The 115,343-nt window shown below is 41.3% G+C and carries 96 protein-coding genes (1 of these 96 running past the window's edge); 56 read left to right on the top strand and 40 right to left on the bottom strand.

The annotated features are described in order from the left end of the window. The 3 genes from mfd to ACFFIP_RS01320 all read left to right on the top strand — a co-directional run. A protein-coding gene (mfd, locus tag ACFFIP_RS01330) for a transcription-repair coupling factor (protein WP_382385760.1) crosses the window boundary here: on the top strand, window positions 1–804 show its 3' end. It extends 2,547 nt beyond the left edge of the window; 804 of the gene's 3,351 nt are visible here — the last part of the coding sequence; the start codon falls outside the window, past its left edge; its stop codon occupies window positions 802–804. Window positions 805–988: 184 nt separating this feature from the next. After that, window positions 989–2,212, top strand: coding sequence for a gliding motility lipoprotein GldJ (gldJ, locus tag ACFFIP_RS01325; protein ID WP_382385759.1), 1,224 nt, complete (start codon window positions 989–991; stop codon window positions 2,210–2,212). Window positions 2,213–2,779: 567 nt separating this feature from the next. Beyond that, complete coding sequence (locus ACFFIP_RS01320) at window positions 2,780–5,203, top strand: S9 family peptidase (RefSeq protein ID WP_382385758.1); 2,424 nt, start codon at window positions 2,780–2,782, stop codon at window positions 5,201–5,203. Window positions 5,204–5,548: 345 nt separating this feature from the next. Here the strand turns inward: ACFFIP_RS01320 and ACFFIP_RS01315 are convergent, their stop codons facing one another. Then, complete coding sequence (locus ACFFIP_RS01315; RefSeq protein WP_382385757.1) at window positions 5,549–6,037, bottom strand: GNAT family N-acetyltransferase; 489 nt, start codon at window positions 6,035–6,037, stop codon at window positions 5,549–5,551. Between the two features lie 158 nt (window positions 6,038–6,195). After that, window positions 6,196–7,203 (bottom strand): SMP-30/gluconolactonase/LRE family protein, encoded by a 1,008-nt coding sequence (locus tag ACFFIP_RS01310; RefSeq protein WP_382385756.1) that lies wholly within the window; start codon window positions 7,201–7,203, stop codon window positions 6,196–6,198. A gap of 54 nt (window positions 7,204–7,257) precedes the next feature. On the opposite strand from ACFFIP_RS01310, the gene ACFFIP_RS01305 reads away from it, so the two are divergent. Continuing rightward, window positions 7,258–12,108, top strand: a complete 4,851-nt coding sequence (locus tag ACFFIP_RS01305) for a RecQ family ATP-dependent DNA helicase (RefSeq protein ID WP_382385755.1) — start codon at window positions 7,258–7,260, stop codon at window positions 12,106–12,108. A gap of 149 nt (window positions 12,109–12,257) precedes the next feature. Here the strand turns inward: ACFFIP_RS01305 and ACFFIP_RS01300 are convergent, their stop codons facing one another. Both ACFFIP_RS01300 and ACFFIP_RS01295 read right to left on the bottom strand, forming a co-directional pair. Further along, on the bottom strand, window positions 12,258–14,480 hold the full coding sequence (locus ACFFIP_RS01300) for an alpha/beta hydrolase family protein (protein ID WP_382385754.1): 2,223 nt from the start codon (window positions 14,478–14,480) through the stop codon (window positions 12,258–12,260). Between the two features lie 162 nt (window positions 14,481–14,642). Beyond that, the gene (locus tag ACFFIP_RS01295; protein ID WP_382385753.1) at window positions 14,643–14,894 is read right to left on the bottom strand and encodes a Kazal-type serine protease inhibitor family protein; all 252 of its coding nucleotides are present in this window, start codon (window positions 14,892–14,894) and stop codon (window positions 14,643–14,645) included. Window positions 14,895–15,073: 179 nt separating this feature from the next. Here ACFFIP_RS01295 and ACFFIP_RS01290 point away from each other — a divergent pair, with 179 nt between their 5' ends. Continuing rightward, entirely contained in the window at window positions 15,074–15,232 is a 159-nt protein-coding gene (locus ACFFIP_RS01290) for a hypothetical protein (RefSeq protein ID WP_382385752.1), read from the top strand. 45 nt (window positions 15,233–15,277) lie between these two features. On the opposite strand, the gene ACFFIP_RS01285 is transcribed toward ACFFIP_RS01290, so the two are convergent. After that, window positions 15,278–15,706: a MarR family winged helix-turn-helix transcriptional regulator gene (locus ACFFIP_RS01285; RefSeq protein ID WP_382385751.1), complete on the bottom strand. Its 429-nt coding sequence runs from the start codon at window positions 15,704–15,706 to the stop codon at window positions 15,278–15,280. Window positions 15,707–16,134: 428 nt separating this feature from the next. On the opposite strand from ACFFIP_RS01285, the gene ACFFIP_RS01280 reads away from it, so the two are divergent. Beyond that, complete coding sequence (locus ACFFIP_RS01280; protein WP_382385750.1) at window positions 16,135–18,159, top strand: Kelch repeat-containing protein; 2,025 nt, start codon at window positions 16,135–16,137, stop codon at window positions 18,157–18,159. A 957-nt stretch (window positions 18,160–19,116) separates the two neighbouring features. Here ACFFIP_RS01280 and ACFFIP_RS01275 read toward each other — a convergent pair. From ACFFIP_RS01275 to ACFFIP_RS01240, 8 genes are all read right to left on the bottom strand, one after another. Continuing rightward, on the bottom strand, window positions 19,117–20,310 hold the full coding sequence (locus tag ACFFIP_RS01275; RefSeq protein ID WP_382385749.1) for a redoxin domain-containing protein: 1,194 nt from the start codon (window positions 20,308–20,310) through the stop codon (window positions 19,117–19,119). Window positions 20,311–20,328: 18 nt separating this feature from the next. Continuing rightward, window positions 20,329–22,800, bottom strand: coding sequence for an alpha-L-rhamnosidase-related protein (locus tag ACFFIP_RS01270; protein WP_382385748.1), 2,472 nt, complete (start codon window positions 22,798–22,800; stop codon window positions 20,329–20,331). Window positions 22,801–22,803: 3 nt separating this feature from the next. Further along, on the bottom strand, window positions 22,804–23,667 hold the full coding sequence (locus ACFFIP_RS01265) for a sugar phosphate isomerase/epimerase family protein (protein ID WP_382385747.1): 864 nt from the start codon (window positions 23,665–23,667) through the stop codon (window positions 22,804–22,806). A 5-nt stretch (window positions 23,668–23,672) separates the two neighbouring features. Beyond that, window positions 23,673–24,992: a Gfo/Idh/MocA family protein gene (locus ACFFIP_RS01260; RefSeq protein ID WP_382385746.1), complete on the bottom strand. Its 1,320-nt coding sequence runs from the start codon at window positions 24,990–24,992 to the stop codon at window positions 23,673–23,675. Between the two features lie 595 nt (window positions 24,993–25,587). After that, entirely contained in the window at window positions 25,588–25,725 is a 138-nt protein-coding gene (locus ACFFIP_RS01255) for a hypothetical protein (RefSeq protein ID WP_382385745.1), read from the bottom strand. A gap of 42 nt (window positions 25,726–25,767) precedes the next feature. Then, window positions 25,768–26,799: an ABC transporter ATP-binding protein gene (locus ACFFIP_RS01250; RefSeq protein WP_382385744.1), complete on the bottom strand. Its 1,032-nt coding sequence runs from the start codon at window positions 26,797–26,799 to the stop codon at window positions 25,768–25,770. Window positions 26,800–26,822: 23 nt separating this feature from the next. After that, window positions 26,823–28,454: an ABC transporter permease gene (locus ACFFIP_RS01245; RefSeq protein WP_382385743.1), complete on the bottom strand. Its 1,632-nt coding sequence runs from the start codon at window positions 28,452–28,454 to the stop codon at window positions 26,823–26,825. 9 nt (window positions 28,455–28,463) lie between these two features. Beyond that, a complete protein-coding gene (locus ACFFIP_RS01240) occupies window positions 28,464–29,495 on the bottom strand; it encodes a Fe(3+) ABC transporter substrate-binding protein (protein ID WP_382385742.1) in 1,032 nt (343 codons plus the stop codon). A 140-nt stretch (window positions 29,496–29,635) separates the two neighbouring features. Between ACFFIP_RS01240 and ACFFIP_RS01235 the strand changes: the two genes are divergently transcribed. From ACFFIP_RS01235 to ACFFIP_RS01215, 5 genes are all read left to right on the top strand, one after another. Further along, on the top strand, window positions 29,636–30,568 hold the full coding sequence (locus ACFFIP_RS01235; protein WP_382385741.1) for a hydrogen peroxide-inducible genes activator: 933 nt from the start codon (window positions 29,636–29,638) through the stop codon (window positions 30,566–30,568). A gap of 81 nt (window positions 30,569–30,649) precedes the next feature. Next, on the top strand, window positions 30,650–31,942 hold the full coding sequence (locus ACFFIP_RS01230) for a leucine-rich repeat domain-containing protein (RefSeq protein WP_382385740.1): 1,293 nt from the start codon (window positions 30,650–30,652) through the stop codon (window positions 31,940–31,942). Between the two features lie 52 nt (window positions 31,943–31,994). Next, window positions 31,995–33,125: a BamA/TamA family outer membrane protein gene (locus tag ACFFIP_RS01225; protein WP_382385739.1), complete on the top strand. Its 1,131-nt coding sequence runs from the start codon at window positions 31,995–31,997 to the stop codon at window positions 33,123–33,125. 333 nt (window positions 33,126–33,458) lie between these two features. Continuing rightward, a complete protein-coding gene (locus tag ACFFIP_RS01220; protein ID WP_382385738.1) occupies window positions 33,459–34,616 on the top strand; it encodes a DUF4221 family protein in 1,158 nt (385 codons plus the stop codon). An 11-nt stretch (window positions 34,617–34,627) separates the two neighbouring features. After that, window positions 34,628–35,779, top strand: coding sequence for a DUF4221 family protein (locus ACFFIP_RS01215; RefSeq protein WP_382385737.1), 1,152 nt, complete (start codon window positions 34,628–34,630; stop codon window positions 35,777–35,779). 50 nt (window positions 35,780–35,829) lie between these two features. On the opposite strand, the gene ACFFIP_RS01210 is transcribed toward ACFFIP_RS01215, so the two are convergent. After that, window positions 35,830–36,843, bottom strand: coding sequence for a dipeptide epimerase (locus tag ACFFIP_RS01210; protein ID WP_382385736.1), 1,014 nt, complete (start codon window positions 36,841–36,843; stop codon window positions 35,830–35,832). Window positions 36,844–36,933: 90 nt separating this feature from the next. Between ACFFIP_RS01210 and ACFFIP_RS01205 the strand changes: the two genes are divergently transcribed. The 4 genes from ACFFIP_RS01205 (at window position 36,934) to ACFFIP_RS01190 (ending at window position 41,760) form a co-directional block, all read left to right on the top strand. Further along, window positions 36,934–38,412 (top strand): M14 family metallopeptidase, encoded by a 1,479-nt coding sequence (locus tag ACFFIP_RS01205; RefSeq protein ID WP_382385735.1) that lies wholly within the window; start codon window positions 36,934–36,936, stop codon window positions 38,410–38,412. A 103-nt stretch (window positions 38,413–38,515) separates the two neighbouring features. Continuing rightward, window positions 38,516–39,073, top strand: coding sequence for a LemA family protein (locus ACFFIP_RS01200; protein WP_382385734.1), 558 nt, complete (start codon window positions 38,516–38,518; stop codon window positions 39,071–39,073). Further along, on the top strand, window positions 39,070–40,962 hold the full coding sequence (locus ACFFIP_RS01195; RefSeq protein ID WP_382385733.1) for a DUF2207 domain-containing protein: 1,893 nt from the start codon (window positions 39,070–39,072) through the stop codon (window positions 40,960–40,962). The genes ACFFIP_RS01200 and ACFFIP_RS01195 overlap by 4 nt, the downstream gene beginning before the upstream one ends. 66 nt (window positions 40,963–41,028) lie before the next feature. Further along, window positions 41,029–41,760 (top strand): SIMPL domain-containing protein, encoded by a 732-nt coding sequence (locus ACFFIP_RS01190; RefSeq protein WP_382385732.1) that lies wholly within the window; start codon window positions 41,029–41,031, stop codon window positions 41,758–41,760. A gap of 60 nt (window positions 41,761–41,820) precedes the next feature. Here the strand turns inward: ACFFIP_RS01190 and ACFFIP_RS01185 are convergent, their stop codons facing one another. Further along, window positions 41,821–42,243: a nucleoside-diphosphate kinase gene (locus ACFFIP_RS01185; protein ID WP_382385731.1), complete on the bottom strand. Its 423-nt coding sequence runs from the start codon at window positions 42,241–42,243 to the stop codon at window positions 41,821–41,823. Between the two features lie 191 nt (window positions 42,244–42,434). Between ACFFIP_RS01185 and ACFFIP_RS01180 the strand changes: the two genes are divergently transcribed. Genes ACFFIP_RS01180 through ACFFIP_RS01165 form a run of 4 tightly spaced genes read left to right on the top strand, consistent with a single transcriptional unit; the run spans window position 42,435 to window position 45,494 of the window. Then, complete coding sequence (locus tag ACFFIP_RS01180; protein WP_382385730.1) at window positions 42,435–43,475, top strand: DHH family phosphoesterase; 1,041 nt, start codon at window positions 42,435–42,437, stop codon at window positions 43,473–43,475. Continuing rightward, window positions 43,462–44,397: an FKBP-type peptidyl-prolyl cis-trans isomerase gene (locus tag ACFFIP_RS01175; RefSeq protein WP_382385729.1), complete on the top strand. Its 936-nt coding sequence runs from the start codon at window positions 43,462–43,464 to the stop codon at window positions 44,395–44,397. Before ACFFIP_RS01180 ends, ACFFIP_RS01175 begins: the two co-directional genes overlap by 14 nt. A gap of 4 nt (window positions 44,398–44,401) precedes the next feature. After that, on the top strand, window positions 44,402–44,959 hold the full coding sequence (locus ACFFIP_RS01170) for an FKBP-type peptidyl-prolyl cis-trans isomerase (RefSeq protein ID WP_382385728.1): 558 nt from the start codon (window positions 44,402–44,404) through the stop codon (window positions 44,957–44,959). Then, window positions 44,952–45,494: an FKBP-type peptidyl-prolyl cis-trans isomerase gene (locus ACFFIP_RS01165; RefSeq protein WP_382385727.1), complete on the top strand. Its 543-nt coding sequence runs from the start codon at window positions 44,952–44,954 to the stop codon at window positions 45,492–45,494. The genes ACFFIP_RS01170 and ACFFIP_RS01165 overlap by 8 nt, the downstream gene beginning before the upstream one ends. A gap of 55 nt (window positions 45,495–45,549) precedes the next feature. Here ACFFIP_RS01165 and ACFFIP_RS01160 read toward each other — a convergent pair whose 3' ends face one another. After that, complete coding sequence (locus tag ACFFIP_RS01160; RefSeq protein WP_382385726.1) at window positions 45,550–46,146, bottom strand: methyltransferase family protein; 597 nt, start codon at window positions 46,144–46,146, stop codon at window positions 45,550–45,552. Window positions 46,147–46,279: 133 nt separating this feature from the next. Here ACFFIP_RS01160 and ACFFIP_RS01155 point away from each other — a divergent pair, with 133 nt between their 5' ends. Then, the gene (locus ACFFIP_RS01155) at window positions 46,280–47,491 is read left to right on the top strand and encodes an NAD(P)-dependent oxidoreductase (RefSeq protein ID WP_382385725.1); all 1,212 of its coding nucleotides are present in this window, start codon (window positions 46,280–46,282) and stop codon (window positions 47,489–47,491) included. Then, entirely contained in the window at window positions 47,491–48,150 is a 660-nt protein-coding gene (gene deoC / locus ACFFIP_RS01150) for a deoxyribose-phosphate aldolase (RefSeq protein ID WP_382385724.1), read from the top strand. Before ACFFIP_RS01155 ends, deoC begins: the two co-directional genes overlap by 1 nt. A gap of 10 nt (window positions 48,151–48,160) precedes the next feature. On the opposite strand, the gene ACFFIP_RS01145 is transcribed toward deoC, so the two are convergent. Then, window positions 48,161–49,333: a Na/Pi symporter gene (locus ACFFIP_RS01145; protein ID WP_382385723.1), complete on the bottom strand. Its 1,173-nt coding sequence runs from the start codon at window positions 49,331–49,333 to the stop codon at window positions 48,161–48,163. Window positions 49,334–49,662: 329 nt separating this feature from the next. Here ACFFIP_RS01145 and ACFFIP_RS01140 point away from each other — a divergent pair, with 329 nt between their 5' ends. From ACFFIP_RS01140 to ACFFIP_RS01120, 5 genes are all read left to right on the top strand, one after another. Further along, on the top strand, window positions 49,663–50,793 hold the full coding sequence (locus ACFFIP_RS01140; protein ID WP_382385722.1) for a hypothetical protein: 1,131 nt from the start codon (window positions 49,663–49,665) through the stop codon (window positions 50,791–50,793). A gap of 77 nt (window positions 50,794–50,870) precedes the next feature. Continuing rightward, window positions 50,871–51,314, top strand: a complete 444-nt coding sequence (locus tag ACFFIP_RS01135; RefSeq protein WP_382385721.1) for a nucleoside deaminase — start codon at window positions 50,871–50,873, stop codon at window positions 51,312–51,314. A 105-nt stretch (window positions 51,315–51,419) separates the two neighbouring features. Next, entirely contained in the window at window positions 51,420–52,025 is a 606-nt protein-coding gene (locus ACFFIP_RS01130) for a superoxide dismutase (protein WP_382385720.1), read from the top strand. A 217-nt stretch (window positions 52,026–52,242) separates the two neighbouring features. Continuing rightward, window positions 52,243–54,675: a TonB-dependent receptor gene (locus tag ACFFIP_RS01125; protein ID WP_382385719.1), complete on the top strand. Its 2,433-nt coding sequence runs from the start codon at window positions 52,243–52,245 to the stop codon at window positions 54,673–54,675. 82 nt (window positions 54,676–54,757) lie between these two features. Continuing rightward, window positions 54,758–56,086 (top strand): serine hydrolase domain-containing protein, encoded by a 1,329-nt coding sequence (locus tag ACFFIP_RS01120; RefSeq protein ID WP_382385718.1) that lies wholly within the window; start codon window positions 54,758–54,760, stop codon window positions 56,084–56,086. A 33-nt stretch (window positions 56,087–56,119) separates the two neighbouring features. Here ACFFIP_RS01120 and ACFFIP_RS01115 read toward each other — a convergent pair whose 3' ends face one another. Further along, on the bottom strand, window positions 56,120–57,817 hold the full coding sequence (locus tag ACFFIP_RS01115) for a capsule assembly Wzi family protein (RefSeq protein ID WP_382385717.1): 1,698 nt from the start codon (window positions 57,815–57,817) through the stop codon (window positions 56,120–56,122). A gap of 9 nt (window positions 57,818–57,826) precedes the next feature. Further along, the gene (locus ACFFIP_RS01110) at window positions 57,827–58,390 is read right to left on the bottom strand and encodes a hypothetical protein (RefSeq protein WP_382385716.1); all 564 of its coding nucleotides are present in this window, start codon (window positions 58,388–58,390) and stop codon (window positions 57,827–57,829) included. Window positions 58,391–58,665: 275 nt separating this feature from the next. On the opposite strand from ACFFIP_RS01110, the gene wecB reads away from it, so the two are divergent. The 6 genes from wecB to ACFFIP_RS01080 all read left to right on the top strand — a co-directional run bounded on the left by wecB (window position 58,666) and on the right by ACFFIP_RS01080 (window position 65,555). After that, the gene (gene wecB / locus ACFFIP_RS01105) at window positions 58,666–59,760 is read left to right on the top strand and encodes a non-hydrolyzing UDP-N-acetylglucosamine 2-epimerase (protein WP_382385715.1); all 1,095 of its coding nucleotides are present in this window, start codon (window positions 58,666–58,668) and stop codon (window positions 59,758–59,760) included. Further along, entirely contained in the window at window positions 59,760–60,239 is a 480-nt protein-coding gene (locus ACFFIP_RS01100) for a cupin domain-containing protein (protein ID WP_382385714.1), read from the top strand. Before wecB ends, ACFFIP_RS01100 begins: the two co-directional genes overlap by 1 nt. A 28-nt stretch (window positions 60,240–60,267) precedes the next feature. Further along, a complete protein-coding gene (locus ACFFIP_RS01095) occupies window positions 60,268–60,960 on the top strand; it encodes a response regulator transcription factor (RefSeq protein WP_382385713.1) in 693 nt (230 codons plus the stop codon). Then, a complete protein-coding gene (locus ACFFIP_RS01090; protein WP_382385712.1) occupies window positions 60,957–62,324 on the top strand; it encodes a HAMP domain-containing sensor histidine kinase in 1,368 nt (455 codons plus the stop codon). The genes ACFFIP_RS01095 and ACFFIP_RS01090 overlap by 4 nt, the downstream gene beginning before the upstream one ends. 192 nt (window positions 62,325–62,516) lie before the next feature. Next, window positions 62,517–64,001, top strand: a complete 1,485-nt coding sequence (omp85, locus tag ACFFIP_RS01085; protein WP_382385711.1) for an Omp85 family outer membrane protein — start codon at window positions 62,517–62,519, stop codon at window positions 63,999–64,001. 90 nt (window positions 64,002–64,091) lie between these two features. Next, entirely contained in the window at window positions 64,092–65,555 is a 1,464-nt protein-coding gene (locus ACFFIP_RS01080) for a pyruvate kinase (protein ID WP_382385710.1), read from the top strand. Between the two features lie 14 nt (window positions 65,556–65,569). On the opposite strand, the gene ACFFIP_RS01075 is transcribed toward ACFFIP_RS01080, so the two are convergent. The 9 genes from ACFFIP_RS01075 to ACFFIP_RS01035 form a co-directional block, all read right to left on the bottom strand. Beyond that, window positions 65,570–66,337, bottom strand: coding sequence for a polyphosphate kinase 2 family protein (locus ACFFIP_RS01075; RefSeq protein WP_382385709.1), 768 nt, complete (start codon window positions 66,335–66,337; stop codon window positions 65,570–65,572). A 5-nt stretch (window positions 66,338–66,342) separates the two neighbouring features. Then, window positions 66,343–67,188: a polyphosphate kinase 2 gene (ppk2, locus tag ACFFIP_RS01070; RefSeq protein ID WP_382385708.1), complete on the bottom strand. Its 846-nt coding sequence runs from the start codon at window positions 67,186–67,188 to the stop codon at window positions 66,343–66,345. 83 nt (window positions 67,189–67,271) lie between these two features. After that, window positions 67,272–68,066 (bottom strand): cation efflux transmembrane domain-containing protein, encoded by a 795-nt coding sequence (locus ACFFIP_RS01065; protein WP_382385707.1) that lies wholly within the window; start codon window positions 68,064–68,066, stop codon window positions 67,272–67,274. Between the two features lie 96 nt (window positions 68,067–68,162). Beyond that, window positions 68,163–68,852: a carbonic anhydrase gene (locus ACFFIP_RS01060; protein ID WP_382385706.1), complete on the bottom strand. Its 690-nt coding sequence runs from the start codon at window positions 68,850–68,852 to the stop codon at window positions 68,163–68,165. Window positions 68,853–68,944: 92 nt separating this feature from the next. Then, window positions 68,945–69,385 (bottom strand): DinB family protein, encoded by a 441-nt coding sequence (locus ACFFIP_RS01055; protein WP_382385705.1) that lies wholly within the window; start codon window positions 69,383–69,385, stop codon window positions 68,945–68,947. Next, the gene (locus tag ACFFIP_RS01050) at window positions 69,382–69,744 is read right to left on the bottom strand and encodes a hypothetical protein (RefSeq protein WP_382385704.1); all 363 of its coding nucleotides are present in this window, start codon (window positions 69,742–69,744) and stop codon (window positions 69,382–69,384) included. The genes ACFFIP_RS01055 and ACFFIP_RS01050 overlap by 4 nt, the downstream gene beginning before the upstream one ends. A 2-nt stretch (window positions 69,745–69,746) precedes the next feature. Next, window positions 69,747–70,733 (bottom strand): permease, encoded by a 987-nt coding sequence (locus ACFFIP_RS01045; RefSeq protein ID WP_382385703.1) that lies wholly within the window; start codon window positions 70,731–70,733, stop codon window positions 69,747–69,749. Between the two features lie 12 nt (window positions 70,734–70,745). Continuing rightward, window positions 70,746–70,979, bottom strand: a complete 234-nt coding sequence (locus tag ACFFIP_RS01040) for a thioredoxin family protein (RefSeq protein WP_382385702.1) — start codon at window positions 70,977–70,979, stop codon at window positions 70,746–70,748. Between the two features lie 5 nt (window positions 70,980–70,984). Beyond that, window positions 70,985–71,188 (bottom strand): ArsR/SmtB family transcription factor, encoded by a 204-nt coding sequence (locus ACFFIP_RS01035; protein ID WP_382385789.1) that lies wholly within the window; start codon window positions 71,186–71,188, stop codon window positions 70,985–70,987. A gap of 406 nt (window positions 71,189–71,594) precedes the next feature. Here ACFFIP_RS01035 and ACFFIP_RS01030 point away from each other — a divergent pair, with 406 nt between their 5' ends. From ACFFIP_RS01030 to arsB, 4 genes are all read left to right on the top strand, one after another. Beyond that, window positions 71,595–71,924 carry an ArsR/SmtB family transcription factor gene (locus tag ACFFIP_RS01030; protein ID WP_382385701.1) on the top strand — a complete coding sequence of 110 codons (330 nt, stop codon included), beginning with the start codon at window positions 71,595–71,597 and terminating at the stop codon, window positions 71,922–71,924. A gap of 205 nt (window positions 71,925–72,129) precedes the next feature. Continuing rightward, a complete protein-coding gene (locus ACFFIP_RS01025) occupies window positions 72,130–72,672 on the top strand; it encodes a DUF6428 family protein (RefSeq protein ID WP_382385700.1) in 543 nt (180 codons plus the stop codon). A gap of 150 nt (window positions 72,673–72,822) precedes the next feature. After that, a complete protein-coding gene (locus tag ACFFIP_RS01020) occupies window positions 72,823–73,434 on the top strand; it encodes a low molecular weight phosphatase family protein (RefSeq protein WP_382385699.1) in 612 nt (203 codons plus the stop codon). A 208-nt stretch (window positions 73,435–73,642) separates the two neighbouring features. Further along, entirely contained in the window at window positions 73,643–74,671 is a 1,029-nt protein-coding gene (arsB, locus tag ACFFIP_RS01015) for an ACR3 family arsenite efflux transporter (RefSeq protein ID WP_382385698.1), read from the top strand. A 253-nt stretch (window positions 74,672–74,924) separates the two neighbouring features. Here the strand turns inward: arsB and ACFFIP_RS01010 are convergent, their stop codons facing one another. Both ACFFIP_RS01010 and ACFFIP_RS01005 read right to left on the bottom strand, forming a co-directional pair. Beyond that, entirely contained in the window at window positions 74,925–75,725 is an 801-nt protein-coding gene (locus ACFFIP_RS01010) for a sterol desaturase family protein (protein WP_382385697.1), read from the bottom strand. Between the two features lie 103 nt (window positions 75,726–75,828). After that, a complete protein-coding gene (locus tag ACFFIP_RS01005) occupies window positions 75,829–78,759 on the bottom strand; it encodes a DEAD/DEAH box helicase (RefSeq protein WP_382385696.1) in 2,931 nt (976 codons plus the stop codon). Between the two features lie 383 nt (window positions 78,760–79,142). Here ACFFIP_RS01005 and ACFFIP_RS01000 point away from each other — a divergent pair, with 383 nt between their 5' ends. From ACFFIP_RS01000 to ACFFIP_RS00970, 7 genes are all read left to right on the top strand, one after another. Continuing rightward, window positions 79,143–81,632 carry a YbcC family protein gene (locus tag ACFFIP_RS01000; RefSeq protein ID WP_382385695.1) on the top strand — a complete coding sequence of 830 codons (2,490 nt, stop codon included), beginning with the start codon at window positions 79,143–79,145 and terminating at the stop codon, window positions 81,630–81,632. Between the two features lie 3 nt (window positions 81,633–81,635). Further along, window positions 81,636–83,513 carry a proton-conducting transporter transmembrane domain-containing protein gene (locus ACFFIP_RS00995; protein ID WP_382385694.1) on the top strand — a complete coding sequence of 626 codons (1,878 nt, stop codon included), beginning with the start codon at window positions 81,636–81,638 and terminating at the stop codon, window positions 83,511–83,513. Between the two features lie 155 nt (window positions 83,514–83,668). Beyond that, window positions 83,669–84,334 (top strand): hypothetical protein, encoded by a 666-nt coding sequence (locus ACFFIP_RS00990; RefSeq protein WP_382385693.1) that lies wholly within the window; start codon window positions 83,669–83,671, stop codon window positions 84,332–84,334. Beyond that, window positions 84,331–85,005, top strand: a complete 675-nt coding sequence (locus tag ACFFIP_RS00985) for a hypothetical protein (protein WP_382385692.1) — start codon at window positions 84,331–84,333, stop codon at window positions 85,003–85,005. Before ACFFIP_RS00990 ends, ACFFIP_RS00985 begins: the two co-directional genes overlap by 4 nt. Before the next feature lie 76 nt (window positions 85,006–85,081). Then, window positions 85,082–86,554 carry an APC family permease gene (locus ACFFIP_RS00980; protein ID WP_382385691.1) on the top strand — a complete coding sequence of 491 codons (1,473 nt, stop codon included), beginning with the start codon at window positions 85,082–85,084 and terminating at the stop codon, window positions 86,552–86,554. A gap of 3 nt (window positions 86,555–86,557) precedes the next feature. Further along, on the top strand, window positions 86,558–88,009 hold the full coding sequence (locus ACFFIP_RS00975) for an aldo/keto reductase (protein ID WP_382385690.1): 1,452 nt from the start codon (window positions 86,558–86,560) through the stop codon (window positions 88,007–88,009). A gap of 65 nt (window positions 88,010–88,074) precedes the next feature. After that, entirely contained in the window at window positions 88,075–89,571 is a 1,497-nt protein-coding gene (locus tag ACFFIP_RS00970; protein ID WP_382385689.1) for a S10 family peptidase, read from the top strand. A 398-nt stretch (window positions 89,572–89,969) separates the two neighbouring features. On the opposite strand, the gene ACFFIP_RS00965 is transcribed toward ACFFIP_RS00970, so the two are convergent. From ACFFIP_RS00965 to ACFFIP_RS00950, 4 genes are all read right to left on the bottom strand, one after another. Beyond that, window positions 89,970–90,851 (bottom strand): PIG-L deacetylase family protein, encoded by an 882-nt coding sequence (locus ACFFIP_RS00965; protein ID WP_382385688.1) that lies wholly within the window; start codon window positions 90,849–90,851, stop codon window positions 89,970–89,972. Between the two features lie 163 nt (window positions 90,852–91,014). Further along, the gene (gene guaB / locus ACFFIP_RS00960) at window positions 91,015–92,493 is read right to left on the bottom strand and encodes an IMP dehydrogenase (protein WP_382385687.1); all 1,479 of its coding nucleotides are present in this window, start codon (window positions 92,491–92,493) and stop codon (window positions 91,015–91,017) included. A 236-nt stretch (window positions 92,494–92,729) separates the two neighbouring features. Beyond that, window positions 92,730–93,167 (bottom strand): ABA4-like family protein, encoded by a 438-nt coding sequence (locus ACFFIP_RS00955; RefSeq protein WP_382385686.1) that lies wholly within the window; start codon window positions 93,165–93,167, stop codon window positions 92,730–92,732. A gap of 156 nt (window positions 93,168–93,323) precedes the next feature. Next, window positions 93,324–94,529, bottom strand: coding sequence for an RsmB/NOP family class I SAM-dependent RNA methyltransferase (locus ACFFIP_RS00950; protein ID WP_382385685.1), 1,206 nt, complete (start codon window positions 94,527–94,529; stop codon window positions 93,324–93,326). An 81-nt stretch (window positions 94,530–94,610) separates the two neighbouring features. Here ACFFIP_RS00950 and ACFFIP_RS00945 point away from each other — a divergent pair, with 81 nt between their 5' ends. From ACFFIP_RS00945 to prmC, 3 genes are read left to right on the top strand one after another with little or no spacing between them, the layout of a single operon-like run. Beyond that, window positions 94,611–94,895 (top strand): hypothetical protein, encoded by a 285-nt coding sequence (locus ACFFIP_RS00945; RefSeq protein WP_382385684.1) that lies wholly within the window; start codon window positions 94,611–94,613, stop codon window positions 94,893–94,895. Then, window positions 94,895–95,248, top strand: coding sequence for a magnesium citrate secondary transporter (locus ACFFIP_RS00940; protein WP_382385683.1), 354 nt, complete (start codon window positions 94,895–94,897; stop codon window positions 95,246–95,248). Before ACFFIP_RS00945 ends, ACFFIP_RS00940 begins: the two co-directional genes overlap by 1 nt. Before the next feature lie 4 nt (window positions 95,249–95,252). Further along, entirely contained in the window at window positions 95,253–96,101 is an 849-nt protein-coding gene (prmC, locus tag ACFFIP_RS00935) for a peptide chain release factor N(5)-glutamine methyltransferase (RefSeq protein ID WP_382385682.1), read from the top strand. 47 nt (window positions 96,102–96,148) lie between these two features. On the opposite strand, the gene ACFFIP_RS00930 is transcribed toward prmC, so the two are convergent. After that, window positions 96,149–96,769, bottom strand: coding sequence for a thiamine pyrophosphokinase (locus ACFFIP_RS00930; RefSeq protein WP_382385681.1), 621 nt, complete (start codon window positions 96,767–96,769; stop codon window positions 96,149–96,151). 126 nt (window positions 96,770–96,895) lie between these two features. Then, entirely contained in the window at window positions 96,896–97,885 is a 990-nt protein-coding gene (locus ACFFIP_RS00925; RefSeq protein WP_382385680.1) for a dipeptidase, read from the bottom strand. 93 nt (window positions 97,886–97,978) lie between these two features. On the opposite strand from ACFFIP_RS00925, the gene ACFFIP_RS00920 reads away from it, so the two are divergent. Then, complete coding sequence (locus ACFFIP_RS00920; protein WP_382385679.1) at window positions 97,979–98,491, top strand: 3-hydroxyanthranilate 3,4-dioxygenase; 513 nt, start codon at window positions 97,979–97,981, stop codon at window positions 98,489–98,491. A gap of 183 nt (window positions 98,492–98,674) precedes the next feature. Here ACFFIP_RS00920 and ACFFIP_RS00915 read toward each other — a convergent pair whose 3' ends face one another. Beyond that, the gene (locus tag ACFFIP_RS00915) at window positions 98,675–99,163 is read right to left on the bottom strand and encodes a DUF6702 family protein (protein WP_382385678.1); all 489 of its coding nucleotides are present in this window, start codon (window positions 99,161–99,163) and stop codon (window positions 98,675–98,677) included. Window positions 99,164–99,252: 89 nt separating this feature from the next. On the opposite strand from ACFFIP_RS00915, the gene ACFFIP_RS00910 reads away from it, so the two are divergent. Beyond that, complete coding sequence (locus tag ACFFIP_RS00910; RefSeq protein ID WP_382385677.1) at window positions 99,253–99,834, top strand: HupE/UreJ family protein; 582 nt, start codon at window positions 99,253–99,255, stop codon at window positions 99,832–99,834. A gap of 114 nt (window positions 99,835–99,948) precedes the next feature. After that, window positions 99,949–102,285, top strand: coding sequence for a M1 family metallopeptidase (locus ACFFIP_RS00905; protein WP_382385676.1), 2,337 nt, complete (start codon window positions 99,949–99,951; stop codon window positions 102,283–102,285). A gap of 91 nt (window positions 102,286–102,376) precedes the next feature. On the opposite strand, the gene ACFFIP_RS00900 is transcribed toward ACFFIP_RS00905, so the two are convergent. Further along, window positions 102,377–102,664 (bottom strand): HepT-like ribonuclease domain-containing protein, encoded by a 288-nt coding sequence (locus tag ACFFIP_RS00900; protein ID WP_382385788.1) that lies wholly within the window; start codon window positions 102,662–102,664, stop codon window positions 102,377–102,379. A 43-nt stretch (window positions 102,665–102,707) separates the two neighbouring features. On the opposite strand from ACFFIP_RS00900, the gene ACFFIP_RS00895 reads away from it, so the two are divergent. After that, on the top strand, window positions 102,708–105,839 hold the full coding sequence (locus ACFFIP_RS00895) for a WD40/YVTN/BNR-like repeat-containing protein (protein ID WP_382385675.1): 3,132 nt from the start codon (window positions 102,708–102,710) through the stop codon (window positions 105,837–105,839). A 416-nt stretch (window positions 105,840–106,255) separates the two neighbouring features. Here the strand turns inward: ACFFIP_RS00895 and ACFFIP_RS00890 are convergent, their stop codons facing one another. After that, complete coding sequence (locus tag ACFFIP_RS00890) at window positions 106,256–106,663, bottom strand: hypothetical protein (protein ID WP_382385674.1); 408 nt, start codon at window positions 106,661–106,663, stop codon at window positions 106,256–106,258. A gap of 536 nt (window positions 106,664–107,199) precedes the next feature. Here ACFFIP_RS00890 and ACFFIP_RS00885 point away from each other — a divergent pair. From ACFFIP_RS00885 to ACFFIP_RS00860, 6 genes are all read left to right on the top strand, one after another. Beyond that, entirely contained in the window at window positions 107,200–107,952 is a 753-nt protein-coding gene (locus ACFFIP_RS00885) for a hypothetical protein (protein WP_382385673.1), read from the top strand. Window positions 107,953–108,188: 236 nt separating this feature from the next. After that, complete coding sequence (locus ACFFIP_RS00880) at window positions 108,189–109,229, top strand: sensor histidine kinase (RefSeq protein WP_382385672.1); 1,041 nt, start codon at window positions 108,189–108,191, stop codon at window positions 109,227–109,229. Further along, window positions 109,219–109,971: a LytR/AlgR family response regulator transcription factor gene (locus ACFFIP_RS00875; protein WP_382385671.1), complete on the top strand. Its 753-nt coding sequence runs from the start codon at window positions 109,219–109,221 to the stop codon at window positions 109,969–109,971. Before ACFFIP_RS00880 ends, ACFFIP_RS00875 begins: the two co-directional genes overlap by 11 nt. 296 nt (window positions 109,972–110,267) lie before the next feature. Then, entirely contained in the window at window positions 110,268–110,888 is a 621-nt protein-coding gene (locus ACFFIP_RS00870; protein ID WP_382385670.1) for a hypothetical protein, read from the top strand. 213 nt (window positions 110,889–111,101) lie between these two features. Further along, window positions 111,102–113,519, top strand: coding sequence for an ABC transporter permease (locus ACFFIP_RS00865; RefSeq protein ID WP_382385669.1), 2,418 nt, complete (start codon window positions 111,102–111,104; stop codon window positions 113,517–113,519). A gap of 661 nt (window positions 113,520–114,180) precedes the next feature. After that, window positions 114,181–114,453, top strand: a complete 273-nt coding sequence (locus tag ACFFIP_RS00860; protein WP_382385668.1) for a hypothetical protein — start codon at window positions 114,181–114,183, stop codon at window positions 114,451–114,453. A gap of 7 nt (window positions 114,454–114,460) precedes the next feature. On the opposite strand, the gene ACFFIP_RS00855 is transcribed toward ACFFIP_RS00860, so the two are convergent. Further along, window positions 114,461–115,243, bottom strand: a complete 783-nt coding sequence (locus tag ACFFIP_RS00855; protein ID WP_382385667.1) for a 5-methylcytosine restriction system specificity protein McrC — start codon at window positions 115,241–115,243, stop codon at window positions 114,461–114,463. Window positions 115,244–115,343 lie beyond the last annotated feature (100 nt).

Raw genomic sequence — 115,343 nt, 5'->3', positions numbered from 1 at the left:
ATGTTTGGGTTGAGTGACCTGCATCAGATGCGTGGGCGTGTGGGTAGAAGCAATAAGAAGGCTTTTTGTTATTTGTTGACGACACCGACTTCGGGATTGACGACAGAAGCCAGAAAAAGACTGCAGACTTTGGAAGAATTTTCTGATTTGGGAGATGGTTTCAAAGTGGCTATGAGAGATTTGGATATTCGGGGCGCAGGTAATCTATTGGGCGCCGAACAAAGCGGCTTCATCACGGACCTTGGGTTTGATATGTACCATAAGATCCTGGATGAGGCAGTTCAGGAACTTAAGGAAAATGAATTTGCGGCATTGTTTGAGGTAGACCTCAAAGAAAAAGTGGAAGTATTAGTTCAGGACTGTGTGATTGAGACTGATTTTGAACTTTTGATTCCGGAAACTTACGTGTCCAACATTTCTGAGAGGTTGAATCTCTATTCCAAATTGGACAATATTAAAAAAGAGGATGAGCTTCAGGCCTTTGCAAAATCCATTGAAGACAGGTTTGGCCCCATACCTTCAGTGGTTGATGACCTTTTTGAAACGGTACGCTTGAGGTGGCTGGCCGAACGATTGGGATTTGAAAAACTTACCCTGAAGAATGACTTGATGAAGTGTTATTTTGTACCTTCTTCACGTGAAACGTACTATAAGTCTGATACCTTTGGACAGGTACTTCGCTACATCCAAACACAGCCTAAATATTGCAAGATCAAGGAGATAAAGGGCAGGCTAATTCTTAATGTATCGGGAGTGAACAGCATACAAAAAGCCAAAAAATGGCTTCAGGAAATGAAAAATTGATAAAAATTTAAAAAAAATTAATGGCTTGATAATTGCTTTTCCGCAAATAATATTTGTATTATTTGGTCGTTTTCTGACAAAAAACGCCTTTTGCATTTGAGGGTCATCAAAAAATTTTATTGAATTACGATATTATTGCTTATATATTAGCGTTCTAATTGTGCACGAAAAACAGTATTGTTCAATGGTTTTTGGAAAAGGTAAATTAGGGTTGATTGCAGCTACATTGCTGATTGTTGGCGGAGCCATCCTTTCATCCTGTAACAAACAAACCGGATATGGTAGGAGGACTGCGGCTAAGCCGGGTAAAGTGAGTCCTACAACCGGTGCTGCTTTTAGTTTTAACGACAAGGATACCACAAGTTTTATGGTAACTCGAGTGGCCAAGCAGATTATTGGTCCCAACTTGAAGTATATCCAGGGTGGTAGAGCTGTTTTGGGTTCCCAGGAACAGGACGTCATGGCCTTCAGGGATAACGTAGAGAGAACGGTGACCATCGCTTCATTCTATATGGATGAAACAGAGATCACCAATAATGACTACAGGGAGTTTATTTTCAACATGAGGAAGAAAGTAAGCGCTGACTCCATTTTGAATTTGGAACCTTCTGAAAAAGTTTGGGCGGGTTCACTTTCTTATAATGATGTCTATGACACATACTATTACAGATTCCCGGGGTTTAACTTTTATCCGGTTGTAGGGGTCACTTGGAGTCAAGCTACCGCTTATGCCAAGTGGAGAACAGAGTATGTGAGTGAACTGATGAGAGAGAAAAACAAAATCGACTCTGCACTTAATAAAAATCAGTTGATCGAAAGAGGTGTTTCCCTTCCTGAGTATAGACTTCCTAGTGAAGCAGAATGGGAATATGCTGCCAAAGCGATGATCGGTACACAGTACATGGATGAAAATCAGGAGCAGGGCAGAATTTATCCTTGGGATGGAAGAGGGGTTAGAAATCCTTACAATATCAAAAGAAAAGGAAGACAAGGTGACTTCTTGGCCAACTTCAAAAGAGGTAGAGGTGACTACGCCGGTATTGCAGGTTCTGTTTCCAATGACGGAGATATCATTCCAGCTAACGTTTACGATTACCCACCAAATGACTTCGGTCTTTACAATATGGCCGGCAACGTGAATGAATGGGTAAATGATGTGTACAGACCACTTTCCTATACCGATTTTGATGATTTGAACCCGCTAAGAAAAGACGGCGTGTTTGATGAAGCAGACACCTATGCCACCACGATGATCTCTGATGAATACAGAGTGTACAAAGGAGGTTCTTGGAGAGATGTGACGTATTGGCTAGCTCCTGGTACAAGAAGGTTTATGCATCAGGATTCTGCAGGAAACCATATTGGTTTCAGATGTGCGATGATCGCTATCGGTCAACAAGGTAAATAATCACCCACACCATAAAATTTAAAAAAGGAGCTCAAAGGCTCCTTTTTTTATTTTCAATTTCCAGAGAATTGTTTCACGCTACGATCGCCACGGTATTCAAAGAAAGAGGCTATGTGTACTATGACTCTATGTGGTGAATAATCATTTTTTCACTTTGGGTACTTTGCGAGAAATTAAATTCTATGGTTCACGCCAAGACCGCTAAGTCCGCAAAGAAATTCCCTTAATGAAACCCTTTCACGGCAATAAACTACCGGGCTAAAATGTCGGGATGCCTACCTAAGATAGAAAATCCTACGGCATTTTCTTTTTCCTATTAACTATTCCCTAATTACTGTCCCTTAATGAACCCCTTAATCCCTCAACTCCTAAATGGTTCAAAACTTCCGTGTTCCCCTTCCCACATCTCACATTCAACATTCGCCTTTCAAAATCCAGAATCCCCATATCTCCGGATGTTAGAGCCTACCACTAAGCCATTTTTCAAACCAAATAGCCAAAAACCTTCCTTTCTTTTGCAGAATTCATGTAAATTCAGGCAAAACTAAATGTCTATCTCATAGTACCATGAAAAAAATATATAGAATTGGTCTATCCTTAGCGGTTTTCTGTATGGCTATTATGCCATTGGCGCAAGCACAGGAATCGCTTAGTTATCAGACCCCTCCAAAAGAAATTGCTGATTTGGTCAATGCGGCCCCAACTCCCTTGGTCAGCTTTAGCCGTTCAGGGGATTTCATGCTTGTGTTGGAAAGAGCAGGAAATCCATCCATTGAAGAACTTGCACAACCTGAACTGAGAATCGGGGGTATCCGTATCAACCCGGCGACCAATGGTCCAAGCCGATCAGGGTCTTTTGAAAATGTGATCATTAAAAACACCCGCAATGGTCAGGAACAGCAAATCAAAGGTTTGCCGTCAAATCCAAGATTGGGTGGTTTTTCACTCTCCAAAGACGAGAAGTATGTGGCCCTGACCAATACTTCCAATACAGGTATCAGCTTATGGGTGGTGGACCTGAGCACACTCGAAGCCAAGCAATTGACAGATGAAATTGTGAATGGCGTTTATGGTGGTGCATTTACCTGGACACCTGACAACAAAATTTTGCTTAAAGCCATCAATCCGAAGAGGGGTAATATGCCTAAGCAACCTTCGGCTCCTTCAGGACCTACTATTCAGGAAACTTCAGGCAATGCTGCTCCTTCCAGAACCTATCAGGATTTGCTGACAAATCCATATGATGAAGCTTTGTTTGAGTACTTTATGGATGCTCAGATCATGTTATTGGACCTGAATGGAGGCAAACAAGCTATCGGTAACTCAGGTTTGATCAAGTCTATGGACCTTTCTCCTGATGGTAATTACCTGACAGTGGATCTGATACAAAAGCCATTCTCTTACCTGGTACCTGCATCAAGATTTCCTTACAATGTGGAAATCTGGGATATAGCAGGAAATAAGGTGAAAACCCTTGCCGAAATTCCTTTGGACGAGGTAAGACCAACTGGTTTTGATGCTACCGTTACAGGTCCTCGCTCTATCAATTGGAGAGCAGACAAACCCGCTACTCTTTACTGGGTAGAAGCCCAAGATGGAGGTGATCCAAAAGTTCAGATGGAAGAAAGAGAAATTGTGTACACTTTGGATGCTCCTTTTACTGCCCAGCCAACCAAATTTGCCAGTGTAGGCTACAGGTTCCGTGGTATCTATTGGTCTGATGACAACTTTGCCCTTTTGAATGAAGGTTGGTTTGCTTCCAGACAGCAAAAAGTTTCCCGCATTAACCCATCCAAACCAGGCGAAAAAGGAACCGTGGTCATTGAGCGATCTTCCGATGATATCTACAATGATCCAGGAAACCCTGTTTTCACGACAAATACCTTAGGTAGAAGCGTATTGTTGAGAAAAGGAGATGAGGTTTACATGACTTCTGAAGGCGGTAGCCCGGATGGTAGCATGCCTTATTTGTCTGCTTTCAATACCAAAACCAAAACTGAAAAAATTCTGTGGAGGTCTCAGGCACCTTATTATGAGCGAGTGACTAAAGTTCTGAATGCTGATGCTACAGAATTTGTGACCATCAAAGAAAGCACAGATATACAGCCTAATTATTGGTTGGTCAATACCAAAAGAAGGATTGCACCTATGCAGATTACCCAATTTGCACATCCTTATGAGTCCATCAAAGGAATCAATAAGCAGTTGGTGAAATACAAGAGAAATGATGGTTTGGACCTATCTGCTATCGTGTATACGCCTGAAGGCTATGATCCTGCCAAAGATGGCAGATTGCCAGTGGTAATGTGGGCGTATCCAAGAGAATACAAATCAGCAGCAGTAGCTTCACAGGTAAGAGGTTCTAAATATACCTTTACCAGGTTGAGCTGGGGTTCTCCTATTTATTGGGTAACCCAAGGTTATGCCATCATGGATCAGACCGAAATGCCTATAGTTGGAGAGGGAGATGAGGAACCAAATGATTTCTTTGTAGAGCAATTGGTAGCCAATGCAGAAGCAGCCATTGATTTTATTGTAGAACAGGGTATCGGTGACAGAAACCGTATTGCGGTGGGTGGTCACTCTTATGGTGCCTTTATGACGGCCAACCTGCTTTCCCATTCAGATCTATTTGCTGCAGGTATTGCCAGAAGTGGTGCATACAACAGGACTTTGACACCATTTGGATTCCAATATGAGCAAAGAACGTACTGGGAAGCTCCTGATGTATACAATACCATGTCTCCATTTATGAATGCCAACAAAGTCAAAACACCAATTTTGTTGATTCATGGTGAAGCGGATAATAACTCCGGTACTTTCCCTATTCAGTCTGAGCGTTATTACAATGCTCTGAAAGGTCATGGGGCTACTACGAGATTGGTATTTTTACCTCACGAAAGCCATGGTTATGCTGCCAAGGAATCTATTCTGCATACTTTGTATGAGCAGCATGAGTGGTTAGAGAAGTGGGTGAAGAATAGAAAATGAGAAGCGAGAGACGAGAAGCGAGCTTGCCTACCTTCAGGTAGGATACGATAGACTAGAAAATAGAATTTCGGAAGGCGGATTTCGGAAATCCTAAAATCGCATGAATTAGACCTTTGGGTACGCTATGGTGTACTCAAAGGTCTTTTTTTGTTTCATCCAGTAAAAACCTTTGCGTGCTTTGCGAGAAATTTCTTTTTTAGGTTTCACGCATTGAGCGCTTAGTAAACTAGTTATCAGTCAATATTTGGAGCAAACCCCGTACTGCTGTAATGTGGAGTCCAGCTTCAGGAGAAGCAGGACAACTGCTTTGTGCCTTCTTGGCTATGAATTTGAACCGCAATAGCACTACAAACTCTTGTACATGATATAGGTATCTACTAATCCTAAGCTTTGATGCCTGAACCCTTGTGGTGTAGTACCAATAATCGAGAAGCCACAGCTTTTCCACAGCTTGACGGCAGACTCATTGGTACTGACGACAATGTTGAATTGCATGCCCAAGTATCCTTTTGCCCTGGCAAAATCAATAGAATGTTCGCATAAAAGTCTGCCTATGCCTTTTCCTTTTTCCTCAGGATGCACCATGTACCCTGCATTGGCAACATGGCTGCCCAAACCGGGTTGATTCGGCTTGACATAATAGCTTCCCACCACTTTTCCTAGGTTATCCACAGCCACAAAAGTATCCATATTGTCTGCAAACCAGAGTTTTTTCAGATCAGCCTTGGGAGTATTTGGTTCAAATGAAAATACATCCTCTCCGGCAATCACATCCGAAAAAATCTCCCAAACCCCATCATAATCCAATTCAATATCTGCTTTCTTGATTATCATTCTATTTCAACTATTATCAATATCCATTAATATCTATCAATATCCACCAGTATCTCTACCTATTTCAATCTATTTCAGGTGATCCCCATCGGGTTCAGTTTATCCTCTAATTTCCAATATCCATCAATATCTCTCAATATCCACCAGTATCCATCAATCTATTTCAAATTTATCTTCAACACATAATCATCAGCGGTCATAAAGAAAGTCTTTTCATTTGTGGAAAAAGCACAATTGGAAGTAGCTTCACCGGTTCTCAGCCTGCCGAGGACTTTTCCACTCGGATCAAATACCCAAACCCCTCCAGGTCCGGTGGCGAAGATGGTTCCCGAACTGTGGATTTTCATGCCGTCAGGTAGTCCTTTGAATCCTTGTTTATCCACATGTTCCGTAACATCAAAAAATAGCGTTCGATTGTGGATAAGTCCATCAGCCTGTACTTCATATCTGTACCAAACTGCCTTTTCGGGATCGGAATTGGCCACATAAAAATATTCCTCATCCGGACTGAATGCCAGACCGTTGGGTCGGGAAATGGTATCGAGCAGTACCAACTCTCCGTTGGTTTTCAGACAATAAATCCCTTGGAAGTCCAGTTCCTTTGCAGGGTCATCCATGTTGAATTCCAGGCCATATGGTGGATCGGTAAAGTACATATTTCCCGCTTTGTCAAAGACCACATCATTGGGGCTATTGAATCGTTTGCCCTGATACTTATCCACAAGGTTTACAAATTGGGACTTTGGTTGATCGAGCGGGCTGTCCATGCGTGCCATGCGGCGGTCTCCGTGTTGGCACATGACCAATCTGCCCTGCCGGTCCAAAGTCAGGCCATTGGCGCCTACTTCTCCACCACGAGGGGTATCACTTGTATATCCTGAGGGTTTGAGGTAGAGACTGAGTTCGCCTTTGGAATCGATTCGAAAGATGGAGTTGTTGGGGATATCAGTAAAAATGAGGCTTTGCTGTTCTTCCAGCCACAGTGGTCCTTCTGTCCAGGCAAATCCTTGGGCCAGGATGTGGAAAGGTGTATTGGGGTCAATCAATTCCAGAATTTGATCATCGAAAATTTCTATATAGGCGTCTTTTTTCATAGCGTTAGGTTGGTGGCTGCAGGAGAATAAAAACAGATTTATCCACAAGGTGACAATTACCAATCTATTCATGGTTTCATGTGGTTTTTAGTGATGTTTTCACCTAAATTAAATATAATTGTGTAAATGGTGAATATTCTTGCGGCAGATCAAGGATATTTTGAAGCACTGATGAAGCAGCTAATACAAAACATTTGTTTTTTAGATCTTGAGGTTGTGCCCCAAAGTGGAAAGATTTTGGATCTTGGGGCGGTCAAAGTTGATGGAAGTACGTTCCATGCATCTAATCTGATTAAATTTGAGGAGTTTTTGGGCAGCCCAAGGTATATTTGCGGTCACAATATTATAAGTCACGATCTCCCATACCTTCAAAAGAAGGGATTAAGGTTTCATACTATAATTGATACTTTGTTCCTTTCTCCCTTGCTTTTTCCTCAAAAGCCTTATCATAGACTTGTTAAAGACGACAAACTTCAGACTGAAAGCCTTAACAATCCTCTCAATGATGCATTAAAAGCCAAAGATCTTTTTTACGATGAAGTGAGTGCTTTTTCCGACTTGGATAAGAATTTACAGAAAATATTCTTTGGATTACTTTCAGGAACGGAGGCCTTTAAAGGGTTCTTTGAATACCTGGGTTTTCACACAACCGTTGAAAATCTTTCTGAACTTATCCATAGTTATTTTATCGGAAAAATTTGCTCTCATTCAGACGTGGATAAATTTTCAAGACGGCAGCCCATTGCTCTTGCCTATGCGCTTTCCCTTATTCATTGCGGTGACAGATTCAGCATTACTCCTCCTTGGGTATTACAACGCTTTCCTGATACGGACAATTTGATGACTTTGTTAAGGGGAAGACCCTGTCTTTCCGGCTGCTCCTATTGTTCAAAAGAATTTGACATCCGCGCTGGATTGAAGCGGATTTTTGGTTTCGAGAAATTCAGAACTTATGGAGATGAGCCTTTGCAAGAAAAAGCAGTAAAAGCAGCGGTGGAAGGCAGATCATTATTGTGTATATTCCCTACAGGCGGTGGCAAATCCATCACATTTCAGTTACCGGCCCTTATGGCGGGAGAAAGGGAAAAAGCCCTAACCCTAGTCATTTCCCCCTTACAGTCTTTGATGAAAGACCAGGTTGATAACCTTGAAAAAATGGGTATCACTGAGGCAGTTACGATCAATGGGCTATTGGACCCCATTGAAAGGTCAAAATCATTTGAAAGGGTAGAAGACGGTTCGGCCTCTATCCTCTATATTTCTCCGGAATCTCTGCGCTCCAAAAGCATTGAAAAGCTTCTCTTGGGACGAAAAATTGATAGGGTGGTGATCGATGAAGCGCATTGCTTTTCTTCTTGGGGGCAGGATTTCAGAATTGATTACCTCAATATCGCGGATTTTATACAAAAGCTTCAGGAAACCAAAAACCTTTCTGAACCTATACCAGTCTCCTGCTTCACAGCTACTGCCAAGCAAAGGGTCGTTGAAGATATCCGCAATTACTTCCGCGAAAAGCTTTCCATCAATTTAGAAATTTTCCACTCGGGAGTATCAAGGACCAATCTTCGCTTTGAAGTGGTGGAAAGGACCAAAGAGGAGGAGAAGTATGCAGCACTTCGTGATTTATTGGAAGCCAAATCTTGTCCATCTATCATATATGTTTCCAGAACCAGGAAGGCCTTTGATCTGGCTCAGCGGTTGAATAAAGATGGTTTTCCTGCACGTGCCTACCATGGCAAGATGGACAAAAACGAAAAAAGCCAAAACCAGGACGCCTTTATTTCGGGAGAAGTGAATACCATGGTGGCCACCTCTGCTTTTGGCATGGGTGTGGATAAAAAGGATGTGGGTTTGGTGGTGCACTATGAGATATCCGATTCTCTGGAAAACTATGTACAGGAAGCCGGCCGTGCAGGAAGGGATGAAAATATCGAAGCGGAATGTTTTGTCCTTTTTGATGAAGAGGATCTCAGTAAGCATTTTATTCTGCTTAACCAAACCAAAATTACCCTCAAAGAAGTCCAACAGGTTTGGAAAGCGATCAAAAATCTCACCCGCTTCAGAAGTCAGGTGAGTAATTCAGCTCTTGAAATTGCACGTCAGGCAGGTTGGGATGATTCCATGCGGGAAATAGAAACCCGTGTAACTACGGCAATTGCAGCCTTGGAGGATGCTGGCTACCTCAAGCGCGGACAAAACATGCCCAAGATCTTCGCCAGCAGCATTCAAGTTGCCAATGCTCAGGAAGCTATCCAAAAAATAGAAACCTCCCCAAGATTTTCCCAAAACCAAAAAGTTCAGGCTGCCCGAATCATAAAGAAACTCTTTTCTTCCAAAAGCAGGCAAAAACGTTTGGAGGATGAGGCAGAGGCAAGGATTGACTATATCGCCGACCACCTGGCCATGGTCAAAGAAGAGGTCATTGAAATCATTCATCTGCTCAGAGAAGAAGAAATCCTGGCCGATTCCAAGGATCTACAGGCATTTATCCGGAAATCAGATGCTCTACAAAAACCCATGGAAATTGTGGAAAACATCGGTTTGCTGGAAAATTACCTCTTGGACCAAATTAACTCGGAAGCAAAGATTTTTCAGATTAAAAGCCTAAATGAAGGTGCTGCGTTGGAAGGATTAAAGGGAATAACCCCTGCCAAAATACGTACCGTGATCAACTATTGGGCCATCAAAAATTGGGTCAGCAAGCAGTTTTCCACATCCTCCAAAAACCATGTGGAATTGAAAACAAATCTTTCGAAAAAAGAGCTGAAAGAAAAATTCCGCAAAAGGCATGACTTGGCCCGTTTTATTGTTGATTATCTTTTTCGGAAGGCTGCTTTGACAGAACCGGACCTGCCTTTGTTTTCCGGGGAAATGCCGGTGGACTTTTCGGTGCTGGAACTTAAAGAAGCTTATGAATCTGAAACAGGACTTTTTGAAAGAAATTGTACACCCGTCGAAGTGGAGGATGCTCTTTTCTATCTATTGAGGATGGATGCCATAAAAATCGAAGGAGGATTTTTGGTGCTCTACAACCGATTGACTATCGAACGCACCGAAAGAGACAATAAAGCCCGATACAAGCAGGAAGATTACCAAAAGCTGGAACGGTTTTACGAAAACAAGGTACAGCAGATCCATATTGTAGGAGAATATGCCAAAAAGATGATTGCCGACTATAGGGATGCCCTACAGTTTGTAGAGGATTATTTCCAGATGAATTATACTGCATTTCTCAATAAGTATTTCAAGGGCAACCGCCAAAAAGAAATTAGTCGTAACATTACTCCAGCCAAGTTCAGGAGGCTTTTTGGGGAGTTATCCCCAGCCCAACTGAAGATCATCAATGATCAAAACTCCAGGAACATTGTGGTGGCTGCTGGACCGGGAAGTGGAAAAACCAGGATTCTTGTACATAAACTAGCCGCTCTCCTGCTGATGGAGGATGTGAAACATGAGCAGTTGCTAATGTTGACTTTCTCTAGAGCAGCAGCCACGGAATTCAAAAAGCGTTTGATGGAACTTATTGGAAATGCGGCCCTCTTTGTGGATATCAAAACTTTTCATGGCTATTGTTTTGATATTTTGGGTAAGGTAGGCAGTTTGGACAAAACTGAAGATGTAATTGCACAGGCCACCCAAATGATCAGGGAAAATAAAACCGAACCCAAGGAAGTCACCCGTACCGTCTTGGTTATCGATGAGGCACAGGATATCAGCAGTGAAGAGTTTGCCTTAATTGAGGCACTGATGGAACAAAATGAAGACATGCGGGTCATTGCCGTAGGGGATGATGACCAGAACATTTATGAATTCCGGGGTTCCAATGCGGCATACCTTGAAAAATTCATCAATGAAAAGCATGCTCTCAAATATGAATTGTTGGAAAACTATAGGAGCAAATCCAACCTGGTCGATTTTTCCAATCAATGGGCATCAACGATTAGCCAAAGGTTGAAAAGTACTCCAATCATTGCCCATGCACCAGAATTGGGTATTTTACGGGTGAACGAGCACCAAGGGACCAACCTCATAAGCCCTTTGGTAGATGATCTTTTATCCACCAAACTCAAAGGCAGCGTAGGAATTCTTTGCAGAACCAATGATGAAGCTTTAAGCATCCTTAGCTGTCTTTTGGAAAAAAATATTTCTGCCAAGCTGATTCAAAGTCATGATCAATTCCATTTGTTGCAACTATTTGAAATTCGTTTTTTCTTAAATTCCCTTTCGCTGGGCCCAGGCCAATTCACAATTCCGGAAGAAAAATGGAATAGGTCCAGGCAGCAGTTGGAAACTGCTTTTGGTCATAGCCACAAATGGGAATTGGTCAAGCGTCTATTGGATGATTTTGAGCAGATCTTTCCCAAAACCAGATACCGAACGGACTTGGAAGAATTTATCCAGGAATCCAAAACAGAGGATTTTACGGATCAGGAATACGGCACAGCATTGGTGTCCACAATCCACAAAGCCAAGGGCAAGGAGTTTGATCAAGTTTATATTATGCTTACCCAGTCCGATTGCAGGGATGATCAAGAGCGACGCCTTTTGTATGTAGGAATGACCCGGGCCAAGTCGCTACTGTCCATACATTATCGTGGGAATTATCTGGATGGCCTCATCGCTGATGCAATGGAAAAGTTTGTGGTTCCAGCAATTGCAGAGGATCAAGGCTCTTTGATATTGCAACTTGGGATGAAGGATATTAATTTGGGTTTTTGTGCCTTTCGACAAAAGCTCATTCATCGCTTGCGGACCGGAGACCTGTTAAGCTTCGAAGAAAATGATTGTTTCAACGAACAGGGTCAGACAGTTCTTCGCTTTTCCTTAGCGTTTCAGCAAACCTTAGCTACCTATTTTGAAAAAGGTTATACCATAAAGCAGTTATCGGTCAACTGGTTAGTTTATTGGCACAATTCTGAGACCGAAAAGGATGTTTTGGTGGTACTGCCAGAGTTGGTGTTGAACAAAGAAAGTTAGAAACGTCTGACCTTGAGTTAGGGAATTTCATTTTTCATAGGCATTCTCCAAATGGAAAAAACTCAGCCTTATTCCTTTTAGGCGATAAAAAGCCAAAGGATTGGGCTGAGTTTTTTCAAGTTGAGAAAGTGGGGAATAAACCCTTAGGATTAATTGGTGATTTCACCGTCTTTTTCTTCTTTCTCCTTTTTGTTGAAATGTTTTTCATAAAAATCGAAAACCCTTTTCCAATGATCATGGAAATCGCTCTCGTTGCTAGCGGCACCTGCACCGTGACCTCCTTCTAGGTAATTGACCCAGGTCACATCTTTTCCTAATCTTCGCATGGCATAATAGAGTTCCCTTGAGTTGGTGCCGGGAACATTCCAATCCCCTTCACCTGTCATGATCAAATGAGGGGTTTTGATTCGGTCTGCATACAGCACTGCAGTGGTGGCGAGGTATTTCAAAGGTTCATCCCAAAGCGTTCCCCCGATGCGGTCCTGACCATATTCAGCGGCGGTATAATTCCTCGTTCCGATCTTTGGACTATCGCCGAGGAAACTGATGATATTGACCTTCCCGGAAATATTGATCGCTGCAGCAAATCTATCAGTTTGTGTAATCAGTAAAGAAGTAGCATAGCCACCATAGCTTCCCCCTTGCACGCCGACTTTGTCATTGTCTACCTTCCCTTCATCTACCAGTTTATTGATGGCTGCGGTGATTCCTTTTACCCAAGCTTCACCAGGATATCCCATTTCCAGGTCCACCGATGGACGCAGGGCAAAATACCCCTGATTGGCAAAAAGGTTCATATTTCTATTGTAGCCATTGGCAAGGAATGTTTCATAGACTTCGCAGACCAGCGGATACTTTTTGCCCTCTTCGTAATCCACTGGATAGTACAGAATTCCTTTGAGTTCTTTGCCATCTACATTTCTATAGGTGATCAATTCAGACCTTGTCATCTTTTTGTCTGCTAACCATGGATTGAGATTGGTCAAAGGCTTCATTTCTGCAAAAGACCAATCGCTTACTATCAAATCAGCAGGCATATCTCCATCAGATAGATTCAAAACGACAACATCTGCATGTTTTGATTTCTGTAATCCTGTGTAGAGGCGATTATCCAGGATCAGATCTTCCATCTTACGATCAGCGAGGTCAAATCGGACAAATCCCCTTCTCCAACGGTCTTTTTCACTGTAGGAAAAATACAGGTTATTTTCATCCTTCGACCAATGTGCAAGATTTAAGTTTGGTGCTTTTTCTTTGTCCTCAGGAAATTCATATACCATTTCCAATTGCTCACCTTGGGTATTCGCTAACCAATAGCCCTTGTCTGAACTCAGGAGTAATTTGTTTTCGGAAGGAGACCATGAAATAATGGAAAACTTCACTTCTTTTTTCTTTTCCTCATCAGTGAAGGCCTTTCCTTTGGTGAGATTAAGCGCATCGTCTTGACCCAATGTTTGTACAAAAACATAGCCTGAGTCCACCCAAGCGAACTTACTTTTCGTGTCTGACCAGTTATAGTTTCTTCGTTGTTTGTTCCTTTTGTAAAGGATATGCGTAGAATCCGGGCTGTCCAGTTGCTTATAGGATACTTGGTATTCTGTCCCTTCATTTCTGACATAAGAGGTTTTCAGGGGGAAAGTCTCATTGAAAATTAAAAATTGATTGTCCTCTGAAAGGTAAATACCCCCATAATTGGCTTCCGGAAGTATTTCCTGAGACTGTCCATTCGACAGGTTTACTTTTATCACTTTGGTCAAAGCGTTTGTATTTCTGATTTCATCCCATTTGAGAAAGGGCTTATTCCCATCATACACCACAACCGGTCCCTTAGTAGCTTCATTGTACAGGGCCATGGCCCTATCCAACCAATCATTGGTTCTAGCATGGAGAAGTATCGATTTGCCATCGGAAGTCCAAGTCAAGTCCGAATTGGCCAACAAAAGGTTTCCTGCAATCTTTATTTCTTTTAGTCGCTTGCGGTTTATATCGAATACCATAAGGTGGAGCCTGTCACCCTTTTGCTCCAAAAATGCCAGTTCTTTGGAGTTTGGAGACCAGGAAAGAGATGTTACTCTGGATTGTTCCTTATAGGGATACACCATTTCTCCATTTTGGGTATCGAGGATGACAAATTCTCCCGGTAAGACATTGAGGTAGGAAGGGTCTTGAAATCTGAAATGGTCCACATCAAACCTGGAGCTGCCATCTGAAATCACCCCCGCCAACCATTTTCCATCATCGGATAAAGTAGTACTGCCGATGGATTTGACATTAATGGCATCTGCGACGGTGAAGTTGGTTTTCTGGGCAAACGCCAGTTGGGATATCAGCAAGCTGATCAGGAAAAGGGGGAAGTAGGAAAGTTTTTTCATGGGATGATTGTTGGTATTTATTCAATTTAAAAATCTTCCAACAAAAAACAGTATTTCCATGGCTTTCCACCAACCGTTGGCAAAAAAATCTAACTATCTGTAGAAAAAGATCTTTTTTGCAGACTCAAGCATGCTGAAGTAAAAAAGGATTACGGGGTTATGTTATTGACATTGCCCTTCCGTAAACTTCAAAATTCCTTTGGCATTGGCTTCGCAGGCATTACCGTATGTTTTGCTATCGCAGCCGCAGACGGGTTGATAGATGGCTGCACACATGACATCATTCTTGACCTGACGGCTATCGAAGCATTCTTTTTCCAATGAGACCTCAGGTTCTAATTCCATAGTTTCACAGGTAAATGCGGTGAAAACTAAAAAAGGAACGATAAAAAGGAGATGGCCTAGATTTTTCATGGGTATGTGATTTTTAAGAAGACGAAGTATAAGGTTGAAATGATACAGAAAAATGGACAAATTTTTTGCCAAAAATTAAACGGATAAATTTTGGTGTGGGGTTGTGGAATGGGCAAGGAGTTAGTATTTTTTATGAAGGGGATAGCTATTTTGTTCCCAGATCAGAATTTCATATTTTTTTGATCGACAACGACCGCTTCAAAAATCAATACCTCGCCAAAATAAACGTGGATGGTGGAAGCGGATGGAATAATTTTGAGGAGATCTTCAGCCGATTTTCCAGAGAACTCGCTAAGGACCTCAGCGACAAAGGATTTATCCTAAGACCTACACTTTAAGCGCACTAGCAAATTCCATCAATTGAAACTCCAAGATGACAAGCCTTAAGCCAAGGACTTGAGTTGGGTCAATAGCTTGTGGAGTAATTGCTGAAACTGGGTTTTCTCTTTATCTGTCCATTCTTCAAAAAGTATCTCCATATTGGCCGTAATGGCATTGGCTTTTGACTGAAGGGATTTTCCGGGATAGGTCAATTGTATCTGCACCTTCCGCTCATCTTCTTCACTTCTTTCCCTTTTGACATAGTTCATGGCTTCTAATCTTTTGAGCAAGGGAGTTAAGGTTCCTGAGTCCAAGGATAAGCGCTCTCCTATTTGGGAGACCATCAATCCATCCTCTTCCCAAAGACATAGCATGACCAAATATTGTGGATAAGTCAGGCCCAAGAATTCGAGGGGTTCCCTGTAGGATTGTGAAATCAGCCTTGAAGCCACATAGAATGGAAAACCGGGTTCTTGTTCGAGATTGTTCATAGCTTTTTATTTGTGAACAATTGAATTTAGGAAAATTTTTATAGTGAAACAAGCGAATTAAGATTTCAAGGGCTTACCAGGTAAAAAATGGATAAAGATAATAGCAAACAAATAAGTTGTTGATTCTTAAGAACAAGAGTATGCGTTCACAAAACAAAAAGAATTGTACTAGGACATTCTTGATGGGTCCAGATTTAAACAGTCGGTTATATACAAAATAGATTTGAGATATGATGCCACAAAAATTTAGTCTGCCCTTCAACCATGACCAAACTATTTTTGACGCCTAGAAAAAGCTTGTCAATAGCATTGTATTTCATAAAATTAATAGTTTAAGTGTTGATGTTTTTAATTTTTAAGAGAGTAAAGATTTCGTATTGTAGTTGACAAGAAAATTATTTAGATTTAAAGCATATGTTTAGTTTAAAATGCGCCATATCCTTAAAGTCTTTTTCTTATTAAGTATACTTCTTTTGAGTTGTGAAAAGGAAGATGATGATCCCCAAAAAGTTCCAACCATTAAGACATTAGAACCCGAGGTAAATGCTGCTGGTTCTGTTTTGCTCAAAGGTGAATTGACTAATCCTTCCAATATTAAAGAGCATGGCTTTCTTGTTTCTGAGGATAACGATTCATGGATAAACTCTATCAATAATTTAAGATTGGGAAAGCCGAAGAAGTCGGGTCCTTTTGAATACGAATTGGGAAGACCCAGTCAGGCTAATAAAACTTACTATTACAAAGCTTTCGTTGAAACTGATAATGAAGTAATATTTGGAAATGTAGTACCATTTGTTTCACGTGGTCTAAAGGACCCTGTAATCACAAGAGTATCGCCTGAAAAAGGTCACTTGGAGGACTGGATTAATATCTATGGAAGAAATTTAGGAGATGACCCTGCAAAAACAATAGTGCGTTTTGGAGAAGTTGCCACATTTTATTGGCAAGTGGTCTCAGACACATTTGTGAAAGCCCAGATTCCCGAAAATGTCAAATTTGCCAATTTCAACATTAATGTTTTCAATAATTCTTCTGGTATTGAAAAAGTTGCAACTTTCCCCTATTCCCTTCATAAACCTGAAATCCATGATGTAGATCCTAAAATTGTTAAAATAGGGGAACCGTTTAAAATCACAGGAAACCACTTTGATTCCATCCCGCAAAGAAATTCGGTATTTGTTGGTAACACAAAGTTGGAAATCTTGGCTGCCAAAAGAAAAGAATTGTTGGTAAGCATTCCCAAAGAACTGAAAACAAGTGATCATCCTTTTCGCATAGAGGCACAATTACAGGAAGCCCAATCTACTTTTAATCTTTCATTAGTTGAACCTTTAATATTGGAAATCCCGGATTGTGCAGAAACTTGGGATGAAATAATAATAAAAGGTGAAAATTTTAATCCGGATGTATTTTGGAATCATGTCAGTATTGAAGGCCAAGAAGCTGAAATCCTAGGTGGTGATGAAAATGAAATTATAGTAAGGGTTCCAAGAGGTCCCTTTCCCAACGGTAATGCTCAAATTACTGTGAAAGTAGCAGATAAGGTTCATACTTTTTCCATACCAATGTGCATCAAAGATGACTGGGTAATGATTTCCAATCAACTGCCATTTCATTTTTATGGACATGTTGGCGCTTTTTCTCTGAACCAGAAGGGCTATGTTATCTCGAATTCCTCTGATTTCAATGATTCAAAAGATTACCTTTGGGAATTTAATCCTGGGAATAACACATGGAACAAAAGCAGCCTTCCTTTTGAAAATGCCTCTGCAGGAAATGTAACGGCAAGCAGTGGGAAGGCTTTTGTATACACAGCCCAAGATGCAGATAACTTTTGGGAATTTGATCCTGGAACCAAAAATTGGACTAAAAAGGCCAACTTTCCGGGAGGAAAAAGAGGCGCAGCGAGCATGTTTGCTCTTTCAGGAAGAATTTATTTAGGGCTTGGAAGAAATACTGAAAACTCGAATACTGTTAACTATCTGGATCTCTACGAATACAATACAAGCACCAATTCATGGAAAAAACTGTCAAACCCACCAATAGGACTGGAAGGAAGCATCAAGGCTTCGGCAGTGACAGTGGGCGAATTTGGTTATATTTTTGGAGGGGCTCAGGATTCAGGAATGGACGGTCTTTTCAGATATGATCCCTCAAATGATAGCTGGATTAATCTAGCGGCAGTACCTCAAGCGATTCAATTTCAAACTGGTTTTGCTTATAAGGATAAAATATATTGTGCTACTGGTATTCCGTCAGGAGGCGGAGCAATGTCCGATGTTTGGGTTTATGATCCACTAAGCAATAACTGGCAAACGGGGCCCTCTGTTGGAAAAATAGGAAGATATCGCGCATTTTCCTTTATCATCAACGATGAGGTTTATTTAGGTGGTGGAGAGGGACAAGGCTTTAATGAATCATTCATTGAGGAATTTTACAAATTGAAAAATTAGTCCTTTTTACCTGCTTTAAAGGTTGTTAAATATTCTATTTTAAATTTCAGCAAAATTGTATCTTCTTGGGGAAAAGTCTAAAAGCCAACCGTTCTTTTACCGGAAATCTCCTTCAGTCTTGGATAACCTTGGAGGTCTTTCATGCCGCGACGCCATGACCTCCAAGGTTTTACTAAATGTTATCTGTGGCTTTCAGCCTCATTTGTGGAGCTTAACATTACAATGGACTTCGCCCATTGTTTGATTATCCGGACCTTTCAGGCACGGTAGGGATTGAGGGGCTACCTTTTTTTGGATGGGCTGCGACCATCCCTATGTTATGACGGCCCTTCAGGCCTATTCAAAAGACTCATAAACTCTCTTTCCTGACCCAAACTTTCATCCTCAACTTTTGACAACTCCTTTCATTCATCATTCTCAACCCTCCAAGAACTAGAACATTCTATTAACTATTCCCTAGTCCCTATTACTTAATGAACTCCTTAATGCCCTTCACTTCTTAATGTTTCAACCTCCAACACCAGAGATCAAACCTCTAACATCTATCGTACTTACGGCACTTTGGGATTCTGTATCAATCCCTTACTCGGCAGTAAACTACTGGGCTACAATGTCTGTCATACCTACCTAAAGTAGGAAATCCTACGGTATTTTCTTTTTCCGATTAACTATTCCCTAATTCCTATCACTTAATGAACTCCTTAATTCCCTAAAACCCTTAATGGTTCCAAGCTTCCAACATCCAACATCCAACATCAGACATCAGTCATCCGACTTCCCCTTTCATAAAAAAGACCTCCGAGGTTTCAAAAACCTCAGAGGTCATTCCAAAATCCCAGCGGTCTCTTTCTTGTTTCTTGCTTCTTGAATCTTGTTTCTTTTCTGATCTCCTACCTAAAGTTAGGCAAGCTCGCTTCTCGCTCCTGCTTGCAGCAGGCAAGTCTAATCTCTAGTCTCTCAATAATATCTCCCAATCATCGGATGGTCTACAATCGCTCTTTTCAATTCCAAAGCATTGATTTCACCCATCACTTTGTAGGCAATATTACCTCCCGGCTCGATCAATAAGGTGATCGGCAAACTGCCTCCCCAATCATTTTTGACCACCTCAATCACCGCATATTTGTCTTCGGTATCGATGAGATAATTAGGTACCGCAGAATGCTTGCTTTTGAGAAACTTCAACACTTTCTCTTCCTGTTCGGGACTGTCCATACTCAATGAAACAAATTGAAAGTCACGAGCACCATACATACGCTGAATCTCAATAAACTCCGGATATTCCACCACACAAGGCCCGCACCAGGTTGCCCAGAAGTTGATCAACAATAACTTATCGCTGTCGTTTTTCAGCAATTCTGCAAGACCCGATGTGGATATCTTTTGAACTTCCACCGGCCTTTGTTTCCACTCTTCATTGGTTTTGAGGGTATATTCGTTTTTCCAGGCCCATTTGGTGGAGCAGCCAAAGGCAGGGTTGATGGCCTGATCTGCTGGCAAAGCTTCTCCTGCCAAGGTTTTGTCTATGGCATTTCTCAGGTCATCAGCATTGGCAGTACCGGGCTTCTCTGAAGCATCCAACCTGCCTGAGTAGGTTAATTTCCTTTCTTTGTCAAATACGAAAACATGTGGGGTGGCATCAGGCCCATAGGCCAAAGAGTATTCATGCTTGTCTCCATCATAGAGGTATGGAAAATTATACTTTTTATCCACATAACGGATCTGCATGCTGCGGTAGTCATCATTCAGGTCTGTGTAGCCAAGCTCTTCAGGTAAGATGCCAATAGGGCTATTGGGTGAAATGGCCACGAAAGCCACACCTTTGCTTTTATAGTCATCCACGACCTGAATAAACCTGTCTTCATAGGCCTGTGCAGTTGGACAATGGTTGCAGGTAAAGTTGATGACCAGTACTTCCGAACTTTCAAAATCATCGATGGAAACATACTTGCCATCAATATTGGGCAAGCGGAAGAAAGGGGCTTTATCTCCGATGGATAATTTGCCCACAGGTTGTTCTGCCAGTTCCTGAGGATTGGGTACAAAGTCAGTACCGGCTGACGATACTTCCTGTTCTTTGTTTCCTTGTTGGCAGGCCCAAGCGAAGACCATACTGAGTAAGAGGATTGTGGATAAGTGTTGTTTTTTCATAGGTCTAAAGGTGTTTGGTTACCATTTAACGGTGTTGTTTCCGGATTTAAGTGCATAGCTTTTTCCCTGCCATTCAAAGGTTCCTTCAAGGCCGGGAGGTAAGGTAATTTCGGCATAATTTTGCTCAAAATCATATTTCGTCAGGATTTTCCCTTTGGGATGTGGCATGCTGCCTTCAAATGTGGATAAGTATCCGGGATTGGGCGCAATGAGGACGGAGCGAAAATGCTTCTCTTTCGGCTGAATACCACATACCGTGTGGATAAATTCAAAATTGGGGCTCGCGCTCCAAGCGTGGCAGTCTGATCTCGTGCTGAATTCATGTTCCGCAAAGGTCGTTAATCCTTCTTCCAACATTCTTTCCCAGGTCTGCAGGTTGTTGATAAAATAATCACCATTGCCACTGTATTGGGCTGCACGGGTCAAATAAAACCTGAAATAGATGTTGGCCTGTGCTAGTCCTTCTTCCTCAATGATTTTTTGGAACAATTGTCCATGAAGAGATTTATCCACCGTGTTGGTAAGTATGCCGAAAATGTTGGCATGTTGACTGAAGCTTGATTGATTAGCCAAATCAGCCAGCATTCCCCTTTCCTGAACCCAAGCTTTTTCGTGGATGCTATTCTGGATTTTTGTGGATAAGTCCCTAAAATGTCCTGCCAAATATCCCTTACCAAAATTTTGAAATAATGGAATGGCTTCCTGAATAGCATAGAGATATTGTAAGGTCATGACAACTGAACCCCCGTCTTTGAATCCAGGAGGTGAGGACATCTCCCAACCAGTGACATCGGTATAGGACCACCAAGGCATTGGGCCTAGGATGTAATCATCCTGAAGTTTGTTTTCAAACCAATGCAAAACAGAGCTGATCTGAGGCAGGTACTTTTCCACAAATTCAGGATCATCCCGGTGCATGTAATAATCATGGAGCATGTTCACCCAAAAGAGGGAATAAGGTGGAATCATCTGTGGCAGACTAGAAGGATACCGGCTTTGGGTGATGCCTTCATCAGTGATGGAATGGGCAAACTGCCGGATGGCATTCTTCATCAAGCGGTCATCTCCAGCCGCATATAGCGAAATCAATGCTTGAACGCGTGTATCTCCTACATACTGCAACTGCTCATAATAGGGACAATCCATATAAGTTTCATCTGCACAGAGCAAGGCAGTCCTCCATCCTACCTCCCAGATATCCTCATGTATTTGAAAAGGTGTGGAAAAACTTCCTGCCTGTTCAAAAGGGTAAAAAAATTTGTGTGCAAAATAATTGTCAAAAATGAGATCTTCATTTGAAGTTTTGATCCTGAGTTCAATGAAGCGCCAAGTTCGTGGTAAAAGCTGGGAATAACTTCTCTTGGATCCACCATCCAAAATATAGCGGTCTGTTTGACCTATAAGTGCTTTGCCTTCTATTTCATTTCGGTTTCCCTGTGTTCTGTCTGGTCCAAACAGGGCTTCTGCATATGCCACTTCCACCACTGCCCCTTCTCCACCTGAAAAGGTAAAATGGGTATGTCCTTTGGTGAGGTATTCCTGATCGAGTAAAATGACAGTTTCGGTATACTTTGGAATACGCAGTGATTCCTGATTGTTCCATGCTGCCAATAATTCCTCTTGCCAATAGCCGGAAGTCTTCCTGATTTTGGGCCTTTTTTCGGCTTCCTCATTCATCATCGGGATTTCCCTTTTGTTGAGGCTGATTTCGGCATGACCATAGGAATGGCTATGCCCGTAGGACCTTCCTGGATCTAATATTCTTGGATTTGACCATGCGCTATCATCGAAACCTGTTTGATGCCAATCCCAGGGATATTTATCGCCTTCAATCTGTTCTCCCCCTCCCATGGCAAAATAGCCATAGATATCAAAATCCTTTCCTCTGACAGTGGCTTCATAGGCTTGGTTGACTTGGATTTTCCAAGTGCCTGTTCCTGTATTGAGTGTTTTTTCAAAATCAGGAGCTGAAGTCTGAACGATAAATCTCAAGCCCAGGTCATGATAGCGCAAGGGGTTCATTTCTCCCAAGGAAAAAACTGTCAGAGCGATCACATTTTTTCCGGTTTTCAGATGTGGGGCTATGTCATAAGTATCATAGGCATAATGCTGCAGGTCATTGTTGGCCGGTCCCTGACCAATGTACACGCCATTGATGAATAATTTGTACCGGATGACAGCAGAAAGGTCAATCATCAGTTTTTGTGGAACTCGGACAAGCTCGAATTCATTTCTGGCCTGTACTACTGCATAGCGCGGCAATTCATTTTCGGGAAGGCTGATCCATCGGGCCTTCCAGGCAATATTTTCCTGTTGTCCTGAGTTTATCACTTTGGACGGTATGTTTTGAGCTTGAAGTTCAGGATAGAGCAATCCTGCATTGGGAAGGCTTGAAAAGGTCGTCTTTCCTTTTAGCCCCATTCCCAAAAAACAAACCAACCCCAGTAAAATCACTAAGGTTGGTCTGTGTATGAATTCACGATAACTCATGGCTTATCTGACATAGGATGCTTTGTTCAAAAACTCATAGCTTTTCTGTACGCTGATGACAGGTTCAAAATTGTACCGCTCCACTTCTACAAAGTATTCCTTCATGCCGTTTTTGTAAGCAGCCTCAAAGATGGATTTGAAATCCATGGTACCGCTAGCACCGATTTCTTCTTCATCCTTGATATGCAACACGGGAAATCGTTTTCCATATTTATTGATATAGGCTACTGGATCCTGACCTCCTTTTTGGGACCAATAGACATCCAATTCAAAGCAAACCAGTTTAGGATCTGTATTCTCGATCATGTAATCCATCATCACTTTGCCTTCGATTTTTTCGAATTCCCTGGCATGGTTATGGAACCCAAACTTTAAGCCTGTTTTTTGGGCTATTTCTCCTACCTCATTATAATAATTACACCAAATATCAAGTTCTTTCAAGGTGGTAGGAATAGGCATGGATGGTTTGATCAGGTATTTGGCACCCATGAGTTTGTGGTCATCAGCTGCCTTTTTCCACCAATCCAATGCCTCCTCTTTTTTGGCAGGATCGTAGGTTCTGGGTCCTCCCAAATGGGCACTTCTTAATCTCATGCCCAGGTCAGAGATGTATTTTTTGAAAAATACGGGATCCATTCCATATACTTTTCCATCTGCATAATTGGCCGTCTCCAGACTTCTATAACCTATGGAAGACACCATTTGGAGGGTTCCCTGTGGATCTTCGCGCATGGCATCTCTGACGGAATACAATTGGAGACCGATAGGCTTCTTTGCCAGGGTATCTGCCCATAATGCCGATGGTTTTAACAGGCTGGAGAGAGCCAATGCCCCTGTTGCTTTTAGAAAATCTCTTCTGTTATTCATAATATCTAGGATTTTAGTTGGTATCCATTTTCATAATTATAATGTAGTCTGGCTTTTGCTTCCCAATCATTGGGGAAGGTTTGGTTTACAGGATCCCAGTCCAAAGTCCTTCCCAGTTCATTGGTGATATTGCCGATGGTGCAGATGACACAGGTGCTGTGGCCCACTTCGACCGGTACAATGGGGTCTTTTCTTTTGATGATGGAATCGATAAAATCCCAATAATGTGGAGGATACCCCAAGTTGGGTCTTTCCATGGTTGGCTTCAGGCTTGCATTGGAAGACTCAAAATTTCCTCTGGAAACCTTGATCCAGCCTTTATCTCCTAAGAATTTTACGCCCTGTCTTCCTTCATCGAATGGCCCGACAACCATTTCCACACCATTGGCATAATGATAGGTTAGTGGCTGACCATCTCTTCCAGGGATGACTTTTACCGGACCACTTCTGTCCATTCCAAGTCCCCATTGGGCTATATCAAACATATGGGCTCCCCAATCAGTCATGTATCCGCCTCCAGTTTCCCTGTACCACCTCCAGGCACCCCATAATTTTTCATTTTCTTCAGGATTTAGGGAAATCGGAGGATTGAGTTGTTCGTTGAAATGCATTTCAGGTAAGGGACCCAGCCAGGATTTCCAGTCCAATCCTGCAGGGATATCCTGCTTTTCAAGGTCATAAGGTTTGGGATGTTCGGGCTGACCTACATGTACCAAAACTTTTTCTACTTTGCCAATTTTACCCCTCAAGACCATACGTGCAGCATGTTGGAAATTCAGATCTGAACGCTGCTGACTTCCTACAGCCAATACAGTTCCATTTTTCCTCACTGCCTTGATGAGTTCCTGACCTTCTTTGATGGTCAGTGTCAGTGGCTTTTCCAGGTAAACATCCTTACCGGCATTACAGGCATCAATAGCCATCAGCGCATGCCAATGGTCTGGAGAGGCAATGACCACTGCATCAATATCAGGCCTCGCCAATAAATCTTTGTATTCGGAATAGGTATCTACTTTTGGGCTTGGTTTGCCCAATTCTGAGCTAATTTTATTTACCCTCAACTTGAACCTTTCTCTTTTGATGTCATAGACATCTGCACAGGCGAGGACTTCCACCCCAGAGATACGCATCATGCCATTGAGAATACCCATGGCCTGACGTCCCACACCGATGAATCCCATGCGGATCTGATGGATGTCTTCAAAAGCAGAATGGTTTTGGTTTTTGGCCGAACTCAGTCCAGGTAGAAAGGAAAGCCCGGCTGCTCCGAGTAATGAGGTTCCCAAAAATTTCCTTCGGGAAAACTGGGAATTACTTTTTTTCATGCTACAAAGGGTTTAAGGTTAATCCTTATCAAAAAGTGATTGGCTCCAAGAGCTATGTATTATTTGTCACTTTTTGATAATATCAGTATAATATTACTTCAAAAAGCCCTTTGTTAAAAATTTAAAATCGTAAAAAATAAGCGGAAAGATGCCTCAGTTTGATAAAAGGCAGGTAGCATAGATATAAGGTATGCTAACAACGCTCTCAGTGCAAAGGATGGGGGCACAGATTTCTATTCCTTTTTTACATGACTTGTCCATCACCTGTAGATACAAATTCTCTTGTTTCATGATTTGGAGGAATGAGATCGACAAATAAAATTGGAGGCAAATCCTTGTCTCGATTTCATTTATTGATGTATCTGAAGAAAGTAATGTTAAAGGAAAGCTTGGCATTTACAGAAAAGATTATGACATCGAATGTGTCGCTATACTGAGATTTTAAAATATCGGCATGACAAAGAGAAGCTAAGTCCATATTGAGCAGAAATCAAAAGAATACGAATCTTAAGGAAAGTCTTAATCCCAAGAATATCAATGGTTCAAAAATACCCCTTTTTACTTTTGCCTTTTGCCTTGGTTCTTCTTCATATTCCTACTCTGCATCCTGACCCCTCACTACCTTGAAAGCTTCAGGGGCAGCCAAAGGGCTGATTTCTTTACGTTCGGTCCAACCTTCCAAAATTCTTATTTCTTGCTTCTTGGGTCTTGTTTCTTTTCTAAACGTAGCCAAGCTCGTGTCTAATCTCCTACCTAACGGTAGGCAAGCTCGATTCTAAAAAGCCTCTTCTATATCATATTTCCAAAGGTAGAAGCAGGCTTCATCCATCCCTTCAAAAGATCTTCCAGGATTGGTCCTAATGGTGACTCTTTTCCCCTCTTCATCGGCAAGTTTGACAACTTGATGACTACCGAAATAGGAGATTTTGACAATTTTACCTACGAGTTGCTGACCATCCCGCTGTACCACCTCTCCATGTTCTGGGCGGAAAAGCAACTTGACTTTTCCTGAATACTTCTTAGCCTCTGGATCGGTGATAAAACCAAATGAAGTATAAAATCCATCTTCACTTGGGATGGCGATGATTTCATTTCTTTTACCAAAGAAGTTCGCCACGTAGGGATTTACCGGTGTCTCGTACAATACCTTAGGTGTGTCTATCTGCTGCAGGTAGCCTTTATGCAAGATGGCAATTCTGTCTGCTGTGGATAAGGCATCTTTGGTATCGTGCGTGACAAAAATAGCTGTAATACCTGTTTTTTTGATAATTTGTCGAATTTCCTCTCTGACCTGATCCTTCAGCATGGCGTCAAGGTTGCTGAAAGGCTCGTCCATCAAGAGGATTTTTGGATTGGGGGCAATGGCCCTTGCCAAAGCCACACGCTGTTGCTGTCCTCCGGATAATTGATGTGGATATTTGCTAAAATCTTCTGTCAATCCCACCAATTTCAGGGTATCTAAGGCAATTTGGTCGGTATTGCCCTTTGTCAGACCGAATTTTACATTTTCCAAAATGGTCAAGTGAGGGAAAAGGGCATAGTCCTGAAATACCATGCCCACTTGTCTTTGGTGGGCAGGGACTGATTTTTTGCCTTCTACGATAATTTGGCCGGAAAGTGAAATTTTACCGGAATCAGGATGTTCCAATCCAGCAATTAATCTCAGTAAAGTGGTTTTTCCCGAACCGCTTTCCCCGACCAAGGCAAGGATCTCTCCTTCTTTGACTTCGAAAGAAACATCATTGATGGCAAAGTCTTTTGCTTGGCTATATTTTTTATTGACGTGTTGGAGTGATAAAATACTCATCCTATTGACCAAAATTCCCTAGTTTATCTCTTTTTGATCAGCCTGTTCAGGAAAATTATCGGGATAATACCTGTCAGGATAATGATCAAAGCAGCATTGGCTGATTCAGCAATCATCTCATTCGTAGCCATATCAAAGGCTTTTGTGGCCAATGTCTGATAGTTGAATGGACGAAGAATCAAAGTTAAGGGTAATTCTTTTAATACGTCCACAAAAACCAGGATAATGCCCGAAACCAAACTTGTTTTGATCAAGGGAAGGTCAATTTTCCAAAGGGTTTTGGTGCTTCTGATGCCTAATAATCGGCTTGCTTCATTGATGTGGATGCCGATTTTCTGAAAACCTGCTTCCACGGGATTATATCCGACCGCCATAAAGCGAACGATATAAGCAAATACCAAGGCGAAGAGCGTTCCCGAGAAAAACAATCCTGCTGTTTTACTGCTTAAGAATGAGCCATAAATCCATTTATCCAGCGCAATAAATGGGATCATCACACCTACCGCAATTACAGCTCCGGGGATGGCATAGCCCAAAGTGGCTACTTTACTGATATTTTTCACCCATTTGAAAGGGCTTAGTCTCAGGGCATAAAGCAAAATCACAGAGAAAATCACGATGATCAGGCCACTTACTGCGGCCAAACCGAAGCTACGGTAGATCAATAAAAAGAAATCATTGTTTACCACTTTCGAATAGGTCATACTGACCCAATGCAGCAATTGTAAAAACGGAAACAGGAAGCTGATCAAAAAGATTGTCAAGCTGATACCTGTGTACAGTATTTTTTTGCCCCAAGTTGGATGGATACGGGCTGTGGGTTTTTGGATGCCATTCACGGCGGAATACTGTCTGTTGCCGCGCTGCAGGGATTCCAAATACAGGATAACAAACACAAACATCATCAGGATGGCAGCGAGGTAAATTGCCGTGGAGGAATCTCCTAAGGAAAACCAAGCCCTGAAAATGCCTGTAGTAAAGGTGTTGACACCAAAGTATTTTACCGTACCGTAATCATTCAGCACCTCCATGGAAGCAAGGGCAATACCTGCAACGATTGCCGGTCTTGCCATGGGAAGCGCCACCTTGAAGAAGGTATGCATCCTATTGGCACCCAAGAGAAAAGAGGCTTCCTGTAAGGTTTTGGACTGTTGTAAAAATGAGGATCTGGAAATCAAAAATACATAGGGAAATAAAGTAATGGAAAGTATAAAAATGGCTCCTGGAAGATTCATGATGTCAATCAAGCTTCCCTTAACATGAATGTCAAAAGTATTGCGGAGAAATGATTGTAAGGGACCGGTATAATCCAGGATGCCTACATAGGTGTAAGCCATGATATATCCAGGAAATCCCAATGGTAGAATCAGCAGCCATTCGAAATATTTTCTGCCCGGAAATTCATAATTGGAAACCAGCCAAGCTGTACTGACACCCAGTAAAAAAGTGAAAAATGCTACTCCTATCAGGAGTAAGATTGTATTCTGGAAATAACCAAAAAGGAGGTTGTTGGCAATATGTGACCAACTATCTCCCGGCTTATCAAATAATTTAATGAAAATGGTGAAGAGTGGAGTGGCTACCAACAGCAAGATCAGCAGCGAGTAGCCAGTCCATTTATTCCACCAATAATAACTTCTCTTTACAATATCCAAGACGGTAATTTATTTCCAGCCCACTTTGTCAAATATGACTACTGCATCGCTGTTGTTTTCTCCTAACACGGAAAGGTGTAGCTCATCCGCTTTGAATGTTCCCCATTTTTTCAACAAATCAGAAAATTCTGCTTTAGGATTTACGGGATACTCAAAGTTGATATTGGCCAAGAATTCCTGGGCTTCCTGATTGGAAAGGAATTCGATCAGTTTGATGGCATTTTCCTTGTTTGGCGCATACTTAGTCACACCCGCACCGGAAATGTTGATATGGGTGCCTCTATTTTCTTGGTTAGGGAAGAAAATCGCGATTTTCTCAGCTGCTTTTCTTTCTTCTTCGTTGGCATCATTTAGCATGATACCTATGTAATAAGTGTTGACAATCGCCACATCACCTTCACCGGCAGCTACTGCCTTTACCTGATCGCGGTCGCTTCCTTTTGGATCCCTTGCCATATTGGCCAATAGACCTGCAGCCCATTCCTGAGCACCTTCCTGTCCATGATGGGCAATGATGGAAGCCAAAAGAGATTGGTTATAGATGTTTTCAGATGACCTGGTGAGTACGCGGCCTTTCCATTCTGGTGCAGTCAAAGCCTCATATGTGCTCAGTTCTTCTGGATTAACCCTTTCTGTACTGTAAGCAATAATTCTGGCTCTGTAAGTAAGTCCAAACCAATGTCCTTCCTGGTCTCTGTATTTTGCCGGAATATTGGAATTTAATACTTCTGAGCTGACAGGCTGTAATAAGCCTTTTTCTTCTGCCCTGTGCAATCTGCCTGCATCAACGGTGATCAGCACATCAGCTGGAGAATTGGCTCCTTCCAGTTCCAACTTCTGAATCAATTCATCTGCAGAGGCTGATACAACATTAACTTTGATACCTGTCGCTTCGGTAAATTTGTCGAAAAGTTGCTGATCAGCTTCATAATGTCTATGGGTGTAGACATTGACTACTTCTTCTTTTTCTCCCGTTCCACAGGAAAATAAAACCGCGCCAAAAGCGGCAATTATGGTGGTTTTGATTATCTGTTTGATCATAATTCTAATGGATTACGGCTGCGAAATTAATCATTATTTAAATCAAATCTAAATAAAAAGAAAAAGATTTTTATCTTTGTGGACCGACCCGATATAGCGGAATGATGCATTTCTAATCAGCTTATTTCCAGTAAAAGAACATGACAATACAGCAACTCGAATATATCATTGCAGTGGACAAATTCAGACATTTTGGCCAAGCTGCAGAATCTTGTTTTGTAACCCAACCGACGCTGAGTGCCCAAGTAAGTAAGCTTGAAAAGGAATTGGAGGTCATTTTGTTTGACAGATCCAAAATGCCGGTGATTCCTACAGAAATCGGTGCTCAGATCATCACTCAGGCCAAAAAGGTCGTTTCTGAAAGTAAAGGGATTTTCGAACTGGTTTCCCAATTGAAGGGCGATATCAGTGGCGTGATCAAATTGGGAATAATCCCTACCCTGGCACCGTACCTTTTGCACCGCTTTATCAAAAGTTTTCTGGAAAAGTATCCCAACGTTAAAATTCAGGTGGAGGAGATCGTCACAGAAGAAATTATCAGGAAGCTCAAGAACGACGAACTGGATTTAGGCATAGTGGTGACCCCACTCAATGAACCTGGAATATTGGAAAAGCCAGTTTTTTACGAGAAATTTTTAGCTTATATGTCCAAAGGTCATCCTTTGCTCAAAAAAGAAAAACTGGTAGCGGAAGATTTGGACACCAACGATATGTGGATGTTGCAGCAGGGACATTGTTTCAGGGATCAGGTCCTGAATCTGTGTAATCAAAATAAGTTCGAAAGAATGAATTTCCACTATGAAAGTGGTTCATTGGAGGGGCTTAGAAATATGGTCAACCAATATACAGGTTTCACATTACTGCCAGAATTGGCCACCTTTTTCCTGAGCGATGAAGAAAAAACAAGATTAAGGAGATTTGAAGGGGAGGAGCCTATCCGTGAGGTAAGTATTGTGTTGACGAGAAGTTTTCTCAAGAAAAAATTGGTGGAATTACTCTTCAAAGAAATCAGTGATGCCATTCCACAGGAGATGACTTCCAAGGCTCATGGCAAAGTGGTCAGGTTCAAATAAAACTTTACTTTTAATGTTTAAAACCATAACTAACATTTCTCCGTAAGAAGAGCATGTTATCGTAGCCCATACTTAACTTTTATGAAAAGACTGATTGCCATTTTCTCGATTGTGATTTTTGCTTCTTCTTGTGACTTTACAGAGGAACCTGAAATAGAAGAGGAACTTGAATTAAGGGGATATAATAATCTCCATGAGGCACTGGAAAACCCCAAATCAGTTCAAAACCTTAGGTTATCCTTCATAAATGAAGGGGATTTGACTGTTTTACCGGAATCAATCGGCTTATTTGAAAACCTTGCCGTTCTGGAACTTGAGAATTTTCCTTCAATGGAAAATTTGCCGGAAGCCATCGGAGATCTTGCAGAATTAAAAATCCTATCCCTTCGAAACGTCAAACTTGCTGCTTTTCCAAGCAGTTTTGGAAAATTGGGGAAGTTGCAAGAAATTTTATTGGAGAATGTACCCTTAGATGGAACAGATCCCTTTCCTCCTTCTTTTTCCAATTTGGAACAACTTAGGAAAGTGGAAATTTTCCGAACTGAATTGGACCATTTACCTCCTTCCCTTACCACATTGGACAATCTTCAGGAATTGAAAATACAGTTTTCAAATATTGATGTCGTTCCAAGCCATATTCAGGGACTGACATCAATAAAGAGTTTGAGGATCGAACATGGTAAAATTCAAAGTCTAGCACCTGAAATCTCAGTGTTGAAGCAATTGGAAACCCTTTCTTTCAACAGAAACCAACTGGAAAATTTCTCTCTGGAACTTGGTAACCTGACTTCATTAAAGATTTTAGCATTGGAAGGGAACCTTCTGAGCACAGTTGATACGGATTTTTCGGTATTGACCAATTTAGAATCCCTGAACCTCTCTATCAACCAACTTATTGCTTTTCCACAAAACGTTCAGAATCTTCCCAATTTGAAGTTTTTAGACTTGGCCATCAATAAACTTAAAGAGGTACCTACTCAATTGGGCACTAATACCAACCTAAATCATATTAATCTGGCTGGAAATCAAATTAAATCCTTTGGCGGATTTCCTGCGCTTTCTACTTTACAAAGGATCAACTTGAATGGAAATACAGGTTTGATTTTGGAGGATTCATTTTTTGATCAGATAAGCCTCCAAAGCCTTGAGCTAAGTCAAACCGGCATGGATGAATTGAATCCAAAAATAGGTCAATTGATCGCGATGAGATGGTTGTACCTCTCAGATAACAAGTTAAAGACCCTACCTGAAGATATAAGAAGTCTGACCAAACTCGAAACTTTGGGTTTAGCAAAGAATGAATTTACTAAAGAGGAGATCGAAAAAATTAGGTCATGGTTTAATTTCAATATTTGGTACCCCTTTGATGAATGAAACCAGATGAAAATCATCTAATTTTGGGGTCAAATTGTGATATGCCTAAGCCATGGGAAAAAGATTCTTTCTTCTCTTTTTGATTTCTTCGATAAGTGTCTATCCTGCCTTTTCCCAGAATTTTGTAAAGAAATACATCAATGGTATCCTGAATGATTCCAGTGATACCAGCAAACCACAGTTTATAACTTATCCTACATTAGCCTATTCTCCTGAAACAAGTTGGGAGATTGGCCTCTCTTCTTTGTTGGTTTATTATGCGAAGAGGGATACCAGTAACCGGTTAAGTGAAGTCAATGCTTTTACTTTCCTTACCTTAGAGAACCAGTATGGCCTTTGGTTTGACCATGCCCTGTATTCAGACCAAAACAAATGGTTTTTCTTGGGTAGAATCAGATTGCAAAGTTTCCCCTTAAAGTACCATGGCATAGGAATGGATACTCCGAAAGAATACCTGGCTTTGGTTGATGCCAATCAGGTTGTGATCAAAGAAAGGGTTTTGAGAGAAATTAGGAAAAACCTCTATGCAGGACTTGAAGTGGATTTTCAACGTTTAAGTAGTGTTGATTTCAAACCCTCTTCTGAGGCCCCAGCATTTGATCTGCCTTTGGGTTACCAGGGCACGACCAATTTAGGGTTTGGATTGGGGGTAGTATATGACGATAGGCATAATGTACTTAATGTGCGAAAAGGCAATTTTGCAGAACTGGCTTATCTCAAATATCCAAGTCCTTTAAGTTCAAGTGATTTCAGTACCATTATTTTGGATACCCGAATTTTTAGGCCAATAGGTATACATAATGTACTTGCCTGGCAGGTTTTTGGAGAGTTTAATGCCGGAGAAGTCCCCTTCAACCAACTGGCTTTGATGGGGGGTGATAGCATGATGCGGGGCTATTATTATGGGCGTTTCCGGGATAAGAATCAGTTGGCTACACAGTTGGAATACAGGATGCTGCCCTTGCCTTTGGGCTTTACGGATAGACTGGGTGCAGCAGTTTTTGCCGGTGCGGCTACCGTTTTTCCTGATTTTTCAAAAGCATCCATCCATAAGATTGTATGGTCAGCTGGTGGAGGGCTTAGGTTTTTGTTGTTTCCAAAAAAAGACATTTATACCCGTTTTGACGTAGCCTTTACGCAGGAAGGGACAGGGTATTATTTGTTTATTGGGGAAGCTTTTTAGATTTATCAATTATTAATTACCAATTACAAAATCCAAGCTCCAAAACTCAAGCTCCATATTCAAAAGTTCAATTTCCAAAATGATCAAACTGGAGCTTTTAGATTCTGACCTCTCGGTAATCAATGGCTTTTAGAAGCTAATGAGAAAGCCAGAAGGACTGATCCGTTTAATAATTATTGGCTTCAATTTTTTAAGGATTTTGATGGTATTGTCAATGATTGTGGGAAAAGAACAAAACTTAGCATCTAAAAAACTAGGTCAATTCATCTTTTAGTTTTATTTTAAGGGCTCAATATGTTGTTTAATTTTCTTCTGAATTAGAATTTTTGATAAATGATTAGACCATATTTCTTCTTTTCACGAGTTGTTCCGGTAACCATGATCGCATTTTCCATATGGTCATGTTCCGGAAAAGAATCAAAAGAACAATCGGGTAAGTATTCCGATTTCACGATCCGGATGGATACGGTCATGGTAGATCCTGGTGATGAAATCCTGATGGCTGCTACAAATGGCTATGCCCATTCGGTGACCAAAGACCTCAGGACCTTATATTATTGGGATTTTCAGGGATCACAAATAGAGGTGATCGACCTGGAAAAAATGGCCTTTGTTGAAAAAATACCTGTTGAAAAAGAGGGACCTAATGGTGTGGGTCAAAATGGGTACCTGATGCGTTTGTTGGGTAATGGAAACCTCGCATTTCTGGGATGGGATAACAAAATTGCCATAACAGATGTGAAAGGCAATGTCTTAAGCCGGGTCAAACTGGATGAACCTTGGATGACTGAAGGAATTGAGAATTTTGGGACTTTGTCTTTTCTGGGATTTTCTGAAGATGGCAGTAAAATCTACTGTAACTTTTCAAACTATGAAAAGCTACAGCCCAAAGTTGTGGAATTGAATCTTGATCAGGAAAGCAAAAAGATCATAGAATTACCCACTTTCGAAAAAATGGACAAATTCAGAGTCTCTTGGACCTCTGAAGATGGGACAAGCAGGTCTATGACCTATCCTTCTTTGAATATGACACCTTTCAAGGGACAGTATCTCTTTACTACCAACATTCTCAACAGTATCTACCGCTTCGATCCGCAGAAGGACAGTGTAGATCTAATGCAATATGAAAATACCCTAACCCCAAATGAAAAAGCCGGGGTTTACAAAAATGAGGTGGCTTCCCAGTCTGATATACGGGAAGTGAGTGATAAAATCAGAGAGGAAATCAACTTTCAACTGCCCGTTTGGGATGAAAAAAAACAGGTCTTCTACCGCTTTTCTTATTATGCTCTTCCCAAAATAGCTGATGAAAAAGTGAAATTCAGGAGTTTTATCAGTATTCTGAATGCTGATTTTGAACTGATTGCTGAAAAAGAGATCACTGATTTAGGCTTGAATATCCCAAACGTGCAATTTATAAAAGATGGCAAAATTTATCTCTTTTTGAATTTGGATGATGAATTGGCATATATCAGGTTGGCTATTGAATAAATCCACTTACCATGAAAAACTTTTTTATTACACTGCTTTGTTGTTTGCTTTTTGCATGCGCTGAAAAAAAAGGTTCCGAAAGAGCTGAACTTTCCCAACTTACCTTCTCTTTGGACACAATAATGATCGATTCTGGAGAGGAAATTTTGTACCTGAGGGATAACTTATGGGTTTCTGATATTTCCAAAGATGGCAAATACCTTTTCAATTACAACAGGAAGGATGCGGTGATGGAAAAAATAGACCTGGATCAGCAAAAGTTGGTGGGAAAAATACTTTTTGAAAAAGAAGGACCTGATGGCGTGGGTGATTATATATCAGACATTTCCATTACTGCTGATGAATCGGTTGTCATGTGGTACTATGGATTAACATCAATTTTCAATCAACAGGCCAAATTAGTGAGGAACCTCAATTTTGGCAAAATAACAAGTGGAGAGGTCAGCGAATCTGACACATTTCTTTATTCCATTTATGAAAACAGTGAAAATCCAGACCGGTTTTTGGGTTTCTATCTGCAATGGAAAGATCAAAATTATTTTTTGCTAGACGTGGATGTAAAAAATGAAACATACAGGAAAATTGAGCTCCCTGAATTAAATAAAATCAAAGAATTTTCGGTGGATCTTTTATTTGATGGCCAATGGGTAGGAAATTTTGGTGCTGATGTGCGTCCTGAAGCTTTTATGGATAAAATTATCATCACCAATAATTCCTTTAATGAGGCTTATATCTACGATATGAGCATAGATTCACTGATCATGAGGGCCTTTAACAGTGTTCTTCTTGGTAACAAAAAATCTTATCTACCTCCTAAACAGTTAGATTTTGAATCATCTCAGCGATGGGATGTGGATAGAAAGTTAAAGGAAGATATCAATTTTGGAAGCATTCATTGGGATGCTGGTAATCAACGCTACTTGAGGTTATCTTACCAAGAAAAGTTTGGTGAGGAAATGATTGAAAATCGGGGCTATAAGGCGATAGGTGCTGAGGTATTCTTAAGTGTATTTGATAAGGATTTTAATTTATTGGCTGAATCTGTAGTGCCACAGTTGAACAAAAGGGCAGCCAAGCATTTTGTTAAAGATGGACAAATCTGGATTTTCGAAAATATTGACGATGAAATGGCATTTTTGAGGCTTGAAATTTTGGATAGGTAAATAAAGTATTGATCTCCCATTCTTCATTTATCACTTTTCATTCTACATTATTAATCCAGTAGCACCGCTCCAATCCCATTGCCCTCTGGAAAAGTAATCTGCTCAGGAGTGATTTCCATACCTTTGGCGATATCCTTTGACAATAGCATGGCTCCGTCCATATCCACATAATCCAGTAAGGGTGCAATATGGGCAATGGCGGTTATGCCCACAGATGATTCCGTCATGCAGCCCACCATGGTTTTCATGCCCAATGACTTGGCTTCATGGATCATCCTGAGTCCCGGCGTGATACCGCCTGCCTTGACCAATTTCACATTGATGCCATGAAAAAGGCCATGGCATTTTTTGACATCTGACTCCACGATACAGCTTTCGTCAGCGATTACCGGAAGCTTGGAATATTGGTACACTTCCTTCATCCCTTCCAGGTCATCTTTACCCAAGGGCTGTTCCATAAACTCCACATTCAGCTTGGCCAATTCTTCAGAATTACGGATAGCTTGTTCTGCAGTCCAGGCACAATTGGCATCAATCCTAAACCTTGAATTGGTATGTTTTCTAAGTTCCCGTATGATGTCCAGATCATGATCTGTTCCCAGTTTGATTTTATACAATGGCCAGTCCACTTCTTTCATCTTGGCGACCATCTTCTCTATGGTATCTATCCCGATTGTAAAATTGGTAAGGGGTATATTTTTGGGATCCAAGCCCAGGTATTCATAGAGCTTCATTCCCTTTTTCTTGGTGAAAATATCCCAAGCAGCCATATCCAGGGCACATTGTGCAAAAGGATTATCCGCAAAAATGGCACTACCCATTTCCCAAAGTTCTTCAGGATTTTTCCATTCCCCCTTTTCCACCAATTCCTTCGCAGCTTCTAGCCTGTTTCCAATATTCTCTGCTGTCATTCCATAAAATGGATTCGTGGTGGTCTCACCTAGACCAAAAAAATTGCCATCTTCCAATTTGACGATGATGGTATCCTGCACGTCACGGCTCTGATGGGCAATGGTAAAGGTGTGCTTTAAAGGCAGATCACGAACAGAAAATGACAGTTTCATGGAGATTATTTTGGTTTTAAGACAAAAGTAAATTTATTTTTTTGCCTAAGTTCATAACTTAGACGAATAATTTCAAATCCAGACCATACCATGTTTCATCAACACAGCCCTCTAAAGTTTATCAGAATCTTTTTGTTGATTTCGATCTTCTATGCATGCCAACCTGCAGTAGAGGAAAAAGAGATTGCAGTAGAACCCCTCGAGCAAGCATATGCGCTGTATCAGGAAAAATCGGTAAACCACCGTAGGTTCAAGCAAGCGGATGTGCTCCATTTGGTGACGGATAGAAAAGGGGATTTTTTAGTGGAAGAAATAGGCAGGTCTTTGGAAAACAAACCAGTCTACCAGATGACCATCGGCAATGGTCCGACCAAAGTCATGCTATGGTCCCAGATGCATGGTAATGAAAGTACGGCCACCATGGCATTATTTGACTTGTTCAATTTTCTTGAAGGAAAGGATGATGATTTTGAAGAGCTGAGAAGCAAACTCAAAGAAAAACTCACCATACGTTTTATTCCTATGGTCAATCCTGACGGTATGGATCAGTGGATCAGGAGAAATGCTCTTGATATTGACCTGAACAGGGATGCCATCAAATTGGCCTCCCCAGAGGCAGTAATCCTGAAAAATGCGAGGGACAGTTTTTCCCCTGAATTCGGATTCAACCTTCATGACCAACAAGTGTATTATACCGCAGGGGAATCCGCAACTCCAGCCACCATTTCTGTACTAGCCCCGGCTTACAATTACGAAACTGAAGTCAATGAGGTCCGAAAAAGGGCCTTGCAGGTCATTGTGGGCATGAACAAAGTCATGCAAAAGGTGGCTCCCGGCCATGTGGGCAAATACGATGATGCTTTTGAACCAAGAGCCTTTGGGGATAATTTCCAAAAATGGGGTACCAGCACTATTTTGATTGAATCAGGAGGTTATCCAAATGATCCAGAAAAACAGGTCATTCGGAAATTCAACTTTATGATCATGCTGCATGCGTTGGAGGAAATTGCTGATGGCAGCTACACTACATATTCTTTGGATGATTACTACAGCATTCCGGACAATTCCCTTCGCCTGATGGACTTGGTCATCAGAAATATTTCCATGAAAAAAGAAAACCATTCCTATGAAGTAGATATGGGCGTAAGAAGAAGGGAAACTGACGCTCATGGAGATTATTTTGTCAATGGAGTGGTCGATGATCTGGGCGATCTTTCCATTTTTTATGGCTTTGAGGAGTTGGATGCTACCGGAATGGATGTTGTGGAGGGAAAGGTCTTTGAAACTATCTTTAACAGCCTCGCTGATATTACTCCCGAAAAGGCAATGGAGCTTTTGAAGGAAGGCTATTTGGGCGTCAAAGTGAAGGAAGCTGCAGATAGGGAGTTATTTGACCTGCCTATCTTGGTCTTCAAAAATTCCGCTGCTATCGCTACAGGTCTAAGAACTGGTGGAAATCCTAATTTCTTCCTGGCTCAGGGAGGTACTCTAAAATATGCCGTGGTCAATGGCTATTTGGTCAATTTGGAAAATTCTCCACAAAAAGGCTATAAGCAACGCGCGCAGTAGGATCGACCAATTTTCCAGAAGGCTGATTTTTATATAAAATATTCACAATAAGCAGTTTATTTCTTAACTTTTAAGATTGATTGTTTATTTAAACCCATTCATCATGACAGCACTTTGGATTTTATTGGCGATTATTTTGGTAATTGCGTTTTATGCGGTAGGCATTTATAACCGTTTGGTGAAGCTCAGAACGACAGTTTCTGAGGCTTGGAGCGGCATCGATGTGCAGCTCAAAAAGCGATATGATCTTATTCCTAACCTTATCGAAACGGTCAAGGCTTATGCAACTCATGAAAAAGAAACCTTTGAATCTGTGACCAAAGCCCGTGCAGCAGCCCAATCGGCACATGGTGTGGAAGACCAACAGGCTGCTGAAAACAAGCTGAGCAAGGCGATGATGAATTTATTTGCTGTTGCGGAGCAATATCCGGAATTAAAATCTAACACTAACTTTTTACAAATGCAGCAGGACCTTTCAGCTATCGAGCAGGATATCGAAAGATCAAGAAGGTATTACAACGGCTCTGTAAGGGATCAGAATATTTTGATAGATTCATTTCCCAGCAATTTTGTGGCGAGTTCTTTTGGATTCCATAAGTCTCCTTTCTTTGAACTTGAGAATGAGGGAGAGAGAGCTGTACCAAAAGTCAGTTTCAAGTGAGAGGCTTATTGTTGACCTTATTCCTGTTTATTGGTTTTCAGCTTTTTGGACAGGAAGAATATATTAGGTCATTTCATTCGGACTTGCAGGTGGATGCTTCTGGCCTGTTGACGGTAACCGAAACCATTGAAGTCTATGCTGCCGGAGACCAAATCAGAAGAGGGATTGTCAGGTCACTTCCACTGAAAGGGACGGATTACCGCTACAAAACTGTTAAGACGGAGTATAAAGTCATCGGGGTTAAAATGAATGGACAGGATTCCCCTTTCGATACCGAAAAATCACAGGGTAATTTGAATATCAATGTCGGTGACGATACTTTTTTGGATCCGGGCTGGTATACATTTGAAATTACTTACTCAGCGGAGGGTCAATTGGGCTATTTTGATGATTACGATGAGCTTTATTGGAATGTCAATGGCTTTGGTTGGTCCTTTAGGATAGCAAAAATATCCGCATCAGTCCAAATTCCACAGGAAGCAGCGTTTTTACAGACCTCATGTTACACTGGGTATTCAGGTTCGACTGAACAAAACTGCACTACTGAAAAGCTGCCAGATGGCAGGATGATGTTCCTGGCTGAAAACTTGGCTGTCCAACAAAATCTAACAATTGCCACAGGTTTTACAAAGGGAGTTGTCAGTCCTCCGCCACCTCCTACTTTCTTTGAGCAGTTTGGTTTGTTGATTTGGACGGGATTGACAGCATTTGTGCTGTTGATCTATTACATTTTTACCTGGCAAAAGTATGGTGTGGATCCACCTAAGCCTACTGTGATTCCGGAATTTGATCCTCCTTCAAATTTATCTCCGGCATCAATGGGAATGATTCACAAAGGATATTTTTGGGGAGAGTTGATTTCAGCTTCTATCGTTCATCTGGCAGTGAATGGTTACCTGAGGATAGAGGAAAAAAGTAAAGAATATATCTTTGGTCTCATTAAAAATACAGAGTTTCATTTGGTCAAATTGAAAGATGCGGATGAATCCCTACCCAAAGAAGAGCGGATTTTGATGAATTATTTTTTCACTAATAGTCCAGTCTCGGTGATAGATGGGAAATATAGCAGTCATTTCAAAAGCATGTACAATGCCTACATGGGCAGCTTGACGGCAGAGCACCAACCATTTTTGAGTCAGGGCAGTAATTGGAAATTTTGGTTAGGTCCCATAGTCATTTTCATCATTTATGCCATTGGAGCGAGTAGGTTTGACTTTACCCAATATATGGCTCCGACGCTGGCTTTTGATATCGATCAGGTTCCTGTTTTACCCCTAGCTATTTTTGGACTGGTTTTCTTTGCCATTTTTATCAGCAAAAAAGGAGGGTCAATTTGGATGATATCTTCATTTATTGGCTTGGTGTTCTTGGCCGGCTCATATTATCTCTACAGACATAGCGCCATTTCTCTCAATAATTTCATTCTGGTTTTATTTATAGTTTTTGGAATCATTAGCTTCTTTATTTACATCTACCTTATTCGTAGGCCAAGTGTAGAAAAATTGGATTTAAGGGCAAGGATTGATGGTTTCAAGAGGTATCTAAGTGCCGCAGAAGAAAGGCAGTTGCAAATGTTCAACCCTCCCCAAATGACGCCTGAGGTTTTTGAAAAATTGCTACCATTTGCCATGGCATTTAAAGTGGATAAAATATGGGGTAACAAATTCCAGACACTGATAGAAAGGGGAAGCCTTCAACAGCAGCACCGCTCTTCTTGGTATTCAGGCTCCCGTACCTATTCATATGGAGCCTTAGGTAATCATATCAACAAATCCTTGACGAGTTCGATTAATCGCTCTTCAGGCACCAATAGCAGTGGAGGAAGCGGTTCATCAGGAGGAGGCTCTTCAGGAGGAGGCAGAGGCGGCGGTGGCGGCGGTGGCAGGTGAGACACGCAGCTTTTATCTTAAAATTCCGTAACTTTCATTCAGATAAAACCCAGCATTGTTAAACTTATGAAAAAGCATCTAACAGCCATCATTTTTGCTTTGGCGATTATCATAGCCGCAGCTATTTTGGGAAATGCCTTCCTGAACAGGAATAAAAGATCCGGGACGGTTGATGTCACCGGTTTGGGGCAAAAAAATTTCACCTCTGATCTAGTGGTTTGGGAGGGTAATTTCAGTAGGGAAAATATGGACATAAAAGTAGCCTATATAGAGCTGGAAAAAGACCGGAAGGCGGTTTTGGACTATTTGATTGCCAAAGGTATTCCTAAAGAGAAGATTATTTTCAATGCAGTGAACACCAATCCACTTTATAGACAGAATTATAATAGTAACGGTAATTATATGGGGCAGACTTTTTTGGGCTATGAGCTGAATCAGACCTTACAGATAGAGTCCAAGGATGTCGACAAGGTTGAGCAGATTTCGAGGGAAATTACCGAGCTGCTTCTTCAGGGTGTAAAATTCTATTCCCAAGCACCTAGGTATTATTATACAGATTTGGAAAGTCTTAAGATTGAAATGATTTCCCGGGCAACCGAAGATGCAAGGGTCCGTGCTGAAAAAATTGCCGAGAACTCAGGTTCCAAACTGGGCAGGTTGATTTCAGCAAATATGGGGATTTTTCAGATTACAGGACAAAACTCCAATGAGGATTACTCTTGGGGAGGAACTTTCAATACCTCATCAAAAGAAAAAACTGCCTCTATCACTATGCGCTTGAGTTATGGGGTAAAATAAGTGAAAATAAAAAAACCGTAGCCAAGGCCACGGTTTTTTTATAAAGGACTAGCGCAATGATTACCTTACTCTCTCCATCTCGCTGAAATAGAAGTTACCTTCTATGGCAGCGTTTTCGTCTGAGTCAGAGCCATGAACTGCATTTGCTTCAATGGATTTTGCGAAGATTTTTCTGATAGTACCTTCTGCAGCGTTTGCAGGATTGGTAGCACCGATCAAAGTTCTGAAATCTTCTACTGCATTTTCTTTTTCAAGGATAGCAGCGATGATTGGTCCAGAAGACATATACTTGCAAAGATCAGCGTAAAAAGGTCTTTCTTTATGTACTTCGTAGAATTTACCGGCCAATTCTGGAGTCAACTGAGTAGCTTTCATGGCTACGATTTTAAAACCCGCCTCTTCGATCATTTTCAGGATAGCGCCTGAGTTACCTGCGCCAAACGCGTCAGGCTTAATCATTGTGAATGTTCTGTTTCCTGCCATTTCTTTGGAATTTTTTTCTGATTATGAATTAGGGTGCAAAAATAGGGTAATTCGGTTAAACTCCATATATAAGCTGTGAAATCTATGTTATCTCTTTAAATACTAGCCCATTATGGGAATTGGGATTTTTAAAAAATAATACTGACCTTTGCGAACTATATTCCTTTCAAGGAATGTACAAAAGCAATCAAATGCAAGAATTAGAGTCATTCAAAGATAGAATTTCCTCTCCCCATAAAGTAGTTATCACCACCCACCACAAACCCGATGCAGATGCTTTGGGTTCTTCTTTGGGGATGGCAAACTACTTGAAGAAAAAGGGCCATGAGGTCACGGTGGTTACGCCTTCGGATTATCCTTCATTCCTTCATTGGATGAAAGGTAACGAACAAGTACTTAATTTCGAGGATCCTCAACATAGAGATATTGCCATCAAAAAGGTGCTTGAGGCTGATACCATCATCTGTTTGGATTTTTCCTGCTTGAAAAGATTACATGATCTGGCATCCTTCGTAACCAAATCCAATGCTTACATTGTCAACATTGATCATCATCAGGATCCAAAGGACTTTTCGGATTTCCAATATTGGAGTACAAGTGCGGCAGCTACTTGTGAACTTGTATATGAATTGATTGTCAAATTAGGGGACAGGGATTTGATTGATAAGGATATTGCGGATTGTCTTTATGCAGGTATCATGACAGATACAGGTGGTTTTAGGCATCCCAATACCACCAAAAATGTCCACTTGATCACAGCGGAATTGATTGATCTGGGAGCTGATAATTCAAAAATATCCCGATTGATTTATGATACCAATTCCATCAATAGACTAAAATTTATAGGTTTTGCCATTACCAGAAGGCTGACCATTTTGGAAGATCTCCAGACGGCATATTTTGCGATCAGCAAAAAGGATTTGAGGAAATATAATTCACAGACCGGAGATACAGAAGGCTTGGTCAATTATGCCCTTTCTTTGGATGGGGTTAAAATAGCGGCCCTGTTTACCGAAAGGGAAGATGGGGTGAAAATATCATTTAGATCGACCGAAGAAATTGCCGTTAATAAATTTGCAGCGGATCATTTCGAAGGAGGAGGCCATAAGAATGCCTCAGGAGGAAAGTCAAACCTTTCCCTGAAAGAAACAACTGAAAAATTCGAAAAACTCATAAAAGAAAATCAAAAATTACTCTTTAATCAATTAGAACTCATCCATGAAAAAAACTAAATCATTATTATTTACGCTTGCCATGATGGCTGTTGCCTTTACTGCAATGTCCTGCAAGCAGACAAAAACCACTTCTGACGGTATTGAGTACACCTACATCAAAGAAGGTAGCCAAGCACCTAAAAATGGAGAGTTCGTACTTTACCATTTGGTTGTGAAAACTGACAAGGATTCCACTTTCATTTCTACTTATGACCAAAGTGCACCTGCTTATCTTCAATTCAATGATTCTATCCCAAGACAGTCCGGAATGGATGAAATTTTCCTTGGTTTGAAAAAAGGAGATAGTATTGCTTTTGAAACCACTGCCCAAAAGGTATTTGCAGATAATGTTCCTTTCTTCCTGAAGAGTGATCAGAAAGTTAAAATCAGCATCGGAGTAGTCGATGTATTGGATTATGAAGGAGTAGAAGCGTATTTCAATGCCATTCAGGAAGCTGAAATGAAGAAGCAAGCTGAAAACTCCGTGAAGCAATTGGAAATTGACACGCAGATCATCCAAGATTACCTTGCTGCAAATAATATTGAAGCAACCAGGACATCTTCAGGTCTTTATTACGTCATAGAATCAGAAGGTACAGGAGCGGCGATTGAGACCGGCGATCTTGCTTTTGTGCACTATGCAGGTTATCTGATGGATGGTACCTTGTTTGATACCAGCATCAAAACATTAGCCCAGGAAAAAGGTGTTTACAATGAGCAAAGAGACTCCATGGACGGTTATGCACCATTGGAAGTTAGAGTAGGTATGGGCCAAGTTATCCAAGGTTGGGACGAAGGTCTTGCTTTGTTGAAAAAAGGAGATAAAGCAAAATTCTTTATTCCTTCTCCTTTGGCTTATGGTGATAGAAATGCAGGCGGTCCAATACAACCAAACTCTGTACTGATTTTCGACGTAGAAATCACAGACGTACAAAAATAAAAAAATGAGAAGAGTAAGTATTGGAATTTTATCATTGTTGATCCTCTTATCGGGATGTGTTTCTGACCAGGAGAATTTTCAAATTATCTTTGAAAGAGATGTTGAAAATATAGAGAAGTATATCGGAGAGAACGCTATTCCTTCTGTTAAGGAATTCAATGACCCAGCTTTGGGAATCTGGATTTTTTGGCAGGAAACATCAGGAGGTGGTATCAAACCTGAATTGGGAGATACCCTTACTGTGAATTATACCGGCAAGTTGCTCAACAATTCTGTTTTCGATACTTCACACGAGGACGTAGCCAGAGAAAACAACATCTTTGATCCCAACAGAACATATGAACCGATCCAATTTGTATCTGGTTATTCTCAAGTGATCGCTGGATTTGAGTTTGCCCTATTCCAAATGGAACAAGGAGATAAAGCAACTGTGCTTTTCCCTTCCCTTTATGGATATGGTCCTGCGCAACAGCCTGGTATTCCAAGTAACTCTCCATTAATATTTGAATTGGAACTGGTAAAGATCAACGGAATTCAAGAGGAGGAAGTAATCGATGAATAGAATTAAATCAATCATCTTTTTAAGTCTTTTGGCTATCATCGGGTTTGCCTGTGAGCAAAACAGTCCTTTTGGACCTAGATACGATGTAGAAGGAAACCTTGAAAAGGACGCTAAGATCATAGAGGATTTTTTGGCGACAGCTCAGATTGACAGTCTCTACAGAATCCATGATTCCAATGGGGTCGTCATCATTGTTCAGGAAGAAGGCACAGGTGCCAAGCCGGGAGAGTTCAGGTTGGTTTACACCAACTATATAGGAAGACTCTTGGACGGAACGATGTTCGATACCAACTTGGAGGATGTAGCGATTGAAAATGACATCTGGGATGAGGATCGTGTTTATAGAATCTTCCAGTTTACCCTTGGTAGTGGCGAAGCCATACAGGGGTTCAATATTGGCTTTAGACAGCTGAACAGTGGTTCCAAAGCAGTGCTGATCATTCCATCTCCTTGGGCTTATAGAGATCAGGAGAGAGATGATATCCCTGCAAATTCAGTGTTGATGTTTGAAGTGGAATTTCTTGGCTGGGATTAAGCCTTTTGGGATTTTCCAATAGCTAGATTATAGACATAAAAAAAGGTCACCTCAATCAGGTGGCCTTTTTTGTTAACCTTGGGATCAAGGAAGGGACACTTTTTCTGTATTGCTCATACTGATTTCCGAAAAGCTTGATTAATTTTTTTTCTTCGAAATAAATCCCAAAAGGCAGGTAAATGAGCAGGCAGAGGAAATGGATTAAAGATGACATATAGGGTTGGTAAAAAAAGTAGCCTAAGAAGATCAGAATAAGGCCTGAATAAATGGGATGCCTGATGTAGGAATGTATGCCTGTGTGGATAAATTCTCCCTTTTCTTCCAGGTCATCATGTGGCTTTAAGCCTACAAACTTTGGAGTGGAGAAATTTTTGAAGGCTTTGACCATGATGATGGTTCCCAATGCCGCTAGCATAAAACCAATATAAGTGGTCATGTCCGTCATGGCCAGCAAAGCCCACTTTTCAATGGCGGAGGCATAAATGATAATATACAAAAACAGCACAGTGGAAAACAGGGAATACAGTAAGCGGTACCAGACATATGCTTTTCCCAACCAGCTCTTCATTTTTTGCTTGAAATTCAGAGAAGCAAATATGGAGTGTGTGATGTAAAATAGAGCCCATAAAAAGACCAAAACCAGATACGACATAGTTCAATTATTGAATTTTCTGTCAAATTATAAGAAAAGAAGTTATCATTTAAGTTCCATTTGTATTTCTTTTTCGATAACAGTTTTTTGATTGGTATCCTTTTTATAATTTAAAATCTTCAAACCCAAAGTAATGAAGATAGGACTAATCAGGGAAGGGAAAACCCCTCCGGATAGAAGAGTAGCCTTTACGCCAGGACAGATTTTAGAGATACTTGATCAATATGCTGGCGCAATAGAATTTGTTGTAGAATCCAGCCCGATTCGCTGTTATTCGGATCAAGAATATGAAGCGGTTGGAGTGGAAGTTACGGACGACGTGAGCGGATGCGATGTCTTAATGGGGATCAAGGAAGTCCCTGTTAGCCAGTTAATTTCTGACAAAACGTATGTGTTTTTTTCACATACAATCAAGAAACAAGTCTACAATAGGAAATTACTTCAGACCATACTGGAAAAAAACATCCGATTGGTTGATTATGAGGTACTCAAAAATGAAAAGGGAGAGAGAACAGTGGCTTTTGGACGCTGGGCAGGAATAGTTGGGGCGTATAATGGTCTTTGGACTTATGGTAAAAAATCAGGCCTTTTTGATCTAAAAAGAGCATTTGAATGTTTTGACAGGGAAGAATTGGACCAAGAGTTACAAAAGGTACAATTGCCACCGATCAAAATTGTGGTTACCGGTGGAGGAAGAGTGGGTAAAGGTGTCCTGGAAGTATTGAAAACCATTGGGTTAAAGCGGGTGACTCCGCATGACCTTATCCATCAATATTTTGAAGAGCCTGTTTTTACAGTGCTGTCATCCGAAGATTTTAACAGAAGGAAAACGGACGGAGGCTTTGATAAAAAGGAGTTTTATTCTGAACCAGAAAAATATGAAAGCCATTTCCTCAAATATGCCGAGGTCAGTGATATCCTGATGGCAGCGGCTTATTGGGACAACCGTGCTCCAAAGCTTTTCAATAGAGAAGATATCAGTTCTATAGACTTTAATATTTCTGTGATAGCAGATATTACCTGTGATATTGACGGCTCTGTCCCGACTACTGTGAAGGCCTCCAATATTCAGGAACCCGTGTATGACATTGACAGGGAAACCTTTGAGGTTTTGCCAGCCTTTGGGCAGCAGAACAGCATTTCAGTAATGGCCATAGATAATCTACCTACAGAATTACCCCGAAATGCTTCAGAGGATTTTGGAAAGCAATTGATGGAAAATTTTATCCCTGAGCTGTTAAAAGCTGAATCGACCATATTGGAACATGCGACCATAGCCAAGGATGGGGATTTGACCATTGAGTTTATTTATCTTAAAGATTTTGTAGAAAAGGAAGTTGATTGATGAAGAATATCCAAAGATTTATCGAACAGACCGTTTTAAAACCCCAAACGGTAGATAGCGACATTGAAAAGCTGGTAGCTGATGCCAAAAAATATGGGTTTATAGGCATCTGTGTTCCCCCTTTTTGGGTGAAAAAGGCCAAAAGGGAAATCGGTGATGCACCTATACAACTGGTTACTGTGGTAGGCTTTCCGCTTGGTTACCAAATGACGGAAACAAAAGTTTTTGAAACAGAGTTGGCCATTAAGAACGGAGCTGATGAAATAGATGTAGTCTGGTCCATCACTGCCTTTAAGGCGGGGATGAACTGGCCCAAAATTGAGTTGGCCAAATTGGCTCAGGTTTGTCATGAGCATGAGAGAATCCTGAAAGTTATCATTGAAACAGCCTATCTCAGTGATGAAGAAATCATTCAAGCCTGTAAAATCTGTGCAGAAGCAGGAGTCGATTATGTAAAAACGTCTACTGGTTTTGCCCCTGAAGGAGCTAAAGAGCATCATATCAGTTTGATGAGGGCCAATTTACCCAGCAGTGTTGGGATCAAAGCGAGTGGAGGGATAAAAGCCTATGAACAGGCAGTTCAGCTCATAAAAGCTGGAGCAGATCGTATCGGTACCAGTTCCGGTGTCGACATTGTTGAAGCGTCAAAGGGAGATTAAAGGCTCCCTTTTATTTTTGCATTTCAGTTTTATTTACTCTGTCATTTTTGTATGACATTTCCCGGATATCTTCGTTTTTGTTGAAGTAAATAAGTAGAAAGGGAATGATAAAAAAGGTTAGCAGAATATAGGCTATTCCCACAAACCTAGTTCTGTTGGATTCTCTTCCCAAGAGCGTGGCCAGTTTTACTGGAATTTTTCTTATGCCTGGGAAAGGAAGGAAAAGTAGCGCGCCACAGAGATTAAAAAGAAAGTGTACAAGCGCGATACTGATGGCGGCATCAGTTTTATAGATGGCTGCTATGGCTGCAGTGATGGTGGTCCCTATATTCGCCCCGATAATAAATGGGAAGGCCCTTACCAGGGATACTTTTCTACTGGCCACAGCAGGGACCATCAAAGAGGTGGTCACTGTACTGGATTGAACTGCAGCCGTAAAGAAAATACCATAGATAAATGCAATATATGGCTTTTGAAAAATGTGCTTATTGGCCTTGTTAAAATTAGGCGACATAAAGGTTTTCAATACATAGCTAGAGAGGAATTTAATAGAAGCAAAAACCAAAAGTACTCCTAAGATCAGTGAAAGAAAGGGAATAGATATCAGCTCAATCAACCAAAGTGTGAATGGCCTGGTAAATAGAACATTGTAATTGTAAGAACCATCAAAATCACCCCCTAGATCAAAAAATGTAGCAGTGATAAAGGTTGCCATATGACTTAAAAAGCCGAAATAAACTTCTAAGGGAAATAAGATCAATACTGCAAGAATATTGAAAATATCATGAAGAACTCCGGCAGCAAGAGCCTTCTGGAATTCATCTTTTTTCATGAGATAAGAAAATGCAATCAGGGTGCTCGTGATAGTGGTCCCAATGTTGGCACCCATGACCAAGGGTACTGCCTGTGATAGTGAAAGTGATCCGGAAGCTACTACGGCTACAATCATAGCCGTCACGGTTGAGCTGCTTTGAATTAGTGCAGTCATCAATAAACCCACAAATAAACCTACAAAAGGATTGTTGGTAGCCAAAAATAATTCTTCCGCAAACCTGCTGTTTAATTGGGTCATAGAGACGGTGAGCAGGTCAATCGAAAACATGAAAAGCAATAAGCCTAAAAGCAGTTGCAATACTGAAAATACCTTTTTTGAGGTAATATTAGTTTTCGTTGTTTCGCTCATTTATACAAAAAGCCCTCAAGGGGCTAGAGGACGTCCAAATTTGCTACAAAGTAAAAGTAGAATCACCAATTATTTGGTCTTTTCATATGAAGATATTGTTAACATTGAAGAATAAATGACCGTAAAGTTCTGCTTCAGAAATTTTTTTTGATGGATTTACATCGATTAAATCCAATTTTAACTTTATATTAATGCTTAAAGATTCTAGTAAAGCCTGTTTGCATAAAAAATAAGTCCATCAACCGTCTTCTTAACAATTTGGTAATATAAATGCCAAATTATCTTCTTTAACTTTGCAGCGGTTTTAAAATCAGAAACAAACCACCTTTATGGCCAAACTTAAAGATCAAAACATCAATCAAGATGCCCTATCGAAGGTATCTTATTCACTTTTTGATTTTACCAAAAAAGAAAAATCCTTTTTAATTGTCATATGTATTTTGGTATCCATTGCGGGAATCATAACTCCATACACTTATGCTGCAATGTGGTTCGGATTTGCCTTGGCAGCATATTCTGCCATTGCCAATGACAGTATTCAGACTATCGGAACCTTTATCGCCTCCAATTCCGAAAGGAAATGGTATTGGTTGTGGCTGTTTATGGGATTGATTTTCGTAGCAACGGTAACCTACAGCTGGTTTATTTATGATGGTGATGTGAGTTACCAACGGTTACAGGTTCCTGGTTTGGATAAAGCCCCTGAAAATTTTGTGTTCTTGCAGTTGGCAGCACCAATTGTCTTATTAGTCATGACGAGGCTCAGAATGCCTGTTTCTACGACTTTCCTATTGCTGAATGTATTTACCTATAAAGCCGGTACAATATTGGATGTAATGAAGAAAAGTTTCATGGGTTACCTTCTGGCTTTTTTTATTGCTATTATTGTTTGGTTTGCTATAGAGAAACTGGTTAAGACTTTCTTAAAAGGAAAACCAAAGCAGTATTGGTATATCCTCCAGTGGATAACCTCAGGTACGCTTTGGGCAGTTTGGATTATGCAAGATGCGGCCAATATAGCTGTTTTCCTTCCCCGTCAATTGAGTGTTTGGGAATTCGTAGGTTATACCGGCTTTATCTTTATTGGTTTAGGATTCCTGTTCTATATGAAAGGTGACAGAATCCAATCCATTGTCAATGAAAAAACCAGGGTGACGGATGTCCGGGCTGCAACATTGGTTGACTTTGTCTATGCCATTATCCTCTTTTACTTCAAAATGCTCAATAACGTCCCAATGAGTACCACTTGGGTATTTATAGGCTTGCTCGGCGGTAGAGAATTGGCCATTGCATTGGCAAAATCCAAAAAGCTGAGCAAAAGAAAAGCAAGAATCTTCAGGGCATATACATTGGCAAGAAAAGACATTATGAAAGCCACAATAGGGTTGTTGGTTTCTTTGATATTGGCTTTGATCATCAATGAAGGTGTTAGGAATGAAGTTTTTGACTTGTTCAGATGAGATATAGTAACCTATTCAAGGCGCAGGTTTTTATTCAAAAGCCTGCGCTTTTTTATTTTGTATCCTTAATTTGTGATATGGAATTATATACCGATGCCTATTTTATGAATGAGGCCCTTAAGCAGGCAAAAATAGCTTTTGAGGAAGACGAAATTCCCGTTGGGGCAGTTATTGTCTGCCGAAATAAGATTATCGCGAGGGCTTATAACCAAACAGAAAAACTTACCGATGTAACTGCTCACGCAGAAATGTTGGCCATTACCGCTGCTGCCAATGCTTTGGGGGCGAAGTATCTTCCAGAATGCAAATTATATGTAACCCTGGAACCATGTATTATGTGTGCAGGTGCTAGTTTTTGGTCTCAATTAGGTGAGCTGCATTATGCTGCTTCTGATCCCAAGAGAGGATACTCCAATCTTGGCCGGTCAATTTTACACCCTAAAACAAAAGTAAGCAGTGGATTAATGGCTCAGGAATCCAAGGATTTATTGGATGAATTTTTCAAAAAATTGAGAAAATGAATCCTTTTTGCGGATTTTAGAACCATTTTGTGCACAATTTGGTTCTTAAAACGTAAATTGAATTACAATACTATTTAATGTTTAACTATAAACCTTATTTAAAAAATGGCTTTTGAACTACCTAAGTTACCTTATGATTTTAATGCGCTTGAACCACATATCGATGCGCGTACAATGGAGATTCACCATGGTAAACACCACAATGCTTATGTAACCAACCTGAATAATGCAATTGCAGGTACAGATATGGAAAGCAAAAGCTTGGAGGAGTTGATGAAAATAGCAGGTTCCAACACAGCCGTTAGAAACAATGGCGGTGGTCATTATAACCACACTCTTTTCTGGAACATCATGTCACCAAACGGTGGAGGTCAGCCAACAGGTGAGTTAGCAGCAGCCATCGATGCAAAATTCGGTTCTTTTGATGCTTTCAAAGATGAGTTTTCAAAAGCTGCTGCCACCAGATTCGGCTCAGGATGGGCTTGGTTAGTAGTAGATGCAAATAAGCAACTTGCTGTATCTTCTACCCCAAATCAGGACAATCCGCTAATGGATGTTGCCGAAGTAAAAGGAACTCCAATTTTGGGCATTGATGTTTGGGAACATGCTTATTACTTACATTACCAAAACAGAAGACCTGATTATGTGGGTGCTTTTTGGAATGTAATCAACTGGGATGAAGTCAGCAAAAGATATGCTGCAGCAAAATAATTGAAGCCTAACTTCAATATCAAAAGCCCTGAAGTAAATCCACTTCAGGGCTTTTTTGTGTCCTAATCGAACAAAAATACTGTTCGATATTGATACAGTATATTGATCGACAGTTTTTATAAGTATCTGAAAATGAAATAATTAAAATATTTTTTTCATTATGGCATCTAATTTTCATAAGGCTTGGTACAGTACTATGAAAGCTAAACCAACTATTATGAAAATCTCAACACAAATTTTTACTGCTCTTTTCTTCTTCTTTTTGGGAATGAGCAATTTGGCCGCCAAGGAGTTCTCCCAGATTATGGGAAAGGTGGCTGACGAAAAAGGAGAAGTACTTCCTTTTGCAAACGTGGCCCTTGTAGAGGTAGGATCCGGGACTTTACTTACCGGAGCAGTCACAGATGATGAGGGCAAATTTCTGATTGAATCTGCCCGTGCAGGAAAGGTCCAATTGGTGGTTTCTTCTATCGGATTCGAAACTTTCAAATCAGAGGCTTTTGATATCAAGCCGGGAATGACCAAGGAGTTTGGCATTATTTCCATCAAAGAAGATGCCGCCAACCTATCTGAAGTAACCGTGAGAGCGACCAGACCGGAAATCATTGTAGAAGCCGATAAAACGACCATCAATGTGGAAGGCACCGTCATGGCGGAAGGCAATACGGCCTTGGATGTGATCGCAAGATCTCCAGGGGTATATGTGGACGACAACAATAACATCAACCTGAACGGCAGGTCCGGGGTTACCGTCATGATCAATGACCGTCAGACGTATATGAGCGCAGCTGATCTGGCCAATTTCCTAAGGTCTATGCCGGCGGAGAACATCAAAAGTATAGAAATCATCAATAACCCAACTTCCCGCTTTGATGCGGAAGGTGGTGCAGGGGTGATCAATATCCGATTAAAGAAAAACAATATCGATGGGGTATTCGGAAATGTGCACGTTGGTGGTAATTACAATGGAATCTTTGGGAAGAATACAGGGATGTCCGTCAATGTCAAGAAAGGAAAATGGACCAATCAGGCAAGTTTGAATTACAATGAATTCAATTTTGACAATGAGCTGGCGATCAACAGGAATTTTCAATTGGAACAGGGTGTATCTAATTTTGATCAAAACAGCAACCTGACCATGTATAACAAGAGCTTATTTTTTACCGGAGCCTCCGATTATGAAATCAATCAAAACCACAGTGTGGGCGCAACTATACAGGCTTCAGATTATAAGGGAGAGGTTATTGGGAAGGCACTGACTGAAATTGACAATCCAGGAACCGATGATCTCTTCTATTTAAGATCTTTGAATGACAGTGATTCTAAAAATAGAAGGCTTTTTGGTAATATCCACTATGTTGGTTTGCTCGATTCATTGGGTACAAAGTTGACCTCTGATATTGATTTTACCAGAATGACTTCATCTTCCAATTCTTTGTTGACGAATACAAGCTGGATGAATGATAATGAAGCCCAATCCGCAAGAGATTTTATCCTGACCCTAAATGATATGGAGTACGATATTTTCACTGCAAAAGTGGACTTTATCAAGCCCTTTGGTAAAGGAAGGGTCCTGGAATCAGGATTGAAAGGAAGCTGGGTGAAGTCAGACAATAATCTGGATTTGAGTAAGGCTGTTGAGGAAGAACCGTTCCAACCAGACCCTAATAGCAACAGGTTTATTTATGAAGAAAATGTATTGGCTGCTTATACTTCTTATAAAAGCAAGTTTTCTGAGAATGTGAGCTTTCAGGCAGGTTTGAGAATGGAGTATTCCGATATCACCGGAACCTCAGTCACCTTAGATCAAGTCAATACCCAAAGATATGTTGATTTATTTCCCAGTGTGAATGTTCAGCAAAAAGTAAGCAAGGAGTATCAGATCATCTACAATGCCAATAGAAGGATTACCCGTCCCAATTACAGACTTCTGAATCCATTTGTGTATTACATAGACCCATTGACAACAGAGACCGGTAATCCGAATTTGAGGCCACAATATGCCCACAATGTGGAAATGAACCATGTGTACAAAAACGCCTATCAGTTTACCATCGGCTATTCCTTGACCAATGATGTGTTCCAGCAGATCTTTACCCAGGATGAGGAAACCAGAACCACCACAACATTCAATGCCAATTTGGACAAATCCCAGACCTGGAATTTCAGAGCAATGATTCCTGTGGAAATAAGGTCTTGGTGGAATACCAGCAATATGGTTCAGGTGACCAATTCCAGATGGAAATCTATGATTGGCGATGCTTTGTTGGATGTATCCCAAACCTCACTTACTTTAAGGTCTCAGCACACCTTGAATCTACCTGCCGGATTCAAGGCAGAAGTTATGGGAATGTATGTAGGACCATCACAATACGGCCAGGCAAAAATTAAAGGTTTTGGATGGGTAGATGCAGGTTTCACAAAAGGTTTCAACAAAGATAAACTTACCTTATCCGTGAATGGTACCGACTTGTTCAGAAGCCAGATAATCCGTGCAAATGTTCAATTTGACAAGATAGATACCAAATTTCAGCAATATAGAAATACTCAGGGAGTAAGGGTTACTTTGAGGTATAAGTTTGCCCAAGGCGAAAGCTTTAGGGTGGCCAATAGAAGCGGTAGTTCTGAAGAAAGGAACAGATTGGATTGATTTTTTTATGGCTCCCTTTTGCAGATGAAGGGGGCCGTTTTTATTTTAAAATGTTAAATTGAAGAAATTAAATTTTATGATCATGAAGAATTTAGTCATCATCATGCTCCTTTTTTTCGGAGCGCAGGAGTTGGTAGGCCAACAATTGGATAAGAAAAAATTGGACCAGTATTTTGAAGCACTGGAAGCAGGTAATAAACTAATGGGAAGTGTAACATTATCTCAGGAAGGTAAGGTAATCTATCAAAAATCCATTGGTTACGCCGATTTGGATCAGGAAATAAAAGCTAAACCGGAATTCAAATATCGTGTTGGATCCATTTCGAAAATGTTCACAGCCGTATTGGTAATGAAAGCCATTGAAGAAGGAAGATTAAGTCTTGAACAGACGATTGAAACTTTTTTTCCTGAGCTTGAAAATGCTTCAAACATTAGTATCAGCCAACTGATGAGCCATCGCAGTGGGATTTTCAGTGTTACCTCTAGACCGGATTATCTTTCCTGGAATGAACATCCCAAATCCAGAGATGGTCTCTACAAACTGATTTTGGATGGAACTGCGGTTTTTGATCCGGATACAAAAGCCGAGTATAGCAATTCCAATTACATCCTTTTGACTTGGATTCTGGAAGATACTTTCAAGCAGGACATCTCATCACTTGTAGAACAATACATTTCTAAGCCATTGCATTTGAGAAATACTTATATTGGGAAGGAGGCTTCAGTGGAAAATGGGGAAGTGTATTCTTATAAATTCCTCGGAGAATGGCAAAAAGCTGGTGAAACCCATATGTCCATCCCATTAGGAGCAGGAGCGATAGTGGCTTCTACGGAGGATCTCACAAAATTTATCGAGGGATTGTTTGCCGGCGACTTGATTTCCATTGAAAGCCTTGAATTGATGAAAGAAATGCAGGATAATTTTGGAAGAGGAATGTTCAAAATTCCGTATCACGATAAGGTATCATTTGGGCATACAGGGGGTATTGATGAATTCAAGTCCATGCTGAGCTATTTTCCTGATGATAGACTAAGCATCGCTATTTCTGTCAATGGCTCTACCATCGATCCCAATCAGGCAGCCTTGACCGTTTTGGATGCATATTTTGGAAAGGATTTTGAAGTTCCCAGCTTTAAAGACACCAACATCAGTAGTGAAGAGTTGGATCAGTACCTAGGTCTTTACAGTAGCCCTTCTTTTCCACTACAGATTACCATTACAAAGGACAGCTTAGTTTTGAATGCACAGGCTACAGGGCAACCTGCTTTCTCCCTAACCTATGAGGGCGATCATGTTTTTACGTTTTATCAGGCAAGGTTGACATTGGTTTTTGATCCTGATCAAGATCAAATGACGCTCAAGCAAGGAGGCGGGGAGTTTGTGTTAAAAAGGAATGCGGTGGAAAAATAAGAATTGAAACTCAAATAAAGGGGATTTTCCCCTTTATTTGAGGATATAGCTCAAGCCTACTGTGGCTACGATATTTTTTCTATCCAAACCAGGTATAAAGTACTGATCCGGTTGATTTTCCAGGTACCACATATAATTCAGCGTATTGACATATTGGAAGTTGCCATGAACAAGTAGGTTACCAAACCTCCAGTCAGCTACTAAAGAGGGTACTAAGTCCACATATTTATTTCGCCAATCTTTAGACAATTCATATCTGAAATAGTAAAAATCATTGTTGTAGACGATTCTTTCAAAATGAAAGGCGATTCTATTGAAATTTTTTACCCAGCCTATTTCTATCCAATTGACATTGGAAGCGGGGCCATAGCCGACGCCCAGTACTTGTCCATTATGGGTGTAACCATGTCGTACATGGTCATGGATGTACCAAGTGTCGAGGTTTCGGATACTCTCCCTGATTGTTTGTCCAGTCTGTGTCATTTCAGCACTGATCTGAAGGAATTGTCCTGGCTTCTTGAGTGGCATCAGGTTTGAAAAACCAAAGGTAAAACCCCTGTTTCTCTCTGGTGTAATCAGAAAATCACTGAATCTTCTGCTATTGCCATTGGTACCATATTCCCCATAAAATTCAAAATGACCTTCAGGAGCTATCCACCTGAAAAACCCTGAGCTGAACTGCTGTCTTTTGTTCCTGATAGGGTTAAAGACATTGGGAGGCCCCTTTTGACCATTAAAGAATGGTACATAATCTCCCCAGGTTTCCATATCATTTCTATAAAGGTGGTTCGTGGCTGAGTATCCTAAGAAAAGACCAGGAACCCATTTTGGTTGATAGCTGAGGATGATGCCAGATAAATAGCGATTGTCCAGTTCTCTTTTGGGAATCAGTACAGGGTTATTCTGTAAGCGATAATCAGGATGTGGTGGGAGAAACCCAGAGTTATTCAGAAAACCAGCAATCATTTGTCCTTCGAAATGTCCGATAGGACTTTCAATAGGTTTGAGGGTGTTGGCCGTGAAGTGCAAAAATCCCTGGGCATTGTTGCTCAGGATAAGGGAATTTCTCCTGGAAGGACCCCACCAAAGATTTTCAGTGGAAAGCCCAAATGAGAAATTTCCCGGATTGAACCTGATGCTGGATTGGCCTGGAAGTAGCTTATTGTAAGATCCTGTCCCGAATCTTTCAGGCATATCGATCCGGTTCATGTATTCGTAGTAATAAAGGATAGTTGCCTGATGGCCTATCGGAAATCCTAGGTAGTCTTTGTTTTGGGCCATCAATAATTCAGGTTGCAACTGCACTGAGAATTTCCCTTCCTGAAAGTAAAAACCTGCACTCAACACAGTTTGAAGACCCCTGTTTGGGATCATCGCGCCATTATTCAGTCCAAAAGCATAGTCAGAATTGTATTGTGTTCTCAAAGTAATCGGCATTGCCATGAGGATACCGTCCTGATCTTCTCCGAGTTTCATGTGAATTCCGGAGATATCAAAATCTGTAAAGGTACTGTCCAAATCAATTCCATTGTACCTGTCAAAAGCATAGGCAGGATGCAAAGGACGGATCGCAAAGGATGATTTGTCACTAATGTTGCCTAAAAGCTGCATTCTCCTCATGTATTCCTCAAGAACAGGGGTATTGAGTGGTACAGTTTGGGCAATTATATTCTGGTTCAACCCTAGAACAAAAAAAGCAAAGAAGCTATATAAAAGATTTTTGAAACGCATGATATCTGTTTAAATGACCACCATAGTCGTTACTTCAATTTTACCTACTGACCAACTCTCATCACATGCCGGGTTAGGATTATCCAATTGGAAAAGCTCATCACCCAAGCTGATTTTCAGGCTGTTGCCATAATGCTTGATTGTTCTACTGATTCGGTACTTTGTGGTATAATTTTGAAATGCACCGAAAAGGCATAACCCAGGGAGATTTGTCTGTATGGCTCCTGTTTTTGGAAAGTTTTGTCTGAAGTAATCATTCGGATAAGACTGCCTTAGGCAAAATAAAGACTCACAGGGTGAATTGGAGAAAGTGGTCCTCAGTACCTCTTCATCATCCAATTTCATGTACCAAAAATCAGGGCCATTAAAACCATCATCGGGATTGCCGTCCCAGCTATCATGCACCAAGAGCTCAATTTCTACTTTTACGGTGTTGTGACCGGGCAAGTCAGGAATTATAACTGTAGTCTCTTCATTATGAAAGAAGCCAAGAAGTGTATCACCATAGAAAATAAAGAGCCTGGCATTGTCAAAATTCCTTAAATCCAAAGTTCCAAAATTATTCGAATACACGACCTGTTGACTTTCTATTTTATCTTCACAAGATGTAAACAATGAAACTGAGGATAAGGCTACTAAAAATATAAATAAGCTTCGGGTTAACTGGAAAAACATTTTTTTAAATCAATTAAGAAATGGACAAATCTTCTGATCACAAAGTGAAACAACTCACAAATAAACGAAATTTAAGCTTAAAATGGTCTTTTTGATGTTGTAAATATCTATCGACCAGATTTGCCGAATCAGCTATATTGGCTAATTTGCATATTCATTTATCTCATTTTTATATGATCAACATTACTTTAGTAGCAGGAGCAAGGCCAAATTTCATGAAAATTGCCCCCATTGTTCACGCTGTACAGGCAAGACAAAAAGCAGGCCAACAGATCTTCTACAGGCTTGTCCATACAGGCCAGCATTATGATAAAAAAATGTCGGGGGATTTTTTCGAACAGCTCAATATTCCTGAACCGGATGCCAATCTGGGAGGAGGTGGAGGAACCCAGGCAGAACAGACTGCGGCTATTATGGTGGCTTTTGAAAAAGAATTGATGACCAATAGGCCGGATTTGGTGATTGTCGTAGGGGATGTGACCTCAACCTTGGCCTGTTCAATTGCAGCTAAGAAATTGGTAATTGAGGTGGCCCATGTGGAGGGCGGTATCCGCTCAGGGGATTTAAGCATGCCGGAAGAAATCAACAGAATGGTTACGGATAGCATTACTGACCATTTTTTCACCACTTCTGAGATTGCCAACAATAATTTGAGAAAATTAGGCGTACCTGAATCAAGTATTCATTTTGTTGGGAACACCATGATCGATACCCTGATGGCCAATATGGAAAGATTCCAAAAGCCGCAAGGAGAAATCTTTGATAAGCTTCAAGCAGGACAATATTTCGTTATGACCATGCACAGACCTGCGAATGTGGATCAGGAGGAAAAGTTAAAAGAAATGATCGATGCTATCATGGAAGGAACCCAGGGTCTGCCGGTTATTTTCCCTGTTCACCCAAGGACAGCCAAAAACCTGCAACATCTGGGCATCAGTGATCCCAGCCTGTTTATGACAGAACCTTTGTCTTATTTGGAATTCAATTATTTGGTCAAAAATGCCAAAGGAGTGATTACCGATTCCGGAGGGATTACCGAAGAGGCATCTGTCATGAATGTACCTTGCATTACCCTTAGGGAAAATACCGAAAGAGCGGAAACAATTGAATTGGGTACAAATGAATTAGTGGGTACCAACCCCAAAAACCTGAAACCCTATTTGGATAAATTGATGCGGGGTGATTGGAAAAAATATAAGGGGATACCTTATTGGGATGGCAGAAGTGCAGGAAGAATTGTGGATAAAATCATTGAGATTTACGGTTAATGCAGGACAGGATAAATGAATTAGTCGAGAAACTTCAATTGAAGCCCCATCCTGAGGGCGGCTATTATGCCGAAACCTACAGGTCCGAATGGGAAGTTACTACGGATCATGGAAGCAGAAGTCTGATGACCTGTATCTATTTTTTGTTGACCTCCGATAATTCCTCCAAATTTCATCAGATCAAGAGTGATGAAATGTGGTTTTTTCATGAGGGGAGCCCCTTAACCGTCCATGTGTTTTCTGACAAGGGCTATGAAAAATTGTTGGTAGGACCATCTGACCAAGAGGGTCACCTGCCTTACCAATTGGTAAAATCAGGCGTCATTTTTGGATCAACGGTTGACCAAGAAGACAGTTACAGTTTGGTATCCTGTGTGGTGGCACCAGGATTTGATTTTGAGGACTTTAGATTGGTTTCGAAAGAAGAATTGATGGAACACTGGCCGGAGGAAACTGAAATTATCCACAGATTGACTTGATAGAGACAAACAATTTTGGCAAAACCCAATGCATAAAACCAATATCCTCCTAATAGAAGATGACGACAGGTTATCCATAGTCCTTAAAAAGGGTCTAGAGGAGAAGGGATTTAGCGTGACACAAGCCTTTGATGGAGAAATGGGTCTCCGATTGTTTGATAAAGGAGGTTTTGACCTGATCATTACAGATCTGATTTTGCCAAAAATCAATGGATTGGATGTCTCCAAAGCCATCAGGAAGAAAGATAACCACATCCCCATCATCATGTTGACTGCTTTGGGGGCCACAGATGATAAAGTTGAGGGTTTTGATGCCGGGGCCGATGATTATCTGGTCAAACCATTTGACTTTAGGGAGCTATATGCCCGAATGAAGACGCTTTTGAAGAGGTCCGGGAAAAATTCAGAATTCACAGATAAGACTATTTTATCTTATGCCGACCTTCAAATCGATACCCAATTGAAAAAAGTCAGCAGGGCAGGGATAGTATTGAATATGACACCAAAGGAGTATACTTTATTGGAATACCTGATAAAAAATCCTGAGAGGGTCTTGTCCAGAGAAGAGATAGCCAGGGAAGTTTGGGGGGTGAATTTCGATACTGGAACCAACTTTATCGATGTCTACATCAATTATATCCGGAAAAAGGTGGATAAACCTTTTGAAGACAAATTGATACATACCCGTCCGGGCATGGGGTTTTTATTGCAAAAGGCATGAGGTTACAGCAACAGATATCACTCATGTTTACGGCTTTGGCAGCAGGTATCCTGTTGGTTTTCATGGTTATTGTTTATTTTTCAGCTTACACCAATAGACTCAATGAGTTCTATAACATTTTGGAAAAAGAAGGTATTACCAAGGTGAATTTATTGTTGGAAACACAGTTGGATGCAGCTACCCTTCAGACCATTTACAAAAACAACAGGGAAATTCTTTATGAAGTGGAAGTGGCCATCTACAATGCCAACCAAGAGCTTATCTATCACGATGCGGTGGACATTGATTTTGTAAAAGAAACTCCTGAAATGCTTCAGGAGATTGCCAGGAAGAAAAAAATAAGCTTTATCCAGGATAGGTGGCAGGTTATAGGTTTTGATTACCAGCATGCAGAAAAACAATATTTCATTACCGCTGCAGCCTTTGATTTTTATGGATTCAACAAATTGGAAAACTTAAGAGACACCATGTTGGTGAGTTTTTTCCTTGGTCTAGCCATTATTTTCCTGATCGGGAAGTATTTTTCAAGAAAATCCCTTGCCCCCATAGCAGGGATCATTCAGGAAGCCCAGAAGATTTCAGCTTCTAACCTCGATCTTAGAATCAAGGAGTACAACTCCAGAGATGAATTGGGGCAGTTAGCACAGACATTCAATCAAATGTTGGAAAGGCTGGAAAAGTCTTTTGATTCCCAGAAGCAATTTGTCTCCTATGTTGCCCATGAACTCCGTACACCCCTTTCGTCCATTATAGCAGATCTGGAATTGAATCTGGACAAGGAAAGGAGTGCAGAAGAGTATAAGGCAACAATGCATGAAGTTTTATTGGACAGTAAGAAAGTTGCCAGATTAGCCAGCACTTTATTGGATTTCGCCAAAGCGAGTTATGACAGGACGGAAATTACCATAAAACCTGTTAGAATCGATGAAGTACTTTTGGAGGCTAGCCATCAATTGCAGGCAAAAAATCCAGGATATAAAATTCACATGGATTTTGAACTGGAATTGGAGGAAGAGGATATTACCGTCAAGGGCAATAATTATCTTCTTGGAATTGCTTTTTATAATCTGATGGAAAATGCCTGTAAGTTTTCCGAGTTTAAGAGTTGTGATGTTTCCATAACCTCAGACCTTTCCGGTGTCATGATCAAATTCCGGGACAGAGGGATTGGTATTCCTGACAAGGAACATGCAGACATTTTTAATCCTTTTTTTAGGGGAAAAAACAAAGACTATTCTGAAGGAACAGGAATAGGTCTTACACTGGTACAGAAAATTATCCATCAGCATGATGGGGAAATAAGGTTAGAGTCAAAAATCGGTCAGGGCTCAATTTTTTCCATTATTCTACCCAAGGCGGAATAGACTTTCTAATGGGTTTCTAATTTTTTTCTAAGAATATTCTAAAATCAGTAGGCTTTCAAGTCCTTTACCTTTGTGCCCATAAAGAAAACGCTTATGGATTACCTTCCCCAACTTTCTTTATCCACAATCTGATTTTACCATGACCTCCTTTGGTGATGGTAGTCATCACCCATGAATAAAAAAGGAATTGCCATGAAAAAACTATTGATTCTATTTATTGCTGTTTTTCTTCACAGTTTCCTTGCGGCACAGACAAAGGACGTGAAAAATATAGACCGGATGGCCATTTTGGACACTATTTCCATGCCATTCGATATTTCAGAAGAAAAAAGACTCTCCAAAGAAGATATCCTTACGAAGAAAGAAGGCTTTTTTGTCACCGGTTTGCCCAGATTCGAATTTGATCCCATAAGGGGTTTTGGTGTGGGTGGAAATGTGTTCTTGTTTCAGAACAAGACCAAAGAAGATCCTTTCTTCTATTATACCCCATATCGCTATAGCGTCAATACTGAATTTTTTGTTTTCGAAAATGGCAGGGTGAAAGCAGCCATCAACTTAGATGTTCCTTATGTCTTCAATTCCAAATGGAGATTTAGAGCCGATGCGGTATTCTGGGAAGATCCCAATGCGCAATATTGGGGTATCGGTAGACAGTCTTTGAACCGGCTGAGTTTTGCGGACAAATCAGAAGGACAGGATGGTCCGGTCCGTCAGTTCAACAGGGTGAATGCCTACGAGGACAATCTCAAAATAGCCGTCCCAGGAAATGGCGGAAGAATGCAGACAGATAACCATTTCAACCAATTTATCCAAAGGGAAAAGCTCTTCAATCTTTTGGGAGAGCGTGTGGAGATGGGAGGAAAATTGAGACTCATGTTCGGTTATGAAATGTTGTTTACAGCCTTTGAGGACTATACAGGAAGAATTGCAGAGACGGCATTTCTGCCCAATGGAACAGAGGTGGAGGCCATCCAAAGGGAAACATTGGTCAACCGCCAGAAAAAGGATGGTACCTGGGACCGATTCAATTTAGCGGGTTTTGAGGATAGGTTCCAGTTTACCAGTATGCTGGCAGGAGCCATTATCTATGATACCCGGGATTTAGAACCTGATCCTTCGAAGGGAATTTTCCTACAGTATTCCCACGAATACTCTGCGCCCTGGTTAGGTTCCCAGTTCAACTTCAACAAATTTATGCTGCAAGGCCAGTTTATCCACACTTTCCACCGCTGGAAAAATGACCGGAACAGACTGACATTTGCAGGATTGGCAGCCTTTGGGCATATTTTCGGTCCTAGGATCAACTTTATTGAAATGTGGGACCTTTCCTCTCAGGCCGAAGCAGGAGGAATCCTCGTGTTGGGAGGAGGAAGATCTGTAAGAGGGTTTAGGGAAGCCAGGTTTTTAGCGCCAACAGTCGGATTGGTCAATTTGGAAATGAGGGCAAGGCTCCATGATTTCAATGCCTTTAACCAACATTTTGCCCTTGGCCTGACGCCTTTCTATGATTTCGGTACAGTGTGGGAAGGAATAAGGGATGTGCAGGTGAATAATTTCAGAGGCGCTCCTGGAATCGGGGGTAGAATTGCCTGGAACCAGTCCACTGTTTTGAGACTAGATTATGCACAGAGCAGGGAAGGCGGACAATTCTTCTTCGGATTTGGGCATATTTTTTGAATTTGTAATCTTCAAACAAACTTAACAGAGGACTTTATTAACAGACCGGATTATTAACTACCTTAGGATAGATTTTCCCTTTATAACTCTATGCATTCTGATTTAGAATATATCAAAGAACAACTCTGTCTTCTGGAGGAAAAAATGCTGAAGGAGGCGGAAAAAAAACAGGCTTTGATCAATAGCCTTCATTCAGAGCAGGTGGATTCCGCAAAAAACCTGATCCATTATCTGGTTTTAAGGAATCAGGACATCAGAGAGTTACAGGATTTACTCCATATCCATGGATTGTCTTCGATGGCAAGTTCAGAAAGCCATGTACACCGACAATTGCAGGCAATCAATGAGCGATTGGGGAAGACCTATGACGAACAAGAACTTGATGTCTGTACATACGCATTCAGTAAATTAAAAATAGGAGAAAAAAGCAGACTTCTTTTTGGCCCGAAGACGGAAACGAATGTTCCTTCTGTAATGGTCACCTTTGACTCTGGTTTTGCGGATGATTATGCAATGATCAAAAGTCTTTTGCAAAACGGGATGAATGTGGCCAGAATCAACTGTGCCCATGATGATGAAGCTACCTGGGCCAAGATGATCAATAAGATTAAAAAAGCATGTCATCAGACAGGTTTGGAATGTAAAATCTATATGGATTTGGCAGGCCCTAAGATCAGGACAAAACTGTTGGAAAAGGGAAAAGAAAAGGGAAAAGTCAAGGTGAAGGAAGGTCAGTTGATATGGCTGGCCGAGGATGATAAAGGATTCGAGGCTGATGATATCGTCATTAGTCCAAATGAGCCTGGGATTCTCCCAATGATCAAAAAAGGAGATCGGGTATATATTGATGATGGTGTCATCAGGTGTTTGGTAGAAAAGGTCAAGAAAGACCGTGTTGGTATCAGGGTCACCCGGGTTTCTTCAGAAAAAGGTCAGATCAAAGCAGAGAAAGGAATTAATTTTCCAGACACTTTATTGGACATTCCTTCTCTTACTGAATTTGATAAGAGCTGTCTTCCATTCATTAGCGAAAATGCGGATATTATTGGGTATTCATTTGTCAAAAGTCCGGAAGATATCAGGGCGCTGAGGACTGAATTGAAACAGCTGAATGATCATTGTTTACCTTTGATTATCAAAATAGAAACCCCTGAGGCTGTAAAAAACCTCCCTTCCCTTTTGTTGGAAGGCATGAAGGAACAGGCTTTTGGGTTGATGATTGCCCGGGGAGACCTGGCAGTAGAAATTGGTTTTGAGCGCATGGGAGAGATTCAGGAAGAAATCCTTTGGATCTGTGAAGCAGCCCATATACCGGTAGTTTGGGCTACTCAGGTACTGGAAAATTTGCATAAATCCGGAATGGCAACACGTTCAGAAATTACTGATGCAGGCCATGCTGCATTGGCGGAATGTGTGATGATCAATAAAGGCGAATATACCATCGAAGTGATGGAAACGCTTAAGGATATTGTACAGCGGGCTTCTGCACACAGAATCAAAAAACGCTTTACTTTCAGACCACTCAAAATAGCTGAGCGTTTCTTGAAACTGTGATGAAAGAGCAAGGATTATTGATAGGGAATGAGGTTCAGAATATGTTTTGCCGCTTCAATCATTTCCTCTTCTTTATGGTCTTTTTGGATTTCTATCCAAGGAGCAATAGCAGTGTTAGTTTTCTCAAACATCACATTTTTGTAATCCTGATATTGGTCCCAAAGTTCCTTGGATTTTTCATCATAAGGAGTCATTTTCCATTTGCTCAAAGGACTTGATTTGACTTCTTTGATTCTTCTATCTTGTTCCTTTTTGCTGATGGTAAAATAGAATTTGATCAATTGAATGTCTGATTCGACCAACATCCGCTCAAAATCATTTACCTGACCCATAAACAAATCATATTCCTCTTTGGAGCAGAGCCCATGCACAGGTTCTATCAAAGCACGGTTGTACCAGCTTCTATCCCAGAAAACCATCTCTCCAGGCTGTGGTAGCTTGGCTACAAATTGTTTGAAATACCAGTCTTGGTCAAACTCCGCACTTTCATGGGGAAGATTGACTTCTACCCTATAGTGCCGTGGATTGTTATGTGATAAAATTTTCCTGATCAATCCACTTTTTTCTGATGAATCACCCCCGTGAAACAAAACCATCATTTTTTTACCTTGAGCGATCAACCAAAGCTGCATTTTAACCAGTTCGGCCTGAACTTCCCTTAAAGTCAGTTCATATCTGGCATCTTTGAGTGCTTTTTCCAGGTTTATTATTTTGTCTGCCAGTAAATGCTTCAGCCCTATTTTCGAATTCAATATTTTCAAATCCTCTTTTGTCAGTTCCATGTTGTTCAAAGGTCAAAAGTTTTGGGTTTTCTGAAATACCTGTATATCACATTTGGGTCCGTGAGCAGGCTGGCGCCCGAACTCCCTTTTCCCTTGTAGTCAAATTGGGATAGGACATGTCTGAGGCTTTCTAATCTTGCTGTTTCTTTGTCGTTTGTTTCCACAATGGTCCAAGGACTGTAGGCAGTATGGGTTTCCGTGAACATCCGCTCTTTGTATTTGGTGTTTTCATCCCAAAGCTCCTGCGCTTTCAAATCGACAGGACTGAACTTCCATTCTTTCAGTGGGTTGTTTTTCCTGTCATCAAATCTTTTTTTCTGTTCCTCTTTTGAGATATCAAACCAGAACTTGATGATTTTGATGCCATCTTCATGGAGCATATGTTCAAAGTTCGGCACTTGCGCCATAAAGGTTTTGTGCTGCTCATGGGTACAGAAACCCATGACAGGTTCCACTACTGCTCTATTGTACCAACTTCTGTCAAAAAACTTGATTTCTCCTCTATTTGGTAAAACTTCAATGTAGCGCTGAAAATACCATTGTCCCCTTTCCACTTCCGTTGGTTTTGCCAAAGCGACCACACCTGAAGAATGGGGATTGAGGTGCTCCACAAAGCGTTTGATCGAACCACCCTTGCCAGCAGCATCCCTACCTTCGAAAATGACCGCTACCCTCAGTTTATTTTTCTCGATATGCTGCTGTAAGAAAGCCAACTCAATTTGAAGTGACCGGAGTTGCTCTTCATATTTGGTTCTCTTTAGGGTCTTTTTGACTTTGATGCCTTTCTTTTTGGCAAGCGCTACCAGTTTTTTTCTGGTATCAAACTGCATTAGGTCTTCTTTTGTAAACATAAAAATCCGTGGATTGATCTCACATATAAGTTATCAATTCCAGTTTACTAAACAAAGAAATGCCAGTATGCAGGGAGAAAATATTATTTGGACAATTGTAGAATGCGGTAAGCTCCTCTTGCTACAATTAGGAATACAATGCCTCCAATAATCAGATCAGGATAAGTTGAACCGGTCCAAAGTACCAAAATCCCAGCTAAGATCACCCCACCATTGATGATAATGTCGTTGGAGGTAAAAATCATACTTGCCTGCATATGGGCTTCTTTACTTTTTCCTTTTTGAAGGAGGTAAAGACAAATGACATTGGCGATAAGTGCCAAAATGGATATGATGATCATCATGGAAAAATCAGGCATTTTTTCCACGCCTAAGAATCTTCTTATCACTTCTGCAAAACCTAATACAGCGAGTAGGATTTGAAAATATCCAGCAAAAGCAGCTATGTTCTTCTTCTTGGCAATGGTTCCTCCTACTGCATATAATGCCAGTGCATAAACGATACTATCAGCCAACATATCAAGGCTATCGGCTACTAGTCCCATAGATTTGGAAATCAATCCGGTAATCATCTCTATGAGGAAAAAGGCAAAATTGATCGCTAGAACTGCCCATAGGATTTTTCTCTCGCGGCCATCCGATTGGCTTAATGTCCTTGGTTCCACACTGATGGATTCTATTTGGGTCGTGTCCAATTGGAGGGTAGAAAGCATGCTTAAAATTTCAGTTGAATGGCCTAGGTGGAATACCTGTAACTTTCGATTGGGAATATCAAATTCCAAAGCCTTTATATCTTCCAAGTTGGAAAGCTTCATCCTGATCATTTGTTCTTCGGATGGACAATCCATTTTAGCAATATGAAAAGTGGTTTTTTGCATCAGGATCAAATGTACTGATATCGAACAATTGAATACAAAAAATGGCCTGATTTTTACATCTGTAAAACCAGGCCAATCTTTTTTATCTTGAATCTCTTATTTATCCTCGATCACTTTGACTTTTCCAGATTCCATGTCATATATCGCTCCGATGATGCGAAGGTGCTTGTTGTTGATCAAAGAGTCAGCATTTGGGATATGCTTTTTCAATTCATGTACCCCGTGTAGCACATTGGCTTCGATCGCTTTATCATAAAAATTAGGGATGTCACGAGGTAAAGCTTTTTCTTCTTCTTCTGCATCAATATAATTGACGATTTTCTGGATAAATTCAGGATAGACATGCGAATGGTCATGGTCATGTTCTACGAAAGCATGAATAGCACCACAATTGGTATGTCCCATCACGATCACTAATGGTACCCCCAAAACCTCTACAGCATATTCCACACTTCCGATTTCATAATCCGCTACAATATTGCCGGCATTTCGAATGACAAATAAGTCTCCTAATCCCTGGTCAAAAATAAGTTCAGGAGGTACACGGGAATCAGAGCAACTTACAATTGCCGCTACTGGATGTTGGCCAGTATTTAACTCCCTTAACCTTTCCAAGGTTTGGTCTGGATGAATTGGGTGATCTTCGGCAAATCGCTGATTGCCTTCCAATAAAACTTCTAATAAATTTTCTTTCGGAACTTTTTCAAGATGCTGGTCAACTGGCTCAGGTTTACACCCTATGAAGAAGAAGCCAGCGAGAAGGGGTAAATAAGAATATCGCTTCATCAGATTGCTGTATTTTTTTCAAATTTCAGAAATCCTCCCTGATATCAGCGTGATAAAAATCACTCAGGTTGAATGAAGTAATCCTATTTTTATCAGGCTGTTCCATATTTCAGGATGATGGCCAACTGCCCTGCATGATATGCGGTATGCGTAGTGATACGCCCCAAAGCCTCCGCTCTGGATTTTTCCCCAAATTCCTGGGTTTTAATGACAGCATCCCAACCTTTCTGATTGTTGATGGCTTTTTCAAGTTGTACTCCCGCTTCATTTACAAGAGCTAAAAGAGCGTCTAAGTCAGTCCATTCTCCTGTATCCCGTTGTGCTTTCAAGGTCTTTGCATCCACTTTTACCTCTGCATTGCCGAAGACATTTTTAGCAAAAAGCAGTTCCACCTCAGCGATATGCCGGATCAGAAATCCTGCTGAATTTGGACTGTTGCCCAGTTTTTTAGTAAGGTCTTCAGGCTTGATCTTGGCCAATTGATTGGTAAATCGGGTACGGCCTTCTTTCCAGAGTTCTATTAATGCTTTCATATTATTTTTTGCTTTGGTAAATATTGATTATTACTGTTCAGATTTGTTTTAAGCTTATCAATGTGTCCCGTGAAAGTTTTTCCCGAATTGATAAAATGGGCATGGACATTGGTATCATGGTGAGTATAAATTCTTTTACCTTTATGGGAATATACGGCTATTATTTCACCCTGCATTTTGCCTAAAGACCCTAAGCCAAAAATCCATGGAGATTTCTGAAGGGAATCCATGGAAATGGTAGGCGAAAAACCGTTCTTACCCAATTCGCTCATCACACCGGTTGATTTGAGCACTCCATGCTGTGCAAAAATAGAAAGAGGGAACATTAATGAAAGAATTAGTAAACTAAGATTTTTCATTTTTATAAGGATGTAAATATCATATTGAAAATAAACCCGGAAAGGATGATGAAAAAAGCGACTGTTCCGAAAAAGATGGCTATCAGCTTCATACTCATTACTTTTTTAAGTAATGTTCCCTCAGGAATGGAAAGACCAATAGTGGCCATCATAAAGGCAATCGCCGTTCCTAAGGGAATACCCTTGACGACCATAACCTGAATGACCGGAATGATTCCTGCTGCATTTGCATAGAGAGGTACTGCCAATATTACTGCTAATGGTACTGTCCACCACTGCCCCTCCCCCAAGTATTGTTCAAAGAATTTTTCAGGTACATAGCCATGCATTAATGCACCAATGGCGATACCGATGACCACATAAAGCACGATGCTTTTTACAATTCCCCAAGCTTCATGGGTAATGTGCGGTAATCGTTTCAAGAAAGGAGTCTGCTCAGCTTCAAAGCCTTCCTGAACTTTATTTTTGTTTTGGATCAATTGCTGCACCCAGTCACTGAGGTAGCGTTCCAGCCTCATTTTTCCCAAAACCATTCCACCCAGCATTCCCAAAAGAATACCGATAATGGCATAGGTTAGCGTGAATTTGATACCAAACATGCCCAGAAAAATCGCCAAGGCTATTTCATTGACCAAAGGGGAGGTAATCAGGAAAGCGAATGTAACTCCCAATGGAATACCGCCCTGAACAAAACCTATAAATAAAGGCACCGATGAACATGAACAAAAGGGTGTAATGGCTCCGAACAGGGAGGCAAAGAAATATTCCAAGCCATAGAGTTTGCGCTTGTTCAGAAAATCCCTCAAGCGCTCTACTGGGAAATAGGCATTGACAATGCCCATTAATACCGTGATAACGAAGAGGAGAATCAGGATTTTCAGCACATCATAGACAAAGAAGTTCAGTGCCACTCCTAGGTGACTTTCTGCATCTATCCCTATGGCCTGATAGATCAACCAATCTGCGAAACTTTTAAGCCAGTCGAACATGGATACAAGTTTTTAAGATAGGGCTGCTATAATTTCTTGAGCAGAAGGAACCTTACCTTTGATTTTGACTACCTCATCCACGACCACGGCGGGAGTTGATAAGATATTATAGGACATGATTTGCTGAATATCTTCCACTTTGATGACGTCAGCAAGGATACCTTCTTTTTCCAAGACTTCACGAACTATTGCTTCTGTTTGCTTGCATTTGGCACAACCCGTGCCCAAGATTTTGATGGTTCGCATTTTAATTAAGATTTAAATAAGGTTTCAAATAATTCAGCGGCTTCCGCCCAATTTTCATTATTGAGATAATACTTGATTTTGGGAGGCATGATTTCTCCTTGTATCAACCCAGCCTCTTTTAGGGATTTGAGGTGTTGTGAAATGGAGGATTTGGCCAAAGGAATAATTACCGTGAGGTCACCATTGAAGCAACAAGATTGCGCACTGATAATTTTTAGAATCTGTATCCTTACGGATGCCCCAATGCTTTTGCATATTGGGAAAGTTTCTGCTCCTCAAGTGAAATGTTAATTTTTGCAGTTTTGCTTTCCATTGATCAAATAGTCTATCGTAAAAATACGATGGATAAAGAATATTCAACGTGACATTCATCACCTCGCTACATGATATTTTTTCTAAAAAATTTTGCAAGATAAAATATCTATCTTAATATTGCGATGTAATTATATGTGAAATAGATTCAGAAATAAGCTTCGCGAAATACTGTTGTAACAGGGTTCCTAAATAGGTATGAATAATTGACTTAGAACATGGCAACTTATTATTTCTGCCTTATTTCTTATCTCTTGTTTCTAAAATCTAATCTCTAGTCTCTCGTATCTAACCATCTAAACCATGGGTGTTACCAAAACAGATCTCTTTACCGACCGGCAAAATGAATTGGCCAAAATCGCCAAGGTTTTTGCCCATCCTGCTCGCATCGCCATCCTCGAATACTTGATCCAATCCAACTCCTGTATCAATGGGGATTTGGTGCAGGAACTTGGGCTGGCACAGGCCACCATATCCCAGCATCTTCGCGAGCTTAAGGAAATCGGCCTGATCAAAGGCAGTATCGAGGGAGTATCTGTCAATTACTGTATTGATGCAGTCCGTTGGGCAGAAGTGCAAAACCTATTCCAAGACTTATTCAGTGGCTTTCCGAAGATATCGGGCTGCTGCTAAGATAGATACAAGACATTAGACTCAAGATGCAAGACTTGGATACTTGTCAATTTGAAGTTTTGGTCTTTAAGAATTAAAAAGTTATGTATTACTCAATTTATGTGATTCATGGTTTTGATGGAAGAGGAATAAAAAAGTCTAGCGTCTCATGTCTAGTGTCTAAAATCTTAAAAGAATAGCGGCTTTGCGCCTTTGCGAGAACCAAATGAAAACAACCGAATTCACCAACATCCTCAAAGAAAACCCCAATAAAGCGCTTTTCTTTGAATACCAGTCGGGCCAATATGTGAGAACCGACTACCACATCACGGAAATCAAGAATGTCAACTTCGACACGGTGGACTGTGGTGGTATCCGCAACCAATGGTCAGAAGTGCATATCCAATTGTGGGAAAATGAAATCCCGGAACCTGATCACTCGGTTGACACAAGCAAAGCCATGAAGATTTTTGACGTGGTCAATAAGGTAAGGGAAACCTATCCAGAAGCTGAAATCAAGTTTGAATATGGCAATTCTGTTTTCCCAACAGCAGTACTTCCTGTTCACAACATCAAAGACACCGGCAATGCATTGATTGTTCAACTTGTCCCAGATCAAACTACCTGCAAAGCTAAGGACCGTGCAACAACTCCTGAGGAAAAAGCTGCCGCTTGCTGCGGCCCGGTAAGCGAAAAACCTAAAGTAAGAGTTTCTCTAGCCTCTCTTCAGGTGGCCGAGAGTTGTGAACCCGGATCGGGATGTTGTTGAAAAAGATGCAAGACTCAAGACATAAGGTACAAGACAGAGACTAGAAGCGAGAGATTAGACATACTCTAGACTCTAGCGTCTCGTTTCTTGCGTCTTGCGTCATGACTCTTGCGTCTTGCCTCTTGCTTCTTGTATCTTGCCTCTAAAGAAATGAACCTATACCCAACCCTCCAACCCTACATTGAGAAGGCTCAGGCCCTTCCAATATCAGAAGATCGCAAAGCAGTTCTTCAAGTGTTGATTGATTATGTCCAAAGAAAAGTCGATCAGAATCAGGAAATCAACCTGAATTTTATCTGTACCCATAATTCCCGAAGAAGCCAATTTTCCCAGATCTGGGGGAAAGTAGCTGCGGCGTATCATGGAATTGATATTAATTCATATTCAGGCGGAGTCGAAGTAACTGCTTTCAACGAAAGAGCAGTGGCATCCATCAAAAGATTTGGCTTTAAAGTCAGCAAAGAAGGAGAAAGTAATCCCAAATACTTTGTATTCTATTCAAATGATGAAGACCCGATTGTTACTTTCAGCAAGGTATACGATGATGCAGCCAATGCCCTTTATGGGTTTGCAGCTGTCATGACCTGTTCCCATGCTGATGAAAACTGCCCTTTTATTCCAGGTGCAGAGGTCAGAATCCCTGTGCGCTATGAAGACCCAAAGGCCTTTGACGATACAGATCAGGAAGCTGAAATGTATGATACACGGTCCTTGCAGATAGCGTCGGAATTGCTTTATGTGTTTTCAAGGATTAAAAGGTAACAAAATTGAAATATACCTCAGGTGAAATAATGTTGAAATATGCTTTGCGATATATTGTATAAATAAGAATAGCCTAGAAATACCGATTGTCGATGAGGAGGGGAAATCACCTTTGAAACCAACTATAATATTTCAATTTATTTCCACCATATTTCTACCTATTTGATCCTATTTGTGTCTTATTTTAACTCCATATAAACCATAAAAAATGTCTGAAACCAAAAAAATAGCCTTTTTCGAAAAATACCTGACCCTATGGGTTGCCCTTTGTATTGGAGCAGGCATCCTGATTGGTCATTTGGCAGGAGACAGCATGTCTGTACTGTCAGACTTGGAGGTTTACAATGTTAACTTACCGATAGCCATCCTGATCTGGTTGATGATCTATCCCATGATGCTGCAGATTGATTTTGGATCGGTAAAAAATGTAGGGAAAGCTCCCAAAGGTCTGATTTGGACTTTGGTGATCAACTGGCTGATCAAGCCATTTACAATGGCATTTTTTGCTTGGGTGTTCTTTGATCAGTTATATTCAGCTTACATTGAGCCTGATATGGCTGGGGAATATATTGCCGGAGCGATTTTGTTGGGAGTGGCACCTTGTACGGCAATGGTATTTGTCTGGTCTTATCTGACAGATGGAGACCCTAACTACACGTTGGTACAGGTTTCGGTCAATGATCTGATTATTCTAGTGGCTTTTGTTCCTTTGGTTGGCCTGCTTTTGGGTATTACGAATGTGACAGTGCCTTATGAAACTTTGGTGGCTTCCGTGGTGATTTTTGTGGTCATTCCATTGATTGCCGGCGTAATCACCAATAAAAGCCTAATTGCAAAAAATGGAGAGGAATGGTTCAAAACAGTATTCCTACCAAAGTTTAAACCTGTCAGCATCATCGCTTTGCTCTTGACATTGGTTTTGCTCTTTGCATTTCAGGGGCCAAATATCCTGAACAATCCCCTGATCATTCTTCTGATTGCCATTCCGCTGATTATCCAGACCTATTTTATTTTCTTTTTGGCTTGGTTTGGAGGAAGAAAATTGAAGCTCCAACATGCGGTATGCGCCCCTTCGGCCATGATTGGTGCCAGTAATTTCTTTGAGTTGGCGGTAGCGGTGGCCATTGCCTTGTTCGGATTGGAAAGTCCGGCCGCTTTGGTTACTGTTGTCGGGGTGCTAGTAGAAGTGCCAGTGATGTTACACTTGGTGAGCCTGGCAAATAAGTGGAGGTATTAGGATCTGAGGAAATATGCTTCGCGATATAAATAGATATTTGCTGCGCGATATTTTTGGATATTTTATTCAGGGAAATAGATGGAAATAGGCTTCGCGAAATAAAGTTGAAATACCTTTTTTGCGGCTTTGCGCCTTGGCGTGAAATACGCTTCGCAAAATATGGTCGAAATAGGACCTGCCTTAGAAGGTTAATTTCCGATCATTACCTGGCATTGACCGCTTGAACGGAAATCCTATTTCAACCTATTTCCATTTATTTCAACTTGGTATGCTCCATGAATCTTTTTTCAAATCCTGCATCTTCTGTCTTCATCCAAACATCCCAAAAGGTGAAATACAGCCCATAGTTGCAGCGGTACCTCAGGTGGTGCAAGTCATGATGGGTAGCGCCCACCATCCACCGTGCCCATGGAGAGCGGATGGCAGAGGAGGCATACACTTCCACTCCGGCATGGTTGATCACTGCAGTGATGGACATGGTCACCAGCAGGGCGATCAGCACAAAAAAGTGAATGGGTAAGAACATTACCAGTACAGGAAGGAAAATAGCCTGCAACAAGGCTTCTATAGGATGAAAGGAAAATGAGGTAAAAGAACTGGTGTAAAGACTGTTGTGGTGAATATGGTGAAACTTGGTCAATACCTTGGGATGGTGCATCCACCTGTGCAACCAGTAATAATATGTTTCATGGATAAACAGGGCCAAAAAGAAGCTCAGGGGAACCCATAGCACATCAATCCAAGTCAGGTCAGTATACAACAGGGTATATCCCCGCTGCCAGGAAATGAGCATGATCGTTCCCGTAATTGCAAAGATGATACCGCCTAAAAAGGAATAGGTAATCTCTTTTTTAACCTGTGGTAACTTCACTTGCTGGTGGAGGCGGCGGTGGGGATAGGCATCCCCAAGCTTTTTATACACAAGGGTATGATATAGCCAGGCGAGTACAAGGTATCTCACAAATACCCCGATGAACAAAATCGTAGAAAGCAAGAGAAAATTAGCCAGCTGGGTGTAGTCGGGCCCCAGCAACCAGTCCAGATTGAAGTCCATGAATACATCTAAAGATCAGATTTGTAACCCAGACATTGAATGGAAAGTTTGCACTTTTTGATGAAATCCGACTTTTCACACCTGAAATTCTTCAAATCTGCTATTACGACAATAGCGCTTCAATATCATCTTTGCTCAGGCTCTTCATAAAGCTTTCTTCTGTGCTGATCAATTCACCGGCTAAAGCCATTTTTCTCTCCTGCAATGCCATGATTTTTTCTTCTACGGTATTCCTCGTGATGAATTTGTAAATCATGACTTTGTTTTCCTGTCCGATTCTATGTGCCCTGTCAATTGCCTGTGCTTCTACTGCAGGATTCCACCAAGGGTCAAGTAAAAACACGTATTCTGCTTTGGTCAGGTTGAGCCCTACCCCACCTGCTTTGAGGGAAATAAGGAAAATTTTCACAGAATCATTTTCCTGGAATGCTTTTACCTGTGCCTGTCTGTCCTTTGTAGTGCCATCCAAATAGGCATATTTGATTTTTTCATGATCAAGAAATTCTCTAATAATGGCCAGATGTCTTACAAACTGGCTAAAAATCAACACCTTGTGTCCTTCACTTGCCGTTTCATTGACCATATGGATCACATCTTCCAGTTTTCCGGAATCTCCATGGTAATTTTTGTCCGTCAATTTAGGGTGATTGGCAATCTGCCTCAGCTGGGTCAAACCCCGTAACAAGGTAAACTGCTGATTTTTTAGGCCAGGGATACTCATCTCGTTGACAATTTTTTCCCTGTAATAGCTTTTCACTTCTTCATAAGCCTTTTCCTGATCAGGCGTCATGGTGGAGTATTTCACGTTGATTACCTTTTCAGGAAGATCTGTAGCCACTTGGGTTTTCAGCCTTCTGAGGATAAAAGGTTTGATCATGGCATGTAGCTTGGCTGCTTTTTCCATGTCATTCTTTTTTTCAATTGGCTGCAAAAATTGCTTTTTGAACATGCCCTGAGTCCCCAAAAGACCTTTGTTGATAAAATTCATCTGCGACCAAAGATCCATGGTGCCATTTTCCACCGGGGTACCGGTCAAGATAAGCTTTTGGCGACAGTTCAATTCATTGACCGCTTTAGAAATGATACTACCGGGATTTTTGATGGCCTGGGATTCATCCAGTATAATGTAATTGAAGTAGTATCCTTTCAGGATATCCACATCCATTCTTGCAATACCATAAGAAGTGAGGACCAGGTCATACTTTGAAAACCTGCTATTGTCTTTGATTCTTTGGGTTCCAGTATAGGTAAGTATCCTTAATTTTGGGGTGAATTTTCTAGCTTCCAGTTCCCAGTTATAGATCAGGGAAGTAGGCATGACCAATAAGGAAGTCGCATCCGGATGTGCTTCTTTTTCATAGGCGAGCATAGCCAAGGTCTGAACGGTCTTACCCAAACCCATGTCATCTGCCAAACAACCACCGAAGCGGTATTCACTTAGAAAGCGCAACCAATTGTATCCGGCTTTTTGGTATGGTCTAAGTTTGCCTTTGAAACTTACAGGCAGCTCATAATCTTCTATCTTACTGAAATCCCTAAGCTTTTCCAGTTTCCTGCTCAAGGTAAGCTGTAGTAGGTTGTTTTGCTGCAATTCCTGAGCCAGGGCAATGTGGTGTTTTTTCAGTACGAGCTGAAAAGCCTCTTCCTGTTCCTGTTCTTCCAAAAAAGCAAACATCTCAGAATAGTTGATGAACCAGGAATTAGGAATTACCGCTATTTCACCATTAGGCAACTCAAATTCTGTTTTTCCCTGAAGTAGTAGTTTCCGAAGTTTCTGGAATGGAATTTCATATGGCCCGAATTTGATAATGGCATGCACATCAAACCAATCAATGTTTTCTTTGACTTCCACAGAAATCTGGGCATGCCCAAAAAAGTACTTTTTCCCCTGTCCGTTTGTGGATTGCCTGATTTGAATGCCTTCTTCCTGTAATCGGTCCCTATGAGTATTTATCCAGCCAAATGCTTTGGACTTGGCCATGGCATGACGAGAAGATTTTACTGGCAAATCCAGGTTTTTAAGGAAATCACCATAGGATTTTTCCTTTTCCAAATCCCTAATTACTTTGTGAAAAATATAATTGTCCCCAATATGTTCAAGTTCCACGTTATTATCACTTTTCTCTTCTGAGCGGAAATTGTAATCTCCATATTGGAACTGAAGGTCAAAAACTATCTTGTCTTCCTCCTCTTCCTCAATTACATTACCAAACAGATCTGTTTTGGGATTGGAGGGCAAATCACTAAGTGTTATCAATGCTTTTGGCTGACTTCTTTCCACTTTGATATCAAAACCTACGGCATATACATCAAAGGAAGACACCAGCTGGGTGACGAATTTTCTATAGTATTGTTCCTCTACCTTTTTTGGAATGACAATAAATTTCTTGTTCAAGAATGGGCGTAGTTTATTCCCATCCACTCCTTTTTTAAAGTTATAAAGTCTATAATCCACTACTAGCCAGGCAGGTTCATGACAGATGAGGTAGCCATTTTTGTATTGCCACTCCAATTTCTCTCCCTGATATTTAATGGTAGGAAAATAATGGGTGTTTTCCTCATTCCGTCTAAAATGAAAAAGTACTGAAGCTTGTTCCGGCATAATATCTATCTCTCTCCAGATGGGATTGCCGTCATTTCCCATTTCAAATAGCCTTTTTCCATTAAGGTTTTCAAGGATTTTTGCCCGTAAACCTTCCAATTTTTCCTCAATCAGCTCTTGTACTGCTTTGTTTTCTGTTTTAGGATCATATATTCTCCTGAGAAAGTCTTTTGGTTTTAACTTCTTGTGATTGAATTTCTTGACCACTGATTCCTGCTGCATCTCATCCATCCACTTGATCAGTTTGTAATCCACCTCGTCCAAGCCTGAAGCAAATTCAGGTGCATTGACATGAGAAATATTTTGGTGGGCAAAAGACAACCTTCCTTTTTCATCCAATTGCACGGCAAAGGATTCAAAAAGTAATCCCAGGAATTCATGGCTGAATAATGAATAGACAATTTCAAAAGGCTGTTCAGAAGAAACTTTCATAGAGCTAGTGTCAATCAACGGAGTGATTCCGAGTAGAAAACGCTTTTTTTCCAATTAAAACAGTTCGAAAAATAATGAAATATTTCTGATTTAGAAAATGAGACAGCGATATAGTTTTCTTTTTGCTCTAAGGGCAAGAAACTATTTTCATTAAAGGCTTATCCAATTCAAAAGAAGGTATATTGATGTGATATCCTAAAAAAGTAATATGTGTGTTTCATCACATGAGTTCTTCTTTTCTTCCGATAACTTTGATAAGTTATTCCGAAACGATATTTCAAGAAATCCCAGGAAAGGGACTGAGATATTCCTATTGGAATTACTTATGTTAGGAGAAAAAATCTCCTTTTTATTCAGTAAATTCATCAAAAACCTTCTGGCATATGGCGCATAAAGTGTCATTTGATTTGGATCATGTCATCCTTGAACTGGGACATTACCTTCCTGCACAAGCTCCGTTAAAGGACTTTGTGCATCACAATACCTTGCATGCTTTTCAGCACATGCCTTTTCATCAGGCACTGCAATTGGCTGCAGAAAATTTCGGATATAAAGTTTATTGGGATTTGGAAAAATTCCGGGAGCTCTACCACCAAAAGAAAATCAATCCTTTGATTTTTGAAAGAGTCATCATTGAACATAAAGGGTCCGATAAATTGGCTTATTGGAGTAATCTTTTATTGCATAGTCCTGTTCAGGAATATCCTGAACCTAAGGTTGGACGGATCAGAAAACTTTGGAAAACTGCTTATAACCTTAATTTGGATAAAGAGGTGCATCAGGTCCTCTTCCGGTTGGTCAGTTCTTATCTTGATCAGGGTATTGCCATATGGAAATTCCCTTCAGACACCAAAGGATTATTGGCAGGAATCAGGACTTTAGAAAAAAACAGCTTCAGCACTTTTATCAAGAGTGAAAGGGCGAGAAATCTTCTCTTCGAAAAAAGTACGAAGCTAGAAGATTTGCTCCACCTACTGGTTGGCAAAGAAAAATGGTATGCTCAGTACCTTTTTGATCAGCAATTTGCCCATCCAGGATGGTCAGGGATGGTGGCAGTGCTGGAACACCAGGAAAAATCTCTGTTGGATAAAAGGAAGGTTTCCCTTCATGACTTGATTTTTTTGGAATGTATACTTGAATTAGATGCCTTAGACAGGAGAAGGGGAGAAAAATGGTCTTCTCTGGGACCTTTTATCCCTGAGGATCTAAGCCCCCTTTTAGAATCTCCCCAAAAATCCGAGTGGTTTGAAATCCACAAACTATGGCAGGAGGCAATGGAGTGGTCTTATTACGATCAGGTCATCAAAGGTCTGCAGTTAAGTCATGCATCTGATTTCAAAAAAGAAGCGTCTTTTCAGGCCATGTTCTGTATTGATGACAGGTCCTGTTCCATTAGACGGTATGTAGAACGGTTTGCGCCTGAAGCACAGACGTATGGAACGGCTGGTTTCTTCAATCTTCCCTTCTATTTCCAGCCGGAACACGGCAAATTTATGACCAAGGTTTGCCCTGCTCCGGTGACCCCAGGACATGTCATCAAAGAATCTGAGTCCAAAATCAGACACGAAAAGGATGCCCATTTCAGCAAGCATTCCAAAGGGATTTTTGGTGGCTGGGCTATTTCACAGACGATGGGGTTTTGGTCTGCTTTGAAAATGGCGAAAAGTATCTTTTTCCCCTCAGAAACCCCCGCCATGGTTTCTTCCTTCAAGCATATGGATCCCAAAGGTAAGCTGAGTGTGGCATGTATCAATCCTGAACATAAGCATCATGGTTTGCAGGTGGGCTTCACTGTTTCTGAAATGGCGAACGCCATGGAAGGATTACTCAAAAGCATAGGTTTGGTAAAGGATTTTGCTCCTCTGATCTATGTGATCGGTCATGGAGCGAGTTCGGTGAATAATACCCATTATGCTGGATATGATTGTGGCGCCTGTAGCGGTAGGTCAGGTTCTGTGAATGCACGGGTGGCTGCAGCTATCGGTAATAATCCTGAAGTGAGAGAATTGCTTGCCCAAAGAGGTCTTGTAATTCCTGAAAGTACACAGTTTGTTGGAGGCTTACATGATACTACACGTGATGAAATGGAGTTTTATGATGTGGAGGATTTGACCGACACCAATAGAGTCCTGCATGAAAGAAATGTGCAGACTTTCGAAATTGCCTTGGACTATAATGCCAAAGAAAGGTCTAGGCGTTTCCATACCATAGACTCTAAGCAGGATGCAAAAAAAATTCATGAGCAGGTGAAAAAGAGGGCTTTGTCGCTCTTTGTCACTAGGCCGGAATGGAACCACGCCACCAATGCGCTCTGTGTTGTCGGAAAAAGGGAAAATAACCGACATCTCTTCCTGGACAAACGGGCTTTTCTAAATTCATACGACCATAGTATTGATCCTGAGGGTCAATACCTTTTTGGTATTCTCAAGGCAGTGGCTCCCGTTTGTGGAGGGATCAATTTGGAATATTACTTTTCCAAAGTGGATAATCACAGATTGGGAGCAGGAAGTAAATTACCACATAATGTGATGGGGCTGATTGGTGTAGCAAATGGCATGGATGGTGATTTACGCACAGGTTTGCCACTTCAAATGGTCAATATTCATGATCCACTTAGGATTTTGATTACTGTGGAGAATGATCCCGAAATACTGCTGAAAACCATCCAAACCCATGATGCTACCTATGAATGGTTCGTCAATGATTGGGTAAAACTGGTGTGTATCCATCCTGACAGTAAGCAGGCGTTTGTGTTTAAAGAAGGGGAATTTGTGGAATACCATCCCGTCACTTCCCACATCGCATCCATCGATGATCTCGATGCTGTGCTGGAATCTACTGCTGAAAATCTTCCTGTTTACCTCATCGCATAAGTCATGGAACATCAAGTCATGATCAGTTTATTTGTCTTGTTGCCACTATTGGCATTCCTAATTTCCCTGGTGCTGCCTGATAATCAGGAAAACAGTTTCTCGAGACTAGCATTTGTCACGGTAAGTTTGCAACTACTGGGAATCACAGGATATATCATCTATTGGATAATTGGAGGCATGAATCCGGTCAATATCCGTGAACTGGAACTCTACAACAATGGTAACTACCAGTTTCTGTTGGATTTCTATTTTGATACTATCACGGCTGTTTACCTTTGGGTAGGAGCATTTGTAACCTTCTTGATCACCCGATACAGCAGATTTTATATGCATTTGGAGGAAGGTTATAAGCGGTTTTTCAACACACTGCTTTTCTTCTTTCTGGCCTATAACCTAACGGTGTTGGCCGGTAATTTCGAAACCCTGTTTTTGGGCTGGGAAATGTTGGGAATTTCTTCCTTCCTTTTGATTGCCTTTTACCGAGACCGTTATTTGCCGGTTAGAAATGCGGTAAAGGTTTTTTCCATTTACCGGATTGGGGATATAGGGATTATCCTGGCGATGTGGGCAAGCCATCATCTTTGGCATGAAAACATCACTTTTATCAAGTTATTGGATGAAGAACTGGTTTCGGAACATTTGGCTTCCCATGGGGGGCTTGGGCTGTTTATCGCCATATCTTTATGGATAGCAGCAGCGGCCAAATCCGCACAGTTTCCTTTCTCATCTTGGTTACCAAGAGCAATGGAAGGGCCTACGCCTTCCTCAGCAATATTCTATGGTTCCCTTTCAGTACATTTTGGGGTTTTCTTGCTGTTAAGGACTTTTCCTTTTTGGGAGCACCAATTGACTGCCAGGATATTGATCGGGCTTTTGGGCTTTGTGACAGTAATCGTTGCCTATCCTATTGCGAGGGTTCAATCTACAATCAAAACCCAGATTGCTTATGCTTCCATTGCACAGATTGGCATCATGTTCATTGAAGTGGCCTTAGGCTTACAGACCTTGGCTTTGATCCATTTCGCAGGTAATGCATTTCTCAGAACTTACCAGTTATTGGTATCCCCTTCCGTGGTAGCCTATATGATTCGTGATCAGTTTTACCATTTCAAACCGCGTGAGGTTACCCTCGAAGATACCTTTCCCAAAAGGTTGGAATATAGTCTGTATATCCTTTCTCTAAAGGAATGGAATTTGGACAAAATGCTCAACAGGCTGGTCTTCAATCCGATCAAAAGATTGGGTCGGAAACTGGATTTCCTGACACCCAAAAATCTCTTGTTGTATTTTCTTCCACTCTATGGTTTGGGACTACTACTGTACTTCAATCAGGAATGGATACCAACCATCATTCGGGGCTTCATACCAGTTTTCTTTGGTTTATTGGGATTGATGATGGTCTTTAAGGCCTTCTCAGAAAGAATTTATCCAAGATTGGCTTTGATGTTGGTGATGGCCAACCATTTCTGGATTGCTTTGGCTGTTTCTTTCAATGAAAGCTTCGATTACAGCCAAACACTGATTTATCTCAGTGGGGTGGTGGTAGCGGGTGTGATCGGTTATTTGGCTTTGGATAGCCTAAGAAAGAAAGAACCAAACTATTTCGACCTCAATCAATACTATGGCCATGTGTATGAATATCCAAAGCTTGCCATGATATTTCTATTAGCTGCTTTGGGCGTCATGGGATTTCCGATCAGCCCAACCTTTGTTGGGGTGGACCTGATTTTTAGTCATATCCATGAAGATCAATATGTGTTAGCGGCATTTGATGCCATCAGTTTCATCTTTGGGGGTATTGCTCTTATCAGAATTTATGCGAGACTTTTCTTAGGCCCGCATGTCAAAAATTACCATACTACAGCTTTAAAATCTTCTTAATCAGTATGTAGCTATGTAAAATCAGTATTTGATTTTACCTTAAAAATTCCGGAAGACAATTTACCCTTCCGGAATTTTCCCTTCTTTTTTTAGATTTCGCCCATTATTTTCGAAAAAGTTAGTTTTCTGGTCTCCTTAATTCTTATTTTTAAACCATGAACAAAATTATAACAACTGCATTTCTGATTTTAGTCCTTTCGGGAACTTTAGTTGCCCAAACAGAGCAAAGAGTTTGGCTGATTGGAGGCCAAATAAGCTTCAACTCTGATAATAGCTTAAGAATTGGTACAGGCAATATTCCGGATACAAGATTTTCAACTAACGCTTATAGTTTGTTGCCCACGGTTGGATATTTTTTCAAACAAAATTGGGTAATCGGTGGAAATTTAGGCTATCATCATTTAAATTATAATATAACAAATGACCAAACCGGAGAAAATCTGAATAGTCAAAATCAGTGGTCAGGCCGTGGTGGAGTATTTATGAGACGGTATTTACCGATCAATGAACAAGTATTTTTTCATTTGCAAGGAGGTTTAGCTTACACATTCGGTGAATCCGAAACTATTCAGCTACAAAATGATGCAATCTTACGGAAAAATAGAGGACTCATCATGCACACACAAGCTGGAATAAGCTATTTTCCCAGAAGATGGATTGCTATAGAAGGGAATATTAATCCTTTTTCTTATAGTTTTCAACGGACAAAAACTCCCCAAACAACTGGGGACCAAAATGAACAGGAGCATTCCTTTTCGACAGGACTCAATGGCAATTTTTTATCTTTAGGCTTTAACTTTTTCATCAGCAGACCAAGATGAGGTATTTCATATTCACGATCGTTTTTCTAGGGTTAATGGGCTCTTCCTTTGCACAAGTTGAGAAAGGACTTTGGTTTGTTAGTGGTCAAGTGAATATTGACCTTAACACTTACAAGTCTGATTTTATTTCCACTTCAGGTTCAAATTTTGAAAGCTCCCAGTTTACTCGAGCGATTGATTTTTCTCCAAGAGTGGGGTATATGGTAAGCAATCATTGGCTGATTGGGGCTGATGTCAATTTGGGTAAATTAAAAACCTCAAGAGATCAATTGGCTACCGGCGCAATTCCCACAAAATTACAGGAATGGATAGATACACATGGGGTTGGTTTATTTACCCGAAGGTTTTTCAATATGGATGAAAACTTGCAGGTTTTTGCAGAAGGAAGGATAGGATATTCCTGGTGGGAACAACGATTTGATAACAACAGCACCAATGTACAAACCAACCAAACGGTAAGAAATTATGTAGGTAGGTTGTCTGTAGGACTACATTACTGGATGCTTCCTAATTTATCTTTGGAAATAAATGCCCCCTTTTTAACCTTGAGTAGTCAAGAAGTCAATTTCCTTGAAACTGATTCGCGCCCAATACCCGTAAAACAAATAGATCGGGGAATCGGCTTTGCTTTTGGCCAATCTATCGGTATTGGATTCAACTTTATCTTCTAATACCATAAAATACATGGGAGGATAGTTTTGATTTGACTCAAACTTTTAAGATTTTGCTTGCTAAGAAAGTAAGTAAATGAGTGACAAAACGCTCCAAAGACAACTTGGATTAACTGGTTTGGTAGCAACGGGAATCTGTTCCATGTTGGGTGCCTCTATCAATGTGGTGCCTTTTATGATTCAGCGTCATGTTCCCGGTATCGGGCCATATGTCCTTCCTGCTTTTGTCTTTGCTGCCATACCGGCACTATTGGCTGCTTTTGCCTACGCTTCCCTGGCTACCGCCATGCCGAGGGCAGGTGGAAGTTATATTTATGCCAGTAGAGGGCTGAATCCATATTTGGGATTTGTGGCGAGTTTTTCACAATGGTTTGGTCTGTCCATTGTCATCGGTGTGGTGGCTTATGTAACTGTTCCTTTTTTGCGGGATGTGGCAGCAGCCCTTTCCTATGATGGTTTGGCTCAAAGTTTGGATACCGGTCTGGTGAGGGTAGCCCTTGCCTTGTTTTTAGTATGGCTATTTGTATGGGTCAATATTCTTGGTGCTAAATCTTACGAGAAAACTGTGATTCCCTTGATGATTCTGATGTTTGTCATGGGAGGAGTAGTGATTGTTGCCGGATTCAGTTTTTCTCAAGAGGAATTTGCTTCCGCTTTGATGGCAAAAGAAGGAAGGGATGTTTCATTGAATCCAAGCACTGAATTCCACTTATCCACATTTTTGTCTGCTGGAGCGCTCTTGTTTGCGAGTTTCATCGGGTTTGATAGCATTGCCCAAGCTGGTGGTGAGGCAAAGAACCCCACAAAGCGACTACCCTTGGCTATTGGCTTAACCATCCTGATTGTTGGGGCTTACTACATTCTGTTTACCTCTGCTGTCTATCATGTTGTGCCATGGTCTTTTGTAGCGGAAGAAGCCATGAAGCGGGATATTACGGCGCCAGGTTTGTTGGGCTATTTGTTACCTGATTACCTGACTGCAATGATTGTGTTGGGGGCAGCTATAGCACTTATCAATGATTTGCCTGCGATGCTATTATCAGTTTCAAGATTGATGTTTGCTTGGGCTGAAGATGGTATTTTTCCAAAAAAGATTACCAAAGTTCATAAAACATATCATACCCCTTACATGGCCATCATTTTGAGTGGCTGTATGGCTAGTGTAGGGATTTTGGGAAGTCATTTTGCAGGAGATTTCTTTTTGGGTATTGATATTATGGTCACCTCCATGATGGTCAATTTTCTCTTGATGTGCATCACTTTGTTGAGTATTGGCAAAAGAAACCCTGATCTGTCGAAAGAAATCAAAATAGCCAAAGATATAATGTGGAGAAAGATTCTTGGGTGGACTGGGACAATTGTGCTGACTTTCTTTTTATTGATCCACACTTGGAAGGACCTAAATGCAGAAGCGGGAGCTTGGTATTTTCACTCCACTCCCATTTGGTTGATCGTCATGGGTATTGGCTCTTGGATTTTCTGTTATAAATTTAGACTCATGAAAAGAAAAGGCTTGGATGTTGGCAAGCTGTTCAAAGAACTCCCATAAAAGATGAAAAAAAGCATGTATACAGAATTGGCTCCTGACTTGAAGATTTCAAGCGTTTTGACAGGGCTTTGGCAGATAGCAGATATGGAACGTGGGGGAAATACTTTGGACCCTGAAACCACCTCATTGGCCATGGCGCCGTATGTGGAGGCTGGCCTGACTACATTCGATATGGCGGACCATTATGGTTCGGCAGAAATTATTGCAGGTACTTTTAAGACCAAGCATGCTTTGGGATCCCAGGCTCAACTGTTGACCAAATGGGTACCCAAACCAGGCAAAAGCTCTAAGGCCGAAACAAGAAAAGCAGTAGAGCGGGCATTATACAGGTTAAACTCCAAAAAAATTGACCTTCTGCAATTTCATGCTTGGAATTACCTAGATCCCGTATGGTTGGACCAATTATTCTGGTTGCATGAATTACAACAAGAAGGCCTTATTAGGCATTTGGGTGTAACTAATTTTGATGCAGCACATCTCAGAATGGCCTGCGCTACAGGTATTCCGATCGTCTCGAATCAGGTTTGTCATTCTTTGATAGACCAAAGGGCCTCAGGAGAAATGGCAAAAGTCTGTAGAGAATATGGGGTAAAAGTGTTGGCTTTCGGTACTTTGGCCGGAGGCTTCCTATCGGAGAAATGGTTGGGAAAACCGGAACCCTCAATAGAAAATGGCGCCACCTGGTCGCAGATGAAATACAAGCGCTTTATTGATGCAGCAGGGGGATGGGATAATTTTCAGCAACTATTGAATAGTGTGGATAAAGTCGCCAAAAAGCATGAGGTATCCATTGCCAATATTGCTACCAAATACATTCTGGAACAGGAATATGTAGCGGGGGTAATTATTGGTGCCCGACTGGGTCAAAGTGCCCATATTGAAGAGACCAAATCCTTGTTTTCATTTGAACTGACAGATGTGGATAAGTTGGTCATCCAACATGCGCAATCGGTTCTGGATCCGATTCCGGGAGATTGTGGGGATGAATACAGGAAACCTCCCTTTTTGACCGCATCTGGGGATTTGAGCCATCATTTAGAGGCGATGCCCAAACCTTTTGATGTGGTAAGTGGGCCTCATGGCAGTCAGAAAGTTTTCAGCGGGACACCTTGGGAAGGCATGGCCGGCTATTGTAGGGCAGTCAGGAAGGGTAACCGGATTTCTGTTTCCGGCACAACAGCTACCCATGGAGATAAAATGATTGGTGGGAATGACCCTGCTGCACAGGCACATTTTGTACTCGACAAAATTGAGGGAGCGATCGTTTCCCTTGGTGGAAAACTTGAAGATGTGGTGCGGACTAGGATTTTTGTAAATGATGTGGATAACTGGGAGCCTGTTGCCCGAGCCCATGGACAGCGTTTTGCGGATATTCAGCCCGCCAATACTTTGGTGGAAGCCAAATTGGTCGGAGAGGGATACTTGGTCGAAATAGAAGCCGAAGCTGAAATTTGAAAGGTTTATTCATCAAAAAATATTTACTTATCCACATACTGGTTTACCAGTAAAACCCCTAGCTTATGAAGACTACATTTCTTTTTTTCCTTGCATTACTGATTAACTTATCCACAATACATGCGCAGGAAGAAGCCAAACCGGTTGGAGATCCAATTGTATTTGAAACAAGCCATGAAGGTACATTTCATGGTGTAAAAATGAGATACAAGGCTATCTCGGGAGAGACACATTTGAAAAATGAAAGTGGAGAACCCATTGCTGCCTTGTGGTCTACCGCATACCTCAAAGAAGATCCCAATCCGGGAAAAAGGCCGGTAACATTCATTTTTAACGGAGGGCCAGGTTCGGCTTCCGTTTGGTTGCATATGGGGGTTTTTGGTCCTAAAGTAGTCAATGTGGACTCAGATGCTAAAGAAGATGATGGGGCAGCACCTTTTGAGGTTATCCACAATGACCTGGCCCTGTTGGATATTACTGATTTGGTATTCGTAGATCCTATTGGAACTGGGTTTTCCACAGTGATAGGCAAAGGGAAAACGGAGGACTTTTGGGGTTTGATGGAAGATGCACGTTCTATTGCGCAGTTTATGAGGTTGTGGATAACTCAGCATCAGCGTTGGCAGTCACCCAAATATATCGCAGGAGAAAGCTTTGGAACAACCAGGGCTGCGGCCGTTACCGCCGCGTTAGAAGGTGGAGGTCAGACAATGGCATTGAATGGATTGATATTGATTTCTCAGGCATTGGATTATCATGGTAGCACTTCAGCACATGACAATATTGCCTCTTACTTTACTTATTTCCCTACCATGGCAGCAACAGCTTGGTACCATGGAAAAGCTGGTCAAGGCAAAAGATTGCAGGATTTTGTTCAAGAGGCAAGGGAATTTGCCTATGGTGAGTATCTGACTTCCCTGTATATGGGTAATCAGTTATCCACATCCGAAAAGAGCGCAGTTGCCTCAAAAATATCTTATTTTCTAGGCCTGAATCCGGAATATGTACTCAGGTCGGAGAATAGGATTCTTACTTCCCGTTTCAAAAAAGAACTGTTAAGGGCTGAGGGTAAAACCATTGGTACTTTGGACGGAAGATATCTGGGAGAAGAAGGAGATCAGACTGCAGATAGACCTACTTTGGGAGATCCTTCCAGTTATAGCATAGATGCAGCTTATACGGCTGCATTGAATGACTATTTTGCACAAATTTTGAAAGTGAAAGTGGATAGACCCTATTTGACTTCCAATAGGAATATTGGAGGAAAATGGAATTGGAGGCCTGTTCCTCAGGGAGCTTATTGGGAGCCTTCTTATGTGAATGTGGCCAGAAGTCTTGGAGAATCTATGCGCAGAAACAAGGATTTGAAAGTGATGGTGGCCAATGGATACTACGACCTGATTACGCCTTTTTTGGATGCGGAATATACCTTTGCAAGACATGATATTCCTATGGATAGGGTGAAAATGACCTATTACGAAGGTGGACATATGATGTACAACCATAAGCCTGATTTTGAAAAATTAGTGAAGGATATCCGGGAGTTTATGGGAAGCAAATGAAATTTACGAAGGAGGATTCCGGAAGGGTGAGGCAAAATTCGAGAAGCTATGAGGACAAATAGGCAATCCCTATGGGATTGTACCATAGAGAAGCCAAATTTTTATTTGATTAAGTGGAAATAGTAGCCAAAAAATCCTTTAAGAATTATCACATTTCCTAGCGAGCCGGTAATGCATTGTGCCAGCGGCACAACCTATCGGCAGAAAATATGGCCGCAAATTATGCACCGGTCCCATAGGGACCGCCTCTGATATTTCGCGGAGCTATCCTTTTTAGATGTTGATAATTTTACCTCTTTAGAATCATAGGAGTACACATAGAACAAGTACGTACAAAAGTTTTGACAAACTATGTGCTCTCCTATGTCTCTATTGTGATTTAATAAAAGGAGACAAGACTACTTATTTTTCAACATAGGAAACAGTCTCCTGATATCGGCTTCAGTGGGCTGTGTTCCATATTCGCAGATTTCGAACAGTTCCACATGTTTTGCCTGAGAGGCTTTTTCGGTTCCATACCATTTCTGTAAACTTGTCCTTGCTGCTTCTGAAACTGTTCCGGACCTTTTGGATTTCAGCCATTTCAGCCTTTCTTCTTTCTCCTTAGGCACTTCTTGCTCGTACTTTCCGATCCAAGGCAGCCATTCGTAAAACTGTGATTCATGGGCATCCATCGCATGTATCTTTTTGTCCAATACAGCGCTTATATCTACAGCAATGTCAGCTCTAAAAGGATATGGTTTCTGAAAATTGTCCTGAAAGTAAAGGAACACAGGGTTTTTGACCAATGGCGGTGTATCTGGAGCAATATTGGGAACCCCTACCATAAATGCTGCATCCTGTACCAAAATGGCGGTATAGCGGTGGTCAGGATGGTAATCATTAGAGCGGTGAGAAATTACCACATCAGCATTCCATTCTCTGATTTTCCGGATTATTTCTAATCGTATTGGCAAGGTTGCCAATAACTCCCCATCATGGTGGTCCAATACTTCATATTCAATACCCAATCTTTTGCCCGCTTCTTTGGCTTCATCGGTCCTTCTTTTGGCCAGTACACCTCCGCCCTGTTGCATGTGCCCTGCATCTCCATTGGTCACAGAAATGAATTTAACCTGGTGGCCCATTTCCGCGAATAAAGCTGCTGTTCCTCCCCCTTTGATGTCACAGTCATCCGGGTGGGCGCCGATCATGATGATTCTCAAGGGTTGGTTTTGTGCCTGAACTGGAAAGACGGAATATAAGAAAATGATAAGGCTTAGAAATTGTAGATACCTCATAAAAGGCTTGGTTTGAGAGTGATTGTGCTCTCTAATATAGTAAAAATCAGTATTACCGCGAAAGACTGGCCTTTCAATCCTCCTCTGTTCGGGATTAGTAATCCTTTTCAAAAAAAAAGCGGCAAGTTTCCCTGCCGCTTTTTTATATCTGCTTCAATACTGATTACATCTTTGCAGAGTAGTTAGGTGCTTCCCTGGTGATGCTCACATCATGTGGATGGGATTCTTTTACACCTGCAGCAGTGATTTTGACAAATTTACCATCTCGCTGGAGGTCTTCCACTGTTTTGGTACCGCAGTAACCCATACCGGCCTGCAGACCACCTACCAACTGGTACAATACCTCTGATACCAAACCTTTGTAAGCAACACGACCCACAATGCCTTCAGGTACCAATTTTTTGATGTTGTCTTCTGCATCCTGGAAATATCTGTCTTTTGAACCGGATTCCATAGCTTCCAAGGAGCCCATGCCCCTGTAAGTTTTGAATTTTCTTCCTTCATAGATGATCATTTCACCTGGAGCTTCCTCTGTTCCGGCCAATAAGGAGCCGATCATAATAGAGCTGGCACCTGCAGCAATGGCTTTGACCAAATCACCTGAATAACGGATTCCCCCATCTGCGATGACTGGCACGTTTTTCCCTTGTAATGCTTCAGCACATTCAAAAACTGCAGATAACTGAGGTACACCTACCCCTGCAATCACACGGGTAGTACAGATACTACCTGGTCCCACACCTACTTTAACCGCATCCGCTCCCGCTTCTGCCAAAGCCAATGCGGCTTCAGGAGTTGCAATATTGCCGACAATCACATCCAAATCAGGGAAAACCGCCTTGATTCTTTTGCAGGTCTCGATAACACCTCTGGAGTGACCATGTGCAGTGTCAATAGACACAACATCCACTCCTGCGTTTTTCAATGCTTCTACCCTTTCAACGATATCGGCGGTAACACCTACAGCAGCACCTACTCTCAGTCTGCCATATTCGTCTTTGCAAGCATGGGGCTTGTCTTTTCTTTTCAGAATATCCTTGTAGGTAATCAAGCCGGTGAGTTTATTCTCCTCATCGACGATTGGTAATTTTTCGATTTTGTATTCCTGTAGAATTTCTTCTGCTTGCTCCAAAGAAACCCCAGCTTTGGCCGTGATCAGACCTTCAACTGTCATGATGTCTTTGATCATCACATTCGGGTCTTTGATAAACCTTAAGTCTCTGTTGGTGATGATACCTTTTAATATCCTCTGATCATCCACTACTGGAATACCTCCGATATGGAATTCTCGCATGATGGCTTCTGCATCTTTTACCCTGGCATTGATATCCAAAGTAATCGGATCCAAAATCATACCCGCCTGAGAACGTTTTACCTTTCTCACCTGAGCCGCCTGCTTCTCAATGGACATGTTTTTGTGGATAAATCCCAAACCGCCCTCAAGGGCGATGGCAATGGCCAAATCAGCTTCCGTTACGGTATCCATAGCAGCGGAAACCAATGGAATGTTCAGTCTGATGTTCTTGGTAAGTTGTGTGGAGGTGTTGGTGTCGCGCGGAAGGACTTCTGAGTACCCTGGGACAAGAAGCACGTCATCGTAGGTAAGTGCTTCGTAGAGGAATTTATCGGAATTTCTATTCATGGCAAATATTGGTTAGGTAACCCTATTTGCCCGTCAAAGATACAAAGATTTTCGATTGTCAATCAAACTGAATTCAAAATAAATTTAAGTTTTCATGATTTTCTTTAACCAATAGAAAATTTTCTTCGGGTTTGTTCTGCATTTAGACATGAACATACCCGGCCTGGAATATCTTTTAACAGTGGTTTTGTCTGAATTAAACAGTCATTTCTATTCGAAATGATATCGTTTTCCGATCAATGAAATGGGCTTTGGTTCAGTTTTTTGGTTTTGATGGCACGTACTATGAAATAGAGCATTAAACCTATCGGCCCCATCATGAAGGTGAAAAGCAGGCAAGGTAATAATACCCACCGGCTGATATTTTTTTCCCAGGAATCCTTACTGATCCACATGCCTACAAACAGGTCAAATGCCAGATAATGTATCCATCCTGCCAACAATGCTTCGTCTGAACTGAAGACCGTCCTTACCTGCTCCAAGCTATCGAAGTTAAAATCTGCCAAGCTGCCTATACCTGTAAAGAGGTAGAACAAATACATAATACCAAGTACAATCAACACCCCAGAAAATAGGGTTTGATAAATCCATTTGCTGGGATAGAAGATAAATAAGGCAATCCAGGAAAAGATGGCCAATAAACTGGCCATGCCGAAAATGGCTTCTAGTGTCATGGGTGAGATATTTTGGTCTGATGAAATTTACACAAAATTTCCACTAAATACTTCTCCTCAACCTGGAAATTTACCTAGGAATTAACTTTCTTGGGGCCAATTGTAAGCTATCCAAAAAAGGGGTTAAGCCTATCGCCTGATTTCAGTACTTTCGACTTATGCTGTTTGTTCCTTCTTTCGGGCGATTTTGGCGATGTAAAATCCATCAAAACCACTTTCCTGGGCCAAAACTTTTTGGTCTTCGATCAGTTCAAAGTCTTTTCCTTTTTCAGAAGCAAGAAACTTTTCCACTTGCTGTTGATTTTCAGAAGGTAAAATGCTGCAGGTAGCATAGACCAAAAGACCACCAGGCTTGACCATGGAGGAGTAGTTCTGTAAAATCTCCTGCTGAATACCCTGTACCTTTTCGATGGACTCGGGACTGAGTTTCCATTTGGTATCCGGGTTTCTTTTCAAAACTCCCAAACCTGAGCATGGCACATCCAATAATACCCTATCGGCAGATTCTTTCAGTCTTTTAATGGTTTTATTACCTTCAATCACCTTTGGTTCTATGATACTTACCCCATTCCTTCTCGCACGCAATTTGGTGTTCTGCAGTTTCCATTCTTCGACGTCCATAGATAAAATCCTGCCTTTGTTTTGCATCAGAGCGGCTAAGTGCAGGGATTTTCCTCCGGCACCTGCGCAGGCATCGATCACCCGCATGCCAGGTTCTACATCCAAAGCTGCTGCAACCAATTGGGAAGATGCGTCCTGAACTTCAAACAAACCCTCCTTGAAAGCTGGGTTTTTAAAAATATTCTGTCTTTGAGCCAAGACCAGGGCATCTTTATAGCCTTTTGGTGCATAGGTCTGAATGCCTTCTGCTGCCAAGCGGTTCATCAAGTCCTCTCTGGTAATCTTTAAAGTATTGACACGGAGGACAACTTCGGCTTGCTGGTTAAGGGTATCGATTTCTTTGTCCCATTTTTCTCCCAGCAATTCCGAACCCATTTGGTCCATCCAATCCGGTATGGATTGCTTCAAAGCCCTGTTTTCTTTGATCCTTTCGAATCTTGCTTTGATTTTTTCCGGCTCAAGACCTTTGAATTCCCGCCAATCTGGAAGGGATTTGCCCTGAAGCAGCCAGTAAGTGCCAAAAAGGTGGTAGAGGTCTTTGGATGGGCTGACCTCATTGATCAGTCTCCACCAGCGGACCATTTCATATACAGATTCAGCGACAAAACCCCTATCTCTTGCACCCCATTTAGGGTTGGACTTCAGGGTTTTTTCGATGACTTTGTCAGCGTATTTTTTTTGATTGAATATTTCGTCAATGGCATAAACCACACCTTTGACTGTATTAGGGAAAAGCTTCATGCTACAAAGATAGTCATTCCCTGACCACAATAGCATGTAATTAAACTTCCTTCTTTGTTCATCCTTTGCTATTTTTAAGCCATGGGACAGAAAAAATGCCCTCATTGTGGGGAATGGTCCAAATGGACCACGGACATGAATGACCTTTGCGAGCATTGTGGAAAACCTCTGGGAGGAAGGGATTTGGAATACCATGAAATCAGAGAAAGAGATAAAAAAGCAAATAGGGAACAGTGGATTTTTGATATCAAAGAGCATGATGGACCGGTAGTCGTATTTTTGAAAAAGGCAGGTAACCTTTTTTATACCATATACATGGCGATATTGACCTTTTTGGCTTGGTTGATTGCTGCCTTACCGGGATAATGAGTGTAATCAAAAACCCGTACTTTCTGATGGCCTGCCTTCTTTTTTGGGTCAATCAGTACTTGGAAAAGGAGCTGGGGATTTTTATTCCTTGGGTACATGCCTATGGGGACGACCTCTTGGCCATGCCGGTGGTTCTGGGCATTACCCTGCAAATATTTCGTTGGATACACCCGTCGAAAGCCCAATTCAGGTTTACCAAAACTCAAATCGTGGTGGGCTGGCTTTATTTTTCTTTTCTTTTTGAATTTCTTCTGCCAAAATGGTCTGATCTTTATACCGCAGACCCTTGGGATGTCCTGGCATATGCCTTTGGTTCGCTTTTATTTTACCGATTGATAAACCGATACTGAAAAAATGATCCGGATCAGAGAACTCTTCAAAGATTACCAGCAACAATTGATGGCGCTTTACCCAGCGGAGGAGGCTGAAAGTTTGGTGATTTGGCTGTTTGAGGAATTTTTGGGTAAAAAAAGGATGGATATCATCAAGGATGATGAAGTGGAGTTTTTGCCTGAAAGTTTGGTGTCTGCCTTAGAGCAACTGTTAAGCGGCAGGCCCATTCAGTATATATTAGGAACAGCTCCTTTTTATGGGCGGGAGTTTGAGGTTAGCCCTGCTGTGCTGATTCCTAGAAATGAGACGGAGGAACTGGTCCATTTGATCATCAAAGAAAACCCACAAAAAGGCCTCAGAATTTTGGATATAGGAACAGGTTCTGGTTGTATTCCCATTTCCCTGGCCTTGGAAATGCAGGATGCGGAGGTATATGGGGTGGATATATCGGATGAGGCTTTGGAAATGGCGGAACGCAATAATCTGGTTTTACATGCCTGTGTGAAGTTTCAAAAACTGGATATTTTGACGGAGGAAATCCCTTGGACGGGTTTGGATATCGTGGTCAGTAATCCTCCTTATGTCCGGTATTCTGAGAAGGAAATGATGCACCGTAATGTTCTGGAACATGAACCTCATTTGGCCTTGTTTGTTTTTGATGAGGATCCTTTACTTTTTTACAGGGAGATTGCTCATAAAGCCCGAAGGGCATTGAAGCCTGGAGGCAAACTCTATTTCGAGATCAATGAAGCCTTGGGGGTTGACACAAAAAAACTGATGGAAGGTCTTGGGTACTCTCAGGTGAGGGTGCTTAAAGATCTGAATGACAGGGATAGGATGGTTGTGGGAGTCTTTAAGGGATTAAAATAGTTAAGGTTTGAATTTTTTTGGCAGGAAGGTTTCTGATAGAATGCGGTTTAAGCTTCAGTATTGAAAATCTGCCCAATCCAGAACAGGCCCTTGGAATTAAATTCTGAGATGCCTTCCGGAACGGCAATTATGGTAGTGGGCTGGATCTCCAGAATATGACTCCCCTCTGCATTTTTGATCTCTATCAGGCTCCCTTCAGGAGCATGAAGTTGTACATCGCATGCGGTAAACCACTTTTTGAAGTTGCCGTTTTTCACTGGAAAATACCTAATAGATCCATCCCATATGACCAGATCGAAAAACTCCAACATAGGTTCTAAGTCAAAAACCTTCTGGTGGTCAAATCCTACAATATTGGCTGCTCCATGCTTGGAGGCGATGAGGTATTGCAAAGACTCATTCAAGTAATCGCCGTTTTTAACGCCTAGAAATTTAACTGGATATTGTTCTTCGAGCAGCTTGAAGTTTTCCTTTTGGAATTCCAAATCGGCCAAAATCAAATCCACCTTGATCCCCCAAGAAATCACTGTGAAGATTTCCTCTTGGGCCACCATGACAGTAGGCACCCATTCCAGAAGTGGGGCAATCTGCTCAAATGTAATACCAGTAGTATCCAAAATGACCAATGCTGGTTCCTGTTGTTCTTTGACGAAATGATGGGAAGACATGTTAAATTACCAATTACCAATTACCAATTATCAATTACCAAAACTCAAATTCCAAGCTCCAAAACACAAACTCCAAATTTCAAACTCCAAATCTGATGTTTAGGCTACAATTTTGCCTGAAAAGGATTAAGCCCAGAGAGTTTTGAAAAAGCGCTGAGCGTTTTTAAAGGCCAGTTTTTCCAGTTGAGACTGATTGAGGTTTTCACCCAGTTTATCCAGGATACTTGGGTATTTCGAAGCATTTTCCACAATGGGGAAATAGAAAGGATGCCTGCTTGGATCCGGAAAGTCTTTGGTATAAAAGAAATCTGCACCAAAACACATTTGTTCTTCCGCTCCTATTTCAAACCCGTGAAGAATATGTTCGAAGACCCTTTCAGGATGTTCATTATCCAGAAATGCCCTTAGGAAGTTCACGCCGATCAGCCCGCCCCTTTTGATGATTTCCTGTGCAAATTCATTGGGCAGGTTTCTTTTATGGTTCCAGATGCTACGGAAATTGGAATGGCTGGCCATTACCGGAACATCAAGCTTTTGGGTATCAATGTGCTTGAGGATACCTTCAGCCAGTAAATCAGATGTATGGGAAAGGTCGATGGCAATTTTTTTACCTGAAATATAATCTAGTATGCGCTTGCCATCATCTTTTAATCCTATGCCTTCGGTATAATTACCGCCTCCAAACCTGTTTTCGGTATGGTGGGTCAAACTGATATATGCCATTCTTCTGGTCATCTGAATCAATTTGTCCAGCTGCTCGAATGCTTTTTGGATAGGAGCCTCTTCATCTGCCAGCCCTGCAGCATTTTCAATGGCGGTGACCAATCCAATTTTGGAATTAAGGTTGATGTTCTTCAAAAATTCAGCATCAGCCTGCACCACTTCCTGGGCATGCATCATCAACATTTCGCGATATTTATAGGCCTGCAGGGTGGCCAGTTCCATACTTCCAGGCCTTACATCAGTGTATATGGCACATATTTGCAATTTGACATTGCCTAGTTGTAGTAGAGGGATAGCACAGGCAATATCTTCGGATTTATCTGCCGCTGCTTTTGGGGTTTTGGCCAGATAGGATAAGATGTCGCAATGGGTGTCGATGATGGGTATTTGCATGATGCTGAGATTGAATATTCAAAGAAACCAAAAAATGAGCTTTTTTTAATATTTTTAGCCTTTAAATCAAATGTTAACTTAAGGACTCAATACATGCCTATCGCCAAACCCATCAATTTTCAGAAGTGGATTGAAGAAAACCGTCACCTTTTGAAACCACCTGTAGGAAACCAAGTGATGTACAAAGGGAACGACGATTTCATCGTGATGGTGGTTGGTGGGCCCAATTCCCGAAAAGATTTTCACTACGATGAAGGAGAGGAATTTTTCTACCAGATAGAAGGGGACATAGTCCTGAAGATCGTGGAAGATGGAGAGGTAAAGGATATCGAAATCAAAGAGGGTGAAATGTTTTTGTTGCCCGCTAGGGTGCCCCATTCACCAAGAAGACCAGCCAACACCATTGGTTTGGTTCTGGAGCGATACAGAAGACTTGGTGAGCAGGATGGGTTTATCTGGCATTGTGAAAACTGCGGTCATAAACTCTATGAGGAATTTGCTGAAATCACCGATATCGTGAACCAATTGCCTCCTATCATGGAGAGGTTTTGGAGTAATCCCGAGCATACCAAGTGCAAAAAATGTGGGACGGTGATGGAGAAGTAAGCTGTTCGGGATATCGAAAAGCGATAAAGACAAATAGGCAATCCCTACGGGATTGAATGCTGCTGTTCGGGATTTACAATCCCGAACCTTGATAAACCGGATTTAAAAATCCGCTTACTGACAAACGATTTTAAGTCTTATGTCTTGCATCTTGTATCTTGGGTCTTGCGTCTTATTTCAAATTCAAAACTTCAAAACCCCGCTTTCTTTTCCTTTGTACAGAATCAGACTTTTGGGTCTTTTGTCTACATAAAAATTGATGATATTCTGCTGTCCTTCAAAATGTTGTAATAATACCTCATTATGTATTTCAACGGTTTTGGGTAGCGGTACCTTTTCGGCCTCTAAATAAAACCAAGCCGCCTCCTCCTCGATTTCAAAACCCAGGTAATTTAACTGCACTTTTTTACCATTGATGAAGATCTCATTTTTGTCCAAAAGGTAGGCTTTGGCCATTTCTTCCAATGCTTTTCGGTCGGTAGGATTGAGAAAATCCACTTTAGTATGGTGTATGTCACTTAAAGCCACTTCCAGATCATCCCAAAAAATCTTTTGGGCGATTTCCAGACTTTTATTGTTGGGGTTATATCTAAGCTCAGATAGGCTGATATAGAAGGGGTGATAAAACACCTTCCATCCCAAAAAGAGCATGAAAATGTAATTCAAGTGCATGATGTAAGCTTATTTTATTTTCTTTGCAAATTATACAATAAACGATCATACCTGAAAATTAATTCAGGTGTAAAATAATAAAGCATTTAATGGGACAGTTTCAACTGTATTTTCAATTAGGTATCCAGCATATTCTGGATTTGGACGGATTTGACCACATCCTCTTTGTCGTGGCACTCTGTGCAGTATATGTACTTAGAGATTGGAAAAAAATCATCATCCTGGTCACGGCTTTCACAGTAGGCCACTCTCTTACTTTGGCACTTGCAACGCTGAATGTTGTCAAAGTAAATACCGATCTGGTGGAATTTCTGATTCCGGTAACCATTGGTATAACCGCCTTGAGCAATATCTTCAAGCCCAAGCCCAGCACAGGTCGAGGCGTGCAGATCAACTATCTATTTGCCCTTTTCTTTGGTTTGATCCATGGTTTGGGTTTCTCCAATTACCTGCGGTCCTTGCTGGGCCGAGAGGCTTCCATCTTCGAACCATTATTGGCCTTCAATATCGGGTTGGAAGTTGGACAGTTGGTCATTGTGGCCATATTTATGGTTGCTTCCAGTATCTTGGTCGGTATTATCGGCATCAACAGAAGGGATTGGGCCTTGGTCATCTCGTCTATTGTGTTGGGGATGTCCATCATGATGATGATCGACACCAAGTTTTGGTAAAAATTATAAGATCCCGACAGAAGGATGTTTGGAATTATTGAATAAACACAGGATTCATCTTATATTACAAGCTTGCATGCGGTTTTCCGCAGCAACAATGCTAAAATCACGCTTATGAAAAAACTACTTACTTTAACTGCATTTGCACTGGGTATTTTCTGTACCATGCCAGCATTTGCACAGTGGTCAGAGCAAAATCATGCCGAACGCTTTGAGCAGCTCGGCACAGAACTTCGCTCACCCAATGTGTACAGGACGGCATCAGGAGCCCCAGGACATATGTATTGGCAGCAAAAAGCTGACCATGAAATCGAAGTGGAACTGAACGATGACAACCAATCCATCAAAGGTTGGCAGAAGGTTACTTACTTCAATAATTCTCCAGACCCTTTAAAATATCTTTGGATCCAATTGGACCAAAACGAAAGGGCAGCTGATTCTAACACACCTAAAATCGCTGAAAGCAGGATCAATCCAAGAATGAGCCTTCGTCAATTGGAAGGTATTCTGTGGCATGATCAGGATTTGGGCTACAAAATCCATTCAGTAAAAGACATGTCCGGAAAAGATATTCCTGTGACTATTGTGAAAACCATGATGCGTGTGGATCTGCCTCAACCTTTGATGCCTGGGCAGCAAATGGAATTCACCGTGGATTGGAGCTTCAATATCCATGACAGGATGAGTTTTATCGGTGGACGTCCTGGATATGAGTATTTCCCTAAGGATGGTAACTACCTCTACACCATGGCTGAGTGGTTCCCAAGAATGGCGGTTTATTCCGATTTTGAAGGATGGCAGCACAAGCAGTTTGTAGGCAGAGGTGAATTTGCCCTGACTTTTGGTGATTATAAAGTTAAAATCACTGTGCCTGCTGACCATATGGTAGGTGCTACCGGTGTATTACAGAATCCTCAGGAAGTACTGAGCGCCACGGAAATGCAGCGATGGGAGCAGGCTAAAAAATCTTATGATAAGCCTGTTGTCATCCGTACACAAGCTGAGGCTGAAAGATTGGAAAAGCAAAAAGCAAAAGACAAAAAAACCTGGGTTTTCCATGCTGAAAATGTCAGAGACTTTGCCTGGACATCTTCCAGAAAATTCATTTGGGATGCCATGGCGGTAAAACAAGGCGGTAATGATGTCATGGCGATGTCATACTACGGTAAGGAAGGCAATCCGCTTTGGGAGCAATATTCTACCAAAGTTGTGGCCCATACCATCAAATCTTACTCAGCACGCACCTTTGATTATCCTTATCCGGTAGCCATTTCCGTGGAAGCTTCCAACGGTATGGAATATCCAATGATATGTTTCAACTATGGTCGTCCTGACGAAGATGGTACCTATTCAGATGCTGTCAAATACGGAATGATCTCTGTAATCATTCACGAGGTAGGACATAATTATTTCCCAATGATCGTCAATTCAGACGAACGTCAGTGGTCTTGGATGGATGAGGGTTTGAATACTTTTATGCAATTTTTGGCCGAACAGGAGTGGGATAGAGATTATCCTTCCAGAAGAGGTCCTGCTCACAAAATCGCGCCTTACATGGCCAGTGAGAGACGATTGCTGGAACCAATTATGACCAACTCTGAAAACATCATTCAGTTTGGTCCAAATGCATACGCTAAACCTGCCACAGCCCTGAATATCCTGAGGGAAACCATCATGGGAAGAGAGTTGTTTGATTATGCATTCAAAGAATATGCTCAAAGATGGATGTTCAAACACCCAACTCCAGATGATTTCTTCAGGACGATGGAAGATGCTTCCGGCATTGACCTTGACTGGTTCTGGAGAGGTTGGTTCTTTGGAACAGACCCAGTAGATATTTCTTTGGAAGCGGTGAATTGGTACAAGCTGGACAACAGAACGCCGGCTGAGAAAAAAGCAGATCAGAAAAAAGCCTTTGACAGAGAAGAGAGTTATGTCAGCAAAACGTATAATGCAAAGGATATTGAACAGACTGTGGTTGAAGCTGATCCAGCTACACGTGATTTCTACAATAGCTATAACCCATTCACGGTAACTCCTGAAGACGAAAAAGCCTATAAAGACTTTATGGCTTCTTTGAGTCCTAAGGAAAAAGAATTGATGAACTCCGGATTGAATTTCTATGAAATGAAATTCAAGAACCTAGGAGGTTTGGTGATGCCATTGATCATTCAATTCAATTATACTGATGGTACTTCTGAAGTAGAAAGAATTCCTGCTGAGATCTGGAGACTGAATGAGTGGGAAGTATCCAAAGTATTTGCGAAGAAAAAAGAAGTGGCAAGTGTGGTATTGGATCCATTCAGAGAAACTGCTGATATCGACGAATCCAATAACTACTGGCCGAGACAGTTTGTGCCAAGCAGATTTGAAATGTTCAAAAGTGCAGGAGGTGCAAGAGGTGTTTCTACAGGCGACAATCCTATGAGACGCGCTCGAAATAGAAAGTAATACTTATTGAATGAAAATATAAAAGCCCTGAGAAGTTGATTTTCAGGGCTTTTTTGGTTTTATGTAGTTTTGCGTACGGCAAAAAACCAAATCATTGAGGAAACTCAGTGGTGATCATTTCATCGATTATCTGAGATAAAACTCCAAGCTCCTGTGAAATGATTTCCCATACTGCACTTAGCTTTAGATTGAAACACTCGTGGGCAATGAAGTTTCGGAATGATTTGACTTTATACCAGGGATAGGCATAACGGTTAAGTATTTCATCATCAACATGATTGATGGCCTCTCCAATAACAATAAACTGCATCAATACTGCTTGATGCACCAACTCATGCTTTTCAAAGGATTCTTTTTCCAAGCCTTTGGTAAATCTAATTTCTGTTGCTTAACTTGATCCGTTGAAAAACCACCGGCAAAACATGAAAAAACTTCTGAGTATTCTCCTGATCCTTTTGGGGTTTCAGGTATCTGCACAAGAGCTGTATAACTCTTCTTTACCCTTAAAATACCGCAACATAGGCCCTTTTAGAGGAGGGCGTTCTGTTACTACAAGTGGTGTGGTAGGTGACCCGCTCACCTATTATATGGGCACCACTGGCGGAGGGGTTTGGAAAACCACTGATGCGGGACAGCAATGGGAAAATATTTCCGATGGTTACTTTGGAACGGGATCGGTTGGAGCTATTGCTGTGTCTGAAAGCCATCCGAGAATTGTATTCGTTGGAATGGGAGAACATGCACCGCGAGGTGTGATGACTTCCTATGGCGATGGGGTCTATAAATCCACTGATGCAGGGAAAACCTGGAAAAAGATGGGCCTTGAAAAGACGCAGCATATTTCCAGGATTATTATCCATCCCGAAAATCCGGACATCGTCTATGTAGCGGCTCAGGGAGCATTGCATGGTCCAAATGAGGAAAGAGGAGTGTACAAATCCATAGATGGAGGAGAAACCTGGGAGCGAGTACTTTTTGTGAACACGCTCTCCGGCGCTGCTGACCTGTCTATGGACATGCATTTTCCAGAGGTGCTTTATGCTGCCATGTGGGAACATCAGCGCTTGCCTTGGAAGGTGATTAGTGGAGGTGATGGCAGTGGACTATACAAATCTGTAGATGGTGGTAAAACCTGGAAAAGGTTGGAGAATGGTCTGCCCAAAGAAATGGGTAAAATGGGGATTGCTGTTTCCAGGGCAAACTCGGACAAAGTATATGCGCTGATTGAAAGTGATTCCGATAAAGGTTTAGGAGGACTTTTTGTGTCAGAAAATGGAGGAAGCAGTTGGTCTAGAGTCAGCAATGACAACCGACTGGTTCAGCGTGCCTGGTATTATATTGAAGTTTTCCCGGATCCAAATGCAGAGAATACAGTCTATGTGCTGAGTGCTCCTGCGCTTCGTTCGATAGATGGAGGCAAAACCTGGGAGGTCTTGCCTTCAGCCCATGGGGATTACCACGATATGTGGATCAATCCACACAACTCCAAAAACCTGGTTATCGCAGATGATGGTGGGGCAGCGATCAGTTTCAATTTTGCGCAGACCTGGTCCAGACAGGATAATATGCCTACCGCACAGATGTACCGAATCAATACGGACAACCAATTTCCTTACCGCATCTATGGTGGACAGCAGGATAATACTTCTTTGGTCATCAACAGTCTTGCTTTGGGAAGAGGTGGCATTACACAGGAACATTGGAATTATTCTGCCGGAGGGGAATCTGCCTTTTTGGCTTTTGATCCTGATGATCCAAGGTATGTGCTGGGAGGAAGTTACCTGGGAACCATTGAGGTACTGGATACCAAATCCCAATCCTCTACTAATATCATGATTGCCCCGATCCAATATCTGGGAAGGGATGCCAGTGATATGCGTTACCGATTCAATTGGAATGCGCCTATCATTTGGTCTCAGCATGAGCCAGGCACTTTCTACCACGCTGCACAATATGTGCTCAGGACCAGAGATATGGGCAATTCATGGGAAGTGATTTCTCCGGATCTGACCCGAAATGAAAAAGAAAAGCAAGGCAAAGGAGGAGGTCCTTATACCAATGAGGCTGTAGGGGCAGAAAACTATGGGACCATTGCCTATATCATCGAATCCCCTCATGAAAAAGGGGTTTTCTGGACAGGAAGTGATGATGGTTTGGTGTATTTGACGAGAGATGGAGGTGCAACATGGAGCAATGTAACGCCAAAAGGAATGCCCGAGACTTTGGTCAATGCCATTGATGTTTCTCCCCATGAGCCAGGAACGGCCTATATCGCAACTACCCGTTATAAATTCAACGATTATACTCCAGCAATCTATAAAACTGCTGATTATGGTAAAACCTGGACCAATATCAGTAAAGGGATTCCTTATGGCGCCTTTACCAGGGTAGTCCGTGAAGATACAGAGGTAAAAGGTCTTCTTTATGCAGGTACCGAAACAGGCATGTACATTTCCAGAAATGATGGTGCGAGTTGGGAATCATTTCAGTTGAACCTGCCCCTTACCCCCATCACCGATCTCAAAATCGCACATAATGACCTGATCGTCGCTACCGCTGGCAGGTCCTATTGGATTTTGGATGACTTGAATGTGGTCAGGGAAATGAAAAAGACTGTGGATAAACCACAGCTTTATACCCCTGATGATGCGATTATAGGTCATTGGTATTCAGATATGAACAGTAATTCTGCAACCGGCATGGATCCATTTGTTGGGGTAAATCCTGCTTCAGGTTTGGTCATCTACTACCATTTGCCAGAGGGCATGAAAGAAGGTCAATCTTTGGATCTGGAAATCCGAGACGCACAGGGTAAGTTGGTCCGTAGGATTTCAAGTAAGTCGGATCCCAAATTTATCCAATATGCGGGAGGACCGGCACGTGAACCTGTCTTGAACTTGGAAAAGGGTCTGAACCGCTTTGTCTGGGATCTGCGTCATCAAGGGATGCCCGGTATTCCTACCGCATACATTGAGGGCAGCTTCAGAGGACATATGGTAGTTCCGGGAACTTATACCCTTCATTTGAAATCTGCTTTGGGTGAGTCATCTGTATCCGCTAAAGTCTTGGAAAACCCCTTGTTTGAGACAACTAGAGAACACTATGCCGAATACGATACCTTTATGCTGAAAATGGAATCTGAGCTGACCGAAATGCATCAGATGGTCAATACTGCCATGGATTACCAAAACCAACTCAAAGCATTCTTGGGCAGGATAGAAAAGGATGAAAACAGAAAAGCATTGAAAGAAGAGGGTGAAAAGCTGCTTCAAGCCATGCAGGCCTGGGATGAGGAGATGGTTCAGCGAAAATCCAAAGCCTATGATGATGTGGAAAACTTCCCTAACAAGTTTACAGCAAACTTCCTCTTCCTGATCAATCAGACCGAAAGTCAGATTCCAAAAGTGAATCAAGGCTCAAAAGAGCGTTATGCTGAACTTTCCCAGCAATGGAGTAAGCTAAAAACAGAAGGTGAAAGATTGATGAATACCGCAATACCTGCCTACAATGCCAAATTGCAGGAGGCTGGTATTGGGGTATTGTTTGTGAAGTAAAAAAAAGATTATGTGAATATCCGGAATTACACCAATAATCAATTCAAAAGTGGAATATTAGCAAACCGATATTTATGTATACCTGCCCGATGCCAGGCAGGTTAGATACTATAGATATTGAATCGAAACAACCCATAATTCTAAGAATTGAAGCTGTTGGCAGAGAAGCGTATAACTGCAAAAGATAAACAGTAATTTTACTGAAAGTTTTAAAGAAGAGGCCCTGAACAAAATCAGGGCCTCTTTCATCTTTAATTTTTTGAGGTTTCTTACCCTTTGAGTCTTTTTAATTAATCATTGGTAATTGGAAATTTAAAATTTAAAAAACACCCCGGGTGCCCCTAACTGCACCCAGGGCTATTGTTGTATTCGCCGAGGCAAGGCACAACAATTTCTTAAAAAGTTATGGTGTCGGTTTAGTCGAATTTATACTCACTTTTCAATAACTCCACGGTTACCGTTTGGGCATTTGAGGTGATGATTCTCCACTCTTGGATTATATTTCCTCCCCAAAAACGCATTTCAACTTTTAAGACATCATCCTCTACCCGCCACTTGCCTTCGTAATCAGCAGTAACGATCGGTGGCGTGCCGCACCAACCCGAATTGGCCCTGTTGATCAACTCACCGTTCCTTTTGAACGAGTAGCCAAAAGTGTTGTCCGGTAGTTTATTGATTCTTTCCAGTGTGAAACCATTTTCCTGCCATCCGGCAACCGTCCAGGAGCCCAGTGGAAATTCTCCAGCTTCCAGAGACATGGTATCCTGTTCCATACAGGAAGTCAGGAAAAAAATCATCGATAATACCAGTAAGACTTTTTTCATTGTTCACAAAATTTTGGTTCCGTCGCCTAGACGTAAATGACCATGGTGGATGTTGAGTTGAATTGAAAAAATAAATAGAAAAATGTTGAGAACAAGGGTTTATAAACCCGAAATAGCCAAGTTTCATTTATTACCACATAGGTAAATAGTTCACATAGTCTGCTTCGCGGAATTTCATAGGCGGTCCCTATGGGACCTGTGCATAATTTGTGGCATCTATTTCTACCAATAGGTTGTGCCGCTGGCACGGTATATGCTTTTTACAATCCCATTGGGATTTCCTATCGGTAGAAAATTATCGTTTCAGGTCAGGCAACAATCCCATAGGGATTGCCTGTTTGTCATTCCCGCTTCTTGAAATCCTTATTTGCTGCCATCTCATTGTTAGCATTGTGATAAGCAGATCACGCTTCGTTCATTTGGAAAACCCCTGCACTTATTCGGAAAATTCCTGCACTCATTCGATTCTAGGTCCGATTGGGAAAGGCATCTGCTAGTTTTGGTTCACTAATCAATTATACTTAACCAACAAGATTATGAACAGAGAAGTAGTAGTACTCAGAAGTTTTTCCACTGCCTTGGCTGCCGGTGTGGTTTTATTGGCATCAGTAGCTTTCAAAAATAACGGCAACCATCATTTTGAAGAAATAGATGTGCAGAGAATCAATATTGTAGAGCCTGACGGAACGGTCAAGATGATCATCACCAATGTGGATAAGTTTCCAAATGGGGATGCCCAAATCAACGATAGGCCTACCAATGCAGACAGAAAGAAGCGCTCAGGTATGCTCTTTTTCAATGAGGACGGCATAGAGGCAGGAGGTTTTATCTATGATGGTGCGCTTACCGAAAAAGGGCACAGTGCAGGTTTATCCCTTACTTTTGATCAGTATGATGGCGATCAGGTGATGCAGTTGCTGACCACGGACAGTAGGCAGGGGGATAGAAGAAGGGTGAGCAGCAGTTTGGTATTTATGGACAGACCTGAGAAAGAATCCCAACAAAAAACGATGGAGATTATGGCAGAATTGCAGGAATTGAGAAAAACCGATCCGGCTGCAGCAAGGGCAAAAATGCAGGAATATCAGGAACAGGACCTGATCGGTGGTGCGCCTAGGGTCATGCTGGGCAAATCCGGTAGCCAAAACAACGGTCTGTTCTTATTTGACGATCAGGGCATGCCAAGAGCCATGTTCTACGTGGATCAGGCCAATCAGGCCAAATTGGATTTCTTTGATGAAAAGGGTGAAGTGTTGTATTCCTTCCCTCCTGCACCTGAGAAAAATTGATGTTTTGATGGGGCAAAAGAAAATTTGGATAAGAAGGGATTAAAAATCCTTCCTATCATGGTGCGGGAATGGATGTCCCAAAAAGCCAGATAACTTTTCCAAAGCTTGTGTTATTTTAATATTATTAAGGCTTAACTCAACTTTGGAAAAGTTTTTTTAACCCAACTGAAAATTTGCTAAATGTGAGGAAGGTTATACTTTTGGGTCGGGCACCTTTTGACAACTAGAATGCTGTTATGAAAAAATTTTTGGAATCGCTTTATCTGAACAAATACTTTTTGGCCTTCATTGTCATTTTTGCCTATCTCGAATCCATTCAGATCCGGTTTTATTTTTCCAGAAAATTTGATTGGTACCTGTTTACACCTGAAGCTGCCATTGGTCAGCTCTTCAATGCCCTGATCTTATTTATAATCATCGGACTGGTGATCAGAAGGTCTCATAATCAATTTTCGCTACCAAAGGCAATTTCAGTTTTTGGTATTTCATTAGTACTCTATTTGATTGTAAACAATCTATTTTCCTTCCTGATAGCCTTGATTTTCAATACTGTGGAAAGGAACTTTAATTTTGATTCTCTGGCTTCCTCCAATATCAAATATGTCTTGGATGTCTTTGTTTATGGGGGATTTTTCCTGGCGCATTACTATTTTCAAAGGTATAAGGAAGACCAGGAAAGGATCAATCAGCTCGAAAAATCACAAATGGAAAGTCAGTTGTCCAAGCTCAAAGCGCAGTTGGATCCTCATTTCTTGTTCAACAACCTGAATGTGCTGGATCAGTTGATCGAAGAAGACAGGGAAAAGGCCTCGCGTTTTCTCCATGATTTTTCTGAAATTTACCGGTATGTGTTAAAATCTTCGGACAGGAAACAGGTTCCCTTGGTCGAGGAACTGGATTTTGCTGCTCGCTATTTCAGATTGATGCAACTGAAATATGGAGAGGCCTATTTGTTGCAGGTTTCTGGTGTACCCGTTGAAAATGCCTTTTTGCCTCCCTTAAGTTTGCAGCTCCTGATCGAAAATGCCATCGAGCATAATTTGGGTACTGAAAGTGTCCCTGTATCCATAGAGTTGATGGTGGATAACCATACCAACCATACCATTACGGTAAAAAACACCTTAAGACCTAAAAAAAGCCCCAAACTGCATGGAGGTAGGGCTTTGGAAAACCTCAAAGCCCAATACCAGCTTTTTGGAACTGATTTACCGGTCATTAAGAAGAGTGAAGATAATTTTGAAATCCAATTACCCTTGATATTTTCAGATGTGCGTTGATGTATTGATTATAGAAGATGAACTGCCTGCTAGAAGAAAGTTGAAGCGGTATATTGATCAGCTGGAAGCTGAGGTTCAGGTAGCGGCAGAATGTGCCACAGTGGAAGAAGCGATTCTCTTTTTTGAGAAAGGTGGAAAAGCTGATCTGATTTTCTCAGATATATCCCTGCAGGATGGCAATGCCTTTGAAATCTATCAGGAAATAGCACTGAAATCCCCTATCATTTTTACTACTGCGTACGACAATCATATGTTAGAGGCCTTTGAAAGCAATGGGATTGATTACCTTTTGAAGCCTTTTACCTTTGAGCGCTTTGAAAAAGCCTGGAAGAAGTTTCTATTGTTTACCCAACAAAATTCAAGCTCAATCAAAGCTAAACCAAAACCCCAAGCTTCTGAATCTTTCAAAAGCAGGTTTATCATCAACACAGTAAAGGATAGTTATTTTTTGGAGATCGAAAATATAGCCTATTTTCTAGCAGAAGGCGGAATAGTGAAAGCCACTGATATTCAAGGCAAAGGCCATATTCTAAATACGCCCACTTTAAAGGAAATCGAAGATACCGTAGATCCAGCCCAGTTCTTCAGGATCAATCGGGCGGAATTGGTCCACAAGCCTGCTATTGAGAGGATGGAGCGTTATGGTAAAAACAGCCTGGCTATCAAACTTCGGGGCATCAACAAATCCCTTATTACCAGTCAGTCGGCTACTGCGGCATTTAGGGACTGGGTGGAAAAGTGATTTTTAAGACGTAAGAAAAAAGACACAAACTCCAAATTCCAAAACTCAAATTACAAAACCCAAACTCCAAAACTCAAATTCCAAATTCGAGAACCAAAACACAATCAATATCCTGTCTTCAAATTAAGTTAGGGTGTTCTGTTTGAAGCCAAAAACTGTGGGTGGAGAACAGGATGTGAATAGATAGAAACAAGTTTGGCTTCTAAGGTCTAGTGTTCTTTTTCTGCTGAAAATAATTTTTTCATCAAGATAAACTGTGGTAAATTTTAACTAAATTTTCCCCTTAAAGTTATACCATGCGTAGTTTCATCCTGATCCTGATCACTTTTTTCAATTTAAATGCCTTCGCCCAAAATCTACCTTTTGAGGGCTACATTCTTTACCGCTACACTTATCTCGATTTGGAAGGTAAAGACATTACAGCTCAGAAGTTATTGGAAAATGATTCTGTTCAGCACTATTACATCAATGCCTATAATTATGTGGCCTATGATGAAAATCAAAATTTGAAGCAGCTTTACAATGCTTCCTCAAACCGGTATTTTTTTTCCCGGGCCAATGACATTTATGTTTTGGATGCAGGGGAGACTTCTCAGCCTAAGCCTATGTTTACACTTTCTAAAGAAAATAAAGAAATCCTGGGATTCAATTGTACTGCTATTGTAGAAGGAGAAGGTCCTAAAGCCAGTATTCGCTATGTTTCCGAAGACATTTGGGTCGATCCCAAGCCATTTAAACGACATGTTATGGGAGGCTGGGGTCCTTTTTTGGAAGCAAGTAAAGGAAAACTTCCTTTGGAATTGATTTTCCATAATAAGGATCATACCATGATTATGACCGCTGTTTTGGTCCAAAGCATTCAGATTCCTGAAGAAGCCTATGATATTGATAAGTTGATTGAGAGAAGTAAAAAATGAAACTGACCAATTTCTAACTACAGCTAAATCATTCACATTTTTAGGTTCGATTTTTTTCAAGCTTCCCTCGTAATTAATAAAATTTGTCCGCCCACGGTCAAATTTGCATTCAGGTGGACATCGCAGATTTTTGGTTTTCTCTAAAATTGGGGAAATTTCAGGTTTTTTTCCTTTGGCATCCCAATTGGGTAAGTTAAACAAAACCCAATTGCCATGTTGAAGAACTTTCTGCTAACCGCCTGGAGGATCATGGTCCGCCAAAAAGCCTATACCGCCATTAATATTTTGGGTCTGAGTCTGGGAATCGCAGCCAGTATGTTGATCATCATCTATGTGGCTGATGAACTCAGTTATGATAAATTTATCCCGGATGTGGACAGGATGTACCGTGTCACTTTACATGGGCGCATGAATGACAATGATTTTAACATTGCTGTTACTTCAGGTTCTATTGCCCCAGCGCTCTTAGCGGAAGTCCCGGAGGTGGAGTCGGCGACTCGATTGAATATGTTCAGGACCATGCCCGTGCAGTACGAGGACAAAACATTTACGGAATCCCACTTTTTGATTGCAGACAAAAATTTTTTGGAATTTTTCTCCATAAAAGTGCTGCAAGGTGATCCTCAAAATGCCCTCAGCGGGGTAGACAGGGTTGTCCTTCCTGAGTCGGTGGCCAAGCGGTATTTTGGAGATGAAAATCCCTTGGGTAAAATACTGTTACGTGGAGCAGAAAAGAGCCCCATGGAGGTCTCCGCAGTTATTGCAGATCCCCCTGCTAATTTTCACCTGGCCTATGACATGATTCTTTCCAATGAAGCAGGACAATTTGGATTTGATGAAAACTGGACCAACAATAATATTTACAATTATTTCAAAATTCATTCAGGAGCCGATTCAGATAAAGTGAAAGTAGCCCTGGATGGCTTTGTACAACGGTATGTGGGTGCCGAACTGGAAAAGTTTCTGGGCATTTCCCTTGAAAACTTTTATGCAGCAGGAAATAAGTTCGGTTTTCAGATCCAACCTGTACAGGATATCCACCTGCGCTCAGAGGTGAATGAAGAAATCAAGCCTGGAGGCAGTATTCAGTACCTGTATATTTTTGGTGCGATAGCTTTATTTATTATCGTGCTGGCCTGTATCAACTTTATGAACCTGTCCACAGCACGATCGGCCAACAGGGCTAAGGAGGTCGGGGTCAGAAAAGCGGTGGGTGCCGGTCAGACCAAATTGATCCTACAATTCCTCTCCGAATCCCTGCTGTACAGCTTGATCTCTACCTTTTTGGCGGTGTTCATTGTCCTGATGGTTTTGGAACCTTTCAACAACCTTTCCGGCAAGGATTTGAATCTGGGGATTTTCCTGAATCCTTTGGTGATTCTGGCACTTTTGGTATTTGCTGTATTGATAGGCTTAATGGCAGGTTCATATCCAGCTTTTTACCTGACCTCTTTTACTCCCTCTGCAGTTTTGAAAGGAAAGGTCCGTCATGGAGTCAGAAGATCCTCTTTGAGAAATGGCCTGGTGGTTTTCCAGTTTTTCATATCCATATCACTGATCATCAGCAGTATGGTGGTGTACAAGCAACTCAAGCATTTGCAGGATGTCAACCTGGGTTTTGAGAAGGAGAATGTGGTCAACCTGTACCATACCATGTCTTTGGGGCAGAATGGAAAGGCTTTTAAAGATGCATTGATGAACAATTCGGAGTTTGTGGCAGCGAGTTTCGCTAATAGGCTTCCTCCAAATGTGGGTTGGAATTCTGTTTTCAGGAATCCCGAAACCGCACAGGATTTTATGTGTACCTTATATATCGTAGATGAGGACCACTTGGATGCCATGGGCTTTAAAATGGCAGATGGCAGGTTTTTTTCAAAGGATTTTGTCAGTGACAGCACGGCCATCATCGTGAATGAGACAGCTTTTAAGATGATGGGCTGGGCCGAGCTTAATGGACAGCGATTGAGTGGATTTTGGGGAAATAATGACGAGCCTGTAGAGAAAAACATTATTGGGGTAATCAAGGATTTCAATTTTGAAAGCCTGCATCAGAGCGTAAGGCCTTTGATTATAAGTTTGAGTACTGTGCCCAACTATGAGATGGCGGTTAAACTTTCCCCAGGTCCTGTAGGCAAAAAACTCGAAGTGTTGGAAGAAATCTGGAAAAAGCATGTGAACGGGGCGCCTTTTGAGTTTGCTTTTGTGGATGCAAATTTTGATGCGCTGTTCAAAGCGGAGCAAAAAATGGGAAATATCATCTTGGTCTTTACAGTATTGGCGATCAGTATTGCCTGTTTGGGACTATTTGGCCTGGCTGCCTATACTACAGAGCAGAGGACCAAGGAGATCAGCATCCGAAAAGCCCTTGGGGCTACCGTGCCACAGTTGGTGACCTTGTTGAGTAAGGATTTCACACTATTGGTATTGTTGGCCTTTGGGATAGCGGCACCCTTGAGTTATTACCTGATGAACAAGTACTGGTTGCAGAATTTTGCCTACCGGGTGGATATTAGTTTGTTTTTGATGGTGCTGGCTGGACTGCTTTCCATTTTTATTGCTTGGTTGACGGTGAGTTTTCAGTCATTCAAAGCGGCGGCAAGTAATCCTGTGGATTATTTGAGGAATGATTGATGGTTAACCCGCTTCGCGAATTTTGCAATTTCGTGAAGCGATACAGCGTATTTTTAATCCGGATGGACAGTGGAGAAGAAGGGATTAAAAATTTCAAACAGATAAGTTTCATTTCTTTTTACAACATAGATTCATAGTTCACATAGTCTGCTTCGCGGAATTTCATAGGCGGTCCCTATGGGACCGGTGCATAATACGACACCTGTTTTATTTACCGAGAGGTTGTGCGGCTGGCACGGTATATCTATGTTCCAATCCCGTAGGGATTACCGATCGGTAGAAATTAGCGTTTCATATCAGGCAACAATCCTGTAGGGATTGCCTATTTGTCTTTCCTGCTTCTTGGAATTAGTAATTTCGTGAAGCGAGAACGCGTTTTTAATCCGCATGAACAGCTTGGTTTTCCACAAAAAACCTTCCTTATTTTGCGCCTTTGCGTCTTTGTGTGAACCATTTATTTTTTTCTGCCAATGCGGTGAGTTATCCTCAATGGATCTTCGTGCCTTAGCGCCTTTGTGGCGATTAATATTGAACCCCTTAATTCCTAAAAATCTTAATGGTTCAAAAAAACGCTTCTTCTTTTTAAGACAATTGATGACAATTAATTTTTTATCCTGATCCTTTTCGGGATCTTTGGTAAAGGAAGAAAAAAGGAGTTTTTATGGAAAAGCAGCAGTATTGTCCGATATGTCAACAGGAGGTGGATTATTCCTCCAGGTATCCCAAGTATCTCTGTAATACCTGTATGGACCTATGTACTGATGCCGAAGGAAGGCCGGTGGCCTTTTACAATACCACCATTTTAGGTCAGGGCTGTCAGGGGGAATACAAGGATATGGGAGAGCGCTATGGCGGAGACAACTGCTATGTAAAAGGTATCCCCTGCAAAGCCGAAGAGCATCATTTTGGAGGAATTGTGGTGGAGGTGGTGTGAGTATTTTTTAGAGATTTAGTAATTCTAGATTTTCGATAATAAGATTTTTGGTTTCAGGAATAATTGATTTCCTAAAGGGGACACCTAGCATCAGGACTTTACTGCAAAATCCTAATTGAGAAAAATTATATTCAATTTTTGAGACTTCAATTTTATTAGAAGGATAACATAAAAAACCAGATTTGTTTTTAGCATCATTAAAGGAGCTGTATGCAAGAATCTGATGCAGGTCTTTCCTATGTTCTTCTTTCAAATTTTCATTTTGGTCAAATTTATTATATAGATGAGACTTGTATTTCGCATCTATAAATACCACTTGATCATCTTTTAACAATACTCCGTCTGGCTCTAAGTTATTTAAGCTCCACTGGAATCTCTTTTTAGCATTAGAGTAGATTTTTAGGTTGGGAATAAATTTACCGCCTATCGATTTGGCAACTTCTTTAAAGATATACTGAATAAACTTTTCAAAAACATCAGCAAAGTCTACTCTCCATGCTGTACCATCGATTAAATTGAAATTTAGAATTCTATTGGCAATTAGCTTTGCTTCTTTTATCGTCACACCATCCGCATTCGTTATATGAATTTTTGGAGTGATTTTAGGTTTGTGGAAATATAATCTTTCATCTAAAAATGAAATTCTTTTCGAAATTGGAGTCCTAATACTTATTGGTGTATTGGAGCTTAATAATTCTGATTTGCACAAGTCGTATACAAATCTGATTTCACTAAACTCCGAGTGGAATTCGCTTAAAAAATTTTTTCCTGACTTCCGCAGATTATTCACCGTAATTTTTTAAGTTATTGAATTTCAATGTTTATGGATTCTTAAGTTTCGGTTTTGGGTGTCCCAGGGGATGATTTTATTAAATTAGTCCATGTTTGTC

The sequence above is a fragment of the Fontibacter flavus genome (genome assembly GCF_042432905.1).
Lineage (GTDB): Bacteria > Bacteroidota > Bacteroidia > Cytophagales > Cyclobacteriaceae > Fontibacter > Fontibacter flavus.
This window is presented reverse-complemented; position numbering and strand designations above follow the sequence as displayed.

What these genes read in the sequence shown, in the direction of transcription:
- gldJ (WP_382385759.1), top strand. Translation starts at nt 989, where the DNA reads ATGGTTTTTGGAAAAGGTAAATTAGGGTTGATTGCAGCTACATTGCTG.
- ACFFIP_RS01320 (WP_382385758.1), top strand. Translation starts at nt 2,780, where the DNA reads ATGAAAAAAATATATAGAATTGGTCTATCCTTAGCGGTTTTCTGTATG.
- ACFFIP_RS01315 (WP_382385757.1), bottom strand. Translation starts at nt 6,037, where the DNA reads ATGATAATCAAGAAAGCAGATATTGAATTGGATTATGATGGGGTTTGG.
- ACFFIP_RS01310 (WP_382385756.1), bottom strand. Translation starts at nt 7,203, where the DNA reads ATGAATAGATTGGTAATTGTCACCTTGTGGATAAATCTGTTTTTATTC.
- ACFFIP_RS01305 (WP_382385755.1), top strand. Translation starts at nt 7,258, where the DNA reads ATGGTGAATATTCTTGCGGCAGATCAAGGATATTTTGAAGCACTGATG.
- ACFFIP_RS01300 (WP_382385754.1), bottom strand. Translation starts at nt 14,480, where the DNA reads ATGAAAAAACTTTCCTACTTCCCCCTTTTCCTGATCAGCTTGCTGATA.
- ACFFIP_RS01295 (WP_382385753.1), bottom strand. Translation starts at nt 14,894, where the DNA reads ATGAAAAATCTAGGCCATCTCCTTTTTATCGTTCCTTTTTTAGTTTTC.
- ACFFIP_RS01285 (WP_382385751.1), bottom strand. Translation starts at nt 15,706, where the DNA reads ATGAACAATCTCGAACAAGAACCCGGTTTTCCATTCTATGTGGCTTCA.
- ACFFIP_RS01280 (WP_382385750.1), top strand. Translation starts at nt 16,135, where the DNA reads ATGCGCCATATCCTTAAAGTCTTTTTCTTATTAAGTATACTTCTTTTG.
- ACFFIP_RS01275 (WP_382385749.1), bottom strand. Translation starts at nt 20,310, where the DNA reads ATGAAAAAACAACACTTATCCACAATCCTCTTACTCAGTATGGTCTTC.
- ACFFIP_RS01270 (WP_382385748.1), bottom strand. Translation starts at nt 22,800, where the DNA reads ATGAGTTATCGTGAATTCATACACAGACCAACCTTAGTGATTTTACTG.
- ACFFIP_RS01265 (WP_382385747.1), bottom strand. Translation starts at nt 23,667, where the DNA reads ATGAATAACAGAAGAGATTTTCTAAAAGCAACAGGGGCATTGGCTCTC.
- ACFFIP_RS01260 (WP_382385746.1), bottom strand. Translation starts at nt 24,992, where the DNA reads ATGAAAAAAAGTAATTCCCAGTTTTCCCGAAGGAAATTTTTGGGAACC.
- ACFFIP_RS01250 (WP_382385744.1), bottom strand. Translation starts at nt 26,799, where the DNA reads ATGAGTATTTTATCACTCCAACACGTCAATAAAAAATATAGCCAAGCA.
- ACFFIP_RS01240 (WP_382385742.1), bottom strand. Translation starts at nt 29,495, where the DNA reads ATGATCAAACAGATAATCAAAACCACCATAATTGCCGCTTTTGGCGCG.
- ACFFIP_RS01235 (WP_382385741.1), top strand. Translation starts at nt 29,636, where the DNA reads ATGACAATACAGCAACTCGAATATATCATTGCAGTGGACAAATTCAGA.
- ACFFIP_RS01230 (WP_382385740.1), top strand. Translation starts at nt 30,650, where the DNA reads ATGAAAAGACTGATTGCCATTTTCTCGATTGTGATTTTTGCTTCTTCT.
- ACFFIP_RS01225 (WP_382385739.1), top strand. Translation starts at nt 31,995, where the DNA reads ATGGGAAAAAGATTCTTTCTTCTCTTTTTGATTTCTTCGATAAGTGTC.
- ACFFIP_RS01220 (WP_382385738.1), top strand. Translation starts at nt 33,459, where the DNA reads ATGATTAGACCATATTTCTTCTTTTCACGAGTTGTTCCGGTAACCATG.
- ACFFIP_RS01215 (WP_382385737.1), top strand. Translation starts at nt 34,628, where the DNA reads ATGAAAAACTTTTTTATTACACTGCTTTGTTGTTTGCTTTTTGCATGC.
- ACFFIP_RS01210 (WP_382385736.1), bottom strand. Translation starts at nt 36,843, where the DNA reads ATGAAACTGTCATTTTCTGTTCGTGATCTGCCTTTAAAGCACACCTTT.
- ACFFIP_RS01205 (WP_382385735.1), top strand. Translation starts at nt 36,934, where the DNA reads ATGTTTCATCAACACAGCCCTCTAAAGTTTATCAGAATCTTTTTGTTG.
- ACFFIP_RS01200 (WP_382385734.1), top strand. Translation starts at nt 38,516, where the DNA reads ATGACAGCACTTTGGATTTTATTGGCGATTATTTTGGTAATTGCGTTT.
- ACFFIP_RS01190 (WP_382385732.1), top strand. Translation starts at nt 41,029, where the DNA reads ATGAAAAAGCATCTAACAGCCATCATTTTTGCTTTGGCGATTATCATA.
- ACFFIP_RS01185 (WP_382385731.1), bottom strand. Translation starts at nt 42,243, where the DNA reads ATGGCAGGAAACAGAACATTCACAATGATTAAGCCTGACGCGTTTGGC.
- ACFFIP_RS01180 (WP_382385730.1), top strand. Translation starts at nt 42,435, where the DNA reads ATGCAAGAATTAGAGTCATTCAAAGATAGAATTTCCTCTCCCCATAAA.
- ACFFIP_RS01175 (WP_382385729.1), top strand. Translation starts at nt 43,462, where the DNA reads ATGAAAAAAACTAAATCATTATTATTTACGCTTGCCATGATGGCTGTT.
- ACFFIP_RS01170 (WP_382385728.1), top strand. Translation starts at nt 44,402, where the DNA reads ATGAGAAGAGTAAGTATTGGAATTTTATCATTGTTGATCCTCTTATCG.
- ACFFIP_RS01165 (WP_382385727.1), top strand. Translation starts at nt 44,952, where the DNA reads ATGAATAGAATTAAATCAATCATCTTTTTAAGTCTTTTGGCTATCATC.
- ACFFIP_RS01160 (WP_382385726.1), bottom strand. Translation starts at nt 46,146, where the DNA reads ATGTCGTATCTGGTTTTGGTCTTTTTATGGGCTCTATTTTACATCACA.
- ACFFIP_RS01155 (WP_382385725.1), top strand. Translation starts at nt 46,280, where the DNA reads ATGAAGATAGGACTAATCAGGGAAGGGAAAACCCCTCCGGATAGAAGA.
- deoC (WP_382385724.1), top strand. Translation starts at nt 47,491, where the DNA reads ATGAAGAATATCCAAAGATTTATCGAACAGACCGTTTTAAAACCCCAA.
- ACFFIP_RS01145 (WP_382385723.1), bottom strand. Translation starts at nt 49,333, where the DNA reads ATGAGCGAAACAACGAAAACTAATATTACCTCAAAAAAGGTATTTTCA.
- ACFFIP_RS01140 (WP_382385722.1), top strand. Translation starts at nt 49,663, where the DNA reads ATGGCCAAACTTAAAGATCAAAACATCAATCAAGATGCCCTATCGAAG.
- ACFFIP_RS01135 (WP_382385721.1), top strand. Translation starts at nt 50,871, where the DNA reads ATGGAATTATATACCGATGCCTATTTTATGAATGAGGCCCTTAAGCAG.
- ACFFIP_RS01130 (WP_382385720.1), top strand. Translation starts at nt 51,420, where the DNA reads ATGGCTTTTGAACTACCTAAGTTACCTTATGATTTTAATGCGCTTGAA.
- ACFFIP_RS01125 (WP_382385719.1), top strand. Translation starts at nt 52,243, where the DNA reads ATGAAAATCTCAACACAAATTTTTACTGCTCTTTTCTTCTTCTTTTTG.
- ACFFIP_RS01120 (WP_382385718.1), top strand. Translation starts at nt 54,758, where the DNA reads ATGAAGAATTTAGTCATCATCATGCTCCTTTTTTTCGGAGCGCAGGAG.
- ACFFIP_RS01115 (WP_382385717.1), bottom strand. Translation starts at nt 57,817, where the DNA reads ATGCGTTTCAAAAATCTTTTATATAGCTTCTTTGCTTTTTTTGTTCTA.
- wecB (WP_382385715.1), top strand. Translation starts at nt 58,666, where the DNA reads ATGATCAACATTACTTTAGTAGCAGGAGCAAGGCCAAATTTCATGAAA.
- ACFFIP_RS01100 (WP_382385714.1), top strand. Translation starts at nt 59,760, where the DNA reads ATGCAGGACAGGATAAATGAATTAGTCGAGAAACTTCAATTGAAGCCC.
- ACFFIP_RS01095 (WP_382385713.1), top strand. Translation starts at nt 60,268, where the DNA reads ATGCATAAAACCAATATCCTCCTAATAGAAGATGACGACAGGTTATCC.
- ACFFIP_RS01090 (WP_382385712.1), top strand. Translation starts at nt 60,957, where the DNA reads ATGAGGTTACAGCAACAGATATCACTCATGTTTACGGCTTTGGCAGCA.
- omp85 (WP_382385711.1), top strand. Translation starts at nt 62,517, where the DNA reads ATGAAAAAACTATTGATTCTATTTATTGCTGTTTTTCTTCACAGTTTC.
- ACFFIP_RS01080 (WP_382385710.1), top strand. Translation starts at nt 64,092, where the DNA reads ATGCATTCTGATTTAGAATATATCAAAGAACAACTCTGTCTTCTGGAG.
- ACFFIP_RS01075 (WP_382385709.1), bottom strand. Translation starts at nt 66,337, where the DNA reads ATGGAACTGACAAAAGAGGATTTGAAAATATTGAATTCGAAAATAGGG.
- ppk2 (WP_382385708.1), bottom strand. Translation starts at nt 67,188, where the DNA reads ATGTTTACAAAAGAAGACCTAATGCAGTTTGATACCAGAAAAAAACTG.
- ACFFIP_RS01065 (WP_382385707.1), bottom strand. Translation starts at nt 68,066, where the DNA reads ATGCAAAAAACCACTTTTCATATTGCTAAAATGGATTGTCCATCCGAA.
- ACFFIP_RS01060 (WP_382385706.1), bottom strand. Translation starts at nt 68,852, where the DNA reads ATGAAGCGATATTCTTATTTACCCCTTCTCGCTGGCTTCTTCTTCATA.
- ACFFIP_RS01055 (WP_382385705.1), bottom strand. Translation starts at nt 69,385, where the DNA reads ATGAAAGCATTAATAGAACTCTGGAAAGAAGGCCGTACCCGATTTACC.
- ACFFIP_RS01050 (WP_382385704.1), bottom strand. Translation starts at nt 69,744, where the DNA reads ATGAAAAATCTTAGTTTACTAATTCTTTCATTAATGTTCCCTCTTTCT.
- ACFFIP_RS01045 (WP_382385703.1), bottom strand. Translation starts at nt 70,733, where the DNA reads ATGTTCGACTGGCTTAAAAGTTTCGCAGATTGGTTGATCTATCAGGCC.
- ACFFIP_RS01040 (WP_382385702.1), bottom strand. Translation starts at nt 70,979, where the DNA reads ATGCGAACCATCAAAATCTTGGGCACGGGTTGTGCCAAATGCAAGCAA.
- ACFFIP_RS01030 (WP_382385701.1), top strand. Translation starts at nt 71,595, where the DNA reads ATGGGTGTTACCAAAACAGATCTCTTTACCGACCGGCAAAATGAATTG.
- ACFFIP_RS01025 (WP_382385700.1), top strand. Translation starts at nt 72,130, where the DNA reads ATGAAAACAACCGAATTCACCAACATCCTCAAAGAAAACCCCAATAAA.
- ACFFIP_RS01020 (WP_382385699.1), top strand. Translation starts at nt 72,823, where the DNA reads ATGAACCTATACCCAACCCTCCAACCCTACATTGAGAAGGCTCAGGCC.
- arsB (WP_382385698.1), top strand. Translation starts at nt 73,643, where the DNA reads ATGTCTGAAACCAAAAAAATAGCCTTTTTCGAAAAATACCTGACCCTA.
- ACFFIP_RS01010 (WP_382385697.1), bottom strand. Translation starts at nt 75,725, where the DNA reads ATGGACTTCAATCTGGACTGGTTGCTGGGGCCCGACTACACCCAGCTG.
- ACFFIP_RS01005 (WP_382385696.1), bottom strand. Translation starts at nt 78,759, where the DNA reads ATGAAAGTTTCTTCTGAACAGCCTTTTGAAATTGTCTATTCATTATTC.
- ACFFIP_RS01000 (WP_382385695.1), top strand. Translation starts at nt 79,143, where the DNA reads ATGGCGCATAAAGTGTCATTTGATTTGGATCATGTCATCCTTGAACTG.
- ACFFIP_RS00995 (WP_382385694.1), top strand. Translation starts at nt 81,636, where the DNA reads ATGGAACATCAAGTCATGATCAGTTTATTTGTCTTGTTGCCACTATTG.
- ACFFIP_RS00990 (WP_382385693.1), top strand. Translation starts at nt 83,669, where the DNA reads ATGAACAAAATTATAACAACTGCATTTCTGATTTTAGTCCTTTCGGGA.
- ACFFIP_RS00985 (WP_382385692.1), top strand. Translation starts at nt 84,331, where the DNA reads ATGAGGTATTTCATATTCACGATCGTTTTTCTAGGGTTAATGGGCTCT.
- ACFFIP_RS00980 (WP_382385691.1), top strand. Translation starts at nt 85,082, where the DNA reads ATGAGTGACAAAACGCTCCAAAGACAACTTGGATTAACTGGTTTGGTA.
- ACFFIP_RS00975 (WP_382385690.1), top strand. Translation starts at nt 86,558, where the DNA reads ATGAAAAAAAGCATGTATACAGAATTGGCTCCTGACTTGAAGATTTCA.
- ACFFIP_RS00970 (WP_382385689.1), top strand. Translation starts at nt 88,075, where the DNA reads ATGAAGACTACATTTCTTTTTTTCCTTGCATTACTGATTAACTTATCC.
- ACFFIP_RS00965 (WP_382385688.1), bottom strand. Translation starts at nt 90,851, where the DNA reads ATGAGGTATCTACAATTTCTAAGCCTTATCATTTTCTTATATTCCGTC.
- guaB (WP_382385687.1), bottom strand. Translation starts at nt 92,493, where the DNA reads ATGAATAGAAATTCCGATAAATTCCTCTACGAAGCACTTACCTACGAT.
- ACFFIP_RS00955 (WP_382385686.1), bottom strand. Translation starts at nt 93,167, where the DNA reads ATGACACTAGAAGCCATTTTCGGCATGGCCAGTTTATTGGCCATCTTT.
- ACFFIP_RS00950 (WP_382385685.1), bottom strand. Translation starts at nt 94,529, where the DNA reads ATGAAGCTTTTCCCTAATACAGTCAAAGGTGTGGTTTATGCCATTGAC.
- ACFFIP_RS00945 (WP_382385684.1), top strand. Translation starts at nt 94,611, where the DNA reads ATGGGACAGAAAAAATGCCCTCATTGTGGGGAATGGTCCAAATGGACC.
- ACFFIP_RS00940 (WP_382385683.1), top strand. Translation starts at nt 94,895, where the DNA reads ATGAGTGTAATCAAAAACCCGTACTTTCTGATGGCCTGCCTTCTTTTT.
- prmC (WP_382385682.1), top strand. Translation starts at nt 95,253, where the DNA reads ATGATCCGGATCAGAGAACTCTTCAAAGATTACCAGCAACAATTGATG.
- ACFFIP_RS00930 (WP_382385681.1), bottom strand. Translation starts at nt 96,769, where the DNA reads ATGTCTTCCCATCATTTCGTCAAAGAACAACAGGAACCAGCATTGGTC.
- ACFFIP_RS00925 (WP_382385680.1), bottom strand. Translation starts at nt 97,885, where the DNA reads ATGCAAATACCCATCATCGACACCCATTGCGACATCTTATCCTATCTG.
- ACFFIP_RS00920 (WP_382385679.1), top strand. Translation starts at nt 97,979, where the DNA reads ATGCCTATCGCCAAACCCATCAATTTTCAGAAGTGGATTGAAGAAAAC.
- ACFFIP_RS00915 (WP_382385678.1), bottom strand. Translation starts at nt 99,163, where the DNA reads ATGCACTTGAATTACATTTTCATGCTCTTTTTGGGATGGAAGGTGTTT.
- ACFFIP_RS00910 (WP_382385677.1), top strand. Translation starts at nt 99,253, where the DNA reads ATGGGACAGTTTCAACTGTATTTTCAATTAGGTATCCAGCATATTCTG.
- ACFFIP_RS00905 (WP_382385676.1), top strand. Translation starts at nt 99,949, where the DNA reads ATGAAAAAACTACTTACTTTAACTGCATTTGCACTGGGTATTTTCTGT.
- ACFFIP_RS00895 (WP_382385675.1), top strand. Translation starts at nt 102,708, where the DNA reads ATGAAAAAACTTCTGAGTATTCTCCTGATCCTTTTGGGGTTTCAGGTA.
- ACFFIP_RS00890 (WP_382385674.1), bottom strand. Translation starts at nt 106,663, where the DNA reads ATGAAAAAAGTCTTACTGGTATTATCGATGATTTTTTTCCTGACTTCC.
- ACFFIP_RS00885 (WP_382385673.1), top strand. Translation starts at nt 107,200, where the DNA reads ATGAACAGAGAAGTAGTAGTACTCAGAAGTTTTTCCACTGCCTTGGCT.
- ACFFIP_RS00880 (WP_382385672.1), top strand. Translation starts at nt 108,189, where the DNA reads ATGAAAAAATTTTTGGAATCGCTTTATCTGAACAAATACTTTTTGGCC.
- ACFFIP_RS00875 (WP_382385671.1), top strand. Translation starts at nt 109,219, where the DNA reads ATGTGCGTTGATGTATTGATTATAGAAGATGAACTGCCTGCTAGAAGA.
- ACFFIP_RS00870 (WP_382385670.1), top strand. Translation starts at nt 110,268, where the DNA reads ATGCGTAGTTTCATCCTGATCCTGATCACTTTTTTCAATTTAAATGCC.
- ACFFIP_RS00865 (WP_382385669.1), top strand. Translation starts at nt 111,102, where the DNA reads ATGTTGAAGAACTTTCTGCTAACCGCCTGGAGGATCATGGTCCGCCAA.
- ACFFIP_RS00860 (WP_382385668.1), top strand. Translation starts at nt 114,181, where the DNA reads ATGGAAAAGCAGCAGTATTGTCCGATATGTCAACAGGAGGTGGATTAT.